Consider the following 115,077-nt stretch of genomic DNA (forward strand, 5'->3'; position numbering starts at 1 on the left):
CTGCAAGTGTTCGCCGGCAAGTACGATGACTCATTGGACATCGCCCAACGCGGCGAAGCCATTGCGCTCGCGAGCAACGATTCCCTTGCGGTGGCGCGGATGCAACTGTTGCTCGGCATCTCCTGCCAGTATCTCGGCAAGTTTGTCGCCTCGCGCTCCTACATCGAAGCGGCGCTGCTCCAACCGGGCCTGGAGCGAGAGGTCCAGGGCCGGCTCACGCTCGAATATCCCGGGCGCGCGCAGATCAGCCTTGCCCGCGTCCTCTGGCTGCAGGGCTATCCCGATCGGGCGGCGCAGATGGTGCGCCGGGCCATCTCGGACGTCATCGCGGCGAACCACCCGGTCATGTTCTGCCGCGCGCTGCCATGGGCATTCGACGTCTTCTTCTGGAATGGCGACACGGAGGATTGCGAAGACCATATCGACAGGTTCATCGCGGAAGCGCGAAGGCACAACCTCTCCATCCTCCAGATGGTCGGCGAAGCCATGAAAGGGATTACGCTGGTGGCCCGGAACGAAACCGGCGCCGGGCTCGTCATGCTCAGAGACGCGATCGAGAAGCTCCAGAGCCAGGGCCTCGGCGCGGTCGCAGGGCTTCGCATGCCCCTCGCCGAGGCCCTGGCCGCGGCGGGTCACAGCGACCAGGCGCTGGACACGATCGATCTGGCGATTGCCCAGGCCCGGCACCGCAACTTCATGATAGACATGCCCGACATGTTGCGGGCGAGAGCGGAAGTGCTGATGCAGCAGGACGATCCCGATCTTGCGCAGGCGGAGCTGAGCTTCGTACGGGCGCTCGATCTCGCCGGCCAGCAGGGCGCGCTGGGCTATGAGCTTCGCGCGGCGCTCGGGCTTGCGCGACTGTGGCAGGGCTGCGGTCGCCGCCAGGAGGCGCACGACATGCTGGCCTCCGTCTATCGACGATTTACCGAGGGATTCCAGACGCGCAGTCTCAGGACGGCCAGGGACTTGCTTGACGAGCTGAGCCCTCCACGCGCGTGCGCGTTTGCCGCCCAATGACCACTTACGATCCAAGCTTCGCCATCATTGCGCGCGCGTCGCGGAGATCCGCAGTCTCAAAGCCTTCGGTGAACTTGGCGTAAGCGGACGCGAGGATATCGCGCGCATCGGCCGCATGTCCTTCGCTCATCCTCAATCGTGCCACGCTGATCGCGGCCCTCAGCTCCCAGAACAATGCGCCCTGGCTTCGTGCCACCTCGAACGCCTTGTCGAAGGCTTGGGCGGCAGCGATCGTCGAGCGATGCGCACCGGGAAGCAGCAGCAATTCGCCCCTGATGCGCCAGAGCTCGGCGACGTACCACCCTTCATCCCTCGCCTCGCATCGTGCGAGCGCCTCGTCGGCGGTCGCAAGCCCTTGCGAGACCTCGCCGGCCTCGCCGAGACATATCGCGAGCTCGCCGAGGGGAAGCAGGAAACGCGGCAGGAAACGCGCCTCGCCTGCGAGATCGAACGCCTTGCGCAGCAGGGGCAATCCGGTCGCGAGGTCGCCGCGACGCGCGATCAACAGGCCCCTGAAGGCGCGCGCCCACAGATTCCACAGGCGGATCGGGTGACGCTCGGTGTGCTCGAGCAGCATCGTGCAATAGCGCTCGGTCGCGTCGAGATCGCCGGCCAGGAAAGCAACCGGGCAGGCGCCCTGGCCGAGGACGCTGCAGAACGTGAGTGCATGACCACTGCTCCGGCCCTCCTCGACGTTGTGATCGACGACGCTCAGCGCCTGATCCCCAAGGCCGAGCAACCACAGGATCCGCGCCTGGAAGTAGCGCGCCGAGGCCCGCAGGTCGAACCGGAAACGGATCACCTGCGGCTTCGCCGCCAGATCGGAGAGACGCGACAAGGTTCGCTCGATATGATGATGCGCTAGCCGCTGGTCGCCGCGATAGTGCAGCGTCGTTGCGAGCAGCCGGTCGGCCATCATCCGGTCGACGGGGTTGACGGAATCGGCCACAACCTCCGCGAAACGATGCGCGAATTCGAGTGCCTTGCGAAATTCGCCGTTGTTGAACTGATCGATGCAGAGTCCCCAAAGCGCGCGCAACAGGTAATCCCTGTCGCCGAGCTGTTCGGCAAGCTGCAGGGTCTCGGCCCAGGCGGGACCCGCCTCGCGGACCCTGCCAACACCGTACATCAGCGACCAGCCGCGTGCGGCCGACAGCTGCATACGAAGCCGCGGCGCGTTCGCGGACGCCGGATCGAGACGCGCCAAAGCGAGCTCGGTCCGCTCGCGGCATTCGGTGAGGAGCGACAATTGCACCCATAGCGGGACCGCAGCCGCCGTCAATGCCGCGCCGACCTGCGCGTCTCCGCCGGACGAGAAGGCCCAATCGAGACTCGTGCGCGTGTTGTCGATGTGGCGGCCATAGATGGCGAGCCACTCGACCTGCGGCCTCACCTCGCTGTCGGCTTCTGCGTTGGCAAAGAACCCGGTGTAGTACTTCGCCTGCCGGCGGGCGGCGCCCGGAAATTCTCCGCCGGCATGCAGCTTCTCCAACGCGTAGGCCCGCGTCGTATCCAGCAAGCGATAATGCGGGCTGTCGCCGCGGATGTCCGCGAGGACAAGCGACTTCGCCACCAGCCTGGCGAGCTGGCCGGTCACATCGCCGAAGCCGTCGCCGGCAACCGCGATCACGGCATCGAGCTGGAATTCGCCGGCGAATATGCCGAGCTGCCTGAGCAGCCACGCCTCGTCGTCCGGCAGCAGGTCATAGCTCCAGTCGAGCGTTGCGCGAAGCGTCTGCTGCCTCGGCAAGGCGGTGCGCCGGCCGGTCGTCAGGAATTTGAACCGGTCGTCGAGCAGCGCCGCGATCTTCGGCGGGCTGAGCATGACGGCGCGCGCCGCCGCAAACTCGATCGCAAGCGGAATGCCGTCGAGCCGGCGACAGATCGCCGCAATGGCGACGATGTTCTCCTCGTCGGGCGCAAAGCTCGCCCCCAGCGCCTTCGCTCGGCGCGTGAACAATTCCACTGCGCTGTACGCGGACGCGCCGGCGGGCTCGTGCCATGCTTCGGGCGGCACACCCAAAGGGGGCACGCGGTAGACGTGCTCCCCCTCGATGCGCAGCGCCTCGCGGCTCGTCGCGACGATGATCGTTCCCGAACAGCGGCTGACGATCAGCTCCGCCACCTGGGCCACGGCATCGATGACATGTTCGCAATTGTCGAGAATGAGCAGCAATTGGCGCGCGCCGATCGCACGGGCGATAGCATCCGGTGAAATCTCCTCACCTTCGAGCTTGGTGCCGAGCACGCCGGCGATGACCGAGCAGACGAGCTTGGGATCGGACAGCGAGGCCAGCTCGACGAGCAGTCGATCCGCCGCAAACCCGGGCGGTGGCGTTCGGGCGGCCTCGAGCGCCAGCGCCGTCTTTCCGATGCCGCCGGGCCCGACCAGGCTGACCACCCGATAGGCCGACAGCAGCCGCCACAAATGCGCGATCGCGGTGGTCCGGCCGATCAGATCGAATGAGGCGCTGGGAATGTTGATCGACGGCGGCAGCCCGGCTGCGGCAGATTGTAGCGGCGCATCCGTGTGCCGGATCCGCCACGCGCCGAGCAAACGATAGCCTCGGCCAACGGTGGTCGACAGCATGTCGCGGTCAGGACCAAGCGCCTTGCGGATCGCCGCGATATGCACGCGAAGTGCACTTTCCTCGACAAAGACGCCCCGCCAGACCCGCTCCGTCAGGTCGTTCTTGGTGACGAGCTGACCCTGCGCCTGAACCAATTCCGCAAGAATGTCAAAGGCTCGTCCGCCCAGCGGCACAAGCTCTCCGCTCGCGCGCAATTCGCGTCTCGCAAGATCGATTTCCCATTCCGCGCAAATGTAGACGGGACGCTGGCCTGGCTCAGCCATCATTGGGACTGCCCCAAGCGGTGTCATCATTTTATGCTCAGCTTACCACCAACCCTTTCGAAAGACAGAGGTCGCCCGGCGGCGCCGCCGGTCTCCGTCCCGTAAATGCGCGCTGTTCAGCAGCCGCGGCAGATCGACCCTTCCAGCATCTTCTCGAGTCGGGCGTCGTCCTTGTCGATGGTCTGGTCCGTGCCCAGCAACGGCCCCTTCATCGCGTGACCACCATCATCCGACGACGGAAGCGCGGTGCCCAGCGAGTTCGTTCCGGGCGCGGCGGCGCTCGTGCCGAACGTGCCGCCGCTCCCCATCGACATATGCGATCCCATGCCGCCGCGGGCTGACGCAGTCCCCGAGAGCGCGACACAGGCGCCGACGAAAATCACAGCAAACAATCTCATGGCTCACACTCCATATGTTTTCAAACGATCTGCCCCCAGAAACCGGCACCGGGCACGTTTGACCATGCACAATCGCGCGAGGATTCTGACAACGAAGACAGACTCTTCTCGCAGGAGTGATGCGCGTTCGCCGGGGATTTCCTCAGCGACGACCTACATAAGGATCATCAAGAACAATTTTTTGGAAACGCCATCAGCCGAGCAGCGATCGTCGCCAAGCGTCTCTCCGCACACGACAAGCAATGGAGAATCGCTATGAGTGCATTCAAGATTCTGATCGCTGCGGCACTGCTCTCAGCGGCAACGATATCGTCCGCATCCGCAGCCTGGTCCTTTGCCGATCAGGAGCCGGCCGCCTTCGCATCGATGTACCCCGATCGTGACGTGCTGAATGGCGGCGCGTTGACGCCCGCCGGGCGAATGGGCCTCGAGCGGCCCGGCGGCGCTGCGCCCGTATTTCCCGCCGGGCATTTTTATGGCCAGCACTGGCGTCAATGGTATCGCAAGTGAGCATCACGCGGCCTGCCGCAGATGATGTTGTCCATCATCCGGGAGTGCGACCGCGCATACGGCGCACCCTGGCGGACTTGCCGGCGAGGTCGAGCCCCCGAGACCGATGGCCCGACACTGCAAAACTTAACAGTTCTTCAGCATCCGTAACCGGGCTTGCGACACTGACCACGCTATAGTCGGCGTGTGCGAAAATCGGCAGCGCCATGGAGGCATCGCTTGATCACGGACCGAAATGGTCACTCGATTTCGGGCGCCGCGCGGCGCCTGGGAAAACTCGTCATGTCCTGGGTCATGCTTGCGGTCGGCAGCGTCGATGCTTCCGCGGAGCCGCGGTACGATCCCGGCGCGAGCGACACCGAGATCCGGATCGGCAACATCATGCCCTATAGCGGCCCGGCGTCGGCCTTCGGCATCATCGGCAGGACCATGGGCGCATATTTCCGCATGATCAACGACAATGGCGGAATCAACGGCCGGAAGATCAATTTCATCTCGTATGACGATGCCTACAGCCCGCCCCGGGCGATCGAGCATGCACGACGGCTGGTCGAGGGCGACGAAGTGCTCGCGATCTTCGCGCCGTTCGGCACCGCCAGCAACGCCGCGATTCAGAGTTACATGAATCACCGGCACGTACCGCAATTGTTCGTCGTCAGCGGAGCGTCCCGCTGGGCCGATCCCGAGCACTTTCCGTGGACCATCGGCTGGCAGCCGAGCTACCGAACCGAGGCACGCATCTATGCGGATTACATTCTGAGGCATCATCCAGGTGCCAGGATCGGCATCCTCCACCAGAACGACGATTTCGGGCGCGACTATCTCGAGGGGCTGAAGGACGTCCTGCAGGACAAGTACGCGCAAATGGTGATCGCCAGCCTGCCATATGACGTCAGCGAGCCGACGATCGAGTCGCAGATTGTCACGATCAAGACCGCCGCACCCGACATCTTCATCAACATCGCCACGCCCAAATTCGCCGCCCAGGCGATCAGGAAGCTCGCCGAGCTGGACTGGCATCCCGTCCACATCATGACGAACATCTCGGTCTCGGTCGGCGCCGTGCTGAAGCCGGCCGGACTGGGCAATGCGACGGGGATTCTCAGCGCCGGCTACCAGATGGACGTGACCGACCCGCAATGGGACAGTCACCCGGGCATGCAGCACTTTCGCGCGTTCATGGCGAAATATTACCCGGACGCGGACCGATCGGAGAGCGGACCGCTGCTGGCCTTCAACATGTCGCGCGCCCTGGTCGAGGTGATCAGGCGCTGCGGCGACGAACTGACGCGCGAGAGAATGATGCGCATTGCCACGGATCTCGATCTCGAAATCGACGGCTACATTCCCGGCGTTCGAATCAAGACGTCGCCAACCGACTTTCATCCGATCGAGCAGCTTCAGATGATGCGCTTCACCGGCGCGAAGTGGGAATGGTTCGGTCCGCTGCTGGATGGGCGCGCGGACCGCGCGTTGCCTTCGCCCGACTAGCACGCGAAGCGCCGCCCCGCCGATGCTGGAATCAGCGCACCACAACGGCTTCGTGCAAAGACGAAAATGATCGTTCGATCGACACTGCGGATCCGGCACACGCGTACGCATGTCTTGCGAGCGGGCCGAGGCGTTCCCGGCATCGCTTTCTCAAGGAGACGTTCGATGACTACACTGAAGCTCTTGTCGGCCGGATTCGTGGTCGCAGCCATGATTGCCTCTCCCGCGATGGCCCGCGAAGGCAGCGCGAAGCGCAACAACGTCGACGCCTATGCGTCGGCTCAGCGCATTCCGGTCAGCTCCAAGCGTAGCTGCGCCCGTGCGCCCGACGTCGGCGCATACGCAACCGCCCCCTGGCGCCGGCCGCCCTGCGAGCCCGCGTCCGGCTATTGATCTCGCGGACCGGAGCAAGTCCGGTGAATGAAGGACGGCGGCTCTCGATCGGGCCGCCGTTCTTGCGACGGGTGCATACCTGTCGGAAGCAATTGCGCTCCGAAGCACCAGCGAGCGACACTCCGTCCGATCGTGTCTCCCATTGTGACACATCCGCGACCGCCGTCACGAATTCGTGTATCGAACATCAACGCAGCGAATGCCAGCATTTGCGACGAGCCGGCCGCCGGCTAGCGGCGGGCCTCTTGACACACGAACGCCCCTCTACGACACCGGAGCGCATTCACGCTTTCAACTCTTTTGAGGGTTGGTGATCTCAGGGGCGGGCTCGTGATCTCCCGGGATCACGGCACTCATGTTGATGCACGGACCCCTATGTCGCCGCCGATCGATCGCACTTATTCCTTCGGACGTTGGCTGATCGATTGCCAACGTAGAGAGCTGCGATACGACAACACCACGGTGCCGATCGGAAGCCGCGCATTCGAGATTCTCGAGAAGCTGGTGGGCTCTGCGGGTCTCCTGGTCACCAAGGACGATTTGATCGGGAGCATCTGGTCGGGCCTGACCGTCGAAGACAACACGCTTCAGGTGCATATATCGGCGGTCCGGAAGGCACTGGGCGAGGATCGCAATCTCCTCAAGACGGTTTCGGGGCGCGGCTATACGCTCGCCGGAGCTTGGCGCCGCGGGCTGTTGGATCACCCTGCGGCCGCGCCTGTTACGGTGCCGGCTGATGCCGCCTTTTCCAGCAACTTGCCGAGCTTCCGCGCGCCTCTGATCGGTCGGGAGGATTGCCTCAGCCAGTTGGCCGAATTGCTGTCCGCATATCGGGCCGTGACCCTCGTCGGCCCCGGCGGCATCGGAAAGACCAAGCTGGCGATCGAGCTCGCACGTAGCGCCGCGTCCTCGTTCAACGATTCCGTGGCGCTGGTCGAGCTCGCGACCCTGCAGGATGCGGCACTGGCAGCATCGGCATGCGCCCGGGCCCTGGGACTCGCCTCGAATGACAAGGACGTGTCGGCCGCAAGCATAGCGCAGGCCATCGGGGCACGCCGCCTGCTGCTCGTCCTGGACAATTGCGAGCATGTGATCGAAGCCGCCGCGCAGATCGCGAGTGCCGTGCTTCGCTATTGTCCGAACGTCACCGTGCTTGCGACCAGCCGCGAAGGCCTCCGCATCGACGGCGAATATGTTGCGGCCATTCCGACGCTGTCGGTCCCTGGTCCCGACATGCACGATCCCGATCTGCTGCTGCGGGAAAGCGCCGTGGAGCTGTTCGTCACGCGAACGCGGGCGTTGCGAACGAACTTCGTCGCAGGCGCCGCGGAGCTTCAGAAGATAGCCGGCATCTGCCGTCGCCTCGACGGCATTCCGCTCGCATTGGAATTTGCCGCGGCCCGCGCCGCCAATCTCGGCGTGGACACCGTTCTGCTGCGCCTCGACAAACGCTTCGAGCTCCTGAGCGGCGGCAGGCGAGACCAGTTGCCGCGACACCAGACCCTGCGAGCGACCCTGGACTGGAGCTACGATCTCTTGGCCCCGGCAGAGCAGGACCTGCTGTGCCGGCTTGCGGTGTTTCCGGCCGGCTTCACGCTCGATGCGGCCATCGCGATGATGGACGACACCTTGTCGCGGTCGGACGTCATCGAGACCCTGTTCAATCTGGTTGGGAAATCGCTGGTGTCACTCGATCCCTCCTTCGAGGGGCGATGGCGCCTGTTGGAGAGCACCCGTGCCTATGCCCTGGAGAAGCTGGCGGAGGCAGGCCTCGTCGCGCAGGCTGCGAGACGGCATGCAGGCTTTCTCAAGGACATCATCGCGCCGCTCGGCGATAGCTCTCCCGCTCCCGACGACATCTCTCGCTTCGCCCAGGAGATCGGAAACGTGCATGCCGCGCTCGATTGGGCGTTCTCGCCCGATGGCGATACCGCGCTTGGCATCGAGCTGACGGCCGGCTTCGTTCCGGTCTGGATGCAATTGCTGTCCTTCGTGGAATGCTCGACGCGGATCGAGCGCGCGCTCGCGCATTTCAGTCCCGAGTTCACCTGCGTTCCAAAACTCAAGGCGCAGCTCTATGTCGCCCTCGGGTTCGCACTTCTGAACACCACGGGATCGGCCGATCGCATGAAGGCGGCGCTGAGCATCGGTCTCGCCCTCGCCGAGGACCTGTCCGACCTCGAGCTTCAGCTCAAGGCGGTCTGGACGTTGTGGAGCTACAATCTCAATTCGGGCCAATACGCCGCAGCCAGGGAGGTCGGCGAACGCTATCTCGCGATCGCACTGCGCACCGGAAGCGCCGCAAACGAAACGGTGGGCCGTCGGCTGATCGGCGCCGCCACCCATTTCTTCGGCGCGCAGGAGGATGCACAGCGCGAACTGACCCTGTCGCTGGACCATGCGGCTCACGGATTGGACGGCGGCGCGAACCAGATGTGGTTCCTGCTGAACCAGAGCGTTCTGGCCAAGGCCATGCTCGCGCGCGTCCTGCTGCTGCAGGGCAAGGTCGCCCAGAGCAGATCTCTGGCCGCCGAGTGCCTCCAGGAGGCCCAGCGCGAGAAGGACAAGCTTGCGATCGCCTACGCATTGCGGAATGCGGTCTGCCCGATCGCGCTGATGACGCATGATCTCGCCGCCGCCGATCAGGCGATATCCTGTCTGGTCGAGCTCGTGACACGCGAGGGAATAGCCTTCTGGACCAGCTGGACGTGCTGCCTGAAAGGGCAATTGCTGGTTCTGCAAGGCGAGCACCGCGACGGCATAGCGCTGCTGCGCAGCGGCCTGAAAGCGCGGACCGAGAACGGATGGCTGATGCGCAATCCCGAATTTCTCGGATCGCTCGCCGAAGGCCTGCTCGCGAGCGGCGTGCCTGCGCAGGCTTTGGCTGCGGTTGAAGAGGCCTTGTCGATGTCGCGGCAAGGCCGGCAATTGTGGTGCCTTGCGGACCTGTTGCGCATCAAGGGTGAAGCTCTGCTGGCCAATGACCCATCCGATCCGTCGCGATCCGAATTGCTGTTCGCCGAGGGACTGTCCGTCGCCAGAGAGCAGCAATGCCGCTTCTACGAGCTGAAGGTTGCGGCGGCGTGGGCCAGGATCATGGCGGGATCGAACCGTGCGCAGACCGCGCTTGAGCTCGTCGGCCCGGTCAGTGCGATGTTCGATCAGGAGATCGATCTTCCCGCACTCGCCTTTGCCCGCGCCCTGGCTGAAATACCGGGCATCTCGCTGTCGGGATGCGACGGCGAGCGGCCCGCGTCCTGCACCTGCCACTGATGATGCGGCGGCCTTGCTGCTTCGCCTCAGCATCCCGGCGGCAGGATCGGCGACACGCCGGGCGTTGGCGCGGCGCCTGAGGCGTTGGCCGGCGTCACCGTCGCAGGCGCGGCCAGATTCATCGAGACGCCTTCCATGCAAGCCGAGCTGTTCGGGCTGGGCACAACGGCGGCATTGGGATCGATGCCTGTGCCGCCGGCGCCGCTGGCGTCCGCCTCGATCGTGCCGGGCGCGGGAGTTGCCTGCACCTGTGGAATCGAAAGCGGCAGAGTCGCTGCACTCGTCACCTCACCTCCCGGCGTCGAGCTGCATGCGACGGATGTAGCTGTACCTGCAGGCGCAATTGCCGAGATTGTCCCGATGGAGCTGCCGTTCTGTCCCGTCACCGGCAGGAGCGGTGCCGCAATGCTCGATGTCGAAACGCCCGTGGGCGATACGGTCGGAGTCGCCGGCACCGGCGTGGGCGATGACGACGGCGGCGCGCACACGACCACCGTGCCCGGCGTCGTCGGATCGGACGCGAGTGGGACAGGCGCGAGCGTCGTATCGGGAGCGCCCGACACGGTGCTCGCGGAAAACGGCCCCGGACTGTTGAGCGGCGAGATCACGATCGCGCCCGGCACCGTCGGCAGATCCATGGCCGTGCTGCCGGTCGTTGCGACCTGTGCCTCGAGAGGCGCGCCGCCGAGCAACAGAGCCATCGCCATTGCGAACACGATGCGCATCATCTTTCCCGTCCCTAGCTCACTTCGGTTTTGCGAACGGTGACCTTGCTGCTCTCCGTCAGATTGACCGCGGGATTGAGCACGACCTGATCGCCGGGCTGCACGCCATCGCGCACTTCCACCGTGGTGCCGAAATCCCTGGAGATCGAGACCGGCTGGAAATGAACGGTGCCGTTCCGCACCACCACGACGTGGAGACCGTTCTGGTCGAAGACAAGCGCGTCGGACGGGATCGTCATCGATGGCGTCTTGCGCGGGATCGACAGTTCGACCGTGCAATAGATCCCCGGGCTGAGCAGGCCGTCGGGATTGGGGACGTCTATCTCGGTCAGCAGCGTCCGGCTCCCCGGCTGCAGCGCTGTCGCGATCCGCGTCACCTTGCCTGGAAACGTCCGCCCGGGAATCTCGGGCACGCGGATGTCCGCATCGACGCCCGGACCGACGCCGAAAGCCTCGTCCTGCGGCACAAAGACCTGGGTCCGGATCACGTTGGCATGCATCAGCGTGAACATGAAGGTCGAGCCGGCCTGCACCAGGCTGCCATTGTCGACGTTGCGCTGCGTGACGACGCCGTCGAACGGCGCCACCACACGCTGGTAGGCCTTCTCCTGCTCGAGAACGCGGATCTGCGCCTGCTGCGCCGTGATGTTCGATTGCGCGACGCCCACTGCACCCTGCTGCGCGCGCAGAGTGAGACGGTCATTGTCGCCCTGTTGCGCCGTCAGCCAGCCCTGCTTGACGAGATTGCTGTCGCGCGAATTGGTGACGTCGGCGAGCTCCCGGCTCGCCTGCGCCTGCACAAGCGCGGCCTGGTTCTGCGCAAGCGTCGCCTGCGCCTGCGCGATCTGCTGGTCCAGCTCGGGCGCGGTGATTTCCGCGAGCAGGTCGCCCTTCTTGACCCGGTCGCCGATATCGACGTAGCGCTTCTCGATATAGCCGCTGGTCCGCGCGAAGATGTTGGCCGCCTCGAATGCCGTCGTCGTCGCCGGCAAGCTGACCTTCATGAGGTCGCCGCTGGGCCGGACCGTCGCCACCCGAACCTCTGGAACGTTGGTCCGAATCTGCTCTGCTATTGCAGCCACGTCACGCGCGGCCTCATAGTGCCGCCAGCCGCCGATGCCGAGAGCGCCCGCAAGCAAAAGGAGTACGCCGCCCCCGAGGAGCGCACCACCGTAACGGCGCCCGGATCGCGTGCCCTTGCCCGGCAGCTCCACGACCCGCGCGCTTTCCGCCCCGAGGCGCTCATTCGCCCCGTCGTCATCGGTCCTCATGCGAACATCGCTCATTCCGGTTGCTCCTCGAATACGCCATGGCGAGGCTTGCCGTCACTGCCCTTGCGCAGCATCGCAAAGAGGTAAGGCACGATCAGCAAGGTGGTCGGGGTCGCGAACAGCAGTCCGCCGATGACCGCCCGCGCGAGCGCTGCGTTCTGTTCCTCGCCCGGCCCGCCGATCGCCATCGGGATCATGCCCACGATCATCGCCGCCGCGGTCATCAGCACGGGCCGGATCCTAGTTCGGCCCGCGCTCAGCGCCGCCTGGAACGCCGAGTGTCCCTTCAACTGCTCGTCGCGCGCGAAGGTCACGAGCAGGATCGAATTGGCCGAGGCAACGCCGACCGCCATGATGGCGCCCATCAGCGAAGGCACGTTCAACGTCGTCCCGGTGATGAACAGCATCGTCACGATGCCGCAGAATGTCGCCGGTAACGCCAGGATGACGACGAAGGGATCGCCGAAATTCTGGTAGTTCACGACCATCAGCAGGTAGACGAGGATGGCCGCGAACAGCAGTCCGATCCCGAGATCCCGGAACGACTGATGCATGCTCTGGATCTGGCCGAGAACCTGGATCGAATTGCCCGGCTGCAACTGCTTTTGCAGCGTGGACGTCACCTTCGCGATGTCAGCCGCGACGCTGCCGAGATCGCGACCCTGCACGCTCGCATAGACGTCGTACACCGGCTGGACGTTGGCCTGGTTCGAGTTGGTGGGAACGGTGCCGCGCTTGAACGTCGCGACGTTGCTGAGGAGGCCGGGCACCGTTTGCCCGCTTGCGGCCATCGAGGCCGACACCGGCGTGTTGCCCAGGGCGTTCAGCGAATTGGCCCTGTATTCGGGCGTCTGCACCGCCAGGTAATAGGGGATGCCCGACGTCGGATCCGTCCAGAAGTTCGGCGAGACCTGCGCGGACGAGCTGAGGCTGACATTGATGTTGGTCGCTACCGTGCTCGCATTGAGGCCGAGCTGCGCGGCGCGGGTGCGGTCGATGTCAGCGTAGAATGCGGGGGCATCGACCTCCTGCTGCAGATGCGCATCGACGACGCCGGGAATGGCCGCAAGACTCTTCTGCAGCTCCTTGGCCACCGCCAGGTTGTTGGTGCCGTAACCGACGGTGCGGACATCGATCTGCGCGGGAAGACCGAAGTTCAGGATCTGCGTGACGATGTCGGCCGCCTGGAAATAGAACGTGTCCTCGGGGAACGCCGTCGGCAGCACCTGCCGCAGCTTCCTGATGTAATCCGCGGTCGGCTTGTGCCCGTCCTTCAGCGACACCAGAATGGTGCCATCGTTCACCCCGATGGTCGAACCGTCCGTGAATGCGAGATTGTAGGGACGCGCCGGCAGGCCGATATTGTCGACGATCAGCGCCCGGTCATGCTCCGGAATGACCTCGCGGATCTTGTCCTCGACCGCCTGGAAGATCGCTTCCGTACGCTCGATGCGCGTGCCCGCGGGCGCACGAACATGGAGCTGGATCTGGCCGCCATCGATCAGGGGATAGAAGTCCCGGCCGACATAGACGAACATGGTGGCGCCGAGCGCCAGTACTGCGACGGCGACGATTGGGACGATGACCCGATGCCGCAGCAGCGTCAGCAGGAGGCCGGAATAGCCATCGCGCAGGCGCTCGAAGCCGCGCTCGAACGCGGCGGAGGCGCGCGCGAAGATTCCCGACGGCGGCGCACCCTCGCCGTGACGGCGTTCGCCCTTCAGCAGCAGGCCGATGGTGATCGGCGTCAGCGTCCGTGACAACCCGTAAGACGCCAGCATCGCGAACACCACCGCAAGGCCGAGCGGCGTGAACAAATATTTGGCCGGGCCCTCCAGAAACACGACCGAGGTGAACACGCAACTGATCGCGAGCGTCGAGACCAGCGTCGGCACCGCGATCTCGGCAGCGCCGTGCAGGGTCGCTTCCGAGAGCGGCATGCCCTCCTCGGTCCAGAGCCGGTGCGTGTTCTCGATCGTCACCGTCGAGTCGTCGACGAGAATGCCGACCGCCAGCGCAAGCCCGCCGAGCGTCATCGTGTTGAGGGTCTCGCCGAGAAAATACAGGGCGACCAGCGAGGACAGCATCGCCAGCGGGATCGAGATCAGGACCACCAGCGTCGATCGCCATGACCCCAGGAACACCAGGATCATCAGCGCCGTGAGGCCGGCCGCGATCGCGCCTTCGCGCAGCACGCCATCGACCGAATGGGTGACGAAGATCGACTGGTCGAACAGCTCGTTGATCTGCATCCCCGCCGGCGCCGACGCGCGGATCGACGCCAGCGCCTTCTTCACGCCGTTGACGACGGTGAGCGTCGAGGCATTTCCGTTCTTGATGACGCTGAGCAGGACGGCGCGGTGGCCGTCCTCACGCACGATGTTCTGCTGGACCTGGGCGCCGTCGCGGACCTGGGCGACGTCCTTCAGGAAGATCGTGGCTCCGTTCACGAACTTGACCGGGATCATGTTGAGATCCTCGATCGTGGCCGGCGTCGCGTTGGAGCGAACGACGTACTGAGTGTCGCCGATCTTGGTCGTGCCGGTCGGCAGCGTCAGGTTCTGGGTGTTCACCGCGTTGACGATGTCGAGCGGCGTCAGCCCGCGCGACAGCAGCTTATTCGGATCGATGTCGACCATGATCTGGCGATACTTGCCGCCGGCGGGCGTTGGCAGCGTCACGCCGGGAACAGGCGCCAGTTGCTGGCGGACCCGGTAGATGCCGAAATCGTAGAGCTGCTCCTCGTTCAGGCTGTTGGATTCGAGGCTGAGCTGCAGCACCGGAACGCTCGAGGCGTTGAACTGCACGATGATCGGCGGCTGGATGCCCGGCGGCATCAGGGCGCGGATGGCGTTGGTTGCCGAGACGATCTGCGAGATCGCGAGATCGACGTTCACGTCCGGCTGAAAGTAGATCTTCTGAACCGACAGGCCGTTGAGCGTCTGCGCCTCGATATTCTTGATGCCGCTGACATTGGCGCTGATCGAATACTGGCTGTAGGTGCTGACCCGCTGCTCCATCTCCGGCGTCGACAGGCCGGTGTAGCTCCAGATCACCGTGACGACGGGAATCCGGATCTCCGGGAAGATGTCGGTGGGCATCGAGCGGATCGCGATGCCGCCGAGAAATAGGATCAGCGCCGCAAGCACATAAAATGTGTGCGGAAGCCGGAGCGCGAAGCGAACAATTCCCATGGTGGTCTGCCTGGAGCAAGTGGATCGTCGGTCAGGTGAGGACGACCGGACCGTCGATCAAATGAAAACGAATTCAGATGCTCCGTGCGTTGCGCGCGGCATCCTGCGCGGCGAGGATGACGGCGCGCTTGACCTTGGCAAAGGCGCGCATCTCGATCTGCCGGACCCGCTCGCTGGAGATCGACAATTCGCGGGCGAGCTGATCGAGCGTCACGGGACATTCGGACAGCCGCCGCGCCTCGAACACACGACGCTCCCGCCTCGCGAGCCCGCCCAGCGCGGTGCGCAACGCCTTGGAACGCTCCTCGGTCTGCTCGTGATCGGCCAGCACCGTCTCGGCGTCGAGCGCGCCATCGACCAGCAAGGCTTCCAGCTCGGTTCCGCTCTCCTCGTCCCCGACGCGCGCGTTCAGCGACATGTCGCCGTTGAGCCGCGCGTCCATCTCCATCACCTCGCGCGCCGTCACCTCGAGCTTGCCGGCGATCAGCTCGGCGACATCAGGCGTGAGCCCGGCCATCACGCTGCCGGTGGCCTTCCTGATCTCGCTGCGGAGCTTGAAGAACAGTTTTTTCTGCGCCGCCGTCGTGCCGATCTTCACCAGCGACCAGGACCGCAGGATGTATTCATGAATGGCCGCCTTGATCCACCACATCGCATAGCTGGAGAAGCGCGCGCCACGGCCGGGCTCGAAGCGCGACGCCGCGATCACGAGGCCGAGATTGGCTTCGGCGATCAGATCGACCAGCGGAAGGCCGTAGCCCTGGTAGCCGCGCGCCAGCTTGGCGGCGAGCCGAAGGTGGCTGGTGACGAGCGCGTCCGCCGCGCTCCGGTCCCGCGTCTCCTGCCAGCGACGCGCAAGCTGTTGCTCCTCACCCGGTTCGAGCAATTCGTAGCGCCGGATGGTCGCGGCATAGGCGCTGAGAAACGGCGCCGCGACCTGCGCCTCCGGCGCAGCAACGGGACGGTAGCTCGCAAGTTCGTGGCTAGTCTGCATGTGTCGCTCCCATAGTCCAAGCCGGCTGACGAATTTGAAAAAAAGCGCGCAACGTTCGGGTCATCCCATCTGGTCCGCATCTGCGTGCTGCAATGTGCGGGGACGGCAGGCCGCGGATTTGCGCGCCCTTGCGACCCAGGCGAGGATCTCGATGCGCCCGCCGGGACCGGGGCCGATGATCAGCCGGAAGCCGTGCAGCTTGACGATCGCGGCGACCAGGCTCAGGCCGAGCCCGACGCCGGGCGTATGGCGCATCTTGTCTGAGCGGTAGAACCGCCGCAGCACCGCCTCGCGCTCCTGCTCGCTGATGCCGGGCCCGGTGTCGCTCACACGCACAAGGGCCGCGTCATCCTCCGCGTCGAGCGCGAGCTCGACCCGTCCGCCCGGTGGCGTGAACTTGATTGCATTGTCGACGAGATTGGCGACCGCCTCGAACAGCAGGTCGCGGTCGCCCCACACCTGCACGTCGCGATCGATGACGACGCCGAGATGGATGCGCTTGTCTTCGGCGATGGGCTCGTAGACGTCGCACACCTCGCGCAGGATCTCGTCGAGCGCGACCTCGCCGAAGCCGGCCATGCGGCGGTTGTTCTCGATCTCGGTGAGGCGCAGCAGGGCGGTAACGATCGCCAGTGCCTGGTCGACGCCGGCGATGGCCTTGTCGGTGATCTCCTGGAGCTGTTCCAGCGTCACCGCATGCGTGCGCCCGCGCTCCAGCGCCAGGCGGACGCGGGTGAGCGGCGTCCTGAGATCGTGCGCGATGTCGTTGCCGACGCCGGCCAGCGCGTTGATCATCGTCTCCATCTCGTCGAGCATGCGGTTGACGATCCGCGCCAGCCGCGCGAAGGAATCGTCGGTGCTGCCCTCCGGCAGCCGTTCGCGCAGTTCGCCGGCGACGATGCGCTGGACCCGCTGGTTCACTTCCTCGACGCGCTTGTGGGCACGGATGCTGAGCCAGGCGCCGGCCAACAGGCACAGGCTGAAGGCCGGCAGCAGGCCGAGCGCCAGCGCCTCGCCGACCACGCTCGAGATCTCGTGCGTCTCGTCGACGTTCCGTCCCATCACCAGGATATCGCCGCCGGCGAGACGCCGGCCGGACGCCCTGACGACCGGACTGTAGGCTGCCGACTTCTCGAACAGATCGAGCCGCACGCCCTGCACCGCGCCGCCGAGCCCAAGCTCGGGCGGCACGCGGCCGATATTGCCCGCAAGGCGATTGCCGGCGGCATCGAACAGTCCGGCGTATTGCACGCCCCTGGAATCCTGATCGAGATGATCGGTGATCGCGCTGATGCGGCGCGCCGGCGGCAGATCTGCGATGTAGTGGACCTGCGTGGCAATCATGCGGTCGGACCGCGCGACCAGATAGGCATCGAGCTTCCAGTAGATGAACGCGAACAGCGCGACCACGAACAGCGCGAAGGCCGCGGCCACGGCGAGGGCCCACAGAAACGTGCTGGAGCGGATCAACTGAGTCCGGTGCATGCCGCGCCCCTATTGCCGCGAGCGCAGCACGAAGCCGGAGCCGCGCACATTGTGGATCAGCGGCGTCTCTCCGGGGCCGTCGACCTTGTGGCGCAGCCGGCCCATATGCACGTCGATCAGGTTCGTGGTCGCCGGGACGAATTTGTAGTTCCAGACCTCCTCGAGCAGCATCGCGCGCGTCAGGAGCTGATCGTTCCGGCGCATCATGTATTCGAGCAGGCGGAATTCGCGCGGCAGCAGATCGAGCTCGCGATCGCCGCGCCGCGCGGTCCGCTCGATCAGGTCGATCACGAGCGGCCCGACCTGCAAGGTGGTGACGCGGCAATCGGTCGGACGACGCAGCAACGCCTCGATCCGCGCCACCAGCTCGACCAGCGCGAACGGTTTTGTCAGATAATCGTCCCCGCCCATGCGCAGGCCGCGCACGCGGTCATCGACCGCGCCGAGCGCGCTCAGGACCAGGACGGGCGTCCGGACCTGATCCTTGCGCAGCGTCTCGATCACGGTGAGCCCGTCCATGCCCGGCAGCATGCGATCGACGATCATCGCATCCGGGCTCGACGCACGCGCGCGGCCGAGGCCGTCGATGCCGTCACCGGCCCATTGCACATCGAAACCGCGATCGCCGAGTTCGGCGAGGATCACTTCTGCGGTTTCAGTGTCGTCCTCGATCAGGAGAATCCGGTTCATCAGCTTCGTCCCATGGTCCGCGCAGCGCTTCGGCGCACGGTGGGACGGCACGGGTTCGGCGGCGCGCGGTGTCATGTTCAGTGTCCGCGCACGTCGGACGCGCGGCGCTGATGCCGCGTGATGCCGGCCGCCCGCTGCCTGACGAGGTAAGCTTGCGGCGCGCGCGGCGCCATTAAATTGCGGTTCATGTTGCCGACGGCGCGAGCCGCCAACGGCACGAGTGCGCCGACGATGCGTGTTACAAATGTAATGATCATCTTGCGGGCTCCGCTTTCGAACTGCGCTGCATCGAACATATGTTCTCAACGCACGGACCGTCGTCCGGGGGGCCACGGATGTTATGGATTCGCACGATCGTGCTCGAGACGCCGCATCGGCTCACAGGCGGTTGAAATGCGGTGAGCAATTCGTGCGTTTAAATCGCAGCCCTTCGCTCACATCTCGATGGTGCAGCCGCTTGATCGGCCTGACGTCAAACGAAGGAGAAAGCGAATGACCACGTCAAAATTGTTGTCGATGGGATTGATTGCAGCGGCCATGCTCGGCGGCCCCGTGATGGCGCGCGAGCATCATGGCATGGCGCGGCAGCCGGCGGCGAACGCGGATACGATGGACGCGAACGCGGCGGTCTATCCGGCCTATTCCGCCTATCCGGGCGAACGCGCCTGCGTTCCTGCACCGCGCGTCGGCGCCTTCGCCACCGCGCCGTGGACCGGCAACAACGTGCCGTGCGAGCCGGGCACCGGCTACTGATCGCACCATCGCGGCCAGCCGGACTGATCCGCAGGCCGCAGCAATCTCACGTCACAGGGAGCGAGCTGAAGATTCAGCCCGCTCCTTTGCGTGTGTCGCGGCCACGCCGTGCGATCACGCGGCCGAGTAGTGCGTTTCATATCTGACGCCGAATTCAGTTGGATTGCCGCGCACCGCACCTACCTCTCCTTCATCGCATGCGCGTCCATCGCCAACCTCGCGAACAGCACGACGCGAAGCGAAATTCAGCGATGGCCGCGCGGCTCAACACGAGAGGAGTCTTCCATGAAACGAGCAATCATGATTCTGGCGATAGCAGCGCTCGCCTCGACACTCGCCGTCGGCACGGCCTATGCGCACGGCGGTGGTGGCGGCGGCGGCCACGGCGGCTTTGGCGGTGGCGGGGGACATATGGGCGGCTTTGGCGACGGCGCGCATTTCGGCGGCATGGGCCATGAGGGTGGATTCGGCGGCGCTCACTTCGGCGGCGCCCATTTCGGCGGCGAGCACCTCGGCTTCGGCGGCCATGTCGGTGGCATGCGCCAGCACGCGTTTCACCGCGGTGACCACTTCCGGTCCGGATACGGATTCTACGGCTACCCGGATTGCTCTGACTGGTACGAGCTGCATCCCTACTCACCGCTACCGCTGAGCTGCAGCTAGCGACACGACGCCGATCGGTCCGGACCGCGCCAGTCGCGGTGCGGGCCGACCGGACTGCGCAGCATCAGCGCTGCGCACGAGGCGTCATGACCGAGAACGCAGCTTCGCGTTCTCGCGGCACAAATCGCCCGAGCTTTGCTTGATCGTTCCGCCCTCAAGCCAAGAGGGCGCAGGGAAGACCGGGTGCCGGCTGGCACCTGCGGTCCGCTGCGCGAAGAGTAGCGCAAGGAGACCGCACAGCAGATACAGGTGAAGCCTAACACGCGGCCTTCCCTGCGCGATGGTCGGACGGCTTATGCCGTGCTCTCTCGGGAGCCGAGTTCCTTCTGGCCTCCCTCACCCTAGCGAAAGTCACCGGCATCGCGCCGGTTGACGCTGATGCCGCATCCACCAGGGCTTGACCGTAGCAACGACGGCCAGGACCACACGGTTTTGCCGTACGCACGGCCCGCTCCTCGCCGCAGTTTTCCCGGCCCTGTCGACGAAGCCGGAAACTTACTGGCGAAACGAACCTGACAGCGCCGTTCGTCCGCACAACGTTTTGGGCTCACGGAGAGCAATCCGCCCTGCCCAATCCTGTCGTGCCGACGCTGCCGCGTCCACCGCAAGCCCGGCTCGCGTATCGTGACGACCACACGATCGCCCCTCAAGGATGAGCCGGGATGGGGGATACATACGATAAATCCGAATTTCGGTAAAGTGGAATATTTTTATGGAGAGGGGTTGACGGGGGCGAAACAGAGGCGCGCCCACTGAACTCAAAATGTCACAGGACGACTAAGAACGCCTCACTAAACGCGCTGGGATCGGTATCATCCACGTGGACTCCAATCGCTCCGTGATTGACGACATCTGCCATGACCAAAGGATGCGGGTGCTTCCAGTTTTTCGGTGGCTTTGCCGAGACAACACAGGCCTGCGGGGCGAAGTGCCGCCACAACCGAAGACGAATAGTTCTTTACGGAGCCATGATGTGGCAAACCGAATGTCGAGACGACCTGTGCCTGCTGCTTATAGTGTTCAAGTAAGTCCGCAGCCTCTACGTGCCCCTTCAAAGGAATATCACCTGTTCCGAGCCAACCTATCTTCTCGACATGATCAAATGTCATTAGATTTAGGAACAGCATTTTCCCGGATCCTCCGGTCCGCTGGGGGCCAGAGTACACACAAAGTGACGTCAAATTCCGATCGCCAAAAGCAGACTTATACGCTGCTGCAAGCACTTTCGTCTTATGCAAAACCAAATCGGAGAGCATCGCGGGATTATTGATGGTCGCCCGAAAAGAGAGCCATGGCCAGTTCAACAAGCGCTCGGCTTCCCGCTCAAAATTGAAAACTCTCGCTTGCTCGCAGGGACGCACATACGGCTTGAATATCCAAGAGGCCATGCCGGCAGACACATGGATGATCATATCATCGAAGATGACGTGTACTGCCGCTGAGACATCTGCGGTGGGGATCGATCTAGCGGGCGCGCCCCTCCGCGAGCCACCGTCTAAAACTACCTTTGCGCTAAACGCGCGCGTTAGCAGCACTAACTTCTCGCGTATGGACATAATCAGCTCGACGCCCTCTAGCTCGATATGCCTCGACGATTTGTCGGCAGTGTTCAAGATTCAGTGCCGACGCGATGATCTTTAGACGCAGCTCCCCCGTTTGATCGCGAAGCCGATCAAGCTCTCGAATAGATGCATCGACAATCGTATTCAGAGTTTCGGTTGAGGTCACGATGCTGCGACGAAAATCAGCTTCCGTCTCTCCGAGACGCTTCACTTCATCGAGTGTGACTTCGATCTCTTCACTGTCTTCTCGACGGACATACCGCAATGTGCGTGGATTGAGCTGAACAGCCTTGAGGCGCTTTACGTAGCCCTCCTGAATCGCCCGATAAACCGGATAAGAGTACAGAATCCGACCTGCCATCAGTTGGCCATCAGCTCGCAAGGGCGTCGCGCTAAGATTTACAATTCGTGCGGTCGGGAATTTTGTGCGGAGCGTTTCCCAGCTTTCCGCGACGCTATGATGCCCCTCATCAAATAGGATCAGATCGAAGAAGTCCGCTGGCAAAGACTGCAACCAACGATTTTGGTCTCCTTGGAGCTGCTGAATGTTTGTAACAACAACATCCGCCTCTTCCAAATCAGCTCGATTCGTTGTCGTGCCACGAATCACCACAGGTTCTGGGAACGGCGCTCCGTCCAAAATGCGGCACTTCTGATAGAACATCATTGGCTTTGTAGGATCGAAATCATCGGCCAACTGATCCGCAATGTTAACTCCCAGAGCAACGACCAACGCTCGTCGGGATCGCGCGGCAAATGGCGCGAGAGTAATCATGCCCGACTTGCCGCATCCAACGGGCAGCACGATTCCAACCTCGCGTTCGGCTGCTGCCGTTTGATAGTGGGCCTCCAACCGCTCGTAGGCCTCACGCTGGGGTGTGCGCACATTTGGATTGCCGAAAATGGCCGGAGTGCGCGTCTGGAATATTCGTGGCATGGTTACAACCCTTGATGCGCGCCGGCTGAAATCAGCGGGCGACGGCAAATGCATTTGAGAAAAGTTCGCCGCACTGCACGCAATCGCAGATTGCGACTCACATAAATGATCGCGCGGCGAAAGGAATTTTGGAAGACCGGCGGCCTAATATTTTAGGAGGGGGGACTTCGAAAGCCGAACGATGGGGACCATGTCGAAGCTGCGCTCAACCCACCTTAAGCGCTAGCCGATTTCACAAGGAGATGGTTTGGTAGCGGGGGACCGCGACACCCCGAAACCCACTATTTCGGCAGCTCTGTTTTCCTACCGGAGAGCAGCCTAACTCGGAACGTCGGATCCCGATAGTTCACCAAGAACCGCCGTTCATGCGCGATCTGTCGCCGCCCAAATGGTCGGCTAACAGGTTCAAATCGGGGAGGCGCAACCACCGATACCGACATTCGGTTCAAGTTCAGATCTGACGAGGGAAGCCCCTGCATCCCGAACGCAGTGAGCATCTTCTAAGTCATTGACTTTCTTGATACGGCGACCCCGTCGGTCGCGTTCTGTTCAAGTTCGTTTCGCCCAATTTCGTTGCGATTTCAATGCGGCATTCCTCGACGGAACGACAGCTGACGACAAGATGAGATCGCCTAGTGAACTGAAACTGGATCTCCATCTCGGCCGGGCGTTGCATTTCCAAATGGCAGGTGGCAGCACCCTGCGCTTCCGATAAAGCCGCCGATTAAGAGACAGCCCCGGGCTGAGTACAATCAATGACTTACTGGTCGTACTACTGGGCTTATTTGCCTTTAATTGAGCATTCGTCGCACGACCATGATACCTCGTTGCGCCGAGTATTTTGGGAGCGACTAAAACTGAAGAGTTAGGATGGCCCAAAGGCGCCCGTCAACTCTCCGGGCGGGGCAGGCCTAGCGAGTGGCGCAACGTCGAGCCGTCGTACTCGGTCCGGAACAGGCCGCGACGTTGCAGCTCCGGCACGAAGCCATGGACCAGTTCCTCCAGGCCACCCGGAAGATATGGGACCTGCAACATGAAGCCGTCGCAGGCGCCGGCCTCGAACCACTCCTGCATCCGATCAGCGACCGTACCGGGCGTGCCGGCAAATCCACTCGTGGTTCTCCCGGCGCCGTAACGCTGTCCGAGCTCGGCGAGGCTCAAGCCCGAGCGGCGCGTCAACTCGGAGACCTCGCGATAGTGCCCTTCGACGCCGGGCACGTCGAGGTTCTCGGGCAGGACCTGATCCTGCGGGAAACGCGAGAGATCGACACCGAGGTGATAGGACAATGTCGAGAGACCGGACTCCGGATGCGACAATTCATGGAGCTGATCGTGCAGCGCCTTGGCCTGCTTCTCCGTGTCGCCAATGACCGGGACGATTCCGGGCAGCACCTTGATCGTATCGGGGTCGCGACCGAAACGGACCGCGCGGGCGCGCAAATCGTTGCGGAATTCGACCGCGACGTCGATCAGGCCCGGTGTCACGAAAATGATCTCGGCCCAGCGCGCGGCGAAATCCCGGCCACGATCCGAAGCGCCGGCCTGGATGAAGACTGGGCGCCCTTGCGGCGGCCGGCTGACATTGAGCGGCCCGCGCACGTTGAACCACTTTCCGGAATGATCGATCCGGTGCACCCGGGCAGGGTCGGCAAACAGCGGCGTCTGGCGATCCCGAACCAGCGCACCGTCCTCCCACGAATCCCACAACTTGGTCACGACCTCGAGAAACTCGTCGGCGCGCTCATAGCGCCCCTCGCGCGAGAGCTGCTCGGTCAGGCCGAAATTATGCGCCTCCGCTTCCTGGAACGAAGTGACAATGTTCCAGGCGGCGCGGCCGCCGCTGAGATGATCGAGCGTCGCGAGCGCCCGTGCCAGCACATAAGGCTGGGCATAGGTCGTCGAAATGGTCGCGCCGAGACCGAGATGCTTCGTCGCGCCCGCGATGATCGAGAGCACGACCAGCGGATCGAGCCGCAAGGCACCGAGAGCGCCGTAGCGAAGCTGGCTGTCGAGGCTGCCGCCCAGCGTGTCCGGGATCGCGAGGATGTCGGCTATGAACAGAAGATCGAAACGCCCCTGCTCCAGCAAGCGGCCGATGTTCTGGTAATAAGCGGCCGACAGCAGATCGCCGTCCGCTTCAGGATGCCGCCATCCGGCATGGCTGCCGGAGACGGGTCCTGCGGAGACAAAGGCGGCCAAGTGTAGTTTCTTGTCAGGCATGGATCAGCTCACAGTCCAGGAGATCTCGACGGGACCGCCGCGCTTCAGCGTGTTGTAGATCGGGCAGTTGGCGGTGAAGCCGGCAACCAGCGTCTCGGCCTCGCCGGCCGTCACTCCGGACAGGCGCACTGCTATACGAATCCATTCGTACCGCGTCGGATCGGTCGCGTGGCGCTCGAAGGAGACTTCGGATCCGGCCTCGCGCAGCACGATCCCTTGCTCTTTTGCGGTCTTTTGAATGAGCCCGAGCGAGCAGCTGCCGAGCGACGACAGCAGCAATTCGCCTGCGTTGATCGCTTCGCCCGGACCGCCAACGGCGACACGCTGGTCCGAGACGAAATGGTTCTTGCCCGCACTGAGCAAATAGCGGCCGAATTGGCCGATGGTGGCGGAGGTGATCAACACCGTCTCGCCGGTTTGCGCGTTCATGATGTTTCTCTCGTGTTGTCGGCGTTGCAGCTTAAGCGCCGAGCTCCAGCGCAACGGCCTTCTTCGCCCCGTCGAACTGCGCGCCAAGCAGGAACGAGCGGACGTCGACTTTGTTCGGGAGCACGCCGAGGGCCTGGAAATTGTCGGCGAGATCCTGGGTCGACGCTGCCGCCGCCTCATCGATCGGCCTGAGCGCAACCGCAGTCGACTCGGACAGCCTGGCATCGCGCACGAGTTTCTCGTAGACGGCCTGCTCGGTCCCATTCGGCGGAAAGCCGCCTTGCGAAGCCCACAGCGCAACGGACTCGGCCGGATGCGCGAAGATGTAGGCCTGGGTCTCCTTGATGATCTTCACGAACTTGGCGAAGAGCTGCGGATATTTCCCTGCGATATCGCTGCGCGCGACGTAGAAGGCGTAGTCGTAGGTCTTCACGTCGGGCAGCAGGCGGGCCTTACCGCCGAGCTTTGTCAGCGCCAGCGCCGTGGCCGGCTGCCAGTGAATCCAGCCGTCGATGCTGCCTTGCGCGAAGGCCGTGAACGCATCCGCTCCGTTCAGGCTGACGGCCTGCACATCAGGCAACCTGAGACCGGCGGTTTCCAGATATTTGATCAGGCTGTAGGTGCCGGTCGTACCGTTTTGGTGGGCGATCTTCTTGCCCTTCAGATCGGCTGCGGTCTTGATCGACGAATTGGCCTGCACCAGGAAATCGACCTCATCGACCGGCAACGGATAGGCCGCAAGCGGCACGATCGGCACGCGCGCCGGAACGGCGTTCACGACCGCCGTCGCCGTGGCAAAGGTGAAGTCGACGGAGCCGGCCTTGATCGCTTCCATCACCGGCAGCGATGCCGTAAATCCGGGTTGCCAGACGATTTTGGTGCCGAGCTCCTGTTCGAGATTGCGGCCGCCCACGCCGGCGCGCAGCGAGGCCCAGACGCCGGTGCGGCCGTCCCCGATCACCGCGACGGTCAGTTGCGGCGGCACCGCATCGGCGGCATTTGCACGCGAAGCCCCGGCTGCCCCGGCCGCGGCTGCCGCAAATCCAGCACCGATCGACAGCACCGAGCGCCGCGAGAGACTAGCGCCACCGCGCGTCGAACCACCCAAAGTCATAGCTTCATCCTTTCGTACTGTTATGCAACGGCGGCCAAATCGCGCTCGGCCGTCAGCAGACCGTCGAGCAGTTCCTCTTTCAGAGCAGACAACACCGGGTCCCCACGATGCCGCGGACGCGGCTGGTCGAAGACCAGATCACGCGCGATGCCGCCGTCCTTGACCAGGAGGACCCGATCGGAGAGCAGCAACGCCTCCTCTACGTCGTGGGTCACCAGCACTACGGTGCGGGGCCGCGCGACCAGCAGTTGCCCGAGTAGCAACTGCATCGCAGCCCTGGTGATGGCGTCGAGCGCCCCGAACGGCTCGTCGAGCAACAACAGGTCCGGCTCATGAATCAGCGCTCTTGCCAGAGCCACACGCTGACGTTGACCGCCCGACAACCCGATCGGAAACTCACTCTCCCGCCCCCTCAGCCCGACAGCTTCGAGGATGCGCCCGGCGTCATCCTTCCTGCCTTTGATGCCCAGCAGCACGTTGCCGAGCACAGTTCGCCACGGCAAAAGGCGATCCTCCTGGAACATCAGACGCACGTCCGCCTTGTGGCCCGTCGTCCGGAGCTCGATGCGACCACCTGAGGGGGCGTCCAGTCCCGCCACGAGGCGCAGAAGCGTCGACTTGCCGGCGCCGCTCGGCCCGATGATCGAGACGAACTGGCCGGCCGCGATGTCGAGATCAACGTGATCGAGCACCTTGCGGCCGGCGAAGGATTTGCCGACCGAACGCAGGTTGACGCTGGCTCCGCTCATGCGCTGGCCCTGCCGGCATAGTTCGGATGCCAGCGCAGTAGCCGCCGCTCGATCAAGCGCGTGACGAAATCCGACAGCCAGCCCGCGATGGCGTAGAGGATAATGGCCAGCACAATGATGTCGATGCGCAGCAGTTCGCGAGCATTCTGCACGAGGTAGCCAACGCCATCCCGCGAGGCGATCGTTTCACCGACCACCAGCGTGAGCCACGCCACGCCAAGCGCATAGCGCATGCCAACCAGGATCGGCTGGAGCGCTGCCGGCAGAATGATGGACCAGACCAGCTCGGCGCCCCCGAGGCCGTAGGACTTCCCGAGCTCGACCAGCTTGGGATCGACATTGCGGATACCGCCGACCGTATTGATGTAGACCGGGAAGAGCGACCCCATCGCGACGAGAATAAGCCGCGGCTTCTCGCCTATGCCGAACCAGAGGATCATCAACGGCACCAGCGCCAGGTGCGGAATGGTCCGGATCATCTGCAAGGATCGATCGAACAGATCGTGCATCGACTCGAACAGCCCGACAGTCAGACCGAGCAACAACCCGCCGAGGGCGCCGATGCCGAAACCTATCGCCACCCGGCGAAGGCTGACGAGGATGTCGTGTTGCAACTCGCCGCGCTCGGCGAGCTGCCGCGCTGCATCCCAGATGTCTGACGGCGCCGGAACGATCGCCGTGGACACAATCTCTGTCACCGAGAGGAATTGCCAGACGAGAATGAGGCCGAATGGCGGGAGCCACGGCAGAATGAGCGAACGCCATGCCAGGCCCCGTGCGCGCGACCGCAACTCCACCGATGCGTGCGCGACGTTGGCCACCACCGTCACCACGGGTTCGCCGGCACGATGGAGCGGTTCCGCGCGACCAGCTGCAGGCGCTGCCGTCGCATCGGCACGCCCTGAAAGCAGTGACGCATCCGTCATAAAATCGATCTCGCTCCGTCTTGTTCACGACGATGTCACCTTCGCAAAGTCCGGCGCGCAATTCGATGGTAGCAAAATTCATTTTTCGCGCGTCGGCGCCTAAGCCGTTCTACTGCACGCGGAAGCTCGAAGAATGTCCTTTCAAGGCTGTACTGCTCCGCTCGATTTGGCGCGATTGGAAGATTTGTTTCCTGGCCGAACGCGATTGCGCAGAATTGCGCGGCGACAAAATAGCTGTAGGGCGCGTTGCCGCGATGCCGACGCATTTGTTGCCCGCCACGCGCAAAATTTGGAATGGCCAGGCCTGTTCGTTTCGCTTCTCCTAAGCGAAACGCCGATCGCGCAGCAAAAACCGCGAAGCGATCCGCGACATCAATCATCAAGGGCTATCCATGACCGCTCGCTTCCCTCCCATTGCTCTCCCGGCGCCGCCGGAAACATCACCTTCCTGATCGACTCGCTCGGCAGCACCTGGATCCCGAACAACAGCTCGATCTCCAGCTTCCAGTGAGATCAAGGAGCTCGCTCATGAAAGTCCTCAATATCCTGACGCGGCGACACCTGGCGCTGGATGAACTCGATGCGGCCGTCACCTTCTACGAGACGTTGATCGGCCAGAATGCGCGTCTCCGGTTTGACTACCCCGAATACGATCTGCGGTTGGCGCAAGTCGCATCGATCCTCTTCATCGCTGGGACCGAACAGAGTCTGAAGCGGTTCACCGCGACGCACATGACATTCATGGTGGAGGACATCGAGGCCTTTGCAGCGCATCTCCCCACGGTCGGCGCGACGATCCTTGAGCCGCCGAAGCCGGTCCCGACAGGACGCAACATGCTGGTGCGCCACCCGGACCAGACGCTGGTCGAATATGTCGAGCACACCGACAAGCATCCGGCCGACATGCTGTCCTCAGCCTCTAGCTGATCTGGCCATCTCTATTTCCTGGCGCGGAAACCACCAGGTCGCCCTGCCCGCGATCGACCATGCCGCTACCTATCCAATATAACGGATACTTCTCCGCTATAGGCTACAGGCGAGATCCCAGACCGCACATGGCCTCCACTTTGTTGGACGAAAGGGAACGAGACAAACATTTCGCGATTCACATGCATCGCAGCTCATTTTATCTCCATTATCAGCGCAACCGAGAGCTTCTTGCTCTGACCCCGGAGAATGACGATGAACACCGCAATGCAGATGATGCCCATGCCGATGATGATGGGCAGCATGATGAACCCCGCCATGGCCGGCAGCATGATGCCGATGATGAACATGATGGGCATGCCGATGATGATGCCCTGCCAGGTCAAGTGCACCATGACCCCCGCCGGCATGACCTGCGAGATGGCGCCGATGGACCCCGCCATGAAGGACATGTTCACCAAGTGCTGCGAGAGCATGATGAACATGATGCAGATGGGAATGCCCATGATGATGTGCTGCGGCGGTATGATGATGATGTGCATGCCGATGAAGGCCGCCTGAGCGGCGCTTCGGAAGCGAGCGACGCGGGGCCGGCTTCACGCCGGCCCTTTGCTCTTCAGCCCGCCGCGTCCGCATAGGTCATGACGAGGTAAAGCACTGCTTCGCTGGCGACCAAATTCTTGTAGACATGCGGCACGTCCGCGTCGAACAGGATAGCATCCCCCTCTGTCAGAGTCTGCGGCTTGTCGAGCCCGGCCGTGATCTCGACGGCGCCCTTGGCAACAAAGAGATTCTCGCGCGTGCCCGGCACATGCGGCTCCGCCGCCTCACTGTGAAGCGGGCCGATCCTCAGCTCATAAAATTCAACCGCATGATGGCCGTCGAACGGAAACAGGGCGCGGGAGGTGAACTGACCCTGGCTTGACGTCAGCAGCTTGGCATCGCCGCGGCGCAAGACCTTTGGACCTCGCGGGACTTCAGTCTGAAGCAGGTTGGCGAACGGCACATGGAGCGCGCTTGCGACCTTCCAGAGCAATGTGATCGTGGGAACGCTCTTCCCGGTCTCGATCTGCCCGAGCATGGCCCGGCTCACGCCGGACTGTTTGGCAAGCCGTTCGAGCGAATGGCCCTGGCTGGTTCGCAGACGGCGCAAATTGCGGCCCAGTACCACGGGCAGGTCGAGATCGTTTGAGGATGATGCATTCGTGTCCGGCGACGAAGCGACGTGCCCGCCGCTCATGAAGCATCCCATTGCAGTGGCGACATGGTTGTCACCGGCATCGGCACCCAGACCCAGGTTGGCCAGAACCAGCAGAGCGGCATGGGAGCGCCGGTCATGAAAGGACCCGTGCCGAGACTTGCCGACGGCGTGGTCGAAGCCGCAGCCTGCTGTCTGCTTCGTTCCGATCGATAGGCAGCCAGATCAATAATCCGCGCTGAACTCGTAGGCTCTGTCACCTGTGTGATCCGCGTTCGATTGCAATACGCGATATCCTAGTTCCGCCGGCACGTCCGGCAAGCTCTCGCCAAACAAAACAACACCGGGCCTGCAAAGCCGCGCCAAAGAGCAAAGGCTTCTCGAATCAACGCGTCCGCCAGCGGCCGGCTGCTTCTCTGCTCCCCGCTTGGCGGCAGTGCTCGCCGCGACGGCGGGCGGACCGGTTCGACGCATGCTACAAATCGTCGATGCGTATCTCACCGCTGTGAGAATACGTTTCTTCGATGAACGAAGATTGGAGAACAGGACCCCCAGCGATCTTGATCCCTTCAGCGCTTTTCTTTCGAAAATCGCACCGTGACATCAGTTCACTGGACCGGCCGACGGATTTCCTGACATGTGGTCCGCAAAGGCCGCGAAAATCGCATGGAACGGCTGATCGAACGCGAACTCGAGAGAGATGGAATGATTGCATCGAAGTCCATTTGCGCCGCGGCGCTCGCCTTGGTCATGACCGCAGCCGGAGTCAACTCCGTCCGCGCCGAAACGGCCCAGCTTCGCATCGCCCAGCAATTCGGCATCGCCTATCTTCCGCTGATCGTCGCCAGCGAAAACGGGCTGATCGAGCAGGAAGCCAAGGCGCTCGGCATCACGCCGCCGAAGATCGAATGGCTGCGACTGTCTGGCGCGGCCGCCATGAACGAAGCTCTCATTTCGGGCGGTCTCGATTTCGCCACGGCGGGGATCACGCCGATGATCCTGACCTGGGACAAGACGCGTGCCACAGCGAAGATCATCGGTGTGGCGGCGCTGGGCTCGATGGCCAATGTCCTGACCACCAACAATCCGAACATCAAGACGCTTGCCGATTTCACCGAGAAGGATCGGATTGCGCTTCCCTCGGTCAAGGTTGGCTTCCAGCCGATCGTCCTCCAGATGGCGGCCGACAAGGCGTTCGGCAAATACGACAAGCTCGACGAGCTCACCGTCAGCATGCCCCACCCGGACGCGACGGCCCAGATCCTGTCGGGCCATTCCGAGATCACTGCGCATTTCACCTCGCCTCCGTTCTCTCAGCAGCAGCTCGCGACCGGCAAGGTCCATGCGGTCCTGAACAGCTACGACGTGCTCGGCGGAGCCCACACTTTCAACGTGGTCTACTCCACCACGAAGTTCGTGAACGACAATCCGAAGACGATTCTGGCGTTCGTCCGCGGTCTCGACCGCGCCAACGACTGGATCAAGGCCAATCCGAAGGAAGCCGCCGCACTCTACATCAAGGCGGAAGGCTCGAAGCTCGCACCTGACTTCGTCGAGGGCATCATTCGCGACAAGGACGTCAACTTTACCACCACTCCGGAAGGCGCGCAGAAATTCGCGGATTTCGAGGCCAAGGTCGGCCTGATCAAGCAGGCGCCCGCGTCGTGGCGCGATCTGTTCTGGTCAGGTCTCGGAGAGAAGCCCGGAAGCTGACATGAACGTCGCCCCGCGCCTGACCGGCCTCGTCAACGGCGGCGCATCGCCGGCATTGCTCGAACTCGACCACGTCAGCATCAGCTATCCGACGCCGGACGGCGTCCTCACCGCGGTCGAGGACGTCAGCTTCAGGATCTCGGCCGGCGAACGGCTGGTGCTGCTGGGTCCGTCGGGCTGTGGCAAGTCCACGCTGCTGCGTGCCGTCGGCGGCTTCCTCAGGCCGAGCGTCGGCGAGATCAGCATGAACGGTCGACGGATCGCGGCTCCGGGTCCCGACCGCATGACCGTGTTTCAGGAGTTCGACCAGCTGCTGCCGTGGCGCACCGTGCTCGGCAATGTGCGCTATGCCCTGGAGCGTGGAAAGGCACTGCCGCGCCGGGAGGCGGAGGCCATCGCTCGTCGCTGGCTCGAACGCGTCGGCCTGAAGAATTTCGTCGACGCCTTTCCCCATACGCTGTCAGGCGGCATGAAGCAGCGCGTCGCGATCGCCCGGGCTTTCGCGCTCGAGCCGGCGCTGCTGCTGATGGACGAGCCCTTCGCCGCGCTGGATGCGTTGACGCGGCGTCAAATGCAGGACGAATTGCTGAAGCTGTGCGAGGAAACCGGAAACACCGCCTTGTTCGTGACCCACGGTATTGACGAAGCTATCCGCGTCGGAACCCGAATCCTGGCCTTGACGCCGCATCCCGGGCGTCTGGCCGCCACTTTCGACGTTCCACCGGAGACACGTGCCCGCGGCAGCGCAGGCTTCGCCGCGCTGGAACGACAGATCCAGGAGACCGTATTCTCTGCTCCGGACATCAACCATGTCTGACATCGCTGCTCCGAAACTCGTTCGCGCATCAACGCGACGGCGTACGCTCGAAGCAACGCCCTGGCGGCGGGTCGTCATCCTCGCCGGCTTCGCTCTCGTCTGGGAGCTCTATGCGCGCTGGCTCGACAACGCCCTCCTGCTGCCGACACTCGGCGCGACGCTGTCAGCACTGTGGTCGGCGATCCTGTCAGGTGAGCTGCCGAACCGGGCCTTGACCTCGCTGCGCGTTCTCATCACCGGCTACGCGTTGGGCGTTGCCGTCGCCACGATGCTCACCACGCTCGCCGCCTTGTCGCGCTGGGGCAACGAAGCTCTCGGCCTGTTGACGTCGATGTTCAACCCGCTCCCGGCCATCGCGCTGCTGCCGATCGCGCTGCTCTGGTTTGGCGTGGGCACGCCGAGCCTTATCTTCGTCATCGTGCACTCGGTGCTGTGGCCGGTGGCCCTTGCCTGCTACGGCGGCTTCCTCGCGGTACCGCCCACCTTACGAATGGCCGGCCGCAACCTCGGTCTGTCCGGCGGCCGGTTCGTCGCGGAGATACTCGTGCCTGCGGCCTTCCCGCAGATCCTCTCGGGTCTGCGGATCGGCTGGGCCTTTGCCTGGCGCACGCTGATCGCAGCCGAGTTGGTGTTCGGCGTCAGCGCCCGTTCCGGCGGGATTGGCTGGTTCATCTACACCAACCGTGCCCAACTGGAGACCGCCAGCGTCTTCGCCGGATTGCTGACGGTGATCCTGATCGGCCTCCTCGTCGAAGGCGTGATCTTTCGGACCTTGACCCGGATCACGGTACAGCGCTGGGGCCAGGTACAAATCTGATGCGCGGCCGGCTCTATTTCAGCGGAAATCCCAGCGCACGCACCTCGTCGGCCAGCCGATCCCGGCCATTCAGCGAACGCACCGAACCGAGCCGCTTCAGCACGGCCTCAACCCATCCGATCGGAGGCAGTCCCTCGCTGATCTGGAAGCCGCGGAGCGTTGCGTCATAGGCCGCGATGCCAGGCTCATCGCCGACATCGGAATAGCGTTCATGATGGATCACGACGTCCTGACGCAGGCGCGGCTTGACCTGCGCGGGCCTCGTCTCATCGGGATAGCCGATGCACAGGCCGAATGCCGCGACCACGTTCGGCGGCAAGCCCAGCTCTTCGGCGACGGCACCGGGCTTGTTGCGGATCGCGCCGATATAGACCGACCCAAGGCCGAGCGACTCGGCAGCGACCACCGCATTTTGCGCGGCGAGTGCCGCGTCGATGACGGCCACCAGGAAGGTCTCGAGAAACGGCAGGCCGTCATCCGGGTGTTCGGAGCGCTTCGCCAGCCGCTCGGCCCGCGACAGATCGGCGAGCCAGACCAGGAACAGCGGCGCCTCGACAATATGCTTCTGGCCGCCTGCGAACTCAGCAAGGCGAGCCTTGCGAGCCTGATCTTCCACCACGACGACGCTCCAGGTCTGGAGGTTCGACGATGACGGGGCCGATTGGGCGGCGGCCACCAGCGTCTCCACCGTACGCGACGGCACCGGATCGGGACTATAGGCGCGCACCGAGCGATGCGCGAGCAGGTTTGCCAGCGCCCCGTTCCAGGCATCGCCGATCTCGGGGAGATCGTTGCCATATCGTGCCCGCAAGGCCTGCGTCGCTGCATCGATCCTGGAAGGTCCGGGAACCACCTTCAGGCTGGTCTTGGCGTCACCCATGCAATTCTCCTGTCAGCCGGCTTATGCATCGACATCGACGACGACGCGATTGGCAAGTCTGGCCGGATCCGTATTGGGCTTGATGATGGTCGCGCGCTTCAGATCGCTGGTGATCTTCACGACCTCCTGGCGCAGTGCCGCCCCCGAGGGATGATGGCCGTGGGTATGGCTGCGCAGCATCGCGGCAAGATCGGCCACCGCGACCTTCGGCGTGTATGGCGCGAATATTTCGGCGGCATCGTCCGGATTTTCGGCGACGTGGTGTGCCGCTTCGCGGATCGCCACGGTCAGGGCCTTGACGGCCGCCGGATCGGCGGCCCACAGCGAGCTGCGCACCCCGAGCGTACAGCATGAAAGATTGGCGTAGTCGCCGCTGAGATTCGATGCGATCTCGACAATGTCGCCGTTAGCCCGCCGCTCGGTCAACCACGCATTCGGATCGGAATCGGCAATGGCGTGGATTTCTCCGCGCTGCAGGGCGATCAATTGCAGGTCCGCGGGGAATTCCCGCCACTGTACGTCGGTCTGCGGATCGAGCCCGTTGTCCGACAGGAGGATGGCAAAGAAGTTGCGCGGCGGACCGGAAATGCTGGATACCCCGATGGTCTTGCCCTTGAGATCCGTGATGTCCTTGAAGCCGGACTCCTTGCGCACGAAAAGGCGGGTGCAGCCGCCATGCAGGCCGGTGGTGAGCTTGACATCGATGCCCTGCTCCAGCGGCTTCAGCCAGTTGAGCAGCATGCTCGATCCCGCATCCGCCTTGTCGGTCGCAAGCGCCTGAAGCATCTGGTCGGTATTGCCGGCGAGCTGCAGAAATTCGACATCGAGATTGTGGCGCGCGAAATATCCGCGATGCAGCGCGACGGGGACGGCCGCCGTGCAGATACCGGTGCCGTTATAGGCGAAACGGATGTGGCGCGGCGGGCCTTTCGCTACCTCATCCGTCGCGGCCACCTTGCAGATCGGCGCGTCGCTCAGGGGATCCACGACCGGGCCAAGACCGAATGCCGGAAAGGCGCGCGCCGCTTGCATCAATCCCAATGGGGCGGTGACGCCGGCGAGGCCCGCCACGCCGAGGATGCGACGCCGGGACCAAAGTCCGCGCTGATCTGATGTCATCGATGTCTCCTGATCCTTCAACCGCCGTGCATGACGGTGAACCTGACATCAAATGCTAGAGATCGGTGCCGATTGGGTCGATTTCAAAGATGTGGGGGACGTTAGTGAGTTCATTTTGCAATGATCGACGCGGCGGGAATAGCTGCTCTCCCACGGCCGCCGAACCTGCGTGACGATGCAAATTCTAGCCTCTGCGCCACGGAATGAGTCGGCGCTCGAGCCAGCTTGCGCCACGGTCGATGAGAAAGCCCACAGAGCCTACGACAAGGATGCCGAGCATCACGAGCTCCATGTCGAAGCGCTCGCGGCCTGCGATGATGAGACCGCCGATGCCGGGACCCGCGGCCATGAAATACTCGGCGCCGATCGTGGCGAGCCATGCATAGATCAATGCGAGATGGAGGCCAGTCAGCAGTGATGGCAGGGCGGCTGGCAAATAGACATAACGGATGAACTGAAGACGGTTGAAGCGGAACACGTCGCCGACCTCGACCAGCTTCTCCGAGGTCGCGTGCACGCCCTCGACCAGGTTGAGAATGACGGGGATCGAGGCCGCGAGCGCGATGAAGACGACCTTGGCGATCTCGTCGAAACCGAACCACAGCGAGATCAGTGGAATCCAGGCCAGCAGCGCGATTTGCTTCAGGCCGTTGAACCACGTCGTGAAGATGCGGTCCGCGATCCTGGACAGGCCAAGCAGCAGTCCGATCAGGATGCCGAAACCGGAGCCCAGCGCGAATCCGAGCAAATCGCGACGCAGGCTGGCGGACAGGGCCTGAACGAGCTCGCCACTCATCAGCTCTTCCAAGAAGCTGATGCCGACGTGCTCCAGCGGCGGCAGGAACTGGCGATTCACCCAGCCGGAGTGACTCGCGACCTCCCACAACAGAAGCAGGCCAAGCGGCAGGACCAGTCCGCGGCGAGCGGTCCTGAGCGCGGCACTATCTGACACGGTCGATCCGCCAGCGCTGCAGCCGCGCTTCGATCACGGCCAGGGCCTTGTCGCTGATAAAGCCGATGAGACCGATGACGATCATGGCAACCAGCACGGTATCGAGCCAGAACATCTGGCGGCCCCAGACCAGGAGGTAACCGAGCCCTTCTGACGAGGCCAGCAGCTCGACGCTGACCAGCGCGATCCAGGCATGAGTCAATCCGTACCGCAGGCCCGTGAAGATCGGTGGAACAGCTCCCGGCAGAACGACATGACGGAGCATCTGCGAAGGCGTGAAACGAAAGGTTTGGCCGACCTCGACGAAGGCCTTCGGCACGTTGGCGATGCCGGCGCTGGTGTTCATCGCGACAGGCACGAATGCGGCCTTCGCGATCACCACGATCTTGAGCGCCTCGCCGATGCCGAGCAGCAGCATCGCCAGGGGGATCCAGGCGAGTGCCGGCACCTGAGCGATCGCCGTGAAGAGTGGTCGGACGTACTCGTCCACGCGGCGCGACAGCCCCATCGCGGACCCGATCACCAGGCCTGCGCCTGCGCCAACCACGAAGCCATAGGCGACCCGCCGCAGGCTATAGCCGGCATGCTGGGCGAGTTCGCCGCTGGCAATCATGTCCCGGAGCGTGTGGAGAACATCGCCCGGCCGCGGCAGGATCTGTTCCGGCAGCCAGCCCCGATCTGCGCCGATGATCCAGATCGGTAGCGCGACCGCCGGCAGCACCAGTAGCCAGGCGAAGGCGGCCAGATGCCGAAGCACCGCCTGCCCGACGCCGTCGGCCAGGACGCGCCGCAGGCCGCCCTGCCATGGCCCACGTAATGCGGATGAGGTCCGAATGGCGGCGTCGCTCATCCGTTGACTCCGCTTACTAGCTCATGCGCGACCGAGCCGTTGTCGCCGTCACCGAGCGCTCTCAGGATGTCGTTGCGGATGCGGACGAGATCGTCGCTGCTTCGCGACCGCGGCCGCGGCCGCGGGGCCGTGACGTCGAAGATGCGGGCGACCCGGCCCGGTCGGGGCGCAAGCACGACGACGCGGTCGCCGAGCAGAACCGCTTCATCGACATCATGCGTCACGAGGATCATGCTGATCTTCTCATGCGCCCAGATCCGCTGAAGCTCGATCTGGAGCCGCGCGCGCGTCAAGGCGTCGAGCGCGCCGAAGGGTTCATCGAGCAGCAGCAGCCGCGGCCGGTTGACGAGCCCGCGCGCAATCGCCGCCCGCTGGGCCATGCCGCCGGAGAGCTGATGGGGATAGGCCTCCGCGAATCCGTCGAGGCCGACCAGCGAAATGTGCGCAGCGACCGAGTCTCTCTTGGCACGCTCGCTGAGCGGCGCATTCTTGAGGCCGAGCGCGACGTTCTCCGCTACCGTCGCCCAGGGAAACAGCCGCGGCTCCTGGAACACGATGCCGCGATCGAGGCTGGCGCCAGCGATGGGCTCGCCATCCTGCCTGATGCTTCCGCGGAAATCACGGTCCAGACCGGCGATCAACCGCAGCAACGTCGACTTTCCGCACCCGCTCGGCCCGAGCAGCACCACGAATTCACCCGCGGCAATATCGAGCGACACCTCTTTGAGTGCCTCGAAGCTCTCTCCATTGACGACGAAGGACCGCGAGACATTGCGAACCTCGAGGTGTCCGCCGCCAGACTTGGCTTCAACAAGGGGCTCCGGTTTCGCCTGCAACATGGAATTCATTGCCCAGCCGCCAACGGCTTGCCGCTCGCGTCGTATTCCAGCCAATAGCCCATCAGCCCCTGCTGCTTGAGCGCAGCATCCAGGAACGAACGATCGAACCACCCGTCGATCTCGACGTCCCGCCGCAGCAAGCCGAATTCCTTGGCCTGCTTTGCCTGCACACGATAGCTCTCGATGATCGAAGCATCGATAATCGGCGTGTTGCGATATTTCAATTCCTGATTGGAGAAGTCGAAACGGTAGCCCGAGGCCGGGAATCCGGTTCGCGAGGAGAACTCGAAGAACGCCTCGCGGTTCGCCTCGTCCGACGACCACCGCGCAGCCTTGACGATGGCCGAGACGATCTTCTGCGTGATGTCAGGATGCGCCTTGATGAAAGCCTCCTGCCCGATCAGCGTGGAGTGACGCTCATAGGCCGGGTTGTCCCCCTTGGTCGTGTAGACGATCTCGGCGATGTTCTTCTCCGCGAGGCTCGCCAGAGGAAAGTTGCCGAAAGCCGCATCGATGTCCTTGGACGTCAATGCCGCATTGGTCGTCGCCGTGTCCATGTTGATGACTTGCACATCGCGCTCCTGAAGGCCGTTGCCGGCGAGCACCTTTACGGCAGCGAGATGATTGTTGGTCCCACGGAAGATCGAAACCTTCTTGCCGCGCAGATCCGCCACCTTTCGGACAGGCGAACCGGTGGGCACGGCCAGATAGATCGGCGCGTGAGCGCCGGAGGCCAGCAGGATCTTGGTCTTCAGGCCGTTCGCGCGGCCGATGATTTCCGGCAGATCGCCTTGGATCGCGAAATCGAGCTGGTTATTGGCGAAGGCCTCGTTCACCGCGGGCCCTGCGCCCTTGAAGAAGTACCATTCGATTTTCACGTCCGGCCGGTCGCCGAATTCCTTGTCGAGATAATGCTCGGAATGCGCGACGCCGGCGGACGAACCGCCGGAGAACTGGCGATTATCGGCCCCGACCGAGGCAAAGCCGATCCTGACCGTGATCGTATCGGCCGCTAGGCTGGGCCAAGCCGCGCCGATCGAAAGCAGTGCCGCCATGGGCACAAGGCGGAGGAAGGCGCGTTTACCGATCATGATTTGATTCCTTCGAGTGTTCCGAGCTATTCGGCAGCAACTGCCGCGTGACGCCGCGCCGGTTGCGGCCGGCGCAGCCCGAGATGGTCGCGCAGCGTGGTGCCTTCGTATTCGTCGCGGAACAGGCCGCGGCGCCGCAGCTCGGGGACGACCAGCCGTACGAAATCGGTCAGGCCGCCCGGCAGGGTCGGCGCCATGATGTTGAAGCCGTCTGCGCCGTAATTCTGAAAGCGTTCCTCGAGCTGATCGGCGATCTGCACTGGCGTACCCACCAACTGCCAGTGGCCGCGTGCGCCGGCGATCCTGAGATAGAGATCGCGGACCGTCAGCCCTTCGCGGCGCGCCAGCTCAAGCAGAAGCACCTGCCTGCTCTTGCCACCCTCCGTCTCCTTCAATTCGGGAATCGGCCCGTTCGGGTCGGCATGAACGATCTCGGGCGCCCCGAGGAAGCCGGCGAGCAGGTCCAGGCCGACCTGGGGAAGGATCAGCGACTGCAATTCGTCGAACTTCTCCTTCGCCTCGCTTTCGGTCTCCGCCACCACAGGGAAGATGCCAGGCAGGATTTTCAGCTCGTCCGCGTCACGGCCGTGTTTGGAAAGCCTGCCCTTGACGTCGGAATAGAACGAGACGGCATCTTCGAGCGTCTGCTGCGCGGTGAAGATAGCTTCCGCCGTTCGCGCCGCGAGTTCCTTGCCCGGGCCGCTCGAACCTGCCTGCACCAGCACCGGCCGTCCCTGCGGCGACGGCGGGATGTTGAGGGGACCGCGCACCTTGAAATGACGGCCCTGGTGGTTGAGGAGGTGCAGCTTGTCGGGATCGAAGTAGCGGCCGCTTGCGCGGTCGCGTTCAAAGGCATCATGATCCCAGCTGTCCCACAGGCCGAGAACCACGTCGGCGAACTCTTCTGCCCGGGCGTAACGCTCCGCATGGGCAACGAGACCGTCATAATTGAAGTTCAACGCGGCCGATGCCTCTGTCGAGGTAACGAGATTCCAGCCGGACCGACCGCCGCTCAAACGATCGAGCGAGCCGAACTGCCGCGCGACGTTGAACGGCTCGCTGTAGCTTGTCGACACCGTGGCGACCAAGCCGATCCGCGACGTCACGGCCGCGAGCGCTGACAACAGCGTGATCGGCTCGAACGGATAGACCCCGCTATGAGCTTTGTGGCTGGACGCTTCGATGCGGTCGATGCGCACGCCAACCATGTCCGCCAGGAAAATAGCGTCGAACTTGGCGTCCTCCGCGATCCGGGCGAACTGCACGAAATCAGCCAGAGACTGACTGTCGGAGGCCTGCGGCGAGCGCCACGCGGCGACATGGTGACCGGTGAATAGCAGAAAGGCGCCGAGAGACAGCTTCTCCTTGCGACGCGACATGCAGTGGTCCCCTGATGATCGATATTGAGAAGAGATCGCGAGCCGATATGACGATTGCTTTTCGCTTTGCGCAATCTCACAGATTTTCATTCTTGCAGCGTCCGGCGCTACGTCTCTTCTTCAGAAGCAACCGGACGCGGAAGAATATGATTTCCGGGTCATGCCGACGGGTCGATCCAGAGATCGGCGAAGCTGCCGTTCAGCCCCTCCCCGCCCGGCGCGAAATTGCGGACCTTCTTGTTGGCGATGATCACGCCTCCGGCGGCGACAAGGTCGACGGAGGCGACTTCCTCATGGATCACCGACTGAAACTTCCACCAGATCTCGCGGCGCTTCTCGACATTCGGCTCGATCGCCGCGGCCTCCAGCAGCTGATCGACCTCGGCGTTGTCGTAATGCGCGGCATTCGAGAACGGCAACCCGATCCGGAAATTCTTCGACCAGTACGCGCGCTGGATGCCGAGGCTTGGGTCGAACGTATTCGACAGGCTCTCGGCCGTGAGATCGAACGCCCGATCGCGATAGACGACGTTCAGGTAGGTCGCGAGATCGTATCGTTGAATCTCGATGTCGAGACCGATCTGGCGCAGTGAATTGCGCAAGAAATCCGAGAGACTTGCGGGCAAGAATGGATTTTGCGTCAACCTCAACTTGGCGCGGACGCCACCTGCGCCACGCTTGATGCCGGTCTCGTCCAGCAATTGTTCCGCTGCCTTTGGATCGAACGGCCACGCCTGGATCTTGGGATCATAGAACTTCGGCAGCGCCGTACTGACCGGCGACGGAGACGCGAGTGCATAGCCAAAAAAGACGACGTTCACGAGCGCCTTCAAATCGATTGCGTGCGCGATCGCCTTGCGCACGCGGCGATCCCGCAAGAGCTGCGTGTCATAATTGAAGAAAAGTTGCTGCTGCGGACCGGAGTAGCCATAGGTGGCGGTGTCGACGACGAAGCGCTTGTCGCGCTTGAACCGCTCGATATCCCCATAAGGCACCGGAGTGGCGCCGATATCGACCTCTCTCGCCTCCAGGGCAGCCGCCCGCGCGGCTGGATCCGTGATGACCTTCAGCACGAGGCGGTCGACATAGGGTTTTGGCGCATCCCAATAGTTGGGATTGCGGACAAACAGGAGGTGGCTTCCGGGAACCCACTCGCGGAGAATAAATGGTCCGGTCCCGATCGTCTGCTCCAGCTTGGGCTGCTCGTCAGGCTTCAGCGCCGTATAGATATGCTTCGGCACGATCGGAGATTCCGCGCCTGCCAGCGCGGTGATGAGGTACGGCGCCGGCTTCGACAACACAATGACAGCCGTCAGCGCATCGGGCGTTTCGATCGTCTCGACATTCGCGAACGTGATCCGGCCGCGCGGATGGGCGATCTTCAGGCGCTCGATCGAGAACGCGACGTCGGCCGAGGTGAATTCCCTGCCGTCGGACCATTTGACGCCCGGCCTGAGCTGGAACGTGTAGCGCTTTCCATCCTCGCTGATCGTCCAAGATATCGCCAGCACCGGCCGCGGATTGAGCTCGTAGTCGTAGGCGAGCAGCCCCTCGTTGATCTTGGTGCCGATCGACTGCCCGGTGCCGGACGACGTGTTGATCGCGATGATCGCTGACGGATCGGGATAGTAGACCCAATTCAGCGTGCCGCCGGAGACGGGGCGAGCATCTGCCGCAACCGCCCCTGCAGACGGAAGCAGCGCGGCGGCGCCGGAGGCAAGCAGGCCGCGATTGAACGTTCGACGATTGAATACCATCACGTCACCCCGTCTCGTTTCGACGTCCACGCATCGGCGATCGCCGATCACGCGGCGCAAATCCCGACCGGCGCAATGTTAGGCACGGTTCGCAGAGAATTTGCTTTTGTTGTTTGGAGCGGCGACGCTCGTTCGCTTGCACGAGCCGCCGCGCGTGCAGCAGCAAAATTTTCATTATGCGATCCGACGTGTCGCGGGATTGATTGTCCGACCCTTCGGTGAATTATTGAAATGACGACATCCGCGAATGGCACGCGATCAGCAATGAACACACCAACACGTCGAGATATCTCCAAGGCGCTTCTGCTTGCATCGGGCGCGATCGCCAGCGGCATTGCTCCGCGCCCCACTCGCGCAGCCGAAGACATCAAGCGTGGCGGGACGCTGAATATCGTGATTCAACCCGAGCCGCCGCTTCTCGTCAGCCTCACGCATACGGCCGGCCCGACCACGCGCGTCAGCGCGAAAGTTACCGAAGGATTGGTCACGTTCGATCTCGACTTCAATCCACGGCCGCAGCTCGCGACCGCCTGGCAGATCAGCGAAGACAGGCTGCGCTATCGCTTCGAGCTCCGGCGCGGCGTGAAGTGGCACGACGGCAAGGATTTTAGCTCGGCCGACGTCGCCCATTCCATCGAGCTGCTCAAGCAGCATCATCCGCGCGGCCGCAGCACGCTTTCGTCCGTACGAGAAGTGCTCACGCCAGATCCACATATAGCGGTGATCGTGCTGGACAAGCCGGCGCCCTATTTGCTCGCCGCGCTTACGGCCTCGGAATCACCAATCGTTCCGCGGCACGTCTATGAGGGCTCCGATCCACTCGCCAATCCCAATGGACGCGCGCCGATCGGCACTGGTCCCTTCATCTTCAAGGAGTGGAAGCAGGGAAGCCACGTCCTGCTCGAGCGCAATCCGAACTATTGGGATCCGGGCAAGCCGTATCTCGACCGCATTGTCATCCGATTCATCGCCGATGCGAATGCCCGGGCCGTCGCGCTCGAGACCGGGGAGATCCACTATGCACCGGACACGCCGGTGCCGCTCGGCCAGATCGATACGCTCAGGGCCAATCCCAACCTCGTGATCGAGCAGCGCGGTTACGACTACCAGCCGATCGTCTACCGGCTCGAGTTCAACCTGGCCAATCCCTATTTCGCGCGACCCGAGGTCCGCCGCGCGGTCGCGCATGCCATCGATCGCGAGGCCATCAACCGCGTGGTCTTCTACGGCTGGAGCAAGAATGCGCCGGCCGCGATCAGCCCCGCGCTGAAGCAGTTCCACAATCCGGACATTCCCCGGCACGATTTCGACCCGAGGAAGGCTGAAGCGATCCTCGATGCGGCCGGGCTGCCCCGCGGACCGGACGGCACGCGCTTCAAGGTTTTTCACGACTACATGCCCTACAGCGAGACCTATCAGCAATTGGGCGCCTACACGCGACAGGCCCTCGCCAATATCGGCATCGGCGTCACCCTGCGTGCGCAGGGCGTGCCGACCTGGTTCAAGCGGACCTACACCAATCGCGATTTCGACTTCATGAGCAATGGCATGAGCCATTCCTTCGACCCGACGGTCGGGGTTCAGCGGCTCTATTGGTCGAAGAACTTCAAGCCCGGTGTCCCCTTCACGAACGGTTCGGGTTACAGCAACCCGGAGGTCGACCGGCTGCTGGAAGCTGCCGCAGTGGAAAGCGATCCGACCAAGCGGCGCGAATTGTTCCGCGCGTTCCAGGTCATCATCGCCACCGACCTGCCCGACATCAATCTGGTGACCGGGGCGAACCTGACCATCGTCAATCGCAAGGTCCAGAACCACACCGCGACCATCGACGGCCCGTCCGCGAATTTCGCCGACGTCTGGTTACAGGCCTGACCAACATGCAAGGCACCGCCGAATGAGCTTCGATCTCGATACGTCAAACCCCTACTTCGCCAAGGCCGTCGATCTGCGCGAGATCTTCGCGAGGGATGCCGCGGAGCGCGACCGCGCCGGCGGCAAGCCGCTCGAGCAGCTGGCCCATCTCAAGGCCAGCGGCCTGCTCAATCTGCTGATCCCGCAGGAATTCGGCGGCTCCGGCGAGCGCTGGTCGACGGCACTCAAGATCGTCCGCGAATTCGCCAAGGTGGACGGCGCGCTGGGTCATCTCTACGGCTATCATTTCGGCTCGCAGCATGCGGCCCACCTGCGCGGCACCCAGGAGCAGGCCGCGGATATCTTCCGCCGGTCTGCGGCGGGCAACTGGTTCTGGGGCAATACCGCCAACAGCTTCTCGAAGAGCCTGTTCGGCCGCAAGGACAGCGAAGGGGTCGTCCTCGACGGCTTTCGTCCGTTCACATCGGGATCGCACATCGCCGATTATCTCCAGGTTGCCTGGGAGGACCACGACACCAATGTGCGCGGCTTCGCCGCCATCCCGGCCAGCCGCGAGGGCATCCGGATCGAGAACGACTGGGACGGGTTCGGACAGCGGCAGACCGGCAGTGGGCGCGTGACCTACACCGGCGTCCGGGTTCATCGCGGTGAGGTGCTGGACCACAAGCCGGACGGCGGCCGGCCCTACCAGACCATCACACCGTTCCTGCAACAGTCGACGCTGCTCAATGTCTTCATCGGCAGTGCACAGGGCGCCCTGATCACCGCGCGGGACTATACGCGCGACAAGTCCCGTCCCTGGATCCATTCCGGCGTCGAGAAGCACACCGACGACCCCTGGATCAGGCGGGTCTATGGCGAACTCTATACGCGCGTGAAGGCGGCAACGCTGCTTGCGGACGAGGCGGCGGCAACGCTCGACCGGGTGTGGTCGCGCGGCCGCGACCTGACGGCGCAGGAGCGCGGCGAGGCCTCCGTGGTGATCGCCGGTGCCAACGTTCACGCCGGCGAAGTCGCGCTCGACGTCACCAGCCGCATCTTCGAGGTGATGGGCGCGCGCTCGGCCACGATCGCCAACGGCTACGATCGCTTCTGGCGCAACGTCCGCATCCACACGCTGCACAATCCGGCGGAATACAAGACCCGCAATGTCGGGAACTGGTTTCTCACCGGCGCCCATCCCGATCCCTCCGCCTTCCAGTAACCAGCTGCCTGACGAGACTCCGCCGTGTCCAAGATCATCCAGGTCAATGGCTTTGCCATCTTCAGCCCCGTCCACCTCTCCCCCGGACTGTGGCGCCATCCGGACGACCGCTCGCTCGACTTTTCGACGCTCGACTACTGGGACCGACGTCGCCAAGATCCTCGAAGCCGGCAAGTTCGACTCCATCTTCATCGCCGACGGCATCGGCATCCACGACGTCTATGCCGGCACGGCCGACGCGGCGCTCAGCACCGGTGCGCAGATCCCCAAGCTCGATCCCATGCTGCTGGTCTCCGCGATGGCCCATGTCACCGAGCATCTCGGCCTCGGCATCACCGCGCCCGTGTCATACGAGCCGCCCTTCACCCTCGCCCGCCGCTTCTCGACGCTCGACCATCTGACCAAGGGGCGCGTCGCCTGGAACATCGTCACCGGCTATTCCAACGCCGCCTCACGTGCCGTCGGCCGCGACAGCATCATGGCCCATGACCCGCGCTACGATCTGGCCGACGAATTCCTCGACGCCGTCTATGCGCTCTGGGAAGGAAGCTGGGACGATCAGGCTGTCATCGTCGATCCGATTCGGGGCGTCATCGCGGACCCCTCGCGTATTCGCAAAGTCCATCACCACGGCAGTCATTTCAAGATCGACGCCATCCATCTGGTCCATCCTTCGCCGCAGCGGACACCTTTCCTGTTCCAGGCCGGCGCCTCCAACCGCGGCAAGGATTTCGCCGCCCGGCATGCGGAAGCGGTGTTTCTGGGCGAGCATTCCAAGGCCCCGACCGCGGCGAACGTCGCGGAGACCAGAGCCCGCGCCCGCGCCTTCGGCCGCGATGGCCGCGACATCCGCTTCTATGCCCTCTTGACCGTCATCGTCGGAGAGACGCGTGCGGAGGCGGAGGCGAAGTACCGCGACTACCAGCGCTACATCGATCCGAAAGGTTCACTCGCCCTGTTGTCAGGTTGGACCGGAATAGACCTGTCCCGCTACAGCCTGGACGATCCGTTCCCGACGGTAAAGAAGGACAATGCGGTCACCTCGATGATCGACTCGTTCTCGCGGACAGAGCGCCCGTGGACGATTCGCGAGATCATCACGCACAATGGTATCGGGGGCCGCGGTCCCGTGATTATCGGATCGCCCAGTGAAGTCGCCGATCAGCTTCAGGCCTGGGTCGAGGAGAGCGACATCGACGGCTTCAACCTCAGCTACGCGATAACGCCCGGCGGATATCAGGATTTTGCCGAGCTCGTCGTGCCCGAGTTGCAACGGCGCGGCGTCTACAAGACCGAGTATGCGCGGGGCCCCTTGCGCGAGAAGATCTTCGGCCGCGGTCAAGCGCGGCTGCCGTCGTCTCATCCGGCGGCGCGCTTCCGCCATCACGCTGCGGCCGAACCGCAGCGCGAAACTACCTCTGCTTAAGTCTCATGTGCTCGTTCTCAACCGCCCAGGAGCTTCGGCACGGCGTTGCGCAATCCGGCTTGCTCCATCAGGGGCAATACGCGCCTGCCAAAGAAGTCGAGATCAGGCTTGAAGTCGAAGAAGCTCAGCTGAAGCCCGTCGACGCCGGCCTTCTTGAGCTGCACGAACTGTTCCACCACCTGCGCCGGCGTACCGATCACCTCGACATTGCCGCCGATGGCACGCCTCTTCTGGCCATCGACGCCGACGCGTCCCTTCCAGGCATGCGCATCGCTGGCGAAATTCTGCATGCTCGCCTTGGGATCGATATTGGCGACGATGGCGTCGTGATACTGCCAGGTCTCCCGCTCGGTCTCCCGGCAGATGACCATGGGGTTCAACAACGTGCGGACCTCGCGGCCGACATCGACAGCCGACTGTTTGACGCGCTGGGTGTGCGCCGGGAGCGCCTCGATCGCGCTCGCGAAGGACGAGCCAGCGGGACTGGTGATGAACACGATATCCGAATAGCGGCCGGCGAAGGCAATTCCGGCGTCAGAGCCGGTGGCGTTGACCAGGATGGGCCGGCCGAACTGCGGCTTGGGCGTCACGAAGGCGTTGCTGAGCTTCCAGGGCGACTGGCCGGAGAAGGAGAAGTTCTCGGTATCGCCCCACAGCCGCTGGAGCACTTCAAGGAATTCCGCAGCCAGCTCGTAGCGCCGGTCGTGCTCGATCTGGTTCCAGCCGAACGCTTCGTGCTCCACGGCGCGGTGGCCGGTCACGACGTTGATGCCCCAGCGGCCGCCCGAGATGTGATCGAGCGTCGCGCCGTATTTGGCGAGATGGAGCGGATGGATCGGACCATAGAGAACATGGATCGTCGAGATCAGCATGATCCGCGACGTCACGGCGGCGAGCGACGCTGTAGTGATAAAGGAGTCGAGCGCCTGGCCCGTGAACACGCCTCCATATCCGCCCTTCGGCAACCATTGCGACAGCGCAAAGACGAGATCGAAGCCCAGCGCTTCGGCGACGAGCGTCAGCTCGCGATTGTAGTCGAACGTCCAAGTCGTCGAACGCGGCAACGTCGAGGCGCTCCAGCCGCCCGCCTGGATCGGGAGAAACAAGCCGAGCAGCAACGGCTGCTTCAGCGATTTCGCCAGCGGACTCTCCGGATATTGCGCGGGGCCCGGGAACACCGGCCAGCCAACGATGTCGCCGGGCTTGTGCACTATCGTCATGATCACTTCCGTCCTGATGATGCGTGCAGCTCGCAGCCTGTTCGCAGAAACAATGCGATCGCACGCTCGCGCATCGACGTTGCTGGTGCAGGGCGTCGTTGTCAACCAATCGACGACCGCCGCACACGGGTGATCCGTGCGCGCACGCGACACCGAACACAAAAGCATTTTGTCAGCGCGCTTTGAAAGTTGGAAAAATCATGTCGAACATTCGGCGCATCGCAAAGACTTTTCGTCGTACGCTGTGGCAGGCGATCCCGACGGTGATCGGAATCGTCATCATCAATTTTTTTCTGCTGCAGCTCGCACCCGGCGATGCCGCGGACGTTCTTGCCGGCGAGTCGGGATCGGCGACGATGGAGACCGTCGCGGCGCTGCGCGCGCGTTTTGGCCTCGACCAGCCTGTTCTCGTGCAGCTTATTGCCTATCTGGACAATCTCGCTCACTTCAGCCTTGGCTATTCGCCGCGCTATAACCTGCCCGTGGCTGACATCATCGGTCAGCGCCTGCCCGGCACGGTCGCCCTGATGGCAACCGCACTCGTCATCGCGCTCGCCGGCGGCATCGCGCTCGGCATCGTCATGGCCACTTTTGCCGGGCGATGGCCGGACCGGGTGATCTCGATCGTTGTCACGCTGTTCTACTCGATCCCGGGCTTCTGGATCGGCCTCATGCTAATCCTGCTGTTCTCGGTGAAGCTCGGATGGCTGCCGAGCGGCGGTTCGACGACGATCGGCGCGAACAATAGCGGGCTCGCCGCACTGCTCGATCGGACGCGCTATATGGTTCTTCCGGCGTCGTCGCTCGCACTGTTCTACATCGCGATCTATTCCCGGCTTGCACGTGCCGCCATGCTCGAGGCGCAGGCGCAGGACTACGTCCGCACGGCCGCCGCCAAGGGCCTCTCGCCGCTCGCCATCACGGTACGGCACGTTCTGCGCAACGCCTTGCTGCCCGTCACCACCGTCGCCGGCATGCATTTCGGCGGCCTGCTCGGCGGCGCCGTGGTGGTCGAGACCGTCTACAGTTGGCCGGGGCTCGGCCGCCTTGCCTTCGAAGCCGTGATGAGCCGCGACTTCAGCGTGCTTCTCGGCATTCTCCTCCTATCCTCGCTGCTCGTGATCATCGCCAACATGACGGTCGATCTCGTTCAGGCCTGGCTCGACCCCCGCATCGAGACCCGTTGACCATGACAGACGCTGCCCTCCAATCGACCGTATCGACCCAGCGAAGCGCCGCCGGCACGCCAACTCCGGCGCCGGACGATGCCGACTGGCCGAATATCCACGCGCCCGATACGCATGTCGTGGCCGCCGACGTCGACCGTTTGCGGCCTCGTCTGGTGCGGCGCTTCCGGCGAAACCCGTCAGTCATCGCCGGCGGTCTGCTCCTGTTGTCCATCGTCGTTGCGGCGGTCCTGGCATCCGTGCTCTATCCGGGCGATCCGCTCGGAATGGTGGCGCGGCCATTGCTATGGCCGGGACAGGATCTCGCATACCCGCTCGGCACCGATTCACTTGGTCGGGATGTCGCCGCCGGCCTGATGCACGGCGCACGCGTCTCGCTGCTGATCGGATTTGTCGCTACCACGATCGGGCTTACGGTCGGCATCCTCATCGGTGCCACCGCGGGATATCGCGGCGGACGCATCGACGACATTCTCGTTCGCGTCATCGAGCTGTTCCAAACCGTCCCGAGCTTCATCCTGCTCGTCGTCCTCGTCGCGATCGCACAGCCGTCGATCATCACGGTGACCTGGGCGATCGGGCTGGTCACATGGCCGACGATCGCCCGCCTCGTTCGCGCCGAATTCAGAGTGCTGCGCGAGAAGGAGTTCGTGATGGCGGCCCGGAGCCTCGGTTTCGGCCATGCGCGGATCGTCGTCCGCGAGATTCTGCCAAACGCCCTGCCGGCGATCATCGTCACGGCGTCGGTCATGGTCGCCTCGGCCATCCTGATGGAGGCGGCGCTGTCGTTCCTGGGGCTCGGCGATCCCAATGTCGTGAGCTGGGGCAGCATGATCGGCTCTGGACGCGAGTTGATCAGGACGGCCTGGTACCTCACCGCCCTTCCCGGCGTCGTCATCGTGCTGACCGTGCTGTCGCTGAACCTGATCGGCGATGGCTTGACCGACGTGCTCAATCCTCGTTTCAGCCGGGAGCGCTGATGTGACGGCTCTTCTCGACGTCCAGGACCTCACCATCAGCTTTCCGGGCGCCACCCCGGTCCGGAATCTTGGCTTCAGCGTTGCGCCCGCGGAGACGCTCGCCGTCGTCGGCGAGTCCGGCTCCGGCAAGTCGCTGACCGCGCTGGCGCTGATGCAACTGTTACCGAAGACGGCACGCATCACGTCCGGGCGTATCCGGCTCGGCGGCGAGGAGCTCCTCGCGCTGTCCGAGATCGAGATGCGGCGCCGACGCGGCCGCGATATCGCGATGATCTTCCAGGAGCCGATGACATCGCTCAATCCGGTGCTGACGATCGGGCGGCAGATCAAGGAGGTGCTCTATTTGCATCGCGGGCTGACCAAGGCGCAGGCGCACCGCGAGGCGGCGGCGCTGCTCGATCTCGTTCGAATACCGAATCCGGAAGCCTGCCTCGACGATCATCCGCACCGCCTCTCCGGCGGGATGCGCCAGCGCGTCATGATCGCCATCGCGGTGGCTTGCCAGCCCAAAATTCTGATTGCCGACGAGCCGACGACGGCGCTCGACGTCACCATCCAAGCGCAGGTGCTTGAATTGCTCGACCGGCTGCGCAGGGAGCTGTCGCTGTCGCTCCTGCTCATCACCCATGATCTCGGACTTGTGGGGCAATGGGCCGACCGTGTCGTCGTGATGTATGCGGGGCGAAAGGTCGAGGAGGCATCACCCGGCGAGCTGTTCGAGCGTCCCCTGCATCCCTATACGCGCGGTCTTCTGGCGGCATCGCCGCGGCTGCACGATCGGCTGCACTATCACAACGCCAGACTGTCCGAAATTCCCGGCAGCATCGCGTCTGCCGCCGCCCAACAAGGTTGCCCGTTCGCCCCGCGCTGCCCCGAGCGGCTCTCGCCTTGCCGAACACATTTCCCACCCGAGCGGCAGGCCGGGCCCGGCCGCCGTGTGGCCTGTCACGCCGAACCTGCTCATGACTCTCACGGAACGATCCATGACGCTGCTGTCAGTCTCTGACCTCAAGACGACCTATCGCTCGGGATCGACGCCGGTCCATGCCGTCGACGGCGTCTCATTCGACATCGCTCCCGGCGAGACCGTGGGCCTGGTCGGGGAGTCCGGCTGCGGCAAGTCCACCCTGGGCAAGACTATTCTCCGGCTGGTCGAACCCTCCTCAGGCCGGATCGCCTTCGACGGAACTGATCTCACAACGCTGTCGGATCAGCATCTGCGCGCCTACCGCCGCAGGCTGCAGATGGTGTTTCAGGACCCGTTCGCATCGCTCAATCCGCGGCAGACGATCGGGGATATCCTCGGCGCGCCGCTCGACGTGCACCGCGTCGGCTCGCGCGGCGAGCGGCGGCAGCGGGTTGCCGAGATCCTTTCGCAAGTGGGCCTGCCCGAGGATTCGGCATCCCGCTATCCGCACGAATTCTCCGGCGGCCAGCGGCAGCGGATCGGCATCGCGCGGGCTCTCATCCTGGGACCGGACCTGATCGTCTGCGATGAACCGGTGTCCGCGCTCGATCTGTCCGTCCAGGCGCAGGTCTTGAACCTGCTCGCCGACATCAAGCGCAGCCTGAAGCTGTCATTGCTGTTCATATCGCACGACCTGTCGGTGGTGCGGTATCTGTCGGACCGCGTGCTGGTGATGTATCTCGGGCGGATCGTCGAAAGCGGCGGTCATGAGCAGATCTGGAGAAATCCGCTGCATCCCTACACGCGTGCATTGATCGATGCAGTGCCGGACCCGGCGCGCCGCCGCTACGCGGCGCCCCTGCCCGGCGACCTCCCGGATCCCCGCAGCGCAGGCAGAGGCTGCCGTTTTCAGCCACGTTGCCCGCTGGCGACCGAGCTGTGCGCGCAACATGATCCCGAACTCCGCACCGGCGCGTCAGGCCAGAGTGTGGCTTGCCATCACGCCGATTTGGCGTCGCCCCATTAACACGCGGTCATGGCCTCAAAGGGTTCATGGCTCGGAGTCGCCGCGCCCTTGTACTCAACGGCAGGCACGCGATACCCTCGGTCGGGGCGCCTTGTCTAAAGGCTATCCCTGACGCGCCAGTTACAATCGGGTCACAGCTTATCGATGTAGCGGATTTGGAGGAATGATAAATGCCAGCTTATGTGGTCGGGCTGCACCAGATCACGGATTCATCCAAATTTGAGGAGTACAAGACCAAGATTGGACCGATGGTGGCAAAATATGGTGGCCGCTATCTCACACGAGGCGAGAATTTAAGGATGCCCGAGGGCGGATATTGGGCACCGGAGCGTGTTGTGGTGATTGAGTTTCCGAACATGGCCGCGATCAACGCCTGGTACGCCTCCCCCGAATACCAGCCGTTGATTGAGCTACGCAAGGCTTGTCAAAGTCCGAACGACATGACGTTCTTCATGGACGGAATTTAGGGCCACCAGAGTAGCTCGAATCTAGGTTCGCCTAGATGACTGACACGCGTCCGCCGGAACCGAGATAATGGAAACTCAGCCTGAACTGCAAGCTCTTCGCGATAGCATCGACAATCTCGATGCAGCTTTAGTCCACATCCTCGCAGAACGATTTAAGTGCACCCAGCAGGTCGGGGAATTGAAGGCTCGCCTTCAACTGCCGTCCTCTGACACGGCTCGCGAGAGGCAGCAGGTAGAGAGACTCCGCTCACTAGCACGCACCGCCAATCTTGATCCGGACTTCGCTGAAAAGTTCCTGGCCTTTATCATCAACGAAGTGATCCGCCACCACGAAACTGCGTGTGTCAGCGCAGCCTCCAATGGATGAACTCCTTCAGCGGGACGATAACTGATATCGTTGCGATCTCCTAGGATCCGGGGAAGCTGACCAGCGAGCCATAGAGTTCGCGCAGCTTGGCATGAACGGCCTCCGAGCCGCGATATAGGGCGATGAAGCGCTTGAGGCGCGCGTCGTCCTTCAACTCCGGCCGCGTTACGAACTGGAACGCATAGATCGGATCGTTCTCGAAGATCAGGCCGGATGACGGATCAAGGCCCGCCAACTTGGCAAATGTCGGATAGGTCGCCGCCGCGTCGACCTCGTCGAGCGAGCGCGCAATCTGAGGACCTTCAAGCTGCACGAGCTTTAGCGGCCTGCGATAGGCCACGATGTCCTCGAGCTTGGCGCGATGGTCCGCCCCCGGCTTGAGTTCGATCAGACCCGCCTGACGCAGGAGGAGCAACGCCCTGCCGGTGTTGACCGCGTCGCTCGAAATAGCGATGCGGGCATTATCAGGCAGTTCCTGGATCGATTTGTATTTCCTGGAGTAGAGCCCGAACGGCGTAGCGTAGGCGGGCGCCACAGGAACGAGCGCATAGCCGTTGTTCTTGATGCTGAACTCAAGGAACGGCACGTGCTGGAACAGATTTGCCTCGATCTCCTTCTCGGCGACCGCACGATTGGGCGTATTCCAGTCATTGAATTCGGTCAGCTGGACATCGATGCCATGCGCCTTCGCTTCGCGCGCTGCGATCTCGATGGCCTGGTTCGATATGCTGGTCGCCAGTCCGATCCGCAGCGGCTTGTCCTGGTCAGCGGCTTTCGTCGAGCTCGACACGAGAAGGCCCAGAAGGGCAAATCCAAATAATCCCGCTGCGGCCCGCAGGGAACGAGCCATCCGCCGGCGCGCCGGCTTCATTCTGATGTAAGACACCGTCTTCCTTCTCTGATATCGGTGCCGTCCGCGACCATCGCGGCCGGCGCTCAAGCGTCGCAAAGCAGACTGTCGCGCGAGACGCATGACCCAGACCGCCATCCGGTCGTGCGCTCGCGCGACAGCCGCTGCGACCAACGAGCCAAGCCCCCCAACGCGTCGGCCTGTCGGTCAGAACTCTCCCCCCGCTCCGGCAGCCGGGCTTCCGCCCTTGTCCTTCGGCAGTTCGGCCACGAGGGCTTCCGTCGTCACGATCAGTGACGCGATGGACGCGGCGTCCTGCAAAGCGGTCCTCACGACCTTTGCGGGATCGACGATCCCCGCATTGATCAGGTCGACATATTGCTCGGTCTGGGCGTCGAAGCCGAATGTCGGCGACCTGTGTTCGAGGATCTTGCCGACCACGATGGAGCCCTCCACGCCGGCATTCTCGGCAATCTGACGGATCGGGGCCTCCAGCGCTCTCAGCACGATGTTGATTCCGGCCTGCACATCGGGGTTCGCGTGCGTGAGACGGCCGATCGCGGCCTTGGCGCGCAACAGCGCGACACCACCGCCCGGCACGATGCCCTCCGCGATTGCGGCGCGGGTCGCGTTCAGCGCATCGTCAACACGAATCCTTGCGTTCCTTGACCTCGACCTCGGTCGCGCCGCCGACCCGGATCACCGCGACCCCGCCGGACAGTTTGGCCAGACGCTCCTGCAGTTTCTCGCGGTCGTAATCCGACGTCGTCTCCTCGACCTGCGCCCTGATCTGCGCGATCCGGCCATCGATCTCCTTGCGCTTGCCGGCACCGCCGACGACCGTCGTATTCTCCTTGTCGATGCGAACCCTCTTGGCCCGCCCCAACTGGGACAGGGTGACGTTCTCCAGCTTGATGCCGAGCTCGTCCGAGATCGTCTGTCCGCCGGTCAGGATCGCGATGTCCTCGAGCTGGGCCTTGCGCCGGTCGCCGAAGCCCGGCGCCTTCACCGCCGCGATCTTGAGGCCGCCCCGCAGCCGGTTGACCACCAGCGTGGCAAGCGCCTCGCCCTCGACGTCCTCCGCGATGATCAGCAGGGCCTTGCCCGACTGAGCGACGGCCTCAAGAACAGGCAGCAGCGGATGAAGCGAGCTGAGCTTGGCTTCGTGGATCAGGATATAGGGATCCTCGAACTCGACCAGCAGCTTCTCCGAATTCGTGACGAAATACGGCGACAGGTAGCCACGGTCGAACTGGAGCCCCTCGACGACGTCGAGCTCGGTATCGAGGCTCTTTGCCTCCTCGACCGTGATGACACCGTCGTTTCCGACCTTCTTCACCGCGTTAGCGATGATCTTGCCGACCTCCGCGTCACCGTTGGCCGAAATCGTGCCGACTTGGGCCACCTCATCCGAGGACTGCACCTTGCGCGCCCGCTTCTCGATATCCTTGATGGCTTCGGCCACGGCGAGGTCGATGCCACGCTTGAGATCGAGCGGATTGAGGCTGGCCGCGACGGCCTTGGCGCCTTCCCGGACGATGGCTTGCGCCAGTACCGTCGCCGTCGTCGTGCCGTCGCCCGCAAGATCATTGGTCTTCGACGCGACTTCCCGGAGAAGCTGCGCGCCGATGTTCTCGTACTTGTCTTCGAGCTCGATCTCCTTGGCGACGGTGACGCCGTCCTTGGTGATCCGGGGCGCACCGAACGATTTCTCGATGACGACGTTGCGCCCCTTCGGCCCGAGCGTCACCTTGACGGCGTTGGCGAGCACATCCACGCCGCGCAGCAGGCGATCGCGCGCATCACTGGAGAATTTCACGTCTTTTGCAGCCATAGCGATATTCCTTTGGACATGCGTGCCCCGCGCCGCGCCACGCGCGAGCTTCGACACGTCTGGATGATGAGTTTGGATGGAAGCTAGGCGATCACGCCCAGAATGTCGGATTCCTTGGCGATGAGCAGATCTTCGCCATTGATCTTCACTTCGGTCCCGGACCACTTTCCGAACAGGACACGGTCACCTTTCTTCACGTCGAGAGGAACGAGCTTTCCCGTCTCGTCGCGCGCGCCACTGCCAACCGCCACGACCTCCCCCTCTTGCGGCTTCTCCTTGGCCGTGTCGGGGATGATGATCCCTCCCTTCGTCTTGTTGCTCTCCTCGATACGGCGGATCACCACGCGGTCATGCAATGGTCGGAAACTCATCGGGATTCACCTCGAACATATTTACATTGCGGCTTTGCACCTACGACATCTATTCGCCCGCTTGGTCGAAGATGACAGCAAAACGGTATGGTCGAGGTCGCGTCGTGTCCATGGCAAATTGATCAGCGAAAATAGACGGATCCTGCAGATCGAACGCCGGGCGCAACAGTTTTCGATCAATGCGCATCTTCGGCTCAATGATGAATATGCGGAAATGCGTAGCGCTCGGCCAGATAGCGAAGAATTCGCTCGGAGGAATCGATGAAGCGCTGACCGTTGGCGACGCCGACATCTTCGGGCACGGGTTGCGTCTCGTTGAACACGAGAACCGGCAACGATTGGTGCTTCTCGCCAAGAATTTCAACGATCACATCCCGCGGTCGCGCGAACGGCAGGCGATAGACCTCGATCTGCGTAGCGAGCCCCGGGAAGGACGCAAGCAATCCTTCAATCGCATTGCAATGCGGGCAGACGAAGAACCGGCCGGGCTGTGCCGGATCTTCAAATCCCGGCTTTAACAGGAAGAGGCGATCTCCACTCATGGCCGTTGTCCTCAATTCCAATCTCGTGTCGTCATGCCGCGTTCACGCCGCCCTTGCCTGCAGCCGCCGGACGCGTGGAATGACGTGTTCGGCGAAACGCCGCGTGTTCTCGTCGACCGGCTGAAACTGAAGCATGAACAGCTCGATACCGATGGCGTTGAAGTCGAGAATGCGCCGGGCGACCGTATCGTAGCTCCCGACAAGGCGCGCCGAAGTCCCGCCGTTCGTTCCGACCCTCGCCTCCTTGGCCGCCGTCTTGAACATCTGCGCCTCGGGATCCGCGTTGCCGACCAGGCGAGCCCGGGTCGGCTTGTCTTGCTCGGAAATCGAGAACAGTTCTGCGAGCTCCTCTTGTGCTTCCGCATCGGTCTCACGCGCGATCACGAAGGCGGACATCCCGAAGCGGATCGGCGCACCCCGGCGTGGCCTTCGTGAGACATCCTGGATCAGCACGCGAATGTCGTCGAACGGCTGTCCGTTCATCAAGTAAACGTCGGCGGACTCCGCCGCGAGCGCCCGCGCAGCCTCGGACTCCCCACCAAGATAAACCGTCGGACGAGCGCGGAATCTATCGCCCGGACGAAGCTGGTAAGAATCAATATTGAAATGCCTGCCCCGGAAATCTACCCGCTTGCCTGACGTCAGCTCCCGCACGATCTCGATCCATTCGCGCCCGTAAGCATAGCGATCGTCGTGATCGGGGAAGCCGATGCCCGAGCGCTCCAGCTCTGGCTTGTACCAGGCATTGACGAGGTTGATGGCGAACCGACCTTCGCTGATGTCTTCGATCTGCAGCGCCATCTTTGCCAGGACCACCGGATGAACCAGCAGCGGCTTGATCGCCGAGATCAACTCGATTCTTTCTGTCAACGCGGCCAGCGCGGCAGCGCCCGTCCAGTTCTCCAGTAGGTCCTGATCATCGCCACTGGGATGGATGATGTGCTGCGCAAGCAGCGTTGAATCATACCCGAGCGCCTCGGCGTCGCGGATCTGCTGGCGCACGCGGCGCCACGATGCGTCCGGCGGGTCCTGAGGGTGATGCCGCGATGCCCAACTGCCGTGGGTCAGGGCCCACACGCCAAATCGCAAAGGGGATGCCATCGTTGCAGCTCTCCAGTCAGAGGCGCGCGCCCCCAGCGTCATGGTGTCCCGATGCGGTACTGTCCGGGCGGCGGCGTTCCGTTGACGGCAAAGTCCCCCACGATGCGATCGCGATAGACGCGCGGATTGTGCGTGGCGATCGTCCTGGCATTTCGCCAGTAGCGGTCGAGCGCAAGGTTCTTTGCCGTCGACGAGGCGCCGAGCGCATCGAAGATGATCGTCGTCGCCTCGAGAACCAGATCCGAAACGACGGTTACGGCCTGATCGAGCTCGATCTCAGCGATCGCGATTGCCGCGGCCACTCGATCTGGGTCGCGGGTGAGCTGCGCCTCGTGTGCGCGTTGCAACGACTCGGCGACCTTAAGAACGATGGCGCCCGCAGAATAGGCGTTACCGCGTACCCGGCCGACGACCTGAAGAATCTGCGGGTCAGTCGCAGCGCTGTTGGCATTGCCGTGACTGAAGACTCGTGTGCGCCTCTTGACCAACGCCGCCACGTCGTTGGCTGCCGCCCGAGCAATGCCGGCGAGCGTTGCAAGATGAACGAGTTGATAGAACGGATTGGAATATTTGAAACGCTCGTTGACAGGAATGACTTGATTGCCTTCAACCGGAACGTCGGAGAACAGTGACGTCCCGCTCGCGGTCAGCGCCTGGCCAAAACCGTCCCAATCGTCGAGAACCTCGACACCCGGTGCGTGACGGGACACGACCACGCCGACCGGATCGCCATTCTCATGCTGGGCGGCAACGTTGATCCAGTCTGCAAACAACGTTCCGGTGGTGTAGTATTTCTTGCCGTTCAGCACCAACTGGCCGTTCTTGCTTGACACGATCGTCGAGAAGGCCTGCAGCTTGGTGTCGCCGACCTCGCTGTGTCCGTTGCCGAAGAACGTCTTTTCGCCGATCCGGCGCAACCACAATTCGCGGCGCTTTGGATCGGGCGAATTGATCACGTCCTCGGTGAAGCCGAAATGCGAACGGACCGCGTTGGTGACGTTGGAATCGGCCTCCGACAGTTCGATCAGGAGGTTGAAGAGCTCGGGAAGATTGGCGCCGGCGCCGCCGAAATCTCTGGGCACGCGCACGGCGGTAAAGCCAGCATCCCGCAACGACCTGATCTCGTCGTAAGGCAGGCGCCGTTCCTGATCGCGTGCCACGGCCCCGTCTCTGATCGACTTGAACAGCGGCCGAAACGGCGCGGCGAGCGCCTCGTAGCGCCCGGTAGGTCCGCTGCCCCAGGCGAGTTCGATTTGCGACATGTTCATCCTTCTCACGCGCTCACGCGCCGGACTATCCCGGCGTCATCGAGCGATTGGCGTTATCCCTCAATGGCCGAACAGCCGGTAGCTGCGATCGGCCGACCTCAGGTGGCGGCTTTCGTCGACCCAGCCCACTGCGCGTCGATAGCTGCCCAAGAGAGCCGTTTCCTTCAACGCGGCCACGTCGACCTGCTGCGGCGTGTCGGCAAACGGCGAGACAAACAACGCATCCTCGGGGCAATAGAGTTCACAGAGGAAGCAGGTTTGACAGTCGCTCTGGCGCGCGATGCGAGGGATGCCATCTGTCTTGTCGAAGACGTTGGTCGGGCACACATTCACGCAGATATCGCAAGCCGTGCACCGTTCGGAATCGATGACCTCGATCATTCAGCAGCCTCCGAATATTGGGCAGACGTCAGCGGACGCGCCGACGTCCAGACGTCATCAAGCCCGCCCGTCGTGACAAGGTGGAGATAGCGATCGTCCTGCTCGGGATAATCATCGCGACGATGCATTCCCCGGCTCTCCTTGCGCGCCAACGCGCTGCGATACATCCAGCGCGCGGTCGCGAGCATGGCGGCTGCCTCTCTGGTTCGGAGCAAGTCCTGCTCGTCCGACGCGGCGGCATTCGACGCCTCTGACCACAGGCCATCCAGGCGCTGCAGCGAATCGCCGAGCCGACCGGCCTCGCGAAAATAGTTCAACTCGTAGGGAAACACCTCCTCCTGGACGCTCTGTGCGAGCCAGCCCGGCCGCAATGCCGGCCCGCGGCCCGAGCGCAGGCCAACGGTGCCGCGTCGAAATGCCTGGCGTCCATTGGTGGTGCCCAGTTGGCGCGCGAATTCCGCGGCACCCTGGCCGGCCCAATACCCCGACGACATCGCCCAGGCGGCATTATGGCTGCCGCCGCCGGTGAACCCGCCGCAGATCAGTTCTCGGGTCGCTGCATCGCCCGCCGCATAGAGGCCGGGAACGGTGGTTGCGCAACGGTCGTCGACGATCCGCAGACCTCCGGTACCGCGGACAGTGCCCTCGAGCCGCAGTGTGATCGGGAAGCGTTGGGTGAAGGGATCGATTCCGGTTCGATCGAACGGAAGGAAGAAGTTTGGCTGGGACACGCGCATCTGGCGCTGGGTCGCGGCATCCGCCTGATCCAGCTGCGCGTAAACGGCACCCTTGCGTAGCGCGCGCGCAATCACCGACCGACCGCCTTTCGATGACGCTCCCGGAATGACGCTGCCCTGCTCATCCGTAAAGCTCGCCCAGCTATAAAACAACGTCTTGGTCACCGATCCAAACGCCGGCGAGATCGCGTAGGCGTTCGAGAACTCCATGCTGGTGAATTCCGCGCCGGCTTCTGCTGCGAGGAGATAGCCGTCGCCGGTCAGCACGTTCGAACCGAGCGTCTTGCTGAGGAAGGCGCATCCACCAGTGGCGATCACCACGGCCTTGGCGTTGACGGCCCAGCGGTCGCCCTTCTGACGGCGCAGACCTGCGGCGCCTGCAACCACGCCGCTCCCGTCGACGAGCAGTTCGAGCGCCGGCGAATGATCGAGGATGGTGACGCCGACCTGCTTGGTCCGCTTGCGCATCAGCCGCATGTATTCCGGACCCTGCAGCGAATTTCGCTGCGCCTTGCCGTCATCATCAGTGGGATAAGGATAGCCCCAATCCGCAAGCTGGTTGCTCTGGACATAGGTCCGGTCCAGCACACGTGCCATCCAGCGTCGATCCTGGAGATGACCACCCAGCTTTTCCCGGCTGGCCATCGCGGCCTCACGGCGCTCGGGAACGGGGTCGACATACCACACGCCGGTGCCGGCCGCGGCGGTCGAGCCGGATGTGCCACAGAACCCTTTGTCCGCCAGCACGACGCGCGCACCGTGCTCCGCCGCACTTATCGCCGCCCAGGTACCGGCGGGGCCACCACCGAGCACCAGTACATCCGCATCGAAGACGATGGATCCTGCCGAGCTCGACAGTTTCTCGGCGCGGCTTGGTGGGTTCGTCATCGCTCGTCTCCGGATCTTTCTCCGCGCGCGGCGCTACATCCGCGGCGCACCAAAGATCGCGCGAGACGGCGCTTCTGGCAATTTCGGATATTGGGCGCGAGTTAGATGATGCTTTCCGTTGAACTCAGACCGAAAGAAGAATCTGCTCAGCAATCAGCATCCCGACTTTGCCACTGAGGAAAAACGGACCAGAGCAAAGTCTTGGCGTGAAAATGCAAGCACGACGACGTCCCGCGCGAAAAAGCAGCGCGGGATTTCAGCAACCACGCCATCCTTAGTTGGGCTTCAATATTGACTGGTGGGCCAGGATCGATACTCGATCAAGTCCCCTCGTGGAATTGTCGTGCATGGTCCAACAGGCAATCAAACCCAGGAGTCAGATCTCTGGTGTGTTCGAATACCCCATGCGAACATTGATGGACCGTCATCGAAAGGCATTGGCTGCGAGGCATGGTCAATCAGGGTAGCCCCCAAGGTCGCCGGAAGCCTTTTGAACGCCGCCCGATCGATCACTGCAACGACAGCCAGTGCGAGGCCAGTCGCAGAAGGCTGAACCCGATTGGATCCATTGCGATGCTATCCTGAACGCCGTAAATCGGTGATACCACCACGCGCACAGGAGTGGTTTGAACATGACGGTACAGCCGCTCGACTCGATTCGAAGCTACCACGCCCACATATATTTTGCCGGCCCCGAGCAGCGCCTCATTGCGGAAACGCTTCGGGAGAACATCGCCCAGCGCTTCCCCGTTCTGATCGGGCGCTGGCATGACCGTCTGGTCGGACCGCACACAAGGCCCATGTACCAGATAGCCTTTGCAGTGTCCGAGTTTCCTCGATTGGTGCCCTGGCTGATGATCAATCGGCAAGGGCTCGCCGTGCTGATTCATCCGGATACCGGCCAGCCGCGGTCCGATCACCTAATCCACCCGATGTGGCTGGGCGAGATCCTCGCAATCAATGCAGAGCCTCTGCCGGAGCAGGCCGAACCCGAGACAGGCATCGTTCCCAATACGGAGCCGACGATCACTCCCTAATTTGCCGACGCGGATTTCTTGGCAAGAACGTGTCTGATCCCATTTGAGGGTTCACGCCGCTACGGGCGCCTTCCAGCGCATCAGGCGGCGCTCCAGTGCCTCGAGGATCGCGTTGAAGGCAAGACCAATCGCGGTGATTCCGAGGATGCCGAAATACATCTGCGGGATCAGGAAACTGTACTGGCTGTTGATGATGAGATAGCCGAGCCCGGACTTCGCCCCCACCATCTCGGAAGCCACCAGCACCAGCATCGCGGAGGCGCTTGCGAGGCGGATGCCGACGAAGATCGTCGGCAGCGCAGCGGGCAGAATCACCTTTCGGAACAGCTGGCTCGGCGTCGCACCCATCGTCCGCGCCGATTTGACCAGCAGCGGATCGACCTGGCGAACGGCCGCGATCGTGTTGAGCAGCAGCGGCCAGGCACAACTATAGACCACCATGGTGACCTTCGAGAGTTCGCCGATCCCCAGCAACAGGATGAAGACCGGCAACAGCGCCAGCGGCGCTGTGTTGCGCGCAACCTCGATGATCTGGTTCAGGAAGTCACCGAGCCGAGCATACCATCCCGTAAGCAGACCGAGCGGCACCATCAGGACGACAGCAATCAGGAAGCCGCTGAGAGCGCGAAGCAGGCTGGCGGCAACGTCGTCGTAGAGTTCGCCCGTCTGGGCGAGCTGCCAGCCCGCGGCGATAACTTCAGAAAATGGCGGCAGGAATGTCACGTCAATCGACCCCAGCCGCGGTGCCGTCTCCCAGACGGCCAGGAACAGGAGCAACAGCAGGGATCGCTGACCGATGGCGCCGAACCTTCGCACGAGGCGGCGCGACACCGCCGCGAGCCCGCCAGCCCGTTGTGCGTCCCGGTCTCGCGGGCTTCCCTGTGCCAGCTCCAACAGCGTCAGGATCTCGAGATTAGACATGAGCCAGCTCCTTCGGCCTTGCGACGCGCTCGCCTTCGGGTCCAGACCCCCGCAAACCTTGAGCCTTCAACACCTCATCCCGCAGCAGGGACCACACCTTGTGCCTGACTTGTCCGAACTGCGGCAGCGAGCGGACATCCTCGGTTTCGCTGTGCAGTTCGCCGGGAATGTCGACGATTTGCTTGATGCGGCCGGGACGCGAGGTCATCACCGCCACGCGCTGACCAAGCACGACGGCTTCGTCGATGCCATGCGTGATGAACAGGATGGTCTTTCCGGTACTCCGCCAGATCCGCAGCAACTCTCCTTGCAGTGTCTCGCGAGTCTGTGCGTCGAGCGCTGCGAAAGGCTCGTCCATCAGCAGCACCTCGGGATCGTAGGCTAGGCTGCGGGCAATCGCGACGCGCTGTTTCATGCCGCCGGAGAGTTCGTGCGGGTAGCGGTCAGCAAAGCCGGACAGTCCGACCAGTTCGAGATAATGCAGCGCTCTTGCCCGCCGCTCCCTGGCTTTCAGGCCGGCGATGTCGAGCCCGAACTCGACATTCTGCGCGGCGGTGCGCCAGGGGAACAATGCGTATTGCTGGAACACGATGCCGCGGTCGCGCGCCGGCCCCTGGATGACCTTGCCGTCGAGCAGGATGCGTCCGCTGCTCGGCGTCGTCAGCCCACCGAGCAGATCCAGCAGGGTCGACTTGCCACAGCCGCTGGGGCCGACCAGCGTCAGGAATTCACCGGTCCGGACATCAAGCGTGATGTCGTCCAGCGCGGTGAACTGCTGCGCGGCTCCGCCATGCCTGCCGCGGGTCGGGAACTCCTTGCGGACATGCTCGAATCTGATCTTGGCCGTGGTCATTTGGCCTCCGCGGTCTTGCCGGGCCGGAAATAGTTGAACTCGTTAGTATAGAGGTTCGACGGCTTCAGTTGGTCTTGCTTCAGCAGCCCGTCCTTGACCAGCCAATCGACCCACACCTGGAGTTCGGCGTCGCCGATCACCCCGCCCTTGGTCGCAACGCCCGTGCTCTTCCAGTATTTGATAGGCGTTGCGTCCTCGTTCCGTTTGCGATCTGCGATGATGCGCTCGAAACGGGCGCGGACCTCCTCCGGCGGTGTTGTCTGGGCCCAGGCGATGGCGCGCGACACGCCCTCGATGAGCTTGCGCGAGGCGTTTGGATTGTCCTTGATGAACTTGTCACGCAGAACGTAAGCGCCGCCGGTGAACTTTCCGAAGATGTCGGTGTCCGCAAACAGTCTGCGGATGCCGCCGCGCTCGAGCGCCTTGTCGCGCAGCACGCCACTGAGCGTGGAAACCTCCACCTGCCCCTGGCGTAACACCTGTTCTCCGGTGACCGGCGGGATCGCGACCAGCGTCACCTGCTTCGCCTCGGCGGACGTCAGGCCGTTACGAGCCAGATACTCGCGTAGCACGAACTCGTGATGCGCCCCGAGCGTGTTGACAGCGACCTTCTTGCCGATCAGGTCCCGTGCGGTCCTGATCGGGCTGTCCTCTTTGACGTAGTAGCCATTGTAGGTGTTATCGTCGGAGCCGTAATAGCCGACCACCGCCTTGATCGGCGCTTTGGCCGCAATCAGCTTGATGATCGCGCCGTAAAACGCGCCACCAATGTCGATGTCACCGGTAACAACGGTCTGGATATCCTGCGGACCGCTGATGGTGTTGCCAATCCATTTCAGCTTGAGCGGCGCGAGATAGCCGAGATCATCGGCCAGCTCGACGAAGGTCACCTGTCCGGCCCAACCCTGGTAGCGGATTTCGGTCTTCTCAAGCTGTGGCTCGGCCAAGGCGCTGCCAGCGAGACCCGTCAACGCGACGATGGCGAGGGCAAGATGCCGGCCTTTCGCTCTTGCCCGAAGGCCGGCAACCAAGCGGCGTAGCGCGGAGATCGCTACTCTCATTTTCTTCACTCCTTTCCCGTTTCAGGCGGCCTTCGCCTGCGGCTTCGTCGACTTGATACGGATCACACTCGTGCGGCCGTCGACACTGACCGGAACCTCGCCGTCGATGGTGGCGCGGCGGACGACACGATGCTGGTCGCCGTAATCGTTGACCGCGTAATGCTGAGTTGCACGGTTGTCCCAGATCGCGACATCGCCTTGCCGCCAGCTCCACCGCACCGTGTTTTCGGGCGCAGTGATGTGTGACTGGAACAGGTCGAACAGCTTCTGGCTGTCGTATTTCGACAGGCCGACGAAGCGCTGGACGAAATTGCCGAGTACGAGCGTCCGTTCGCCGGTCTCGGGATGGACGCGAACGACGGGATGCTCGGTCTCGTAGATTGTGCCGGTGAAGACATCCTCGAAATGCTTTCGGTCCGCCTCGCTCGCGCGGGTCTTGACCGCGTAGTCGTAGGCATTGCTATGCACCGCCCAGAGCTCGTCAGCCAGCTTGCGCAGCGGCGCTGGCAGATCGAGATAGCTCGCGGCCGTGTTCGACCAGATCGTGTCGCCGCCGAACTCCGGGATCACCACCCCGCGCAGGACCGATATCTTGGGATAGGCGTCGACGAAGGTGACGTCGGTATGCCATTGGTCGGCGCGGCCACCGCCCCGTCCGGAATCGAGCTCGAGGATCGATGCCGTTCCCCTGGTGGCGCCGACCGTCGGATGCGGCACCAGCTTACCGAGCCGGACGGCGAAACGCTCCTGCTCAGCGTCGTCGAGATGGTTTTGGTCCCGCAGGAATATAACCTTGTGCTCGAGCAGCAACTGGTTGAGCGCAGTGATCGTCTGGTCCGGCAGGTCGCCGGAAAGCTTGACATTCCTGATCTCCGCGCCGATCCGTGCCGAGCGCTTGATGATGTCCGCGCGCGGAATGACGTTGTCGATGGTGATTGCGTCCGTCATGTCATCTTCCCCGCGATCCCATTTGGACAAGGCTCCGCCGTTCGCCGATCGCTGGAGCGATGGCGGAGTGAAAGCTGCGATGGTCGTGATCAATGCTCTTGCGGGATCACCGTCTGCTCTGGCGGCAATCGCGTCTGGCGGGATCTTTCCGTAGAGGCTGCATCAATGCAGCCTCGCGCTCAGTTGCAGGATGCTAACTCAACGACTTCGGAAATAGCTTCCAAAGTTGAGGGGACGCGGGAAATAGTTGAACGCCCCTTCATAACGCCTCCACCTGTTTATTTGCGCTCTCCGCTATTCAGCCGCGACGGTGTTTGGCGAGCGCCAGACTGCCGATGCATAGAGCGCGGGCTCGAAATCGTCGGCGATCGCTGCATTGATCCGTGCCTCGTGTGCCGGGAGGTCGTCCAGAAAGAGATCCCTGCTGATCCGCGAAACGACGCCCGGAATGTCGCGCTTGAAGCTCGGAACGTCCCCGATCGGCAAACCGAAGCTGACAAACGCCGATGGGTTGAAGACATGGATGTTACGGAGATAGGGCGCGCGTCCGGGTTCTTTCTCCAGGAATTCGTGCCCCAAGCCGAGATAGGGATGCGCCGCCAGACTTTCGTCCGTCTGGTCGGATGGCGGAGAGAAGCGGTCGCCCCACAACAGGATTTTGTCCGAGAAGGCAGCCAGTTCCGGCCGCCTGGCGAGATCGACCTGATAACCCGTCCCGACGATGACGAAATCGAGCGCGATATCGCCCTCGTTCGTCGCGGCGAGCAGCCGCCGCCCGAACGGTTTGGCCGATGTCCAGGAGGCCCCCAGGTGGAGATTGAAGTTCGGGAACTTCACCGCGCGCGCGACCGCGTCAGGCGGCGGCGTCGAGCCGGCGCGACGGAAGCGGATAGCCTGATGCCAACGGATGGCATCCGGCAGCGCTCCATAATTGTCGTAAGCGCCCGGATAACCGCGCGTCCGGATCACCGGCTCCGAAGCAAGCTTGTCGCGGCGCGCGAAGAGATGCACTTCCCTCGCCCCGGCTTCCAGCGCCACCGCAGCGGCGTCGAACGCGGAGGCAGCGCTTCCGATCACAGCGACTGACTTGTCATGCAACTTGGCAAAATCAATCGCCTCGAGCGTATGCGCATACAGCTCCTTCGGTAGATTTTGCGAGATCACTTCGGGAATGAACGGACCACCATTGCTCGGGAAACCGCTGGCGAGAATCACCTTGCGGGCCGTTTCCGTTGCAATCTTGCCGACGATGTCGAGATGAAGCCGCAAATGGCCATCCACAGGCTCAATGCGGATCAGCCGCGTTCGGTAACGGACCTCGATACCAAGCGTCTTGCGGTACCAGTCGAGATAGGCCGCCCAGTCGAGCCGCGGGATGCGATCGATCGCATCGTAGGCCGCTCTACCGTGGCGGGATTCGTACCAAGCCTGGAAGCTAAAGCCCGGCACACCGAGTTCGGGTCCCGACAGTCCCTTCGGAGTGCGCAGCTTGTTCATGCGCGCGCTCGTCAACCAGGGGCCGGACGAGGTCGCGTCGTCGGCCGCGTCGATCACGGTGACTTTCCCGATTCCCCCTCGGCGCAGTGCAAAGGCGAACGCACTACCGGATTGCCCACCACCGACAATGGCGACGTTGTGATCGACGCCCTCGTGATCCGGCACCCAATTCTGCGGGTCGGGCCCGATCAGGCGCAACGCCTCGTGAGCAGCGTGATCGACATCGGATTGAGACATGTTGCACCTGGAGTTTGGAGTGTCGGATGCCGTCAAATCGTAAAAGCGATCGACATTACGTCAATGAAATGGAATGGGCTTTGTTTGACCAAGCGTGCAACGAAATCGTCATGGCGTCGTTGCACGTTGAAAGATTTGCATCGGTGACGCGGCTCGACTTGTCCACGCAGCGTCACGAACCGACCCGAGGCGATGCAGACAACGAACGACTCCACGCTCAGCTTCCTCTACGTCCGGCGCGCAGCCGTTGAATTCATGCTCGCGTCGCCTCCGACAACGCAAATACATTTCATCGACATTCCCGACAGTGACGGCATAGAATCCAACCAATTGGTCCGCACTCGTTGTCTTTTGAATTCCTGGAGCAAACATGCCGGTGTCTGGCGTCATCAGCCTCGAACGAGATACTCCCGAGCTTGCGCAGGTTTACGAGCAAGCCGGCATCCTTCAGTTTCACCATGGGAAGTTCTTGATCGGGCCACTCGCCGTGAAAGCCGGGGATCACGTCCTCGATATCGGCGCCGGCACCGGCCGGCTCACCCAATTCGTCGCGGGTCTCACCGGCATACACGGTCGCGTGACAGGCATCGATCCTCTGGAGAACCGAATTGCCATCGCGCTACTGCGCCAGACCGCGAATTTGACGTTCAACGTCGGCCGCGCCGAGGACCTATCGCACTTTGGAGACGCAGAGTTCGACGTGGTCTACCTCAACTCTGTCTTCCACTGGATCGCGGACAAGTCTCGGGCACTGCAGGAAATTCGCCGCGTCCTCAAGCCCGGTGGCCGGCTCGGCCTGAACATCCAGGATCCATCCAAGCCGCACGAATCACGCACCCTGATGCGCCAAGCGATCGAACAGGCCGGATTTGCCGAAAGGAGCGGAGAGGCGCACCGTGTGCTGGGAGCAACGGACGACCAGTTGAGAGCACACTTCGTCGCGGCCGGTTTCGTCGACTATCGAAGTGAGCTGCGCTCGCTGGTTGACTTCCACGACAGCGTCGGTACGGTCCTCGGCTGGTCCGAAGCCAGCGCATTCGGCAACTTCCTCGACGGATTTTCCGCGCAGGAACGGGATGCGATCCGGCAGGCCTTTGCCACGCTGGTCGAACCAAAACGCGCCCCAGAGGGCCTTCGGCTCGAGCGATACCTGCGCTTCGCTTTCGCACGAAAGCCAGCATGACTTCGATAACGCAGCGCGCGTCCTCCTCTGTAAAAGACGCCCGACGCGAATACAGGACTAGGCCCGCGACGTATCGCCGCCAGTGACGTGAGCCTGTTTGCAACTGTGCGACCGCACCGTTTACCCCGAGGCTCGTTGGCCGACGGCGTAAGAGTCGATTGTCGAAGACCCGAACCGGGGAATTTTTGACAGCTCCAGCACGATCCAACCAAACTGATCGTTGCTGGCGGTCGCCGATGTTCAATGACGTCGCTCACGTGATCCGCTTCCGCGCTCGAGACGAGCAGCATAACGTGACATCGCATAGCAGGCGGCGAAGTAGATCGCCGCCAGGACGAGATAGGCCTCAGTGGAAAACAATCTCCATTCGGGATCAGCAAGGGCTGCCTTGGTCGCGGCAAATGCGTCGAGCAGCCCAATTACCAGAACCAGCGACGTGTCCTTGAAGCCGCCGATGAAGGTATTGACCAGTGGTGCCGAGCAGAGCCGGAACACTTGCGGCCAGATCACCAATTGCTGCGTCCGCCAATAGCCGAGGCCGAGGGCGCGTGCGGCATCCAGCTCGCCGGTGGGGATCGCCTGGATGCCGCCGCGAAAGACCTCCGCCAGGTAGGCCGACAGCAACAGCGTGAGCGCCAGCAGGCACCGCGCGAGCTTTCCACCCGGCGCGTCCCAGGGCACAAGCAGCGGCAGGATAACGGCAACTGCGAACAGCAGGCTCACCAGGGGGCAGGCTGCGCAGCATCTCGATCACTGCAACCGCAGAACTTCTCAAGCCTGCCTGGTCCGAAGTTCGCGCCAGGGCGAGTAGCATGCCAAGCGGCACCGCAAGGGTGAAAGACAGCACAGCCAGGCCGATGGTGAGGGGCACACCACCCCAATCCAGTGGGCTGACAGTCCGAAGACCGAAGATGCCACCACCCATGATCACGATCGCAGCGACGGTACCGATGGACCAGCCCAGCGCAATCCGCCGCCAATGGCGTCCTGCGTCCAACAGACTCCATGTGATCAGTCCCGAAAAGATCATCGTCGCAGCGAGGGGGCGGACGATCTCGCTCGCCGGATAGGCGCCGAACATCATCAGGCGTCCCTTCTCCGCGAGTAGCGCCCAGCACGCACCACGAGTCGCGCGGCAATCGGCAGATGTCCCCGCCCACACCGCATCAATCGTGCCCCAACGCAGCAAAGGCCAGCTCAAGGCCAACACCGTCGCGAGCAGCAGCGCGTCGAGCCAGGTGGCATGCTGCGATGTCGTCGCCGTGCGCCCGCTATCCGCGCTCGCAGCCATGCCGCGCCTGGTCGAGACTTCATTGTAGCGTTCGACCAGTGCGCCGAGCGACAGGTTGAGAACAAGAAACACGCCGAGGATGATTGCAGTCCCTTCAATCGCACGGCCGGTCTGGTTGATCACCGTATTGGTCACCGACACAAAGTCGGGATAGCCGATGGCCACGGCCAGCGTGCTGTTCTTCGCAAGGATCAGCAATTGGGAGGCTGCGGCCGGTACCGCCAATCTTCTGGCCTGAGGCAGCACGACAAGCCAGAGGCCCTTCAGCCGACCGAGTCCCAACGCGCGCGCCGCTTCCCCCTGCCCGATCGGCACTGCCTCGATGCCGGCCCGCACGACCTCCGCAAGCGAAGCCCCATGGAACAGCGCCAAGCCACCGATCAGCGCCAGAAGCTCCGGTGACAACGTCCACCCACCGACGAAATTAAACCCGCGCAGCACCGGCCAATCGAGAAACGGCGCATGAAGCGATGCGGCCGGAAGGGCGAGACCTCGACTGCTGAGAAAGACGCTGGGAAGCAACTCCACCGCGTCGCGCGGCGCCGGCAGGTAGCGGATCAGCAAGCCATACCACAGGAACAGCTGCAGGATCACCGGCGTGTTTCGCAGCGGCTGAACATAGATCCCGGCCAACCGCACGATTCGCGCGCTGGGACTTGCTCGCAGCAGGCCCACGACGATGCCGATAGCCAAGGCGAGAGGGCTTGCGACCAGCACCACAAGCAGGGTGTTGGCCAGCCCTGCCGCCAAGGTGACGACAATCGGATCGGAAGGCGTCACCGCGAACAGCGCTTCCGAGATCTGGAAGCTCGCCGGCCGCCACAGGAAATCGAAACCGGTCGCGATTCCTCGCACCGCCAGCGCGGCGGACAGGACCATCCAGCCTGCCGCCACGCCGATCACGACCGAGACTGCGACGATTGCGCGCCCGGCGAGGCCCCTTCGGCGCCAGCCTCGCGTCGTCAGCGCCGTCAACATGTTTCCTATTGGAACGGCGGCGAGTAGAGCAGGCCCCCGTCGCGCCACAGCGCGTTCTGGCCGCGGGTAAGACGCAGGGCGGTCTTGGGACCGAGATTGCGCTCGAAGATTTCGCCGTAGTTGCCGACGGCCGCGATCACACGGCCACCCCAGACATCGTCCAGCCCGAAGCTTTTGCCGATCCCGGGCGTCACGCCCAGCAAGCGTTGGATCGCCGGGTTCTCGGACTTCTTCTGTGTCTCGAGATTTGCACTGGTGACACCAAGCTCCTCCGCTTCGATCAGCAGATTGAGCGTCCAGCGGGCGATGGCGAACCAATTGGCGTCATCGGCGCGCACCGCCGGCGACAGCGGGGACTTGGTGATGCGTTCCGGCAAGATCACGAAATCGTCGGGCGACGAGGCCCGCGCCGCGCGGCTCGCCGACAGGGTCGAGGCATCCGACAGATAGACGTCGCAGCGTCCGGCGTAGAAGGCGCCCTCCAGCTCCGGCAGGCTTTCGATGATCACAGATTTGAAGGTCAGCTTGTTGGCGTGGAAATAGTCGACCAGATTCTGCTCATTGACCGTCCCCGGTTGAACGCAAACGGTCGCGCCGTTCAGCTCAGTCGATCTAGTGACGCCGAGCTTCCTCGGCACCATGAAGGCCTGGCCGTCGTAGAAGATCGTGCCGACGAACAGAATCCCGAGCGAGGCATCGCGGCCGGACGTCCAGGTGGTATTGCGCGACAGCACGTCGACCTCGCCGGATTGCAGGACGGTGAAGCGCTGCTGTGAGCTCAAGGGAACGAACCGCACCTTTGATGCGTCACCCAAGACGGCCGCAGCCAATGCCCGGCAGTAGTCGACGTCGAGCCCACTCCAGCGCCCCTGTCCATCCGGCAGCGACAGGCCGGCTGATCCCTGGGAGACACCACAGGTTAACTCGCCACGCGCCCTAATTCTATCAACGGTCGGGCCCGCCGCAGCTTCGGAAGCAATCGCAGCAGAAGCCAGAATCATTGCAGCCGCAACAATGCTCTTCAATGTCATCTTGGAATCCGGATTATGAGACAAGCGTGGAACTTGATCGGTTTCTACGATGGAGAAGCAAGAGAGTGCTTTTAAAAAGCGAGGTTAACGCAGGAGGAAATTCTGCATCGTGAATGGTGGACGCAAGCTTCATCCATGCCGGGTGTGCACTCGATCCGAAAGACACTCGCTGCGCAGCTCTTCAACAGCATCTCTCGTTCCACACAATCAACGTTCTCCAGTTGGCACCACCAACGAGAAGACTCTTCGCTTACCGCGCTCACAATGGAAACAGCATTCGTTTGACTAACAAAACGATTTCTCGCCAGTATTGGTTGGCTGTGCCCTTTTCCGAGAGACCAGAGCGGCCATCATCCGGAACGAGGAGCGAGCGTGTCGAACGTGCCATCACCTGCAAGACGATCCACGCTGATGCGTCGTAGGCTATCGAGTTGGTTCATCCTGCTATCCGTTACCGTGATGGCCTCGGGAACAGCCGCAGGACAGACACAGAAGGCGCCTTCAGGCACAAAGCTCGTCGTCGCCGATCAGAACGAGGGACTTCAAACGCTGATGCGCGCCTCCGGCGCCGCGGAGAAGCTTTCGAGCACGATTACCTATGCCAACTTTCTTGGCGGTCCCGCCATTCTCGAAGCCTTCCGGGCCGGCGCGCTCGACCTCGCAACCGTCGGCAACACCCCGCCGATCCAGGCCCACGCCGCCGGAGAGCAGATCCCGATCGTCGCAGCCCGGACGTCGTCGGAAGCCGACTATTTCTTCGCGGTACGGCCGGGCTTGAAGATCGACACACTGGAGCAATTGCGCGGCAAGAGCATCGCATATGGCGAAGGCACCGGACGCCAGCCGTTCGTCCTCAACGCGTTGAAGCTCGCCGGCTTGACGCGGAAGGATGTCCGCCTCGTCCCCCTGCGCGCCGCCGACTTCCCCGATGCGATCCGTTCCGGCCAAGTCGACGTCGCCTCGCTGAACGAGCCGCACTTCTCCCGCTATCTCTCTGATTTTGCCGACCGTGGCGCCAGCGCGATTCCCAAGGCGCAGAACGACCGGCTGCCAAGGAGCCTGACCTACCTCTATGCCAGCAAGAAGGCGTTGGACGACCCCGCCAAAGCGGCGGCGATCCGCGAGTTCGTCGTCGCATGGATCGAGGCCAATCGCTGGTCGAACAAGAACGTCGATGCTTGGGTCGAGGCCTATTATGTCAAGCGGCAAAACCTGAAACCGGCTGACGGGCGCAAGATCGTCGAGGCGGATGGCGTCTACGATTTCCCGTCACTGACGAGCCTCATTCCCAGGCAGCAAGCCCTGATCGACGTGATCGTTGAGGCCGGGGACCTGCCGAAGCGGCTCGACGCGCGGGAGGAGTTCGACCTGCGGTTCGACGATGTCATTAGCAAGACGAACTGAATCGACCATGACGGATCGAGCCGATGATCTGAGCCTACCTGTCTACGTTTCGGGAGCGCCGCGAAGGAAGCGCTCGTCCAACGCTCAGAGCGGCCGCCTGCCCAGGCTCGCGCCGGCTCGGTTGCCGAATGCCGCCATCCTGTTGGGCCCCGTCGTGCTGGTCGTCGTCTGGGAGTTCGCATCAACAGTCGGCTGGATCTCGCCAAAGTTCCTGGCGGCGCCGTCGACCGCCCTGCTCACCGGCTTCAAGCTATTGGCCTCCGGCACGCTCGTTGACCACTTCCTCGCCTCGGCCAGACGAGCCTATCTCGGGCTTGGCATCGGCGTCGCAATCGGTGTCTTGCTGGCACTCGCCGCCGGCCTCAGCCGCATCGGCGAGGCGTCGATCGACGGCCTGGTCCAGGTCAAGCGCGCCATTCCGACCCTGGCGCTGATCCCGTTGGCGATCTTGTGGCTCGGCATTGGCGAAACGATGAAGATCGCGTTGATTGCGTCGAGCGTGCTGATCCCAGTCTACATCAACACGCATGCGGCGCTCAGAGGAATGGACGTGCGTTACGTCGAGCTGGCGCGCAGTGTGAGACTGTCGCGGAGCGCGTTCGTTCGCGAGATCGCGCTTCCCGGCGCACTCCCGGGATTTTTCACCGGGCTCAGGCTCGCCGTGACCACCTGCTGGGCCGCCTTGGTGGTGCTCGAGCAGATCAACACCACCGAGGGCATCGGCTATCTCATGAACCGCGCCCGGGATTACGGCCAGACCGATATCATCGTCGTCGGCCTCGTGATTTACGCCGCGCTCGGCCTGGGCTCCGATTTCGTCGTCCGGCTCTGGGAGCGCAAGGCCCTCTCCTACCGCAAGGCGCTGGCCTGATGAGCGCCTCGATCCACGCTCTCGCGCCCCCGCAAACAAGCTCCGCTCCGGCCGTCCGCCTGGCTGGCGTAACACGCCGCTTCGGCGATCGGATTGTCCTCGACGCCGTGTCGCTCGATCTTGCGCGTGGCGAGTTCGTGGCCTTGATCGGTAGAAGCGGCTCGGGCAAGAGCACCTTGTTGCGCGCCATCGCCGGCCTTGACGACGACATCGATGGTGAAGGCACAATCTCTGTTCCCGACGATCGCTCGGTCCTTTTCCAGGACTCGCGGCTGCTGCCATGGAAAACCGTCCTCCAGAACGTCGTCTTCGGCTTCCGCACGGCGGATGCCGACAAGCGTGGGCGCAAGGCTCTGGCTGACGTCGGGCTCGCCGGGCGCGAAGGCGACTGGCCGAATGCGCTCTCGGGAGGCGAGCAGCAGCGCGTGGCGCTGGCGCGTTCGCTGGTCCGCAGTCCGCAACTGTTGCTCGCCGACGAGCCGTTCGGCGCGCTGGATGCCCTGACGCGGCTCAGGATGCACGACCTGCTGTTCCAGTTGATCCGGCAACAGCGGCCGACCGTGCTGCTCGTGACCCACGACGTCGACGAGGCGATCAAGCTCGCCGATCGTATTCTCGTCATGGAGAACGGGCGGATCACCATCGACCTGCCCATTACCCTCCCTCATCCGCGCGCGCGGGATCACCGTTTCGATGATTTGCGCAACGGGCTTCTCGCCGCCCTCGGCGTTGCCGGCACCGTCTAATCACTCCGACAGGACCAAATCAATGGCTCGCGAACTGCATCTCAATCTCTTCATTCATGGCCGCGGACACCATGAGGCGGCCTGGCGCCACAAGGACTCCGCCCGGCGAGCCCCCACTGATCTCGCCCATTACCGTGACCTCGCACTGGCGGCCGAAGCGGCAAAGCTGGACTCGATCTTCTTTGCCGACCATGTCGCGCTTGGACAAGACCTCGGGCATGCCGCCCGCGGCGAGCTCGAGCCGCTGACACTACTTGGCGCTCTCGCCGCGCTCACGCAGCGGATCGGGCTGATCGCAACGGCGTCGACGACCTACAGCGAGCCCTACAACCTCGCCCGCCAGTTCGCCTCGCTCGACCATCTCAGCGGCGGACGCATCGGCTGGAACATCGTCACATCCTGGGCGCCGGCAGCAGCCGCGAATTTCGGACAGCAGCGCCAAGCCGGCATCGACCGGCGCTACGAGCGCGCCCATGAGTTTGTCGAGGTCGTCTCAAAACTGTGGGACAGCTGGGCAAAGGACGCCATCCTCGACGATCGCGCAGCCGGCATCTACGCTCAGGCCGACCGCATCAGGCGCATCGACCATCGCGGCAAGCATTTTTCCGTCGCAGGCGCCCTCAACGTCCCGCGCTCGCCACAGGGACGGCCGGTCTTCGTTCAGGCCGGCGCCTCCACGGATGGCCGCGCCTTCGCCGCGCGCTATGCTGAAGCGATCTTCACCGCTCATCTGCAAAAAGAAAGCGCCATCGACTTCTATTCCGACATCAAGACGCAGGCCCGCAGGCTGGGGCGACGGCCGGACCAGATCGTCATCCTGCCGGGCATCAGCGCCGCGATCGGATCGACCGAGGCTGAGGCCACGCGGGTGTGGGAGGAGCTGAACGAGCTCGCCCATCCCAGCGTCGGTCTGTCCCGCTTGTCGAACCGGTTCGGCGGCCATGACTTTTCGCATCTGAAGCTTGATCAGGTGCTCTCTGTCGACGATTTCCCGGATCCATCGCGGGTGGAGGCCTCGCGCAGCCGCGCCCAGCTGATCACGGCTTACGTCGCCCGCGAGCGACCGACGCTGCGCCGCCTGCTGCACAGCCTCGCCGGCGCGCGCGGACACTTTACGGCGACGGGAACGCCAGAGCAGATCGCCGATGTGATCGAGGACTGGTTCGTGTCTGGCGCAGCCGATGGTTTCAACGTCATGCCGCCGATCTTGCCAGCACAGTTCACCATCTTCACGGACGAAGTCGTCCCGCTGCTGCGCAAGCGGGGCTTGTTCCGGAGCGAGTATCACGACGGCACCCTGCGCGAACGGCTAGGCCTTGATCCGGTCCCGAGCCAATTCGACGGTCAGGCGCAACACCAGCGCTCGGCGTAAACTGCCGCCGACACAAAATGCGAAAACAACCCCATGCACAGTAGCCGACGCTTGTCAGATCAATGACTTGCACGAAGAAGGATTTCGCGCGCGACGATGCATCGGGCAAAGCCGTTTGACACGTCGGGCAAAACACCGGCAAGATAACATGATCCGGGCATAGCTAATCGCAACCAGAAGCCCGCCAAATTCGTCGTAAGCGGTTCCATATCGCGGCGGTAAAACGGACCAAGTGAACTTCGCCTCAGTGCATCTGTAACCAGCTCTCAAGAGTAGTCTGGATGCCAACGAAACCCGACGACGACCTGCTCCTCTGGCATGCTCTCCACCGTCTTGGGGTGAGATATTGGCACGACGTCGACTTCAACGATGGGCGCACGGCCCATGACTTCTTCACGCCAGACGGCGTGAAGGTCGTCGGGCATAACCGGTTCGAAGGGCGTGAGGAGATCCGGGCATTTTACGAGTGGCGAGCCAGCCAAATCGGCGAGAAGGCAGTGGATCGCCTGGCGATCAGCGGCGTGAAGGCCGTTCGTCATCTTGTCACCAATCTGCACGTCGCATCGAGCAGCGAACACGCCGCGACCGTTCTGGGCATCATCGTCTTCTATGGCGGCCTGACTTATCCGTCCACGCGGCAGTCAAATCCTCCAATGATGGTGGCGGATCTGATCAATGAGTGCGTGTTGAACGAAGACAACGTCTGGCGGTTCAAATCACACACGCTCCAGCCCGTATTCATGAGTGCCGCTGCGCCTCCGTCCATGGAGATCGACCCGATCTTTCTGAAGGATACCTGAACTCACCGAAAGACGATCACAGCACCGCATCAGGGCGTCACGGAGGCCGTCGTCCAGGTGGGGCAATCTCAAACAAACTGGTTTGAATCGTCGACGATGTTGCCGCCCTGTTGCTCACTTACCGCCGGTGACGTCGAGGAACGTGCCCGTGACGAAGGAAGCCTCGGCGCTTGCGAGCCAAAGGATCGCCCGTGCGACCTCTTCGGGTTGACCGCCTCTGCCCATCGGAATCGAGTCCTTGACGCGGTCGACCCGCCCCGGCTCTCCACCGCTTGCGTGCATGTCCGTGTAGATGTGCCCAGGTCGAATGCAGTTGACGCGTATTCCGTCCCGGGCGACTTCCTTGGCGAAGCCGATCGTGAAGGTCTCGAGCGCACCTTTTGACGCTGCATAGTCAACGTATTCTCTTGGACTGCCGAGCCGGGCCGATGCCGAGGAGACGTTGACGACGACACCGCCCCGCCCGTTATAGCGATAGGACATCCGTTTCAGCGCTTGCTGTGAACAGAGAATCGGCCCGATCGAATTGACAGCGAAGATACGCTGCATCCGCTCGAAACCGAGCTCCTCCAGCCGGGACTGCCGCGCCAGCATCGCCGCGTTGTTCACCAATACGTCGATCCGGCCGAACTCCTGGTCGATCGCGGCAAACAATTGAGCGACTTGCTCAGGATCTGCACTATCGGCGCGCACGGTCAAAGCCCTGCGTCCTGCTGCTTCGACCTCAATTGCCACCGCGAGGGCGGCAGGTTCGTTTGCGATGTAACTGATCGCGACGTTGTAACCTTGCGCGGCTGCAAGACGCGCAGTCGCCGCGCCGACGCCACGACTTCCGCCCGTGATCAGAATGAGCGGCGCTTGCGAGATGGTATTCATGTAACGAACCTGCGGTTTGACGATGGAAACTCATTTACCGAACATTGGCTTCTGGCAAAGACTAGTAAGCAACAGCGAGCCACCCACGACGCGGGCAAAGGCGAGCCGCGTCATTCCTTTCATCCGGGCGGATGCGACTTGGTACCGACTTCGACCTCGCTCAGGTGCCTCGAGAGTGCGATCATGAACGGGCAGATCGCCATCGCCGTCATCGCGGTCGCGACCGTTGCCGTCGCGGGTCCGAACCCGTCGCCTAACAAACCATAGAGAACAGGGGCTCCGGCGCCCGCGCCGATGGTGCCGGTATAGAACAAGGCAAATGCACGCTCGGTGCGATGCGGCGAGGTCAGTTCGGGAACGGTGCCATACAGGACCGACGATGTGCCGTTGAGCATCACCCCCAACGCCGGCAGAAGCACAATGGCCGGGACAAGCGGCAGAAACAAGACGCCGAGAATTAGAAAAGCAGTAGCAATCTCGGTGAAGAGAACGGTCTGCCGTGTGCCGACCCTGTCGCCGAGCCAGCCGCAAGCGTACTTACCAGCAGCCCCGCCGATGAAGACAAGCGCCAGAGCAAGACCTCTGGTAGGAAGCGTTGCTCCTTTCTCAATCAGCAGAAACGGCAGGAAAGTGAGGAATCCCATTCTGACGGCGCTATCGAGCATTCCAATCGCGAGCAGCCAATAAAACCCACCCCGACCTTGACCCGCTTGGCTGGACTCTTCCTTCGAGCCTGCTTCATGTCGCTTGCCGACGGCCGGCATCCATACAGCCATTGCGATGCATACTGCGATGCCGGCGGCAGCAAGAGCGAATACGGCGTGTCGCCAGGCAGTGCTGACGAGCAGCACGGACAAGAGCGCCGGGATTGCCGCTTTTCCGAGATCGCCTGTAAAATTGTAAACACCAAGGGGCCCGCGCGCACGGCCCCCGTATGCACGTGAGATTGCTGCGGAGGCCAGCGGGTGTTGGGTGCTCGAACCTGCGCCTGCCAACGCCAGCGCGGAGCTCAACCCAATGATGCCGCCGGAGCTACCTGCAAGAGCGTAGCCCAACGCCGAGAGTGCCGTGCCACAGCAGAGAATAAATTTGGGGTCGATCCGTTCCGCCAGATGCCCTGACGGGATCTGTAGAAAGGCCATGACGCCGGAATACAGACCCCGAAAGATCGCGAGTACGCTGTAGCTGAGCGCGAATTCAGTCTGCCAGATCGGCAGCAGCACGTAGATCGCGTCGGTGAAGCCGTCGTGCAGGGCGTGATTGAGGCCAGTTAGTGCAAGCGTTCGCGCGGCATATGTCCGATTTTCAAGAGCTGCCGAAGGGGGAGCGAGAGTCTCATGATAGGTCATCGATCATCCGAAGCGCACTGAACGATTGCAGAAAATCTAAAGCTTGGTGGAGCTTGGCTTACGAAGCATCGTCAATGTCACAGTGAACCGGGCTTGCGATTGACACAAATCAGTAATATTTTGACTACAGGTTAGAATTTCTATCTTATGACCAATTTTGTCCCCCGACGTAGTCTGCCGCCGCTGAATGCGGTCCGCGCGTTCGAAGCTGCCGCCCGTCTCGGCAGTCTGAAGGAAGCGGCTGCCGAGCTCAGCGTGACCCATGGCGCCGTCAGTCAACAGATCCGTCTCCTGGAAGACTGGTTGGGCGCACCGGCGCTTTTTCGGCGCTCGGTCCGTCGGGTCGTGCTGACGCCTGCCGGCGCGGCGCTGCTGGCTGAATTCGGACCAGCGCTCGATCGCATTTCGGCCGCCGTGCAGCAGCATCGAACCAGACGACATGACACGCCATACATTGCACTGCATGTGAACGCACTCGCGACCTTCAGTCTGCGCTGGCTGTTGCCCCGCATGGGCGCGTTTCGTAAGGAGCATCCCGACATCGAGGTGCGTTTGAGTACATCGAACGAGACGATCGACGAACTGGCGGAGTCATTCGACGTCGTGATCAGGGGTGGACCAGATACCTTTCCAGGCTACACCTCTCGCTACCTCTTCGGTGAGAGGCGGCTACCGGTATGCAGTCCGGCCATCCTAGATCAGGCTCCTCTGGCCGGCGTCCGTGATCTGTCGCGCCATACGTTACTTCACACCACTTCGATGCCCCGATTGTGGCGCGATTGGTTGGCCGAAGCCGGAGAGCCCGCCCTTCGCCCCGAAGCGTCTTTAAGCTTCGATCATTTCTACCTGACGATACAGGCGGCGATCGATGGGCTCGGAGTGGCGATGGGCCCAACCGCGCTGGTCGCTGACGACCTGGCAGCAGGGCGATTGACAACGCCATTTCCGGACATCAGCCTCCCGGCGCGAAGTTACTTCGCCTATCTGCCGGAAGCGCGGCGGACCGATCCACATATCGCAGTGTTCTGCGATTGGCTCGAGCAGCAGGGGCGCGATCTCACCAGCAACTAGGCCCCGAAACCCACAGGGGACGCGAGCCTTTTTCTCACCCAAAACACCGCCCATCAAGAGCGGCGTATTTCAAAGTAGGTTTTTGCTCCACGATGAAAGCCAGCGCCCTCATAGAAGCGCAGCGTCGTCTCCTGCTTCGAGCCTGTCGCTAAATGAACCTTGTAGCAGTCGGCTCGCACGGCAATATCGAGCGCGTGAGCGAGAACCCGTCGGCCAAGTCCCAACTTACGATAGTCAGCGTGAGTGACCACATTTTCAATCACCCCATATGATCTACCGCCCCGAGAAAGGTTGGGCACGATAGCGAGAGTGCATGAAGATACAAGCAATTCTGCTGTTTGGGCCACGATCACAGTCATGAAGTCGGATACAAGCAAAGTCCTCCAAACGTGTTCGACTTTGGCCGTCTCCAATTGAGGCTCATGCGGATGAAGGTGTCGGTAGAGGCTCAACACCTGTGGCAGATCGTCTTGCGTGGCAGATCTGATAATGGCTTCGTTCATTCAGTAAAATCCGGGGAAGCCGAAGACTTTAAGGGGGTATTGATCGGCCGGCCAGTGTTTGCTGTAAAAGTTGATATCGAATTTGAGGTGATGAGTTGAATATTCAAATTGACAGCCTGATAGCAGGTGCTGAGCACGCCGTTGGGGTGGCCGTAATCATTGATGTCTTTCGCCTTTACGACGGCCGCGGTTGCGCTTGCAAAGGCGCGGCGTGACGAGACCGTATGCTGCTTCCGCCCGCCTCACTCAGCCGCCTGGCGTGGCGCGAAGGCACCGCGCCAGCGGGCGGCCGGATGGCGCTCGTCGAGCCGGTCGTGACCGAAGAGTTTTCTGCGCAGGGTCCCGGGCGTGTATTCGCGCTTGGCGAGGCCCCGACGCTGCAGCTCGGGGAGCAGATGGGCATTGAACTCCTGGTAGGAGCCCGGGATCGTCCAATTGATCAGATTGACGCCGTCGATGCCGGCCCGCTGCCATTCGGTGAGTGCGTCCGCAATCTGCTCGGGCGTTCCGACCAGCCGCGGGTGACGCTGGGCGACGAGGCGGCCGAGATCGCCGACCGTCGGCTCGCGGCCGGGCTCGCGCTTGCGCAGCCATTCGATGTGGCTGCGACCGCCATTGGTCTCGATATCCCTCAGCAGCGTCTCCGGTGGATACGGCCGGCCGTCGTCCTGGGACACGCCGAGATTGGAATGGGCGAGGAAGCCGTCGATACTGACATAGCTGTCGAGCTCGGCCTCCTTGCGCTTCGCCTCCGCCTCGGTGCTGCCGATGACGAAAGCAAAGCCCTGGAAGAACTTGATGTCGTCACGACGCCGACCCGCGCGCTCGGCAAGGTCGCGAGTCTCCGTGATCAGCTCGGCGGCGGTTCGCGGGTTCGGCGTCGAGATGAACTGCGCCTCGGCGTTGCGTGCGGCGAAAGCCCGGCCGGCCGTTGACGATCCCGCCTGGAACAGCAGTGGCGTGCGCTGGGGCGACGGCGAGGGCAGATGCGGCCCGTCCACACGGTAACGCTTGCCGACGTGATTGATCCGATGGATCAGGCGCGCATCAGAGAAGATGCCGCGCTCGCGGTCCTTCAGCAGCGCTCCGTCGTCCCACGAGCCTTCCCATAGCTTGAAGACGACCTCGAGATATTCGTCCGCCCACTCGTATCGCTCGTCATGCGCGGTCAGCCGGTCGAGCCCGAAATTGCGGGCGGCGCTCTCCTGGGTCGAGGTGACGATGTTCCAGGCGACGCGTCCCCTGCTGATATGATCGAGCGTCGAGGCCCGGCGTGCGAACTCGAAAGGATGAGCCTGCAGCACCGAGCTGGTGAAGGCGAGGCCAAGATGCTCGGTATTGACGGCGAGCGCGGAGAGCAGCACCGAGGGATCGTTGGTCGGGATCTGGAGGCCTTCTCGCGCATTGACCGTGTAGTCGCCACCAACCGGTCCATAGACCCCGACGACGTCGGCGAAGAAGATCGCGTCGAACAGCCCGGCCTCCAGCGTCCTGGCCAGATCGATCCAGAGATTGACGTCCTCGAAATCCGCCTGCCGCGCATCGGGATGGCGCCACAGCCCGTGCTGGATGTGCGACACGGTGTTCATGACGAAGGCATTGAAATGCAGCGCGCTCATACGGAACTCCCCTCGACGTGGCTGAACGAACGCACGGCTGCACGATCGCGGACAAGACGCGGGACCGCGGCGACCAGGCGTTTGGTATATTCGGCGCGCGGACTGAGGAATATCTCGTCCGCCTCTCCGCTCTCGACCACGCGGCCCTGGTTCATCACGAGCACGCGGTCGCTGATGTGGTGCACGACACCGAGATCGTGCGAAATGAAGAGGTAGCTGACGCCGAGCGCCTGCTTGAGATCGCCGAGCAGATCGAGCACCTGCGCCTGGATCGACACGTCCAGCGCGGACACCGGCTCGTCGCAGACGATCACGCGCGGCCGCGGCGCCACGGCACGCGCGATCGCCAGCCGCTGGCGCTGGCCGCCGGACAGTTCGAGCGGCCGTCGGTGCGCAAGCGAGGCCGGAAAGCCAACCAGCGCAAATAGCTCGGCCATCCGTCCGCGCGGGTCAGGCTCGTCATGGGGAAGCACATCGTGAACGATCTGCGCCACGCTCCAGCGCGGGTCGAACGAGCTCAGCGGATCCTGATAGACGATCGAAATGGCGCGCCGCCTGTCACGGCGCCTGGCTTCCGGCAACGCGCTCCAGCTCTCGCCGAGCAGCTCGACCGCGCCTTCGTCCGGCGTCTCCAGCGCTATGGCAAGGCGCGCCACCGTCGACTTGCCGGAGCCGGACTCCCCGACAATGCCGAGCGTCTCGCCGCGGCGCAATACGAAGGAGACGCCGTCGACAGCCGTATGCAGGTTCCCGTCCGGGCCCTTGAATCGCTTCACCAGACCGTCGGCACGCAAGAGCACGTCAGGTTCCGGCCGCTCGCCGGCACGCTGCGACCGACGGTCCGCGTGGCTCGGGGTGAAGCGTGGCGCGGATGAGGGAGCGAGCCGGCTGCCACGTGAATGGGCCGACGGAATGGCGTCGATCAGACGGCGCGTATAGTCGTGGCGCGGATCCCCGAAGATCTGCTCTGCGGAGCCGCGCTCAACCACCTCGCCATCGCGCATGACCAGAACCTCGTCGGCCATCCGCGAGACCACAGCGAGATCGTGGCTGATCAGGATCAGCGCCTTGCCGCGGGCGCGTGTCTCCTCCAGCAAGGCCAGCACCTGCGCCTGAATGGTGACGTCGAGCGCGGTGGTCGGCTCGTCTGCAATCAGAAGCCGCGGATCGAGTGAAAGCGCGGATGCGATCAGGGCACGTTGACGCTGCCCGCCGGAGAGCTGCTGTGGCAATTGACGCGCTTTCAACTCGGGATCCGGCACGCCGACGAGCTTGAGCAGATCGACGACGCGGCGCTCGCGTTCGGTGCGTGTCCGCAGCTCGCCATGCAAGCGCAAGCCTTCGGCGATCTCCTCGCCCACCGGGCGGAGCGGATCCAGCGACACCAGCGCATCCTGGAGCACGAAGCCGATGTCTTTTCCCCGGAACGCCCGCCATGCCCGATCGCTCAGGCGGCTTAGTTCGCGGCCGGCAAAGGCCAGGCGGTCGGCGTGCAGGATCGCCTCAGGTCCCGGCAGGCCGACCAGGCTGCGCGCGGTCACGCTCTTGCCCGAGCCGGACTCGCCGACGATGGCAAGACAACGTCCCTGCTCAAGCTTGAACGAGACCCCCTTCACGGCTGCAACCTGCCGCGGCCCGCGACCGAACGACACTTTGAGGTTCTCGACTTCGAGCAGCGGCGTGGTCGCCGAGCCCATGGAACCGTCGGAGGAGACGAAGGCGGCTGGCCTCGGGATGATCGTCACAGCGCCCTCGCCCGTCCTTCGAGGCGCCGCTGCAGGTAGCGGCCGATCGTCGTGACCGACAGCGCGAAGGCGATGATCGCAAGCCCCGGCATCACTTCGAGCCACCATGCCCGCGTCACGTATTGACGGCCTGCATCGAGCAGCGCGCCCCATTCGGGAGACGGCGGTGCGACGCCGAGCCCGAGGAAAGCCAGGCTTGAGGCCCACACGATCGATTGCCCGAGACCCAGGGTGATCATCGCGACCAGCGGCCGCATGGCATTCGGAAAAATGTGACGGCGCACGATGCGCCAATAGGGATGGCCGAGCGCACGCGCCGCTTCGACGTAGCCGGCATGCTTGACGGTCAGAAACTGGCCGCGGATCATGCGAGCGTAGCCGGGTGCGGTGCCGACCCCCACTGCAATGATCAGCGTCGTCGTCGTTGCCTCGAACACCGTGATCAGCAACAGGCCGAGAAACAGATTGGGAAAGGCGAACAGCACTTCCAGCAATCGGCTGACGGCACCATCCACGGCGCCGCCGGCGAGCCCGGCCGAGACGCCAAAGATCAGGGCGAGCGTCATGCTCAGCGTGGTGGCGCCGATGCCGATGGCGAGCGACTGTCGTGTGCCCTCGACCACCCGCGAATAGAGATCGCGGCCGGACTGGTCGCTGCCGAACAGATGCGCAAGCGACGGCGATTGCAGCGTCGCGCCGAGATCGGTCCGGAACGGCGCGTGTGTCTGAAGCAGCGTCGGCGCCAGCGCCGCAAGGACGTAAAGGAGGACGATCGCAGCCGCCAGATAAACGCTGGGCGGCATGGCCCGGGCGCGCGCAGCGGCAGTGGCAAGGCCACGCCAAAGCTGGATCGGCAGAAGCGTGCGATCGGGGACGAAATCACTCGTGCTGGTCATGTTGCCTTAAGCCGCGGATCGATGAGGGGGTAGGCGAGATCGACGAGCTGGTTGGCGATAATGTACATGCCCGCCGAGGCGACGATGATCCCGGTGACGAGCGGGACATCGCGAGCCGACGTGGCCGCTACCAGCACTCCACCGAGGCCTGGCCTCGCGAACACCGTCTCAATCACCGCCGCTCCCGAGAACAGCGCGCCGAGTGCCCAGCCAGACAATGTGATGCCCGGCAGCGCCGCGTGGCGCAGCACGTGGAGCAGTCTGACGCCGAGATCGCTCATGCCGCGCATTCGCGCGGAGGTCACAAATGGCTGGTCGAGAACACGCGCGAATTCCTCCCGGATGACCTGACCAATGAAGCCCGAGAGCGGGATCGCAAGCGCGAACGCCGGCAGTATGAGCCCGATCGCGCCGGTGCCGCTCTCGACCGTAAGCAGCCGCAGCTTCAAGGCGAACACCACGAGGAGGATCGTACCGATCCAGTATGGAGGCGACACGGCGGCCGCGACCTGAAAAGAGGCAACCGCGCGCGAGACCGGATCGCGACGGCCGGCGGTCGGTACCGTCAGACCGATGGCGATGATCCAGGCCAGGGCGAGGGCCGACAGGGTCAGCTCGATCGTCGGAGGAACCTGCTCGACGATGATCGACAGGACCGGTCGATGCGTCTGATAGGACTCGCCGAAATCACCCCGGGCAAGGCCGGCCAGATAGCGAAGATATTGTACGGCGACCGGCGCATCGAAGCCGTATTTCGCATTGACCTTCGCAAGCTCTGCCGCCGTCGGCTGGGTGAAGGTGCCCGCCGCGACGTTGAGAATGAGCTCGGCGCGGTCGCCGGGCAGCAGCGCCTGAATGCAGAAGGTGAAGCTCGCCACCGCCCAGAACACGGCGATGGCGCCCAGCAACCGTTGCGCCATGCGGCCAGACCTGCTCCGCCAAGCGCTAACGATGCCGGCCGGGCGTCCGTGAATGATCGCGCTCATTTCTCGAAATACGCATCGTGGAAGACGGGCTCGCTGACAGGGCTCGAGATCCAGATGTCCTTGAGCTTGGGCTGGCTCGCGATCGATACCGTCAGGGGAAACAGCCCGACCACCGCCGCGTTGTCGACGATGATGCGCTGGGCAGCCTCGTAGAGCGGAAGTCGCGCTTTGTCGTCAAAGGTCCGGTCCGCCTGCTCGACCAGATTCCAGAGCTCCGGCGGCTGGAAACGCGAGGCATTGTTGGCGTTGATGACGCCATTCTGGTCCGGTCGCCAGGAGATCTTGAGGATCTCGGCCGAGGACGCCACCCAATAGGCCGGCTGTGCCTCATAGTCGTCGATGCCGCGGCCCTTGCCGGCGAACCAGTCTGCCTGCGGGATCGGCTTCAGCACGACATCGAACCCGGCGGCACGGGCCTGATCCTGCAGGATCTGCAGCACGACGATGCCGTCGCTCGAGATCAGCGAGCCGCCGGCATAGAGCAGCCGCACCGTCAGCCGCTTACCGTTCTTGGTGCGGATGCCGTCGCGGGTCCGTTCCGTCCAGCCGGCCTCGTCCAGCAGGCGGTTGGCAGCGTCGGGATCATAGGGAAAGGAGGTCGCGAGCTCCTTGAGATGCTCGGGCGTACTGACGCTGAGCGCGCCGTTGCCGTTGAACGGGATCGAGCCGTGAAAAGCCACCTCGACCGCCTTCTGACGTTCGGACACCTGCGCGAAGGCGCGCCGTACGCGCACATCGTCGAACGGCGGACGCGAGGTGTTGAGCTGGAGCCGCGTCGGCGTTCCGCCGGTGATGTCCTGAATCACGGTGAAGCGCTTCTGCGCGTCCGCCCAGTCCACTGCCGGGACATCGTAGATCGCGTCGGACTCTCCGTTGGCCAGAGAGCCATAGCGGACGGTGTTGTCCTTCAGAAATTTCCAGACGATGCCGTCGACATAGGCCGGCCCCTGATGCTTCGCGGTGGCGGGGGCGGAGTTATAGTTCGGATTGCGCTTGAGAATGACATTCTGGCCGCGGTTCCAGGCCTCGACATAGAACGGACCCGAGCCGACCGGTTTCTCGCACAGCGCCTGCGGTCCGAGTTCGAGCGCGGTCGGCGACAGAATGCCGAAGAAGTAGGTCGACAGCACGGTGAGGAACGGCTGATACGGCCGGCTGAGCTCGATCTTCAGCGTCAGCGGCTCCGGCGCGGTGACGCTGCGGATATACTCGCCGATATAGAGCTTGCCGTTGCGGTTGACCTTGTCGGGGTCGTTCGAGAGCCAGCGGTCGAAATTGGTGACAATCGCCTTGGCATCCAGGACTGTGCCGTCGTGGAAGGTCACGCCGGGCTTGATCTTGAAGACATAGGTAAGATTGTCTTCGGAGATCGTCCAATCCGTTGCGAGCCACGGCACGATACGGCCATCGTGGGTGCGCGCCACCAGATTATCGGCGTATTGACGCTGGATGTAGCCCGCCTGCACCCAGCCGGCATAAAGACAGCCCGGCTCCTGATAATGACCATAGCGGATGATGCCGCCGCGCTTGTCATCGTCGGCTGCATACGCCGGTACGATCGCTGCGCAGAGGACGGCGGCAAGGGCTGCTCCACGGCCGATATTGCGGATGGCCTCACGAGCGAACGACTTCATTGAACAGCGCTCCAGAAACAGGAAATCGAAGACATGCGACTGCGCTCGCAGCGCGCGCTACGGCTCTTGCGGACACCGCCTAGAACACGCCGTCATATTCCAGCGTGACGCGGTGAATGCGACGGGGCGCCTTTCCGTAATCTCGAACCGCGTAGTGCTGGACCTGCCTGTTGTCCCAGATGGCGACGTCGCCCTCCTGCCGCTCGAACCGGGCCTGCACTTCCGGCGTCTTGATGACGTCGTAGAGATAGTTGAGCAGGTTCTGGCTCGCAGTCTTGGACACGCCAAGAAGATGACTGGTGTGCGCCTCGTTGACGAAGATCAGCTTGCGGCCGGTCTCGGGGTGGGTCTTGATGACGGGTACCTCGATCGGCGGAAATCTCACGCTGGCCTCGGCAACGCGGGCCAGCCCTTCCTCCGCGGTTTCCTTGCGCCCGGCAGCATAGCCCGAGAGGAGATCCGACAGCGCCGCTTTCTTCGGCGAGGCCAGGAAGGTGTTGACCGCCGTCAATTTCTCGAAATAGCGGGCGAGATCGGGATCGAGCAACTCATACGCGGCCGACGAAGAGGCCCAGATCGTATCGCCACCGCCGCCGGCAGGAACCTGCTTGATATGCAGCACCGTCGCCTTGGGCGGCTCGCGCTGCCAGGAGACATCGACGTGCCAATTGTCGGTGCCGCCCGATTTGGTGTGCTCATCGTGGGCAATGACCTCGATCTCGGGAAACTCGCTCACCGAGGGTAGATAGACGTTCTTGCGGACCGGTTTGCCGAAGACGCTGGCGAGTTCGACATGCTGGGCATCGTTCAATGCCTGATTGCGGATGAAGATGACACCGTGCTCGACCAAGGCACGGTTCAACTCCTGCCTGTTGCGATCGCTGAGCGGTCTCGTCAGATCGACATTCTCGATCACCGCACCGATCAGCGGCTTGTAGCGACGGACGGACAGACTTTGATGTGATCCCGTAACTTTCGCAGCCGACTGCTCCAACACAACGACCATCACCCGATCCTTCCATCAACCTGTAATGAGCGAGAAATGGTCGAGCCGCATTCCCGTCAAGTCAAGCTCGTCCCGAAAATAAGTAAACTCTCTTTGCGAAGCGACGACGAGCATTCGATCCATATTTTTATCGACGAATGACGCGAACACTTTGTCCTACGATGTACCGTCCATGCGAGCAGCTCCCGCGGAGTTGCAACGGACAGCTGGAGTCTTGCGCCGGTCATGAAGACCCGTGATGAAGAAAGACGGCGCGGAAGTTCCAATCCCCATACTTCGAGGTCATTCCCGCGCGATCGCCGTTCCACACCACAGAGGCGGCGGTCGCACCAGCCGCTGGACAATCGAAAGGAAAAAGCGATATGCCCGCCTCCATCAGCTCGCATCTCCTACTGCGACGTAGAAGCTGAGAGCTTCCTTCCCTTTCGCACGGCAAATCGCATGCAGCTCCTCTCCAAAGCCGATCGTTTGGCTTTCCGCGACGTCCGTTTCGTTCTGACCGATATGGACGAAACCCTCACCTTTGGCGGTCATCTCGCTGCGCAGACGTATCTGGCACTCGAACGGCTGCAAATGGCTGGCGTGAGGGTCATTCCGGTGACCGCCGCGCCGGCGGGCTGGTGCGATCAGATGGCAAGGATGTGGCCCGTCGATGGTGTTATTGGCGAGAACGGCGGATTCTTCTTTCAGCGCAGCGATTGCCACGATGGTCTCGAACGCATCTTCTGGCATCCGGTGGAGCACCGGCAATCCATCACGGATAGGCTCGCCGGAATCGGCGCGCAGGTTCGCGCGACCGTGTCTGGCGCGATCCTTGCGGAAGACCAGCCGTTTCGCCTGACAAGTGTTGCATTCGCCCAACCCGACAGCTCCGCCACCGCGACGCAATTGTCGCGGCATTGCGCACCGCCGGAGCCGATGTGACCGTGAACAATCTTTGGGTGCTCGGCTGGCTCGGAGGTTACGACAAACTCCTGATGACGAGACGCATCCTGGCCAACGTCTACGCGCTCGACATCGATCTCAGACGCGAGGAGGTCCTCTATATCGGAGACTCGACCAACGACGCGCCGATGTTCACCTTCTTCCGCCATACTGTGGGCGTCAGCACGGTGGTGCGCTACCTCAGGGACATTCCGACGCCGCCTGTCTGGATTACGGACGGGCCAGGCGGCGCTGGCTTTGTCGAGATGGCAAATGCTGTGATTGCGTCGCGAGGCGGCGCGTAGGTCACAGGGCACGGTTGCTGCCGCAATATATGGCAGCGACCACTGGCACACACGCGTGTCGTCAAGCACGTCATTCTTTGAGGCCGTCGCGGCTTCGAATTTTCACCTACCGTGCGTCCAAAATAGAAAATTGACCCACGGGATAAACAAGCCATAGCGTGGCCTGGATGAGTTCGTCTCCCCTCCAGAGATTTTCCGCCATCATGACGCCCGCCTCCCTCCATCTCGCAACGTCCATCACCGCGGCGGCTGCCGCCGTCGACTGGTTGTCAGTCGGAGGCGGCCGTTCAAGATAGACTTCCGGGAGGCGCAATTGCATCATCGCCTGCGTGCCGTTGACGACAAATCAGCCAAGATCCACGCGATCTGGCGGTCCCTGCAGAGCGAAGCGACCGAGCTGGCTCGCACCGAACATGCGCTCGCGATCCTCGTAGACAAGTACGTCTGTGCTCATGCCCGTTTCGAAGACGCTTTGACGGCTTGCATCGTCGGCAGCCTTGCGGATCCGCCTTTGCCGCCGTCCTTCCTGTCGAGCACAGTTACGCACATCGTCGAGGACGACGACGACATCGCCCTGGCAGCCGCGCTCGATCTCGCAGCCATTGTCGAGCGCGACCCCGCTGTCGACGGGGTGTTGAGACCATTTTTGTTCTACCCGGGATTTCGCGCTCTGCAGATCTACCGCGCAGCACACCATCTCTGGACCCGCGGCAAGCGCGACATGGCGCTACTGTTTCAGAGCATCGCATCAAGGCGGTTCTCGATCGATATTCATCCGGCGGCCTCGATAGGAACCGGCGTCTTCATCGACCATGGCGTGGGTGTGGTAATCGGCGAGACGGCGGTGCTGGAGAACAACATCTCCATGCTCCACGAGGTGACTATCGGCGGTAGCGGAAAGCACGCAGGCCGACGGCACCCGCATATCCGCGAAGGCGTGCTCCTCGCCGCCGGCGCGACTCTCCTGGGCAGCATCGAGGTCGGCACCGCCGCCAAGATCGGCGCTGGGAGCCTGGTGACAAAATCGATCGCAGCAAGATCCACAGTCGTTGGCGTCCCCTCAATCGCGGTGGGAACGACCAGCGGAGATGCTCCAGCATTTGCGATGGACCACGGCCTGCCGGGGTAGACGCACTTGAAAGGAAGCAGAATGACAGGATCGCGGTTTTCCGGCATCGGGCGCCGATCGTTCATCGGCGGCACAGTCGCCGCAGCGGCTTTTGCCAAAGGCGATTTGGGCACATCCGCTGCGTTTTCTCAGCAGACGGACGAGCCGCAGCATGGCGGCACCCTCAAAATTCTGCTTCGTCAGGACCCGCCGGCGGTGATCTCGGCGGGTAACGCGTCCGGCCCATCAAAGCTGGTCAGCAGCAAGATCATTGAAGGTCTGCTCACCTACGATTTTACTCTCAATCCGCAGCCTCATTTGGCAACGTCATGGCAGGTCAGCCCGGACAAGCGTGAATTCACCTTCACGTTGCGCCAGGGCGTGAAGTGGCATGATGGACGGGACTTCACCTCGGAGGACGTCGCCTTCTCGATCCGACTGGCCGCAGAGATTCATCCGACGGGCCGGGTCAACTTTCGGAACCTGACCGAGATCCGCACGCCCAACCCGCACACGGTGACGATCGTATTGTCGCAAGCCAGCCCTGCGCTGCTCACTGCATTTTCGGGGACCGAGACAGCGATCGTCCCCAAGCATCTCTACGGCGGCACGGATTATTTCAATAATCCGGTCAATGCCAAGCCGATCGGCACCGGGCCGTTCCTCTTTAGGGAATGGGTTCACGGCAGCTTCATCCGGCTGGAGCGGAATCCCGTGTATTGGGACCAGCCCAAACCGTTTCTCGACGGCATCATCGTGCGTATCGTGCCGGATATGGCAGCTATCGCGATCGCGCTCGAGACCGGCGAAGGCGACATCGGCTACAACACCCCGATCCCGCTGGCCGACCTGGACCGTTTCAAGACGTTGCCGCAGATCGGCATCGAGACACGCGGATACGAGGCCGCGGGCGACTGGACCACGCTCATCTTCAATCTCGACAATCAGTATCTGAAGCAGCTCCCGGTCCGCCAGGCCATTGCACATGCGATCGATCGGGACGCGGTGTTGCGACTGGGCTGGCTTGGATATGGCGTGGTCGCCACCAGCCCGATCACGAGGTCGCTGGATCGCTATGCAGCACGCGACGTCCCGGTCTATCGTTTCGATCCGGCGACGGCGGAGCGGCTACTTGACGAATCCGGCCTTCCGCGTGCAGGCAATGGCGTGCGCTTCGGGTTGACGCTCGATCCGCTGCCGTCGACCGAGAGCTTCCGCAACGTCGCCGCCTACATACGTCAGGCACTCGGCAAGGTCGGTATCGCAGTGACCGTGCGCGCGCAGGAATTCGGCACGTATGTCAAGCGCGTTTATGCCGATCGTGACTTCGACTTCGCCTATGCATGGCTCATCAACGGGACAGATCCCTCGCGCCTGCAGAGCTACTACTCGTCGAAGAACTTCAAGCCCGGCGTGCCGTTCTCCAATGGAGCGCACTATCAGAACGGCGAAGTTGACCGGCTGCTCGACGCCGGAGTGGTGGAAGTCGACGATGTGAAGCGGATCGAGATCTATGCCGAAGTCCAGCGCATCCTCGCCCGTGAGCTGCCGGGCCTCGATCTGGTCGCACAACAGGTGTTCACCGTCTACAACAAACGCGTGCACGATCACACGGTCAACGCGGACGGTCTGCAGAGCACGCTTGCAAGCGCCTTTATCCGGGTTTGATCGAAAAGACGCAGCAGCTTTGTCCAAGCCACCGACGAGAGAGCAAAATGAACAAGCTGCTGACGGTCCCCGCAAGGGCATAGTGCAGCCAGGTCTGCGCTTCATTTGAAAGACCGTTTCCTTGACGGTCTCCGATAACGGCTCGTAACCTTCAGGCCATCGCGCACTGCGCAAATCAAAGCGCCGCTGCGCAATCAATTCGAGAGAGCGTTAGATGATCAGGATGATGAGCGTGTTGACGCTCGCTACAGTGCTGGCGACATCGGGGCCGACTTCAGCGGAGGAGAAGGAGACGCCGATCCGTGGCGGCACGCTGAATTCGATCGTTCATCCGGAGCCTCCGCTTCTCTCGCCGCTCCTGAACACGGCCACGCCGACCGTTCTGGTCGCAACCAAGATCAACGATGGTCTCGTCGACTACGCCCAGGACGGCAGCATCAAGCCCCAGCTCGCGGAAAGCTGGGACTTCTCGAAGGACGGTCTGACGCTGACCTTCAAGCTGCGCAAGGGCGTTACCTGGCACGACGGTCACCCCTTCACTTCGGCGGACGTCAAGTTTTCGATAGAGGAAGGACTGCTGAAATACTCCTCGGCGGGAAAGCGCATTTTCCAGACCTTGTCGAAGGTGGAGACGCCGGACGAGCAAACGGTCATCCTGACCCTGTCGAAGCCGACGCCGGTGATCTACCGCAACTTCAACGCTCAAGCGCTATGGCTGCTGCCCAAGCATCTTTATGAAGGAACGGATATTCGCTCCAATCCATGGAATGCCAAACCGATCGGAACGGGTCCTTTCGTGTTCAAGGAATACGTGCGCGGAAGCCATATCGCGCTGGACCGCAATCCCAACTATTGGGACGCAGGCAAACCCTATCTCGACCGTGTCGTCTTCAAGATCATCCCCGACGCTGCCGGCCGCGCCGCCGCGTTCGAGACCGGTGCCGTGCAATTCGGCCAGCAACATCCGATCACCTTCGCCGACGCCGAACGGTTGAAAAAGGACGGCCGTTTCGTCGTCGATACGCGTGGCTACGAATTTTCGCCGACCTGGTTCTGGCTCGAGCCGAATCACAAGAACCAGTATTTGCAGCACACCAAGGTGCGCCAGGCGATTGCGCATGCGATCGACCGCGGCCTGCTGCTGAAGACGGTGTGGGGCGGTTACGGCAAGGTTGCCGACAGCCCGATCCCCTCGGCGCTCAAGCCGTTCCATCTCGGCGAGGGTTTGCAGCAATATCCGTTCGATCCCAAAAAAGCCGAACAGCTTCTCGATGAGGCGGGCTTTCCGCGCAAGGAAGGCGGTTGGCGCTTCAAGTTGACGCATGATTTCATTCCATACGGCGACGACTACCGCCGCACGGGCGAGTTCGTCCGCCAGTCGCTGCGCCGCGTCGGCATCGACGTCACGCTCGGCAGCCAGGATTTGACGACCTGGCTGAAGAGCGTCTTCACCGACTACAATTTCGACCTGATCAGCTCCTGGGGCAACGCCGGCGCCGATCCGCAAATGGGCATCGAGACGCGCTTCTGGTCGAAGGCCCGCATGCCCGGCACCTCCTGGGTCGTCGTCTCCGGCTACGAGAACGCCGAGCTGGACGCCGCAATCGAGGATGCCCAGACCCAGATCGACCCGCAGAAACGAATCGAGGATTACAATACGCTGCAACGCATCGTGCAGCGCGATCTGCCGCTGATCCCGCTGTTCGAGATCGACTGGTTCTCGGTCTACGACAAGCGTCTGCACGGCCTGACCAACACACCCAACCAGCGCGCTGACAATTTCGCCAACGTCTATTTCGCGCCCGAATGAGTTCCGCTGGCCAATCCCGATCTCTGGCGCGATACGTCGTGCGACGCGTGTTGCTCGCGATCCCGCTGATTCTGGGAATCATCGCTTTCAACTTCTTCCTGCTGCAACTTGCACCCGGCGATCTCGCCGACGTGGTGGCCAGTGAGCAAGGTGGCGCCGCGGCGGATGCGGGCTATGTCCAGGAGCTCCGCAAGGCCTTTGGTCTCGACCTGCCGATCCTGCTTCAACTCTGGACCTATCTGAAGAATGTCGCGACCCTCGATTTCGGCTTCTCGCACCGCTACGGCATTCCCGTGACGGAGCTGATCACCGCCCGGCTGGGCGGAACGCTACTGCTGGCCGCAACCAGCCTCGTCATCGCAGTGATCCTCGGAACAGTCCTCGGCCTGCTCGCGTCCTGGCGGCCGGGCGGCGTGATCGACAGCGTCGTTTCGATCCTGGCGACGCTGGCCTATTCGGCGCCATTGTTCTGGGTCGGGCTGATGCTGATCGTGCTCTTCGGCGTCTATCTGCAATGGCTTCCGACCGGCGGCATGCAGGAAGTGACAAAGGTGCCCCTGCAAGGTGCGGCACTGCTCGCCGACCGGCTGCACCACCTGGTCCTGCCTGCAACGACGCTCGCTCTTTTCTTCATGGCCATCTATGCCCGGATGACGAGGGCTTCGATGATCGAGGCCATGAGCCAGGACTACATACGAACGGCCCGCGCCAAGGGCCTGCGCGACCGCCGCATCATCTTCCGGCACGGCTTCCGCAATGCGCTGCTGCCGCTTGTGACGATGATCGGCCTCCAGGCCAGCACCCTGCTGGGTGGCTCCGTCGTCGTCGAGACAGTCTTCGCCTGGCCGGGTATGGGAAGGCTCGCCTTCGAGGCGGTCAGCAACCGGGACCTCAACCTTCTGCTCTCGATCATGCTGCTGAGTTCCTTCGTCGTCGTCGCCGTCAATCTCGTCGTCGACGTTCTCTACGCATGGCTCGATCCGCGCATCGAGGTTGGTGCATGAGTTCGACATCGGTTGTCCGTGCAGTCATGGCCTCGCCGGCCGGCATCGCGGGAAGTCTCGTAATCATCGGCGTCCTCGCTGCCGCCACGCTGGCCCCCTTTCTCTATCCCGGCGATCCCTCGGACATGGTTGCTTCACCCTTCATCTGGCCAGGCAACGATCCAGAGTTTCCACTCGGCACCGATCTGATGGGGCGCGACCTGACCGCCGGCCTGTTCCACGGCGCCTCCGTCTCGCTGATGGTCGGAGCCGTCGCAGCCGCGATCGCCCTGGCGATCGGTGTCAGCCTGGGCGCGGTTGCCGGTTACTACGGCGGATGGATGGATGACCTGATCATGCGGGTCACCGAGCTGTTCCAGACCATGCCGGCCTTCCTGCTCGCCATCGTCATGGTCGCGGTCCTCAGTCCGTCGATCTACACCATCATCCTGGCACTAGGAATCACTGCCTGGCCCGGCATCGCGCGGCTGACGCGTGCGGAGGTACTGGCCCTGCGCAACCGCGATTTCGTCCAGGCGCTGGTCGGCATGGGCATGTCGGACTGGCGCATCGTGCTGTTCCATGTCGTGCCCAACGCACTGACCCCGGTCATCGTCGCGGCTTCCATTCTGGTGGCGACCGCGATCCTGTCCGAGGCAGGCCTCTCCTTCCTCGGCCTGGGCGATCCCAACCATGTGAGTTGGGGGACGATGATCGGCGCCGGCCGTGACGCCTTGCGCACGGCGTGGTACCAGACCGCGATTCCCGGCCTCGCGATCATGATCACGGTGCTCGCGCTGAACCTTCTCGGCGATGCGCTCAATCATGCGCTCAATCCAAGGCTCAGACGGTGACCGCGTCCTCCCATCTGCTCGAGGTCACAAATCTGGACATCGCGCTACGGCGTGGAAGGACACTCCTGCCTGCTGTCGCTAATCTTTCCTTCGGAATTGCACGCGGCGAGACCCTCGCCATCGTCGGCGAATCCGGTTGCGGCAAGAGCATCAGCATGCTGTCCCTGCTCGGCCTGCTGCCGAAGCGCGACTGGGAGGTCAGCGGCAAGGCGCTGTTCGATGGCTCGGACCTCATCGCGCTTCCCGACAAGAAGCTGCGCCGCATCCGCGGCAATCGCATCGGTTTCATCTTCCAGGATGCAATGGCGGCGTTCAACCCGGTCCTGCCGATCGGATTGCAGATCGCCGAGGTACTAACCAGCCATTCCTCCATCTCGTTCGCAGCCGCGGAGAAGCGCGCCGTCGAACTCCTGTCGTTGACCCATGTGCCTGATCCGCACCGGCGCGTGCACGACTATCCGCATCAGCTTTCCGGAGGCCTGCGCCAGCGCGCCATGATCGCGATGGCACTCGCCTGCGATCCGCTCCTGCTGATCGCCGACGAACCCACGACCGCACTTGATGTCACCATCCAGGCCCAGATCCTCGATCTTCTCCTGGAGATCCAGCGCGAGCGGCAGATGGCGCTCATTCTCATCACCCATGATCTCGGCGTCGTCGCCAACATGGCCGACCGGGTTCTTGTGATGTATGCCGGCCGCAAGGTCGAAGAACAGCCGGTCGATACGCTCATCACCGCGCCGGCTCATCCTTACACGCGAGGCCTGCTTGCAGCTCGCCCCCGCCTCGGCCGCGAGGGCAACCGCCAGAATCGTCTTCCTGCCATTCAGGGGGCGGTGCCGGCGCTGGGCGCCTGGCCGAACGGCTGTGCCTTTGCGCCGCGTTGCCCGTCCGCCGAAGGGCGCTGCCGGGACGCGCGCCCATTACCGACCCACTTCGAACCGCTCACGCTCGCTTGTCACGTCGTTGCCGACGAGAGGCGCAGCGTGCGCCCCAAGGATGTCTCCGGTGCTGCAGAAGTCGCCGACGAAAGCAACTGACTTGCTTGCGATCGAGCATCTGTCGGTTGCCTTCGCCACCAACCGTGGCCGACTGCAGGCGGTCAGCGATGTCTCGCTGACGGTTGCGCCGGGTGAAACATTGGCGCTGGTTGGCGAATCCGGCTGCGGGAAGTCGACGCTGGGACGCGCTATCATGGGCATCGTCCCTCCGAGCAGCGGCGCGGTCAGGCTTGAGGGTGTCGATCTGGTCCCGCTCGGCCGTTCGGCTCGTCTGCCCTACCGGCGCGCGGTGCAGATGATCTTTCAGGACCCGTTCGGGTCGCTGAACCCGCGACAGCGCGTCGGCGACATCATCGCAGATCCTCTCCGCGTCCATCGATTCGGCAATCGCAAGGAGATCAAGACCCGGGTCGCCGAACTGCTCGATCTCGTCGGATTGCCGGCCGCGTCCGCCGCCCGTTATCCGCACGAATTCTCCGGCGGTCAGCGTCAGCGCATCGGCATCGCCCGCGCCCTGGCGCCCACGCCCGATCTGATCATCTGCGATGAACCGGTTTCCGCGCTCGACGTCTCGATCCAGGCACAAATCCTCAACCTGCTCGCCGATCTGCGCGACGAGCTCGGCGTGTCCTATCTCTTCATCAGTCACGACCTCGCCGTCGTGGAGTTTCTCGCTGACCGGGTCGCGGTGATGTATCTTGGACGCATCGTCGAGATAGCACCGCGCGGCGACCTGTTCGCGCGGCCCGCGCATCCCTACACCCGCGCGCTGCTCGACGCCGTGCCACGCATCGAGACGCGCAAAGCCAGCCCCGGGCCGAGACCGATGCAGGGCGACGTTCCCAGCCCCTACGCGGTGCCCGCCGGCTGCGCCTTCCAGGCGCGATGTCCACGCGCGCGGGAACGTTGCCGTGGCGAAACCCCGGCCCTGGAGACTTTTGCGACAGGACACGCAGTGGCGTGCTTTTTCCCGTAAAGCTCCGCTCCTAACGTAATACCGCCAACGAAGGCTGGCCCTGTCGCGGCGCGTCAGCACGCGTGCAAGGAATTGTCCTGCATGCGGCCAAATGGAAAATGTCGTTCCGAAGAATTCGCCGTAGTCGCAGCGATCCTGCCAAATTGGATTCCTTCGCAAGTCTGATGTGTCGCGCGTCGCATTGACCGTGATATTTGCAAGCGTCTCCCATGCTCCAAATGTTTCGAGAAAGATACCGTGACAATCCAAGCATCGCAGCGAACGAGCCGTGTCGCTGACCACCCCGCCGAGCGTATCTTCATCGATCGCTGGTCTCCCCGAGGATTTTCCCAGGAGCAGATATCGGAAGGCGAACTGCGAACACTGTTCGAGGCCGCCAGATGGGCGCCCTCGGCCTACAACTCGCAGCCATGGCGCTTTCTCTACGCCCTGAGAGGCGATGCGGAATTCGATTCCTTTCTCGCTCCCTTGATCGAATTCAATCGCGGATGGGCTCAGCATGCGGCAGCGTTGATCTATCTGCTGTCCAGCAAGGAGTTCACGCCGCCGGGCAAGACCGAAGCGCAATTCTCGCGAACCCATTCGTTCGACGCGGGTGCCGCATGGGCCAATTTCGCCAACTAGGCTGCAATCGGCAACTGGGCGGCTCACGGCATGAGCGGCTTCGACGCCGACAAGGCGCGCGCCATCCTTGGTGCACCCAAGGGGTTCGACGTCGAGATCGCGATCGCGCTTGGCCGCAAAGGTGACGGGGCGCATCTGGCGCCAGCTCTGCTTCAGCGCGAACAACCGAGTCCGCGCTCATCCGTCGGCGAGTTCGCCGCGCGCGGTCTGTTTCCTGAGCGTTTCGAGGCCGTGCGATGACCAGCCTGCCCAAGCTCAGAACTTTTGTCGCTGGGGTCGCCCGGATCGTCGAAGCGAAGTTGGACGAAGCCTCAACCCTCGCAAAGATCACTCCCAAGCTGCAAGAGCTGGTCGCCGCGGACGACTGGCTTCCGGATGCGTACGCCGCGGCTGATGGAAGGGCCTATCGGCAATACCTGCTCTATGCCGATCCACTCGATCGCTTCTCGATCGTGAGCTTCGTCTGGGGGCCTGGACAGGGCACGCCGATCCACAACCACCGCGTCTGGGGGCTGGTGGGCGTGCTGCGCGGTGAAGAACTCTCAGTCAGCTATGCGCGACAGGCCGACGGCTCGTTGCGGCCCGGCGCCGCCGAGCGCTTGCCGAAGGGCACGGTGGCCGCTGTCTCGCCTGACATCGGCGACATTCATGCGATCTCGAACGGTCTGCCGGACCAGCCCTCGATCAGCATTCACGTCTATGGCGGCAATATCGGCAGGATTCGCCGCTCCGTCTTCGATGCAACGACGGGCGCCGAGCACGAACTCATCTCGGGATATTCGAACGAGTTCGTGCCCAACCTCTGGATCTGACGCATTGCGCGCCATCCGCGTCGACGTCCGTGACTTCCCGCGTCCGAGGCGTCGAGGTTGATCCTGCCTGCAATTGAGTCCTCACCGCAGAACTTCATCTCCGGACACGAGGAAATACAAAATTGACCGCGCGTGCCGCTACGCAATGGCTTGCTTCCGCAACGCCGGAGTTCAGCTTGGCGAACACTGATTGCAAACGCGGATTTCGGAAAGGCGCGACTAGGCCGCCGGCAGCCAATGCATGGTGACCTTGACCTTGCGTCCGCCCGGCGCGTTGCCGCCGCGGGTCACGCAATCGCATGTACAGCGCAGCTCGACCACCGCGCCCACGTCGTTCTTGATGACGCCGGTGCATTTCATGAAATGGGCGTAGGCTCAGGGGGAGCGCCAGAATGCGATCGTCCTTGTCTTCTTAGAGCGGACAATCCAATTGAAATGCCGGCGGTCTCTTTTCCACGAGAGCCGCGAGGCCTTCCTTCACTTCCGGTCCTGTAAATCCCATGAATTCGAGCGCCAACGAAGCATCGAATGTCGGCCCGGCCTGCCGAAGCCAATTGTTGAGCGCGTATTTCGTCCAGCGAATGGCACTCGGCGGTCCTGCAGCAAGACGGCCGGCGACTTCGATCGCTTTTGCGTCCAATTCGTCGTCCTCGCAGCACATCGATACGACACCGATCCGCTCCGCCTCTTCGCCCAAAAGCTGATCGCACAGCAACAGATAGTATTTTGCCTTCGCCATTCCGCACAACAGCGGCCACACAATCGCCGCATGATCGCCCGCTGCCAAGCCTAGCTTCGTATGCCCGTCAATGATGCGCGCCGTCTTGGTGGCGATGGAGACGTCTGCCAGCAAGCCGCAAGCGAGGCCGGCACCGACCGCTGGCCCCCTGATTGCACTCACGATGGGCTTGGAGCAGTTGATGACGTTGTAGACGATGTCTCGGGCTTCCTTCCAGTTACGGATCCGCGTGTCATGATCGTCGATGATACGCTCCATCATCGCGAAATCGCCACCCGCTGAGAAGACTTTGCCCGCACCAGTCAGGATGACGGCTGAGACGCCGGGATCGCTGTCGATGTCCCGCCAGACCATGCCGAGTTCGCCGTGCATTTTATCATCGGCGGAATTCATCTTGCCGTTCGACATGGTAATCCGCAGGACCCGCGGCTGCGGCCAGTCGAACTGAAGCCGCACATACTTAGCATAGCGATTGTCTAGCCCGGCAGCCAACGTCTCGTTCATCTGGCTCTCTCCGTTTGCTTTGAACAACCACCGCTAACGCTCAGCGTCTCATCTGCGTGAGGTGGAGAGTCCACCGATTCCGGACTGTGCATGCTCGAAGCGCTACGGGACCGCGGCTCTCTGCTCGAGCCGGGCGTCTAAAGGCCTTAGCCTGTCGGCTACTTCGAGGACGTACACGCCTGCACTTGTCTCCGATGCGTTCAACCCGTCACGGCTTGTTTGAAGCCGGCCGTAGATCGCAGAGTACGCCCAGAAGCCGTCATGGCCGGCTCCCGCGGACGTGGCAAGGCCGGATATATCGACGACACGGACATTCGCGGTCCTGGCCGCTGAGATGACGTGGGGGTCGTCGATGTTCGCCGCTCCAGCCCGGAGTTGTCCCCCCGCGAGAAACCTGGAAAACGACAGAGCCTCGTCTTCTTTGGAAACAAGCACTGTGATGGGCGAGCGCAGGCTGCCGATGACGCGTAACTGCTGAAGGAACACCTCGGTGTCAATGTCCGGCGCCGCGAGCGTTACATCATCGAGCTTCTCGATAGTTCGAACGTCCGACGCGATGCGAATTTGCCGAACGGCTTCCATGGTTAGCCAAGACCCCATGCTATGCGCGACGAGCTTGACACCCCTCACCCCACGCTCGGCCGCGAGCCGCCTGACAAGATGGGCGAGCGCGTCGCGCGAGAGGGTCACCGCATCCTTGTCTGCGATATAGCCGGTAAGTTCTGCCTTTGACGGCCAGGAGAATAGAACCGCGGACGGCCCCGCACCCGAGTCAGCAACGAGTTGAGCCGTCCGAAACAGCGACTCTTGAAAACTATTGTTGTAACCATGAACGAAGATGCCGACGTCGTGGCCAAGTGAATCACCGCGAGCAGCAGCCTGCCTGATTTCGACCAGGAACCTCTCTTCATCGAGACGTTCTGCCGAAACGACTAAAAAATGCCTAGCTGGGTCAGGAGCGTATGTTGGCCACTCAATCTCGGTCGGCGTATGAGTGGGAGGGATGGAGATCACATAGCGGAAGTACGCAGGCGTTGCAGCGCCACCTTCTGCGAGAGGCACCAGCGCTTCAGGCTGCGCAGCACGAGTGCTCGCGACGAAGATTTTCACGAGCTTCGCAGCGCCGACGCTCGGAACGGGCTCGAGCACCCACGGTCCGGGCCGAGGCGCGCAGCCACCAAGGGTGATGGCGCAGATCACGATCAAAGCTGTCATGTTATAGCGAGCCGACCGTCGTCGGCACCTCATCAATTCCGCTCCCCGCATATCGTCGTGATCCCGGCGGTTCGTCAGCGCGTCAGCTAAGCCAACAATAAAGTCTACCCCGCCACCGTCGCCGGTTAGCGCCGAACCGAAATCGACCAGACGAAGCGATCACCACATCACGGCAGTAGCCCCAGCGCCAACACGGGGCGATCGGTAAATCAATTCGACTCTATTGTCGGAGTCCGACGTGCGTACATGAGCAGCAACCAAGGCAAACACTCGTAGAGTTGAAGTAAGCTAACGAGGTTGCATTCTGGCCGATAGTCCGCCGTTTAGGAACGCTGCGTTCCGAATATGGCAACGTCACTTCAATCTACGGCGGCACGGCGCGCTTCGCGTGTGCAAATCATAAACGACGTATCGGTCGGCGTTCCTCTCGCTGCGACACAGTTTGACACTTCTCGCTGCTACGAGACGTCCACTCGAGCACCAGATTGCACGAGATAGGGCTTCAAGCGCCTCTCGTAATCTTTACGTGAGCCGCTCGGGTGCTCGAACCACGGTACCAGAAGGGCAAGTTATGATTGATCTGAGTGGGAAGCGCGCATTGGTGACAGGTGCGTCGCGGGGCATTGGGGCGGCCATCGCGTTGGCGCTGGCCGCGAACGGCGCCGACGTCGCATTCACCTACCAGCACTCGACCGAGAAAGCGCAAAAGGTGGCCGATTCGATCAGAAGCAAGGGTCGTCGTGTGATCGCGATTGAAGCCGACAGCGCTCACCCGGGAGCCATCATGCGCTCTGTGAGAGAAGCCGTATCGGCGCTCGGCGGGCTCGACATCCTCGTCAACAGCGCAGCTATCGGACACAACGGCATGATTACCGATATCGACGTTACGGAATTCCAAACCCTGATGGATGTCAATGTACGAGCGCCGGTGCTGTTCGCGAAGGCAGCTATTCCTCATCTCGGCGAGGGAGGGCGCATCATATCGATCGGTTCGGGGCTGGGAGAGCGGGTCCCGTTCGCTGGCGTCACTGCTTATGCGATGTCGAAGGCGGCGCTTACTTCCTTCACCCGCGGCCTCTCGCGCGAACTCGGACCGAAAGGTATCACCGTGAATCTTGTACAACCCGGATCGACCAATACAGATGCAAATCCAGCGGACGGCCCTGGTGCCGAGTTTCAGCGCAACTTGTCGTCTTTGGGGCGCTTCGGTGAGCCGCACGAAGTCGCGAACGCCGTTGTATTTCTCGCCAGCCCCGCTGCGAGCATAATTACGGGCGCTGTCCTAACCGCGGACGGGGGTGCGATCGCGTGAAACTGGCGCTATCATTGGGAGATCAGTAAATTTCTGGGGAGGCGTTCCTGTCGGACGATCGGTTGACAAACGCCTATCTCGGAGTTCATCGATGCCTGCCTTCCCGTGTGCCGTGGTTTCCGAGGCACACGGTTAATTCTCCCGATAGCGGACCTAAGTCATACGAACCGCTTTACCGTGATCTCCTCCAGATCGAGTTCCTGCTCGATTGCGTGGAGCACGCTGTCGTGGATTTGGTCGTCTCGATGCATCCGCAGCAATTCTTTGCGACCGGCGGAAATTGCTGCCAAGACGGCCGTGAAGTGATCCGCGCGGTGCGACGTCAATATTTCGGGCTCCTCCGAGAATCGCGCCGACGCCCTTACCCGGTAGGAATATTGCTCCATCAAGCGAGGATGACGGTGGCTTCCGTCTGGTTCGAGTGACTCTTTTTCGACCGCCGCCAACTGAGCGGCAGCAATGCGAGCACGGGCATCGGCCTCAGAGAGTTTCGAATTGTCCAACGAGCCGATCCTGGCCCCTGAGAGCAGCCGTACGAGCGGAGCTAGGGTAGAGCCTTGCAGAAGAACCGTCGCGAGGATGACCGCGAACGTCACCGCCAGGATGAGGTCTCGACCGGGAAAGGCCTCAGGAAGCGAAAGGGCCGCGGCGAGACTGACCACTCCCCGAATCCCCGCCCAACTCATAATGAAGGGCACGGATAGCGGAGGATAGGGATCCCGCGCACGGAGCATGGGGATCAACGCGCGAGGAATGTAGGTCGTCGGGAAGATCCAGGCGAACCTCGCGACGATCACGGCCGCGACGATCGCCATGGTTGAGGGCAAGAGCTCGAGCAAGGCTTCTGATCCGCCGAGCCTGATCAACAGGCCGCGGAGTGAAAGGCCTATCAGGACGAAAATCAGTGATTCCAGCAGGAAGACAACGACACCCCAGACCGCCGCCGATCGCGTGCGAGTGACGGCTGACAGGAGATCATGCTGACGCCACCCGATAACCATGCCGCACGATACCGTAGACAGCACTCCGGAAACGCCGATCTTCTCCGCCGCGATATACGAGATCCACGCGGTCAGGAATCCCCAGACGACGGAGAGGTCTGCATCGTCGATCCGCTTGAGGACGAGAATGGATACGTAGGCGAAAGCTACCCCCAACGCCACTCCGCCGGCTGTGAGCCAGGAAAACTGAAGCACAGCATGGGTTGGGCTGAATGTGCCTGTTAGGGTTGCGGCGACCGCGAGCCGGAAAAGAACCAGCCCGGACGCGTCGTTCACTAGGCTTTCTCCCTCCAACAGCACGATGACTCGTTGCGGCAGAGGCAGTTTCTGGAGTATCGCCTTTGCCGCTACGGCGTCTGGCGGCGAGACTATCGCGCCTAGAGCGAAGCAGGCTCCCCACGGAAGGTTCGGTTGCATCAGGTGCGCCACCACCCCGACGGTCAGCGTCGTAAAAACAACGGCTCCCACAGCAAGTTGCATTATGATTCTTATGTCCGCGCGGAAATCCCGCCAGGCGGTGAACCATGCGCCGGCCATCAACAACGGCGGCAGGAAAAGGACCATAACTAGATCGGGATCGAGTTCGATGTTTGGAGTTCCCGGGATCACGGCGAGACCGATCCCACCGACGATAAGCGCCGCGGCACGAGGAAGCTGAAGCCGCTGCGCGAGCATTTCGAGAACAACGATCATAGCGATGAGCAAGAGCACGATCTCGAAGCGAGTGACGGAGGACATGTCTTCCTTGTCTGGACTTGCCTATCAACAGGCCTGATTGAGCAGTCATTGCGACTGGGACGGACTCGCCCTGATCCAAGAGGAGCCGGCGAGAGCTTTTGCCCGTTGTGTCTCGTCTAGTGAGCAAAAGTGTCTCAGCCTGCCTAACAGCGGCTGCGTCGCGAACATAGCGCGCTTTTAAGGCTATCACAGTTTGAAAAGGCGAAATCTGCGTTCCACTTTGCACGACACAGAGGATCAAGTCGTGCGACTACCGCGCTTGGTCCCAGAGCGATATGCGGCGAGCAGTCGGAGCGTCATGGTGGGCGCTCCCGGAAGAGCCGAGTCGATTCGGGATCGCCTGATCTCATCGAGATGGGAAAAGGCGGACAATGACGATCTCGATGCCGCAGTGCTCGAAGGTGAAGCGGGCGATCTTTTCAGCTAGGGGACCGGCTGCTTCGATATGCGCCCGCAATGAAGAGCCGCTGATGGGCGCTGGTTCACGGCGCGATGTCCGGCTCGTAACCACTGGCGAGCTTCGCGTAGTGATCCGCGGAAAGCCTTGCGGTGCCAGTTACGCCGGAAGCGTGAGAACTCGGAAAGTACCACGGACCCCGTCGAAGTGGGTTTGGGTGTTTGTCCTGAGCATGGTCCCCTCTAGCGCATGGGCGGATTCGATCTGCCCCTCGCCGCCGCCCTATGCGCTGCTCCGTCAGGATGAAGACTACAGCTACCTTCGTGATCCCGGGTGCAAACGCGATTTCTTAGATCCCATCAAGTTCATTTCTTTGAGTCCTCAAAAGGACCAGTATCTAACCCTGGGCGGTGAAGTTCGGGAGTGGTACGAGGGATTTAGGAACGCCAATTGGGGGGTGGGACCACAAGATCGCGACGGTTACCTCCTTCAGCGCATTTCAACTTACTCGGATTGGCATCTAGGAGACGGGATCCGGCTCTTCGGGCAACTTTCCAGCGCGACATTAGTTGGACGCAACGGCGGGCCCCGCCCGGTGGATGAGGCTCAACTGTGGCTGGAACAGGCGTTTGCCCAGTTCGACGTACCGGCCTTCTCGAGCGCGGATATTACGGTCCGCCTTGGGCGGCAGGAGTTTCGATTCGGCTCTGGTAGATTCGTGGACGTGCGTGACGGACCGAACGTCCGGCGGGCATTCGATGGAGTCTCGGCTGTCTTGGATGTCGGCGGTTGGCACGCAACCGCGCTCGTCACTCGACCGGTACTGAACCGACCGTCCGTGTTCGACGATCCGTCGGACACGCGCACGACGTTCTGGGGCCTCTACGCGACCAAGGCGGTCGCTTCGATGGGTGGCGGCCTCGATCTGTATTATCTGGGCATCAACAATCGCCAAGCTACCTTCGATCGCGGCACGGGAAGCCAGCAGCGTCATACATTCGGCGCTCGGGCTTTCGGGTCGAAGGGAAATTGGGATTACGATTGGGAATTGACATATCAGGCCGGCAGTTTTGCGGGGCTTCCGCTGAGCGCCTATTCTTTCGCCACAGAAACGGGCTACACTTTCAAGTCCATACCTTTCGCGCCCCGCGTGAGTCTGAAAGCGGCGGCGACGAGCGGTGACGGCGGCTCGGCTAGCGGTACATTCGGAACGTTTAGCGCTCTATTCCCCACTGGAATCTACTTCGGTCAAGCTGCAATCGGCTTGAACGGCGCTCCCAATCTGTTGGCGCTGGGCGCCACGTTCAGGGCCAATCTGTCGGACTCAGTTCAGTTGGGAATTGGCTACGACCTGTTCTGGAGAAATAGCCTACACGACGGCGTCTACGGGTTAGCCGGCAATTTGCTTCGGACGGGACAGGAGAGCCGCGAGCGCTACATCGGAGACCAGCTTTCGGCGTCGATCGTTTGGCGAGCCACCCGGCACGTAGACGTTTCGCTGGCCTATGCCTACTTTTTCGTTGGACCGTTTCTGACCGCGAGCGCGATACTCGGTCGGGACGTCCAATATGGCTCGGCCTACGTGAGATTCAAGTTCTGAAAAAAACTCAGGCCAATCGCTGTGCTGCTCCGATGCCGTGATGTCGTGGCCGGCACAACGACTTCGTAGTCCCGCTCCTCGACAGCCTTACGGAAGACGTTTCGCCACTGAAACCATCAAAGTTCACGGAGGTTAGTAGTGACAAAAAGTTGCCCTGTTCTTACGCTGGCAGAAAGAAAGGCCGTCGACGTAATGAAACGTGCGGACACGGCGTTGGCTGCTGCGGTCTCTCTGGCTTTGGAAGAGGCGGTCAAACAGGCCGCCGAAGACATGCGAGCAATCAATCAGGAAGACGCCACGCCGGTGCTGGAATATTTTGCAGGCGTCGTTCATCAGCGAATGTATTGCCTGATGTGTGGTGCAGATCCGGACACTTTTGAAGGAGGCGATCCGGATATTGCCTACCACGTCATCCGAAGCAGTCAGAACATCGCCAGGCATTATTGGTCTGCAGACATCAAGCCCTACCCACCCAAGTAGTAAAGGGCTGTCTTATGACAACCGGCGCAGGCTGTTCCAGGCGCGACTGTATCCGGATGAGCAAGACCAGTAGTGACGGGCGCGGGACAGGTGGAACTGCGACGCAACGCATCCTCCGCCACCTGAAGACCTTCGCTATCGCCTATCTGGCGGTCGTTCTTGATACGGACTGAAAGCGGGCTCGGTCCGGCTTCCGAGACTTTTACTTGAACGCACAGTCCTGCCATTGAGACCTCGGTTGGATGTCGGCGAGATTTCGACCGGCACACGCCCCATTCCGCCTTGGCAGCGTGCTCCGTCGCGGATCGACATTTGTTTCATCGGCTACCCACGCCTCATCGGAAGGTCGGCATCGGCCCGTCCGGCAGCGGAATGAACTCCACATTGTCGGCGTCGGGAAGCTTCATTCTTCCCACCTTCCAATCCGAAGCCGCTTGCGCTAGGCGATCCTTCGAGGATGATACGAAATTCCAGTAGATATACCGTTCGCCGACGGGCTCTCCTCCCAAAACCATCACTGAAGACTGCTCCAGGGCGAGCATGCGGGAGGCGATGGAAGCCAGCACCAGCATCTTGCCTGCCTCGTAGCGCTTGCCATCCAGCTCCACCGCCCCTGTAGCGATGTACAGGGCGCGCTCTCTGTGCCCGCCCGGTATCTCGGCGGTCGCGCCGCTCGCCATATTGAGATGAGCGTAAAACAGCGGCGAATGCGTCGTGGCACTCGCCGTCAGACCATAGGCGCTGCCGGCGATAAGTTGGCCTACCACGCCTGCTTCGTCCCATTGGGGAAGGTCGCTTCCGGAATAGTTGGAAAAGGAAGGCGCGGTCTCTTCATGTTCGATCGGTAGCGCGACCCAGGCCTGGACGCCGTGCAAATGATCACCTTGCAGTCTCGCCCGCTCGAGCCGCTCGCTGTGGGTAATGCCTCGACCTGCGGTCATCCAGTTAACCTCTTGCGGACGGATCGCTTGCTCGTAGCCGAGGCTGTCGCGGTGCATCACTTCGCCCGCAAACAAATAGGTGACGGTCGAGAGTCCGATGTGCGGGTGTGGGCGGACGTCGAGGCTACGATCGACACCGGGCGCGAGATCGAGCGGTCCCATATGATCGAAGAAGACGAAGGGACCGACCATTCGACGTTTGGCGATCGGAAGCACGCGGCCGACTTCGAAGCCGCCGCCGAGGTCGCGACGTCGCTGTTCTATGACCATTTCAATCATGTCATCTCTCCTAATCGGTTCGGGTTATCGACGATGTCGGCCGCCATGCAGGGGCAGCGCAGGACTACCTTGCGACCACTCACGCGGATTGCATCGAAGACGCCGCGTGCTAGCCGCGAGCCAACTCCCCGCCCAGAGAATTGCTGTGGGACCTCGGTATGGGTGAGGACGAGCTGGCCACCTTCGATGCGATAGTAGACCGCCGCGATTTCGCTGCTGTCATCGATCGGAAGTTCGAAACGATGTTCGGTTGGATTGTCCCTAACTGCACTCATGCTCCGACCTGGCCCTCGATGAACGCCAGCAGATCGGCGTTGATGAGATCGGGATGCGTAGCGAACAACCCATGTGACAGGCCTGGATAGGTCTTCAGCGTCCCGTTCGGCAGCAGGTCGATTGCTCTGCGCGCCGACGCGTCGATCGGCACCACCTGATCATCCTCGCCATGCATCAGCAGCACTGGCAAGGAAACGGTCCGGAGGTCCTCGGTGAAGTCCGTCTCCGAAAAGGCGGTGATGCAATCGTAGTGGGCCTTGGCGCCGCCCATCATCCCCTGCCGCCACCAATTGCGGATCAGCCCCTCGCTTACGTCGGCGCCATCGCGGTTGAAGCCGTAGAATGGTCCGGCAGGGACATCGAGGAAGAATTGCGCACGGTTGCGAGCGAGCGCCTCGCGAAACCCGTCGAACACCCCCATCGGCAAGCCGCCAGGATATCGCGGTGTCGCCAGCATGATCGGCGGCACCGCACCGATCAGCACCGCCTTCGACACGCGGCCGGGTTCGCTGCGGGCGACATAGCGGATCACCTCCCCACCGCCGGTCGAGTGTCCAACGTGGACCGCGTCTTTCAAATCAAGTTCCCGGACCAACGCCGCGACATCGGCAGCGTAGGTATCCATCTCATTCCCAGTATCGGTCTGGTCGGAGCGACCATGCCCGCGTCGGTCATGCGCAATGACGCGATAGCCCTTGCTTAGGAAGAACAGCATCTGAATGTCCCAATCGTCTGCGCTCAATGGCCAGCCGTGATGGAACATGATGGGCTTGGCTTCTCTCGGACCCCAGTCCTTGTAGAAGATCCGTGTACCATCCTGCGTTGCTGGTATCGTCATTTTATCCGTTTCCCTTTTGAGATGAAGATCAGCTCAGGCCGACAAGCGTCAGGCGGAGTGCATGCCCCCCGGCGTCGGGCTTTCGTGGGTGGCTCGGAGCATCTCCTCGGCGTCGGCGCCGACCACCGCGCGGCTCGGCGTGGGATGCTGCTCGGCGACTTCGATTACCTGTGCAGCGGTAGCGGCCGAGTCGAAGCTGGCCGCCTGGGTACTGCTCAGCCCCTTCGCGAAGGTGCCTAACGTCTTGCCGTAGAGTTTGCGTTGACCCGACGTCATCCCGTTTGCGATCCGTGCCAAGGCCGACGTCTTCGCTGAACCACCCGTCTTCATGTTGCCGGCGGTCACCACCACGACCTCAATACCGAAGGATTTCAGTTCGGCGCGATAGACAGCCGAAAATACCTCGATCGCCGCATGCGAAGCTGCCGACGGCCCGCTGAACGGTAACGGCAAGCTCGCCATCCATGTGTTGACCTGCACGATACGGCCGCGCGCCTTCCGTAAGGCCGGCAAGAATGCGTTGATCACCGAAAGGGCACCGAATACGTTGACTTCAAACTCGTGACGGATGGCGTCGAGCAGAAGGACCTCGATCGGACCTTGAGTGAGGACGTCGGCATTGTTGATCAGGAGGTTGAGCCCGGCAGCGCCAAGTGCTTCAGTCACACCGGACGCCCAGGCCTCCACGCCCATCGCCTTTGTGACGTCGCAGACGGTCAGGCTGACACGTCCGCCTGAAGCGTCCCTGAGATCTAGGGCCTCCGCCGCGGACATCGCTGTGCCGAAGACGATATAGCCCTTGGCGGCGAGCCCGAGCGCGATGTCGCGGCCAAGGCCGGCGCCGGCGCCCGTGACTACGACCGAACGGCCGAATCTTGGAAAAGTGGATACCATCAGGTGTTTCCTTCCAGAGACGAAGCACTCCTCACGGATTTGCGCGCGCCGCCCGGACAATCGGCGCGACTTCAGTACCTAGGAGTTCGATCGAGCGCTTCATCGCGGCGGTTTCGAGCGAAGCGGTGCTCATTTGAAACGTGATGCGCGAGACGCCGCCGAGCGCCTCGCTGGCTTCAAGCATCTTGGCTGCGACCGTCCCCGGATCACCAATCAGGAACGCGCCCTCGGGACCGGCCATGACGTCGAATTGCCGTCGGTTCGGCGGCGACCAACCGCGCTCGCGGCCGATCTTCGCGGTCAGGTGCGCCCATCCCGGGAAGAAGGCGTCTCTGGCGGCGGCGTTGGTCTCTCCGACGAAGCCCATGGCGTGCACGCCTACCGACAGCTGCTTAGGATCATGGCCAGCGCGTAGGCCGGTCTCGCGATAGAGATCGACGAGAGGACGGAAACGTTCGAAGCTACCGCCTATGATCGCGACCATCAACGGAAGGCCAAGCTCGCCGGCTCGCGCGAAGGATTGCGGCGTGCCTCCGACTCCGATCCAGAGCGGAAGTTGCGACTGATGCGGGCGTGGGAAGACGCTTTGGCCATGGAGCGCGGGCCGGAAGCGCCCCTTCCAGGTGATGTTGGTCGATTCGCGGAGCTTGAGAAATAGATCGAGTTTCTCGGCGAAGAGCTCGTCATACGCCATGGTGTCGAGGCCAAACAGCGGAAAGGCCTCACCGAACGAACCGCGACCGACGACTATCTCCGCCCGGCCGCCGGCGATCAAATCGAGTGTCGCGAACTCCTGGAACACGCGCACCGGGTCGGCCGCGCTCAAGACGGTTACGGCGCTCGTCAAGCGGATCTGGCTGGTGCGGGCTGCCGCCGCGGCCAAGATGATCGCGGGAGCGGAATCCAGGAACTCTGCACGATGGTGCTCGCCGACGCCGAATACATCGAGTCCGGCCCGGTCGGCGACCTCGACCTCCGCGATGAGGTCTGCCATGCGATCGGTGCTGGATGGAAGCTTGCCCGTCGCCGGATCGGGAAGCATGGCCGCGAAGCTGTCGATACCGATTTCCATGGGAAGCCTTTCGAGCAGTTAAGCTTGGCGAGATCCTCGCCGGGATCGAACATCGAAGCGCCCCCCCCGATCGTCGCGGTTGCCGGCACATCGTTCCGCAGAACGTCCCAATGCTCGACCAGTTTTCCGCCTTCGATCCGGATCAGTTTCGTTGCCCGATTCGAGCGAGATCGCTGTAGGCCCCGCTGAAAGCGGTTCTGTTCCCAGCTTTCCGGAAAGAGGGGATGACGAGACTAGCCCTGCGGACGCCCTTCGCAATGCATCGTCCGGACGCCCGTCACCCCCTTCAATTCACTTCGCGGCGCTTGGTACCGGAGTATTGAGCAATTGCTGTTCCCACATATAAGCGATACCGCTGCCGGCGAAGTGCTGGATGAGAATCTCGGTCAGCTCCTCGACATGCTCGGTGCGCGCCCAATCGCGTTGCCATTCGCCAGCGAGCGCCATCACGGTCATCACGTTCGCGCCGGCCGCGATCATTCGCTGGATCGCCACTTCGTGAGACTCCTTCGAAATCCCGCCCGACGCGTCGGTAATCACGGTCACGTCCCAGCCTTCGCCGGCGGCCTGGATGACAGGCATTGCGACGCAGACCTCGGTCCACAGGCCCGCGATGATCAGCTGCTTGCGGCCGGTCGCCTTGACGACGTTCACCACATTCTCGTCCTGCCAGGTGTTCACCCAGGTGCGATCGATGACTTCCTGGTCCGGAAATACGTCGGTGATCAGCTTAAAGAGAAGTCCACCGCGCGCCGCGATCACGCTGGTGAGAATGGTCGGAACATTGAAGGCTTTTGCAAGCTTCGCCAGCGCGGTGGCGTTGTTGACCACAGCTTGCGGATCGTGGCTGTTCAAGTTCGTGAGCTGATAGGGCTGGTGATCGATCAGAACGAGTACCGAGTCCTCGGGACGAAGAAGCGACGCAAGGCCGTTGCGAAAGGTCATGAATATCCTCTGCTGCCGTTAGATGAGGCTGAGTTGTGGGAGACATCCGCCGACTGCGACGATGTCTGCGTAGACAGTGCCATTCCCATTTGCGATACGGTAGCGCTCGCCCTTGCCACACTGTGTCGCAAAAGCAGGAACGCTAAAATTGGACATTGAAGAACTGCGAACATTCGTAGAGATTGCTGACGCTGGCGGAGTAACACCTGCTGCGCGTCGGCTCGGGGTCTCCAAGTCGATCGTTAGTCGGCAGCTGGCTCGGCTTGAAGCAGAGCTCGGCGTCCAGCTGCTCGCACGAACTACTCGCGGCACCGTACTAACAGAGGCGGGTTCCACATTCCGAGATCACGCCGCCAGAGTCTGCGCCGAGATCGATGTTGCCAAGGAAACGATCCTACCCGCAGGTGATCTTCGCGGCCGCTTGCGGATTGCTGCACCACTTAGCTTTGGCCCGACACATCTTGCTCCGGTGTTCGCCGAAATGGCGCGACGTTACCCTCAGCTTGGCATCCACACCTGCTACACTGATCGCTTCGTAGATCTCATCGCAGAGGGTTATGATTGTGCGGTACGGCTTGGCCACCTTCCGGACTCTAACCTGATCGCAAGGCGCGTCGGACCGATCTATGGGAAGTTAGTTGCGAGTCCGGAGTATATCAAAGCGCACGGATCGCCTGAGACACCGGATGACCTCCTCACGCATCAGGCTCTCATGCAGGGCACTGAAACCTGGCAGTTCATGGATGGTGAACAAACCGTCACGGTTCGACCGCAGGGGCGCTTCAAAGCCGACAACGGCACAGCTCTGGTCACTGCCGCCATAGCAGGACTCGGCATCGCTTATCTCCCCGAGGGCCTGATCCATGAGCATCTAGCCTCTGGCACGCTTGTTCCAGTCATGACCCGGCACCCGATACGTCCGGCGGGTGTATTTGTCGTCCGGCCACCAGGCCAGCATCCCGCTCGCAAGATAAGAATCCTCACCGAAATGCTGATCGAGTGTTTCGGAAAAGCTCCGGACGTTGTCGGCACTGCAGCTGTCTGAGTGGAGCACTGAGCCGAGGTGGGTAAGTGATATGCGCGGCCTAGATCCCTCGAGCGTTCGCGAACGTATAGATCAACACTCCCGACGCCATTTCCTGCGGAGCCACGACGATTTGCCATGAGCCGTCTCTGAATTGGCCGACACTATTGCCAACGACACTCTGGAACTGCACCTGCAACACGCGGGGATGCGTCCACTCGCCGCGCGACCCGAAGGTGATGCTGCCCATAACTGTCGAGAACGCCGTGCGTCGCGTGAACTCAGAGAGCGCGACGTCGTCCAGACTTCCCGTGCCCTCAATAGCCTGGGCTATGACCTGCATCTGCGAGTAGGCCAACGGCGCCATATAATGGTCGAGTGGATCCACGCCTGATCCGGCGGCGCGACCTGTAGGTCTCCAACAGTGAACCCACGCCCTCAAAGGCCAGTGAGGGTGCCGGAACCCAATATTCATAGTTCACGATCCCGTTGAGCAGCGGCCCGAGCTTGCTCTTAACATTGGCATTCTGCGGGCCGATCATGCTTGTGCCGACCATTTTGGGTCGAAGGGATGCCTTTCGAGGGCTTGAACGAGATCGATCGTATCCGGGAGGTAGGAGCACAGGAAGAGAAGATCGGATCCGCTTTGTGCCACGTCCTCGAGAAGCGCATCGCGTCTCGGCGCCATGAACACGTCTTGCAACGTGACTGATGGAATGCAGTCGTTGTGGTCGACCTTACACGCTCGAGGATCGATGCATCTTTCGCTCGTCTCCGTAGACGTCAGGGAATCAACAGAACGCGGCCGAGAATCTTGTTGTCCTCGGCATGGCGGTGAGCGGCGGCAGCCTCAGCAAGGGGGAACTTGCTGTCGATCGGCACGGTCAGCCTGCCTTGCGAGAGGTCGGCGAGCATCGTGTCGACAGTTCGGCGCATCACTGGACGTGAGAACATGGTCCCCATGAACACGCCGAGGATCGATTGATTGCGCTGTAACGCTTGCCAGAGATCCACCGTCAATGGCGTGCCGCCAACATTGCCCACGGACACCAGGGTTCCTTCATCGCAGAGCACCGCGAGAGAGGTTGCCAGGGTGGAGCCTACCGGATCGATAACGAGGTCGACACCGCGCCCGTGGGTGAGGTCACGGGCCACATCCACGACGGCTTCGATGTTATGGTCGATGACATTCGATGCACCGAGGTCGATAAGTCTCTTGGCAC

Annotated in this window: 106 protein-coding genes and 4 pseudogenes (3 of these 110 cut by a window edge); 44 read left to right on the top strand and 66 right to left on the bottom strand. The window is 62.6% G+C overall.

The features are described from left to right. Positions 1–1,020: the final stretch of an ATP-binding protein gene (locus tag RAD16_RS16760; RefSeq protein ID WP_458158995.1), read on the top strand. Its footprint begins 1,851 nt before the window's first position; only the last 1,020 of its 2,871 coding nucleotides appear in the window; its start codon lies off the left edge, out of view; it ends in the stop codon at positions 1,018–1,020. A 4-nt stretch (positions 1,021–1,024) separates the two neighbouring features. Here the strand turns inward: RAD16_RS16760 and RAD16_RS16765 are convergent, their stop codons facing one another. Both RAD16_RS16765 and RAD16_RS16770 read right to left on the bottom strand, forming a co-directional pair. After that, positions 1,025–3,877, bottom strand: coding sequence for an ATP-binding protein (locus tag RAD16_RS16765; RefSeq protein WP_458158996.1), 2,853 nt, complete (start codon positions 3,875–3,877; stop codon positions 1,025–1,027). 113 nt (positions 3,878–3,990) lie between these two features. After that, positions 3,991–4,272: a hypothetical protein gene (locus tag RAD16_RS16770; RefSeq protein ID WP_458158997.1), complete on the bottom strand. Its 282-nt coding sequence runs from the start codon at positions 4,270–4,272 to the stop codon at positions 3,991–3,993. Between the two features lie 255 nt (positions 4,273–4,527). Here RAD16_RS16770 and RAD16_RS16775 point away from each other — a divergent pair, with 255 nt between their 5' ends. The 4 genes from RAD16_RS16775 (at position 4,528) to RAD16_RS16790 (ending at position 9,939) form a co-directional block, all read left to right on the top strand. Continuing rightward, positions 4,528–4,782, top strand: a complete 255-nt coding sequence (locus RAD16_RS16775) for a hypothetical protein (RefSeq protein ID WP_458158998.1) — start codon at positions 4,528–4,530, stop codon at positions 4,780–4,782. A gap of 282 nt (positions 4,783–5,064) precedes the next feature. Next, positions 5,065–6,273 (top strand): ABC transporter substrate-binding protein, encoded by a 1,209-nt coding sequence (locus tag RAD16_RS16780; RefSeq protein ID WP_458158999.1) that lies wholly within the window; start codon positions 5,065–5,067, stop codon positions 6,271–6,273. Between the two features lie 165 nt (positions 6,274–6,438). Further along, positions 6,439–6,666 carry a hypothetical protein gene (locus tag RAD16_RS16785; RefSeq protein WP_458159000.1) on the top strand — a complete coding sequence of 76 codons (228 nt, stop codon included), beginning with the start codon at positions 6,439–6,441 and terminating at the stop codon, positions 6,664–6,666. 375 nt (positions 6,667–7,041) lie between these two features. After that, positions 7,042–9,939: a winged helix-turn-helix domain-containing protein gene (locus RAD16_RS16790; RefSeq protein ID WP_458159001.1), complete on the top strand. Its 2,898-nt coding sequence runs from the start codon at positions 7,042–7,044 to the stop codon at positions 9,937–9,939. Positions 9,940–9,965: 26 nt separating this feature from the next. On the opposite strand, the gene RAD16_RS16795 is transcribed toward RAD16_RS16790, so the two are convergent. The 7 genes from RAD16_RS16795 to RAD16_RS16825 form a co-directional block, all read right to left on the bottom strand. Further along, on the bottom strand, positions 9,966–10,667 hold the full coding sequence (locus tag RAD16_RS16795) for a hypothetical protein (RefSeq protein ID WP_458159002.1): 702 nt from the start codon (positions 10,665–10,667) through the stop codon (positions 9,966–9,968). Between the two features lie 11 nt (positions 10,668–10,678). Then, a complete protein-coding gene (locus RAD16_RS16800) occupies positions 10,679–11,950 on the bottom strand; it encodes an efflux RND transporter periplasmic adaptor subunit (RefSeq protein ID WP_458159003.1) in 1,272 nt (423 codons plus the stop codon). After that, entirely contained in the window at positions 11,947–15,129 is a 3,183-nt protein-coding gene (locus RAD16_RS16805) for an efflux RND transporter permease subunit (protein WP_458159004.1), read from the bottom strand. Before RAD16_RS16805 ends, RAD16_RS16800 begins: the two co-directional genes overlap by 4 nt. A gap of 73 nt (positions 15,130–15,202) precedes the next feature. Next, positions 15,203–16,123 carry an RNA polymerase sigma factor RpoH gene (gene rpoH, locus RAD16_RS16810; RefSeq protein WP_458159005.1) on the bottom strand — a complete coding sequence of 307 codons (921 nt, stop codon included), beginning with the start codon at positions 16,121–16,123 and terminating at the stop codon, positions 15,203–15,205. 60 nt (positions 16,124–16,183) lie between these two features. Beyond that, on the bottom strand, positions 16,184–17,608 hold the full coding sequence (locus tag RAD16_RS16815; RefSeq protein ID WP_458159006.1) for an ATP-binding protein: 1,425 nt from the start codon (positions 17,606–17,608) through the stop codon (positions 16,184–16,186). A gap of 9 nt (positions 17,609–17,617) precedes the next feature. After that, positions 17,618–18,298, bottom strand: a complete 681-nt coding sequence (locus tag RAD16_RS16820; RefSeq protein ID WP_458159007.1) for a response regulator transcription factor — start codon at positions 18,296–18,298, stop codon at positions 17,618–17,620. Positions 18,299–18,375: 77 nt separating this feature from the next. Beyond that, a complete protein-coding gene (locus RAD16_RS16825) occupies positions 18,376–18,594 on the bottom strand; it encodes a hypothetical protein (RefSeq protein WP_458159008.1) in 219 nt (72 codons plus the stop codon). A gap of 196 nt (positions 18,595–18,790) precedes the next feature. On the opposite strand from RAD16_RS16825, the gene RAD16_RS16830 reads away from it, so the two are divergent. Both RAD16_RS16830 and RAD16_RS16835 read left to right on the top strand, forming a co-directional pair. Then, the gene (locus RAD16_RS16830) at positions 18,791–19,051 is read left to right on the top strand and encodes a hypothetical protein (protein ID WP_458159009.1); all 261 of its coding nucleotides are present in this window, start codon (positions 18,791–18,793) and stop codon (positions 19,049–19,051) included. Positions 19,052–19,336: 285 nt separating this feature from the next. Next, positions 19,337–19,714, top strand: a complete 378-nt coding sequence (locus RAD16_RS16835) for a hypothetical protein (protein ID WP_458159010.1) — start codon at positions 19,337–19,339, stop codon at positions 19,712–19,714. 812 nt (positions 19,715–20,526) lie between these two features. Here the strand turns inward: RAD16_RS16835 and RAD16_RS16840 are convergent. The 8 genes from RAD16_RS16840 to RAD16_RS16875 all read right to left on the bottom strand — a co-directional run bounded on the left by RAD16_RS16840 (position 20,527) and on the right by RAD16_RS16875 (position 28,031). After that, positions 20,527–21,126 (bottom strand): hypothetical protein, encoded by a 600-nt coding sequence (locus RAD16_RS16840; RefSeq protein ID WP_458159011.1) that lies wholly within the window; start codon positions 21,124–21,126, stop codon positions 20,527–20,529. 100 nt (positions 21,127–21,226) lie between these two features. Beyond that, positions 21,227–22,213 (bottom strand): DEAD/DEAH box helicase, encoded by a 987-nt coding sequence (locus RAD16_RS16845; RefSeq protein ID WP_458159012.1) that lies wholly within the window; start codon positions 22,211–22,213, stop codon positions 21,227–21,229. Between the two features lie 888 nt (positions 22,214–23,101). Next, a complete protein-coding gene (locus tag RAD16_RS16850) occupies positions 23,102–24,433 on the bottom strand; it encodes an LLM class flavin-dependent oxidoreductase (RefSeq protein WP_458159013.1) in 1,332 nt (443 codons plus the stop codon). Positions 24,434–24,436: 3 nt separating this feature from the next. Next, positions 24,437–24,862: an OsmC family protein gene (locus RAD16_RS16855; protein ID WP_458159014.1), complete on the bottom strand. Its 426-nt coding sequence runs from the start codon at positions 24,860–24,862 to the stop codon at positions 24,437–24,439. 31 nt (positions 24,863–24,893) lie between these two features. Beyond that, on the bottom strand, positions 24,894–25,976 hold the full coding sequence (locus RAD16_RS16860; RefSeq protein WP_458159015.1) for an ABC transporter substrate-binding protein: 1,083 nt from the start codon (positions 25,974–25,976) through the stop codon (positions 24,894–24,896). 20 nt (positions 25,977–25,996) lie between these two features. Next, on the bottom strand, positions 25,997–26,725 hold the full coding sequence (locus RAD16_RS16865; RefSeq protein ID WP_458159016.1) for an ABC transporter ATP-binding protein: 729 nt from the start codon (positions 26,723–26,725) through the stop codon (positions 25,997–25,999). Then, a complete protein-coding gene (locus RAD16_RS16870) occupies positions 26,722–27,651 on the bottom strand; it encodes an ABC transporter permease subunit (RefSeq protein ID WP_458159017.1) in 930 nt (309 codons plus the stop codon). The genes RAD16_RS16865 and RAD16_RS16870 overlap by 4 nt, the downstream gene beginning before the upstream one ends. 35 nt (positions 27,652–27,686) lie before the next feature. Further along, a complete protein-coding gene (locus RAD16_RS16875) occupies positions 27,687–28,031 on the bottom strand; it encodes a hypothetical protein (RefSeq protein ID WP_458159145.1) in 345 nt (114 codons plus the stop codon). A 148-nt stretch (positions 28,032–28,179) separates the two neighbouring features. On the opposite strand from RAD16_RS16875, the gene RAD16_RS16880 reads away from it, so the two are divergent. Then, a complete protein-coding gene (locus RAD16_RS16880; protein ID WP_458159018.1) occupies positions 28,180–28,578 on the top strand; it encodes a VOC family protein in 399 nt (132 codons plus the stop codon). Between the two features lie 194 nt (positions 28,579–28,772). Here the strand turns inward: RAD16_RS16880 and RAD16_RS16885 are convergent, their stop codons facing one another. Beyond that, positions 28,773–29,120: a hypothetical protein gene (locus RAD16_RS16885; RefSeq protein WP_458159019.1), complete on the bottom strand. Its 348-nt coding sequence runs from the start codon at positions 29,118–29,120 to the stop codon at positions 28,773–28,775. A gap of 74 nt (positions 29,121–29,194) precedes the next feature. Continuing rightward, positions 29,195–29,818: a helix-turn-helix domain-containing protein gene (locus tag RAD16_RS16890; RefSeq protein ID WP_458159020.1), complete on the bottom strand. Its 624-nt coding sequence runs from the start codon at positions 29,816–29,818 to the stop codon at positions 29,195–29,197. Positions 29,819–29,842: 24 nt separating this feature from the next. On the opposite strand from RAD16_RS16890, the gene RAD16_RS16895 reads away from it, so the two are divergent. The 4 genes from RAD16_RS16895 (at position 29,843) to RAD16_RS16910 (ending at position 33,123) form a co-directional block, all read left to right on the top strand. Beyond that, positions 29,843–29,992 carry a hypothetical protein gene (locus RAD16_RS16895; RefSeq protein ID WP_458159021.1) on the top strand — a complete coding sequence of 50 codons (150 nt, stop codon included), beginning with the start codon at positions 29,843–29,845 and terminating at the stop codon, positions 29,990–29,992. Positions 29,993–30,526: 534 nt separating this feature from the next. Next, on the top strand, positions 30,527–31,489 hold the full coding sequence (locus tag RAD16_RS16900; RefSeq protein WP_458159022.1) for an ABC transporter substrate-binding protein: 963 nt from the start codon (positions 30,527–30,529) through the stop codon (positions 31,487–31,489). Between the two features lies 1 nt (position 31,490). Beyond that, entirely contained in the window at positions 31,491–32,306 is an 816-nt protein-coding gene (locus RAD16_RS16905) for an ABC transporter ATP-binding protein (RefSeq protein ID WP_458159023.1), read from the top strand. Continuing rightward, entirely contained in the window at positions 32,299–33,123 is an 825-nt protein-coding gene (locus RAD16_RS16910) for an ABC transporter permease (RefSeq protein WP_458159024.1), read from the top strand. Before RAD16_RS16905 ends, RAD16_RS16910 begins: the two co-directional genes overlap by 8 nt. A gap of 13 nt (positions 33,124–33,136) precedes the next feature. Here RAD16_RS16910 and RAD16_RS16915 read toward each other — a convergent pair whose 3' ends face one another. The 8 genes from RAD16_RS16915 to RAD16_RS16950 form a co-directional block, all read right to left on the bottom strand. Further along, a complete protein-coding gene (locus tag RAD16_RS16915) occupies positions 33,137–34,003 on the bottom strand; it encodes an NADPH-dependent oxidoreductase (RefSeq protein ID WP_458159025.1) in 867 nt (288 codons plus the stop codon). Positions 34,004–34,024: 21 nt separating this feature from the next. After that, entirely contained in the window at positions 34,025–35,122 is a 1,098-nt protein-coding gene (locus RAD16_RS16920) for an ABC transporter substrate-binding protein (protein ID WP_458159026.1), read from the bottom strand. A 184-nt stretch (positions 35,123–35,306) separates the two neighbouring features. Further along, positions 35,307–36,074, bottom strand: a complete 768-nt coding sequence (locus tag RAD16_RS16925; RefSeq protein WP_458159027.1) for an ABC transporter permease — start codon at positions 36,072–36,074, stop codon at positions 35,307–35,309. After that, entirely contained in the window at positions 36,064–36,924 is an 861-nt protein-coding gene (locus RAD16_RS16930; RefSeq protein WP_458159028.1) for an ABC transporter permease, read from the bottom strand. The genes RAD16_RS16925 and RAD16_RS16930 overlap by 11 nt, the downstream gene beginning before the upstream one ends. Then, positions 36,921–37,772, bottom strand: a complete 852-nt coding sequence (locus tag RAD16_RS16935; protein WP_458159029.1) for an ABC transporter ATP-binding protein — start codon at positions 37,770–37,772, stop codon at positions 36,921–36,923. The genes RAD16_RS16930 and RAD16_RS16935 overlap by 4 nt, the downstream gene beginning before the upstream one ends. Then, positions 37,769–38,854: an ABC transporter substrate-binding protein gene (locus RAD16_RS16940; RefSeq protein WP_458159030.1), complete on the bottom strand. Its 1,086-nt coding sequence runs from the start codon at positions 38,852–38,854 to the stop codon at positions 37,769–37,771. Before RAD16_RS16940 ends, RAD16_RS16935 begins: the two co-directional genes overlap by 4 nt. 26 nt (positions 38,855–38,880) lie before the next feature. Continuing rightward, positions 38,881–40,233: an LLM class flavin-dependent oxidoreductase gene (locus tag RAD16_RS16945; RefSeq protein ID WP_458159031.1), complete on the bottom strand. Its 1,353-nt coding sequence runs from the start codon at positions 40,231–40,233 to the stop codon at positions 38,881–38,883. A 158-nt stretch (positions 40,234–40,391) separates the two neighbouring features. Then, on the bottom strand, positions 40,392–41,990 hold the full coding sequence (locus tag RAD16_RS16950) for an ABC transporter substrate-binding protein (protein WP_458159032.1): 1,599 nt from the start codon (positions 41,988–41,990) through the stop codon (positions 40,392–40,394). Between the two features lie 264 nt (positions 41,991–42,254). Between RAD16_RS16950 and RAD16_RS16955 the strand changes: the two genes are divergently transcribed. The 3 genes and pseudogenes from RAD16_RS16955 (at position 42,255) to RAD16_RS16965 (ending at position 46,492) form a co-directional block, all read left to right on the top strand. Further along, positions 42,255–43,862: an ABC transporter substrate-binding protein gene (locus RAD16_RS16955; RefSeq protein ID WP_458159033.1), complete on the top strand. Its 1,608-nt coding sequence runs from the start codon at positions 42,255–42,257 to the stop codon at positions 43,860–43,862. A gap of 22 nt (positions 43,863–43,884) precedes the next feature. Continuing rightward, complete coding sequence (locus tag RAD16_RS16960) at positions 43,885–45,066, top strand: acyl-CoA dehydrogenase family protein (RefSeq protein WP_458159034.1); 1,182 nt, start codon at positions 43,885–43,887, stop codon at positions 45,064–45,066. 24 nt (positions 45,067–45,090) lie between these two features. Continuing rightward, a pseudogene (locus RAD16_RS16965) lies at positions 45,091–46,492 on the top strand (LLM class flavin-dependent oxidoreductase). 17 nt (positions 46,493–46,509) lie between these two features. Here RAD16_RS16965 and RAD16_RS16970 read toward each other — a convergent pair. Next, entirely contained in the window at positions 46,510–47,712 is a 1,203-nt protein-coding gene (locus RAD16_RS16970) for an LLM class flavin-dependent oxidoreductase (protein WP_458159035.1), read from the bottom strand. Positions 47,713–47,912: 200 nt separating this feature from the next. Between RAD16_RS16970 and RAD16_RS16975 the strand changes: the two genes are divergently transcribed. The 6 genes from RAD16_RS16975 to RAD16_RS17000 all read left to right on the top strand — a co-directional run bounded on the left by RAD16_RS16975 (position 47,913) and on the right by RAD16_RS17000 (position 52,647). Further along, complete coding sequence (locus tag RAD16_RS16975; RefSeq protein WP_458159036.1) at positions 47,913–48,899, top strand: ABC transporter permease; 987 nt, start codon at positions 47,913–47,915, stop codon at positions 48,897–48,899. Between the two features lie 2 nt (positions 48,900–48,901). Continuing rightward, positions 48,902–49,879 (top strand): ABC transporter permease, encoded by a 978-nt coding sequence (locus RAD16_RS16980; RefSeq protein ID WP_458159037.1) that lies wholly within the window; start codon positions 48,902–48,904, stop codon positions 49,877–49,879. Between the two features lies 1 nt (position 49,880). After that, the gene (locus RAD16_RS16985; protein ID WP_458159038.1) at positions 49,881–50,885 is read left to right on the top strand and encodes an ABC transporter ATP-binding protein; all 1,005 of its coding nucleotides are present in this window, start codon (positions 49,881–49,883) and stop codon (positions 50,883–50,885) included. Next, the gene (locus RAD16_RS16990) at positions 50,863–51,813 is read left to right on the top strand and encodes an ABC transporter ATP-binding protein (protein ID WP_458159039.1); all 951 of its coding nucleotides are present in this window, start codon (positions 50,863–50,865) and stop codon (positions 51,811–51,813) included. The genes RAD16_RS16985 and RAD16_RS16990 overlap by 23 nt, the downstream gene beginning before the upstream one ends. Positions 51,814–51,983: 170 nt before the next feature. Then, positions 51,984–52,280, top strand: coding sequence for a DUF1330 domain-containing protein (locus RAD16_RS16995; protein WP_458159040.1), 297 nt, complete (start codon positions 51,984–51,986; stop codon positions 52,278–52,280). Between the two features lie 67 nt (positions 52,281–52,347). Beyond that, positions 52,348–52,647 carry a chorismate mutase gene (locus RAD16_RS17000; RefSeq protein ID WP_458159041.1) on the top strand — a complete coding sequence of 100 codons (300 nt, stop codon included), beginning with the start codon at positions 52,348–52,350 and terminating at the stop codon, positions 52,645–52,647. A gap of 40 nt (positions 52,648–52,687) precedes the next feature. Here the strand turns inward: RAD16_RS17000 and RAD16_RS17005 are convergent, their stop codons facing one another. The 8 genes and pseudogenes from RAD16_RS17005 to RAD16_RS17040 all read right to left on the bottom strand — a co-directional run bounded on the left by RAD16_RS17005 (position 52,688) and on the right by RAD16_RS17040 (position 60,619). Next, positions 52,688–53,635 (bottom strand): MetQ/NlpA family ABC transporter substrate-binding protein, encoded by a 948-nt coding sequence (locus RAD16_RS17005; RefSeq protein ID WP_458159042.1) that lies wholly within the window; start codon positions 53,633–53,635, stop codon positions 52,688–52,690. A gap of 69 nt (positions 53,636–53,704) precedes the next feature. After that, positions 53,705–55,331: pseudogene (gene groL / locus RAD16_RS17010) on the bottom strand (chaperonin GroEL). An 83-nt stretch (positions 55,332–55,414) separates the two neighbouring features. Then, on the bottom strand, positions 55,415–55,702 hold the full coding sequence (gene groES, locus RAD16_RS17015) for a co-chaperone GroES (RefSeq protein WP_458159043.1): 288 nt from the start codon (positions 55,700–55,702) through the stop codon (positions 55,415–55,417). Positions 55,703–55,896: 194 nt separating this feature from the next. After that, positions 55,897–56,244: a DUF3088 domain-containing protein gene (locus RAD16_RS17020; protein ID WP_458159138.1), complete on the bottom strand. Its 348-nt coding sequence runs from the start codon at positions 56,242–56,244 to the stop codon at positions 55,897–55,899. A gap of 42 nt (positions 56,245–56,286) precedes the next feature. Next, on the bottom strand, positions 56,287–57,345 hold the full coding sequence (locus tag RAD16_RS17025) for an LLM class flavin-dependent oxidoreductase (protein ID WP_458159044.1): 1,059 nt from the start codon (positions 57,343–57,345) through the stop codon (positions 56,287–56,289). A gap of 38 nt (positions 57,346–57,383) precedes the next feature. Then, positions 57,384–58,607 carry an acyl-CoA dehydrogenase family protein gene (locus tag RAD16_RS17030; RefSeq protein ID WP_458159045.1) on the bottom strand — a complete coding sequence of 408 codons (1,224 nt, stop codon included), beginning with the start codon at positions 58,605–58,607 and terminating at the stop codon, positions 57,384–57,386. A gap of 66 nt (positions 58,608–58,673) precedes the next feature. Beyond that, entirely contained in the window at positions 58,674–58,994 is a 321-nt protein-coding gene (locus RAD16_RS17035; protein ID WP_458159046.1) for a 4Fe-4S binding protein, read from the bottom strand. Further along, entirely contained in the window at positions 58,991–60,619 is a 1,629-nt protein-coding gene (locus RAD16_RS17040; protein ID WP_458159047.1) for an FAD-dependent oxidoreductase, read from the bottom strand. The genes RAD16_RS17035 and RAD16_RS17040 overlap by 4 nt, the downstream gene beginning before the upstream one ends. A 632-nt stretch (positions 60,620–61,251) precedes the next feature. On the opposite strand from RAD16_RS17040, the gene RAD16_RS17045 reads away from it, so the two are divergent. After that, positions 61,252–61,656: a DOPA 4,5-dioxygenase family protein gene (locus RAD16_RS17045; protein ID WP_458159048.1), complete on the top strand. Its 405-nt coding sequence runs from the start codon at positions 61,252–61,254 to the stop codon at positions 61,654–61,656. A gap of 51 nt (positions 61,657–61,707) precedes the next feature. On the opposite strand, the gene RAD16_RS17050 is transcribed toward RAD16_RS17045, so the two are convergent. From RAD16_RS17050 to RAD16_RS17070, 5 genes are all read right to left on the bottom strand, one after another. After that, positions 61,708–62,577 (bottom strand): ABC transporter permease, encoded by an 870-nt coding sequence (locus RAD16_RS17050; protein ID WP_458159049.1) that lies wholly within the window; start codon positions 62,575–62,577, stop codon positions 61,708–61,710. Further along, positions 62,570–63,430, bottom strand: coding sequence for an ABC transporter ATP-binding protein (locus tag RAD16_RS17055; protein ID WP_458159050.1), 861 nt, complete (start codon positions 63,428–63,430; stop codon positions 62,570–62,572). The genes RAD16_RS17050 and RAD16_RS17055 overlap by 8 nt, the downstream gene beginning before the upstream one ends. Beyond that, positions 63,427–64,491, bottom strand: a complete 1,065-nt coding sequence (locus RAD16_RS17060; protein WP_458159051.1) for an ABC transporter substrate-binding protein — start codon at positions 64,489–64,491, stop codon at positions 63,427–63,429. Before RAD16_RS17060 ends, RAD16_RS17055 begins: the two co-directional genes overlap by 4 nt. Positions 64,492–64,512: 21 nt before the next feature. After that, on the bottom strand, positions 64,513–65,439 hold the full coding sequence (locus RAD16_RS17065; protein WP_458159052.1) for a TauD/TfdA dioxygenase family protein: 927 nt from the start codon (positions 65,437–65,439) through the stop codon (positions 64,513–64,515). A gap of 294 nt (positions 65,440–65,733) precedes the next feature. Beyond that, on the bottom strand, positions 65,734–67,134 hold the full coding sequence (locus RAD16_RS17070; RefSeq protein ID WP_458159053.1) for an FAD-dependent oxidoreductase: 1,401 nt from the start codon (positions 67,132–67,134) through the stop codon (positions 65,734–65,736). 409 nt (positions 67,135–67,543) lie between these two features. Here RAD16_RS17070 and RAD16_RS17075 point away from each other — a divergent pair, with 409 nt between their 5' ends. Continuing rightward, positions 67,544–68,356, top strand: a complete 813-nt coding sequence (locus tag RAD16_RS17075; RefSeq protein WP_458159054.1) for a class I SAM-dependent methyltransferase — start codon at positions 67,544–67,546, stop codon at positions 68,354–68,356. Between the two features lie 240 nt (positions 68,357–68,596). Here the strand turns inward: RAD16_RS17075 and RAD16_RS17080 are convergent, their stop codons facing one another. The 3 genes and pseudogenes from RAD16_RS17080 to RAD16_RS17090 form a co-directional block, all read right to left on the bottom strand. Further along, entirely contained in the window at positions 68,597–69,079 is a 483-nt protein-coding gene (locus RAD16_RS17080; RefSeq protein WP_458159055.1) for an ABC transporter permease subunit, read from the bottom strand. A 610-nt stretch (positions 69,080–69,689) separates the two neighbouring features. Beyond that, positions 69,690–70,625 (bottom strand): annotated as a pseudogene (locus RAD16_RS17085) (ABC transporter permease subunit); the annotation flags it as partial. A 5-nt stretch (positions 70,626–70,630) separates the two neighbouring features. Beyond that, on the bottom strand, positions 70,631–71,656 hold the full coding sequence (locus tag RAD16_RS17090) for an amino acid ABC transporter substrate-binding protein (RefSeq protein ID WP_458159056.1): 1,026 nt from the start codon (positions 71,654–71,656) through the stop codon (positions 70,631–70,633). A gap of 411 nt (positions 71,657–72,067) precedes the next feature. On the opposite strand from RAD16_RS17090, the gene RAD16_RS17095 reads away from it, so the two are divergent. From RAD16_RS17095 to RAD16_RS17115, 5 genes are all read left to right on the top strand, one after another. Next, the gene (locus RAD16_RS17095; RefSeq protein ID WP_458159057.1) at positions 72,068–73,060 is read left to right on the top strand and encodes a PhnD/SsuA/transferrin family substrate-binding protein; all 993 of its coding nucleotides are present in this window, start codon (positions 72,068–72,070) and stop codon (positions 73,058–73,060) included. 7 nt (positions 73,061–73,067) lie between these two features. Continuing rightward, entirely contained in the window at positions 73,068–73,931 is an 864-nt protein-coding gene (locus RAD16_RS17100; protein WP_458159058.1) for an ABC transporter permease, read from the top strand. After that, positions 73,931–74,677 (top strand): ABC transporter ATP-binding protein, encoded by a 747-nt coding sequence (locus tag RAD16_RS17105; RefSeq protein WP_458159059.1) that lies wholly within the window; start codon positions 73,931–73,933, stop codon positions 74,675–74,677. The genes RAD16_RS17100 and RAD16_RS17105 overlap by 1 nt, the downstream gene beginning before the upstream one ends. A 22-nt stretch (positions 74,678–74,699) precedes the next feature. Then, positions 74,700–76,049: an LLM class flavin-dependent oxidoreductase gene (locus tag RAD16_RS17110; RefSeq protein ID WP_458159060.1), complete on the top strand. Its 1,350-nt coding sequence runs from the start codon at positions 74,700–74,702 to the stop codon at positions 76,047–76,049. Positions 76,050–76,330: 281 nt separating this feature from the next. After that, the gene (locus tag RAD16_RS17115; protein WP_458159061.1) at positions 76,331–76,849 is read left to right on the top strand and encodes a nuclear transport factor 2 family protein; all 519 of its coding nucleotides are present in this window, start codon (positions 76,331–76,333) and stop codon (positions 76,847–76,849) included. Positions 76,850–76,963: 114 nt separating this feature from the next. On the opposite strand, the gene RAD16_RS17120 is transcribed toward RAD16_RS17115, so the two are convergent. Beyond that, complete coding sequence (locus RAD16_RS17120; protein WP_458159062.1) at positions 76,964–77,725, bottom strand: SDR family oxidoreductase; 762 nt, start codon at positions 77,723–77,725, stop codon at positions 76,964–76,966. A gap of 119 nt (positions 77,726–77,844) precedes the next feature. Beyond that, positions 77,845–79,074 carry an MFS transporter gene (locus tag RAD16_RS17125; protein ID WP_458159063.1) on the bottom strand — a complete coding sequence of 410 codons (1,230 nt, stop codon included), beginning with the start codon at positions 79,072–79,074 and terminating at the stop codon, positions 77,845–77,847. Positions 79,075–79,221: 147 nt separating this feature from the next. Here RAD16_RS17125 and gcvA point away from each other — a divergent pair, with 147 nt between their 5' ends. Further along, entirely contained in the window at positions 79,222–80,145 is a 924-nt protein-coding gene (gcvA, locus tag RAD16_RS17130; protein ID WP_458159064.1) for a transcriptional regulator GcvA, read from the top strand. A 53-nt stretch (positions 80,146–80,198) separates the two neighbouring features. Here the strand turns inward: gcvA and RAD16_RS17135 are convergent, their stop codons facing one another. The 7 genes from RAD16_RS17135 to RAD16_RS17165 all read right to left on the bottom strand — a co-directional run bounded on the left by RAD16_RS17135 (position 80,199) and on the right by RAD16_RS17165 (position 88,534). Further along, complete coding sequence (locus RAD16_RS17135) at positions 80,199–80,648, bottom strand: GNAT family N-acetyltransferase (RefSeq protein WP_458159065.1); 450 nt, start codon at positions 80,646–80,648, stop codon at positions 80,199–80,201. A 242-nt stretch (positions 80,649–80,890) separates the two neighbouring features. Further along, complete coding sequence (locus RAD16_RS17140; protein ID WP_458159066.1) at positions 80,891–82,267, bottom strand: LLM class flavin-dependent oxidoreductase; 1,377 nt, start codon at positions 82,265–82,267, stop codon at positions 80,891–80,893. Continuing rightward, complete coding sequence (locus tag RAD16_RS17145) at positions 82,264–83,964, bottom strand: dipeptide ABC transporter ATP-binding protein (RefSeq protein ID WP_458159139.1); 1,701 nt, start codon at positions 83,962–83,964, stop codon at positions 82,264–82,266. The genes RAD16_RS17140 and RAD16_RS17145 overlap by 4 nt, the downstream gene beginning before the upstream one ends. A 44-nt stretch (positions 83,965–84,008) precedes the next feature. Next, positions 84,009–84,908, bottom strand: coding sequence for an ABC transporter permease (locus RAD16_RS17150; RefSeq protein WP_458159067.1), 900 nt, complete (start codon positions 84,906–84,908; stop codon positions 84,009–84,011). After that, complete coding sequence (locus RAD16_RS17155; RefSeq protein ID WP_458159068.1) at positions 84,905–85,816, bottom strand: ABC transporter permease; 912 nt, start codon at positions 85,814–85,816, stop codon at positions 84,905–84,907. Before RAD16_RS17155 ends, RAD16_RS17150 begins: the two co-directional genes overlap by 4 nt. Positions 85,817–85,890: 74 nt before the next feature. Further along, positions 85,891–87,528 carry an ABC transporter substrate-binding protein gene (locus RAD16_RS17160; RefSeq protein WP_458159069.1) on the bottom strand — a complete coding sequence of 546 codons (1,638 nt, stop codon included), beginning with the start codon at positions 87,526–87,528 and terminating at the stop codon, positions 85,891–85,893. Positions 87,529–87,607: 79 nt separating this feature from the next. Next, positions 87,608–88,534 carry a TauD/TfdA dioxygenase family protein gene (locus RAD16_RS17165; RefSeq protein ID WP_458159070.1) on the bottom strand — a complete coding sequence of 309 codons (927 nt, stop codon included), beginning with the start codon at positions 88,532–88,534 and terminating at the stop codon, positions 87,608–87,610. Between the two features lie 441 nt (positions 88,535–88,975). Here RAD16_RS17165 and RAD16_RS17170 point away from each other — a divergent pair, with 441 nt between their 5' ends. The 11 genes and pseudogenes from RAD16_RS17170 (at position 88,976) to RAD16_RS17220 (ending at position 99,599) form a co-directional block, all read left to right on the top strand. Beyond that, on the top strand, positions 88,976–89,458 hold the full coding sequence (locus tag RAD16_RS17170) for a hypothetical protein (RefSeq protein WP_458159072.1): 483 nt from the start codon (positions 88,976–88,978) through the stop codon (positions 89,456–89,458). Continuing rightward, positions 89,455–89,763 carry a hypothetical protein gene (locus tag RAD16_RS17175; protein WP_458159073.1) on the top strand — a complete coding sequence of 103 codons (309 nt, stop codon included), beginning with the start codon at positions 89,455–89,457 and terminating at the stop codon, positions 89,761–89,763. Before RAD16_RS17170 ends, RAD16_RS17175 begins: the two co-directional genes overlap by 4 nt. Positions 89,764–90,076: 313 nt before the next feature. Next, positions 90,077–90,892: a serine O-acetyltransferase EpsC gene (gene epsC / locus RAD16_RS17180; protein ID WP_458159074.1), complete on the top strand. Its 816-nt coding sequence runs from the start codon at positions 90,077–90,079 to the stop codon at positions 90,890–90,892. Between the two features lie 21 nt (positions 90,893–90,913). Beyond that, positions 90,914–92,539 carry an ABC transporter substrate-binding protein gene (locus RAD16_RS17185; RefSeq protein WP_458159075.1) on the top strand — a complete coding sequence of 542 codons (1,626 nt, stop codon included), beginning with the start codon at positions 90,914–90,916 and terminating at the stop codon, positions 92,537–92,539. Positions 92,540–92,753: 214 nt separating this feature from the next. Continuing rightward, positions 92,754–94,349: an ABC transporter substrate-binding protein gene (locus tag RAD16_RS17190; RefSeq protein ID WP_458159076.1), complete on the top strand. Its 1,596-nt coding sequence runs from the start codon at positions 92,754–92,756 to the stop codon at positions 94,347–94,349. Continuing rightward, on the top strand, positions 94,346–95,353 hold the full coding sequence (locus RAD16_RS17195; protein ID WP_458159077.1) for an ABC transporter permease: 1,008 nt from the start codon (positions 94,346–94,348) through the stop codon (positions 95,351–95,353). The genes RAD16_RS17190 and RAD16_RS17195 overlap by 4 nt, the downstream gene beginning before the upstream one ends. Further along, positions 95,350–96,186 (top strand): ABC transporter permease, encoded by an 837-nt coding sequence (locus RAD16_RS17200; protein ID WP_458159078.1) that lies wholly within the window; start codon positions 95,350–95,352, stop codon positions 96,184–96,186. The genes RAD16_RS17195 and RAD16_RS17200 overlap by 4 nt, the downstream gene beginning before the upstream one ends. After that, entirely contained in the window at positions 96,078–97,226 is a 1,149-nt protein-coding gene (locus tag RAD16_RS17205; RefSeq protein ID WP_458159079.1) for an ABC transporter ATP-binding protein, read from the top strand. The genes RAD16_RS17200 and RAD16_RS17205 overlap by 109 nt, the downstream gene beginning before the upstream one ends. Continuing rightward, positions 97,186–98,163, top strand: coding sequence for an ABC transporter ATP-binding protein (locus RAD16_RS17210; RefSeq protein ID WP_458159080.1), 978 nt, complete (start codon positions 97,186–97,188; stop codon positions 98,161–98,163). Before RAD16_RS17205 ends, RAD16_RS17210 begins: the two co-directional genes overlap by 41 nt. Positions 98,164–98,400: 237 nt before the next feature. Continuing rightward, positions 98,401–99,027 (top strand): annotated as a pseudogene (locus tag RAD16_RS17215) (nitroreductase family protein). Then, complete coding sequence (locus tag RAD16_RS17220) at positions 99,024–99,599, top strand: cysteine dioxygenase (protein WP_458159081.1); 576 nt, start codon at positions 99,024–99,026, stop codon at positions 99,597–99,599. Before RAD16_RS17215 ends, RAD16_RS17220 begins: the two are co-directional and overlap by 4 nt. A gap of 219 nt (positions 99,600–99,818) precedes the next feature. Here RAD16_RS17220 and RAD16_RS17225 read toward each other — a convergent pair whose 3' ends face one another. The 3 genes from RAD16_RS17225 to RAD16_RS17235 form a co-directional block, all read right to left on the bottom strand. Then, on the bottom strand, positions 99,819–99,959 hold the full coding sequence (locus RAD16_RS17225) for a hypothetical protein (protein ID WP_458159082.1): 141 nt from the start codon (positions 99,957–99,959) through the stop codon (positions 99,819–99,821). A 52-nt stretch (positions 99,960–100,011) separates the two neighbouring features. Continuing rightward, positions 100,012–100,842 (bottom strand): enoyl-CoA hydratase/isomerase family protein, encoded by an 831-nt coding sequence (locus tag RAD16_RS17230; RefSeq protein ID WP_458159083.1) that lies wholly within the window; start codon positions 100,840–100,842, stop codon positions 100,012–100,014. A 102-nt stretch (positions 100,843–100,944) separates the two neighbouring features. Then, positions 100,945–101,991: an alpha/beta hydrolase gene (locus RAD16_RS17235; RefSeq protein WP_458159084.1), complete on the bottom strand. Its 1,047-nt coding sequence runs from the start codon at positions 101,989–101,991 to the stop codon at positions 100,945–100,947. A 637-nt stretch (positions 101,992–102,628) separates the two neighbouring features. Here RAD16_RS17235 and RAD16_RS17240 point away from each other — a divergent pair. Further along, positions 102,629–103,369 carry an SDR family NAD(P)-dependent oxidoreductase gene (locus RAD16_RS17240; RefSeq protein WP_458159085.1) on the top strand — a complete coding sequence of 247 codons (741 nt, stop codon included), beginning with the start codon at positions 102,629–102,631 and terminating at the stop codon, positions 103,367–103,369. Between the two features lie 158 nt (positions 103,370–103,527). Here the strand turns inward: RAD16_RS17240 and RAD16_RS17245 are convergent, their stop codons facing one another. Next, complete coding sequence (locus tag RAD16_RS17245; RefSeq protein ID WP_458159086.1) at positions 103,528–105,108, bottom strand: Na+/H+ antiporter; 1,581 nt, start codon at positions 105,106–105,108, stop codon at positions 103,528–103,530. Positions 105,109–105,479: 371 nt separating this feature from the next. Between RAD16_RS17245 and RAD16_RS17250 the strand changes: the two genes are divergently transcribed. Together RAD16_RS17250 and RAD16_RS17255 are read left to right on the top strand one after the other, a co-directional pair. Next, a complete protein-coding gene (locus RAD16_RS17250) occupies positions 105,480–107,105 on the top strand; it encodes an alginate export family protein (protein ID WP_458159087.1) in 1,626 nt (541 codons plus the stop codon). A 138-nt stretch (positions 107,106–107,243) separates the two neighbouring features. Continuing rightward, positions 107,244–107,585 carry a hypothetical protein gene (locus tag RAD16_RS17255; RefSeq protein WP_458159088.1) on the top strand — a complete coding sequence of 114 codons (342 nt, stop codon included), beginning with the start codon at positions 107,244–107,246 and terminating at the stop codon, positions 107,583–107,585. Positions 107,586–107,920: 335 nt separating this feature from the next. Here RAD16_RS17255 and RAD16_RS17260 read toward each other — a convergent pair whose 3' ends face one another. From RAD16_RS17260 to RAD16_RS17285, 6 genes are all read right to left on the bottom strand, one after another. Further along, on the bottom strand, positions 107,921–108,805 hold the full coding sequence (locus RAD16_RS17260; protein WP_458159089.1) for a pirin family protein: 885 nt from the start codon (positions 108,803–108,805) through the stop codon (positions 107,921–107,923). Next, positions 108,802–109,080, bottom strand: coding sequence for a GNAT family N-acetyltransferase (locus RAD16_RS17265; protein ID WP_458159090.1), 279 nt, complete (start codon positions 109,078–109,080; stop codon positions 108,802–108,804). The genes RAD16_RS17260 and RAD16_RS17265 overlap by 4 nt, the downstream gene beginning before the upstream one ends. Then, entirely contained in the window at positions 109,077–109,919 is an 843-nt protein-coding gene (locus RAD16_RS17270; RefSeq protein ID WP_458159091.1) for an alpha/beta fold hydrolase, read from the bottom strand. The genes RAD16_RS17265 and RAD16_RS17270 overlap by 4 nt, the downstream gene beginning before the upstream one ends. Before the next feature lie 48 nt (positions 109,920–109,967). Beyond that, entirely contained in the window at positions 109,968–110,813 is an 846-nt protein-coding gene (locus tag RAD16_RS17275) for an SDR family NAD(P)-dependent oxidoreductase (protein ID WP_458159092.1), read from the bottom strand. A 31-nt stretch (positions 110,814–110,844) separates the two neighbouring features. Then, complete coding sequence (locus RAD16_RS17280) at positions 110,845–111,885, bottom strand: LLM class flavin-dependent oxidoreductase (RefSeq protein WP_458159093.1); 1,041 nt, start codon at positions 111,883–111,885, stop codon at positions 110,845–110,847. 291 nt (positions 111,886–112,176) lie between these two features. Then, on the bottom strand, positions 112,177–112,830 hold the full coding sequence (locus tag RAD16_RS17285) for an isochorismatase family protein (RefSeq protein WP_458159094.1): 654 nt from the start codon (positions 112,828–112,830) through the stop codon (positions 112,177–112,179). 148 nt (positions 112,831–112,978) lie between these two features. On the opposite strand from RAD16_RS17285, the gene RAD16_RS17290 reads away from it, so the two are divergent. Beyond that, positions 112,979–113,875 carry a LysR family transcriptional regulator gene (locus tag RAD16_RS17290; RefSeq protein WP_458159095.1) on the top strand — a complete coding sequence of 299 codons (897 nt, stop codon included), beginning with the start codon at positions 112,979–112,981 and terminating at the stop codon, positions 113,873–113,875. A 40-nt stretch (positions 113,876–113,915) separates the two neighbouring features. On the opposite strand, the gene RAD16_RS17295 is transcribed toward RAD16_RS17290, so the two are convergent. Beyond that, positions 113,916–114,242 carry a hypothetical protein gene (locus RAD16_RS17295; RefSeq protein ID WP_458159096.1) on the bottom strand — a complete coding sequence of 109 codons (327 nt, stop codon included), beginning with the start codon at positions 114,240–114,242 and terminating at the stop codon, positions 113,916–113,918. Between the two features lie 395 nt (positions 114,243–114,637). Then, a protein-coding gene (locus RAD16_RS17300; RefSeq protein ID WP_458159097.1) for a zinc-binding dehydrogenase crosses the window boundary here: on the bottom strand, positions 114,638–115,077 show its 3' portion. The gene runs 28 nt beyond the window's last position; the window shows 440 of its 468 coding nt (coding positions 29–468); its start codon lies beyond the right edge, outside the window — the gene reads right to left on this strand; its stop codon occupies positions 114,638–114,640. Continuing rightward, positions 115,029–115,077, bottom strand: partial view of an alcohol dehydrogenase catalytic domain-containing protein gene (locus tag RAD16_RS17305; RefSeq protein ID WP_458159098.1) — the end only. The gene runs 500 nt beyond the window's last position; the window shows 49 of its 549 coding nt (coding positions 501–549); its start codon lies beyond the right edge, outside the window; the stop codon is at positions 115,029–115,031. The genes RAD16_RS17300 and RAD16_RS17305 overlap by 77 nt, the downstream gene beginning before the upstream one ends.

This window comes from Bradyrhizobium sp. 18BD (assembly GCF_054185225.1).

Coding starts and splice junctions, on each gene's coding strand:
- RAD16_RS16765 (WP_458158996.1), bottom strand. CDS start 3,877: ATGATGGCTGAGCCAGGCCAGCGTCCCGTCTACATTTGCGCGGAATGG.
- RAD16_RS16770 (WP_458158997.1), bottom strand. CDS start 4,272: ATGAGATTGTTTGCTGTGATTTTCGTCGGCGCCTGTGTCGCGCTCTCG.
- RAD16_RS16775 (WP_458158998.1), top strand. CDS start 4,528: ATGAGTGCATTCAAGATTCTGATCGCTGCGGCACTGCTCTCAGCGGCA.
- RAD16_RS16780 (WP_458158999.1), top strand. CDS start 5,065: ATGTCCTGGGTCATGCTTGCGGTCGGCAGCGTCGATGCTTCCGCGGAG.
- RAD16_RS16785 (WP_458159000.1), top strand. CDS start 6,439: ATGACTACACTGAAGCTCTTGTCGGCCGGATTCGTGGTCGCAGCCATG.
- RAD16_RS16790 (WP_458159001.1), top strand. CDS start 7,042: ATGTCGCCGCCGATCGATCGCACTTATTCCTTCGGACGTTGGCTGATC.
- RAD16_RS16795 (WP_458159002.1), bottom strand. CDS start 10,667: ATGATGCGCATCGTGTTCGCAATGGCGATGGCTCTGTTGCTCGGCGGC.
- RAD16_RS16800 (WP_458159003.1), bottom strand. CDS start 11,950: ATGAGCGATGTTCGCATGAGGACCGATGACGACGGGGCGAATGAGCGC.
- RAD16_RS16805 (WP_458159004.1), bottom strand. CDS start 15,129: ATGGGAATTGTTCGCTTCGCGCTCCGGCTTCCGCACACATTTTATGTG.
- rpoH (WP_458159005.1), bottom strand. CDS start 16,123: ATGCAGACTAGCCACGAACTTGCGAGCTACCGTCCCGTTGCTGCGCCG.
- RAD16_RS16815 (WP_458159006.1), bottom strand. CDS start 17,608: ATGCACCGGACTCAGTTGATCCGCTCCAGCACGTTTCTGTGGGCCCTC.
- RAD16_RS16820 (WP_458159007.1), bottom strand. CDS start 18,298: ATGAACCGGATTCTCCTGATCGAGGACGACACTGAAACCGCAGAAGTG.
- RAD16_RS16825 (WP_458159008.1), bottom strand. CDS start 18,594: ATGTTCGATGCAGCGCAGTTCGAAAGCGGAGCCCGCAAGATGATCATT.
- RAD16_RS16830 (WP_458159009.1), top strand. CDS start 18,791: ATGACCACGTCAAAATTGTTGTCGATGGGATTGATTGCAGCGGCCATG.
- RAD16_RS16835 (WP_458159010.1), top strand. CDS start 19,337: ATGAAACGAGCAATCATGATTCTGGCGATAGCAGCGCTCGCCTCGACA.
- RAD16_RS16840 (WP_458159011.1), bottom strand. CDS start 21,126: ATGATCATCCATGTGTCTGCCGGCATGGCCTCTTGGATATTCAAGCCG.
- RAD16_RS16845 (WP_458159012.1), bottom strand. CDS start 22,213: ATGCCACGAATATTCCAGACGCGCACTCCGGCCATTTTCGGCAATCCA.
- RAD16_RS16850 (WP_458159013.1), bottom strand. CDS start 24,433: ATGCCTGACAAGAAACTACACTTGGCCGCCTTTGTCTCCGCAGGACCC.
- RAD16_RS16855 (WP_458159014.1), bottom strand. CDS start 24,862: ATGAACGCGCAAACCGGCGAGACGGTGTTGATCACCTCCGCCACCATC.
- RAD16_RS16860 (WP_458159015.1), bottom strand. CDS start 25,976: ATGACTTTGGGTGGTTCGACGCGCGGTGGCGCTAGTCTCTCGCGGCGC.
- RAD16_RS16865 (WP_458159016.1), bottom strand. CDS start 26,725: ATGAGCGGAGCCAGCGTCAACCTGCGTTCGGTCGGCAAATCCTTCGCC.
- RAD16_RS16870 (WP_458159017.1), bottom strand. CDS start 27,651: ATGACGGATGCGTCACTGCTTTCAGGGCGTGCCGATGCGACGGCAGCG.
- RAD16_RS16875 (WP_458159145.1), bottom strand. CDS start 28,031: ATGATTGATGTCGCGGATCGCTTCGCGGTTTTTGCTGCGCGATCGGCG.
- RAD16_RS16880 (WP_458159018.1), top strand. CDS start 28,180: ATGAAAGTCCTCAATATCCTGACGCGGCGACACCTGGCGCTGGATGAA.
- RAD16_RS16885 (WP_458159019.1), bottom strand. CDS start 29,120: ATGCACATCATCATCATACCGCCGCAGCACATCATCATGGGCATTCCC.
- RAD16_RS16890 (WP_458159020.1), bottom strand. CDS start 29,818: ATGAGCGGCGGGCACGTCGCTTCGTCGCCGGACACGAATGCATCATCC.
- RAD16_RS16895 (WP_458159021.1), top strand. CDS start 29,843: ATGGTTGTCACCGGCATCGGCACCCAGACCCAGGTTGGCCAGAACCAG.
- RAD16_RS16900 (WP_458159022.1), top strand. CDS start 30,527: ATGACCGCAGCCGGAGTCAACTCCGTCCGCGCCGAAACGGCCCAGCTT.
- RAD16_RS16905 (WP_458159023.1), top strand. CDS start 31,491: ATGAACGTCGCCCCGCGCCTGACCGGCCTCGTCAACGGCGGCGCATCG.
- RAD16_RS16910 (WP_458159024.1), top strand. CDS start 32,299: ATGTCTGACATCGCTGCTCCGAAACTCGTTCGCGCATCAACGCGACGG.
- RAD16_RS16915 (WP_458159025.1), bottom strand. CDS start 34,003: ATGGGTGACGCCAAGACCAGCCTGAAGGTGGTTCCCGGACCTTCCAGG.
- RAD16_RS16920 (WP_458159026.1), bottom strand. CDS start 35,122: ATGACATCAGATCAGCGCGGACTTTGGTCCCGGCGTCGCATCCTCGGC.
- RAD16_RS16930 (WP_458159028.1), bottom strand. CDS start 36,924: ATGAGCGACGCCGCCATTCGGACCTCATCCGCATTACGTGGGCCATGG.
- RAD16_RS16935 (WP_458159029.1), bottom strand. CDS start 37,772: ATGAATTCCATGTTGCAGGCGAAACCGGAGCCCCTTGTTGAAGCCAAG.
- RAD16_RS16940 (WP_458159030.1), bottom strand. CDS start 38,854: ATGATCGGTAAACGCGCCTTCCTCCGCCTTGTGCCCATGGCGGCACTG.
- RAD16_RS16945 (WP_458159031.1), bottom strand. CDS start 40,233: ATGTCGCGTCGCAAGGAGAAGCTGTCTCTCGGCGCCTTTCTGCTATTC.
- RAD16_RS16950 (WP_458159032.1), bottom strand. CDS start 41,990: ATGGTATTCAATCGTCGAACGTTCAATCGCGGCCTGCTTGCCTCCGGC.
- RAD16_RS16955 (WP_458159033.1), top strand. CDS start 42,255: ATGAACACACCAACACGTCGAGATATCTCCAAGGCGCTTCTGCTTGCA.
- RAD16_RS16960 (WP_458159034.1), top strand. CDS start 43,885: ATGAGCTTCGATCTCGATACGTCAAACCCCTACTTCGCCAAGGCCGTC.
- RAD16_RS16970 (WP_458159035.1), bottom strand. CDS start 47,712: ATGACGATAGTGCACAAGCCCGGCGACATCGTTGGCTGGCCGGTGTTC.
- RAD16_RS16975 (WP_458159036.1), top strand. CDS start 47,913: ATGTCGAACATTCGGCGCATCGCAAAGACTTTTCGTCGTACGCTGTGG.
- RAD16_RS16980 (WP_458159037.1), top strand. CDS start 48,902: ATGACAGACGCTGCCCTCCAATCGACCGTATCGACCCAGCGAAGCGCC.
- RAD16_RS16990 (WP_458159039.1), top strand. CDS start 50,863: ATGACGCTGCTGTCAGTCTCTGACCTCAAGACGACCTATCGCTCGGGA.
- RAD16_RS16995 (WP_458159040.1), top strand. CDS start 51,984: ATGCCAGCTTATGTGGTCGGGCTGCACCAGATCACGGATTCATCCAAA.
- RAD16_RS17000 (WP_458159041.1), top strand. CDS start 52,348: ATGGAAACTCAGCCTGAACTGCAAGCTCTTCGCGATAGCATCGACAAT.
- RAD16_RS17005 (WP_458159042.1), bottom strand. CDS start 53,635: ATGGCGGTCTGGGTCATGCGTCTCGCGCGACAGTCTGCTTTGCGACGC.
- groES (WP_458159043.1), bottom strand. CDS start 55,702: ATGAGTTTCCGACCATTGCATGACCGCGTGGTGATCCGCCGTATCGAG.
- RAD16_RS17020 (WP_458159138.1), bottom strand. CDS start 56,244: ATGAGTGGAGATCGCCTCTTCCTGTTAAAGCCGGGATTTGAAGATCCG.
- RAD16_RS17025 (WP_458159044.1), bottom strand. CDS start 57,345: ATGGCATCCCCTTTGCGATTTGGCGTGTGGGCCCTGACCCACGGCAGT.
- RAD16_RS17030 (WP_458159045.1), bottom strand. CDS start 58,607: ATGTCGCAAATCGAACTCGCCTGGGGCAGCGGACCTACCGGGCGCTAC.
- RAD16_RS17035 (WP_458159046.1), bottom strand. CDS start 58,994: ATGATCGAGGTCATCGATTCCGAACGGTGCACGGCTTGCGATATCTGC.
- RAD16_RS17040 (WP_458159047.1), bottom strand. CDS start 60,619: ATGACGAACCCACCAAGCCGCGCCGAGAAACTGTCGAGCTCGGCAGGA.
- RAD16_RS17045 (WP_458159048.1), top strand. CDS start 61,252: ATGACGGTACAGCCGCTCGACTCGATTCGAAGCTACCACGCCCACATA.
- RAD16_RS17050 (WP_458159049.1), bottom strand. CDS start 62,577: ATGTCTAATCTCGAGATCCTGACGCTGTTGGAGCTGGCACAGGGAAGC.
- RAD16_RS17055 (WP_458159050.1), bottom strand. CDS start 63,430: ATGACCACGGCCAAGATCAGATTCGAGCATGTCCGCAAGGAGTTCCCG.
- RAD16_RS17060 (WP_458159051.1), bottom strand. CDS start 64,491: ATGAGAGTAGCGATCTCCGCGCTACGCCGCTTGGTTGCCGGCCTTCGG.
- RAD16_RS17065 (WP_458159052.1), bottom strand. CDS start 65,439: ATGACGGACGCAATCACCATCGACAACGTCATTCCGCGCGCGGACATC.
- RAD16_RS17075 (WP_458159054.1), top strand. CDS start 67,544: ATGCCGGTGTCTGGCGTCATCAGCCTCGAACGAGATACTCCCGAGCTT.
- RAD16_RS17090 (WP_458159056.1), bottom strand. CDS start 71,656: ATGACATTGAAGAGCATTGTTGCGGCTGCAATGATTCTGGCTTCTGCT.
- RAD16_RS17095 (WP_458159057.1), top strand. CDS start 72,068: ATGCGTCGTAGGCTATCGAGTTGGTTCATCCTGCTATCCGTTACCGTG.
- RAD16_RS17100 (WP_458159058.1), top strand. CDS start 73,068: ATGACGGATCGAGCCGATGATCTGAGCCTACCTGTCTACGTTTCGGGA.
- RAD16_RS17105 (WP_458159059.1), top strand. CDS start 73,931: ATGAGCGCCTCGATCCACGCTCTCGCGCCCCCGCAAACAAGCTCCGCT.
- RAD16_RS17110 (WP_458159060.1), top strand. CDS start 74,700: ATGGCTCGCGAACTGCATCTCAATCTCTTCATTCATGGCCGCGGACAC.
- RAD16_RS17115 (WP_458159061.1), top strand. CDS start 76,331: ATGCCAACGAAACCCGACGACGACCTGCTCCTCTGGCATGCTCTCCAC.
- RAD16_RS17120 (WP_458159062.1), bottom strand. CDS start 77,725: ATGAATACCATCTCGCAAGCGCCGCTCATTCTGATCACGGGCGGAAGT.
- RAD16_RS17125 (WP_458159063.1), bottom strand. CDS start 79,074: ATGACCTATCATGAGACTCTCGCTCCCCCTTCGGCAGCTCTTGAAAAT.
- gcvA (WP_458159064.1), top strand. CDS start 79,222: ATGACCAATTTTGTCCCCCGACGTAGTCTGCCGCCGCTGAATGCGGTC.
- RAD16_RS17135 (WP_458159065.1), bottom strand. CDS start 80,648: ATGAACGAAGCCATTATCAGATCTGCCACGCAAGACGATCTGCCACAG.
- RAD16_RS17140 (WP_458159066.1), bottom strand. CDS start 82,267: ATGAGCGCGCTGCATTTCAATGCCTTCGTCATGAACACCGTGTCGCAC.
- RAD16_RS17145 (WP_458159139.1), bottom strand. CDS start 83,964: ATGGGCTCGGCGACCACGCCGCTGCTCGAAGTCGAGAACCTCAAAGTG.
- RAD16_RS17150 (WP_458159067.1), bottom strand. CDS start 84,908: ATGACCAGCACGAGTGATTTCGTCCCCGATCGCACGCTTCTGCCGATC.
- RAD16_RS17160 (WP_458159069.1), bottom strand. CDS start 87,528: ATGAAGTCGTTCGCTCGTGAGGCCATCCGCAATATCGGCCGTGGAGCA.
- RAD16_RS17165 (WP_458159070.1), bottom strand. CDS start 88,534: ATGGTCGTTGTGTTGGAGCAGTCGGCTGCGAAAGTTACGGGATCACAT.
- RAD16_RS17170 (WP_458159072.1), top strand. CDS start 88,976: ATGCAGCTCCTCTCCAAAGCCGATCGTTTGGCTTTCCGCGACGTCCGT.
- RAD16_RS17185 (WP_458159075.1), top strand. CDS start 90,914: ATGACAGGATCGCGGTTTTCCGGCATCGGGCGCCGATCGTTCATCGGC.
- RAD16_RS17190 (WP_458159076.1), top strand. CDS start 92,754: ATGATCAGGATGATGAGCGTGTTGACGCTCGCTACAGTGCTGGCGACA.
- RAD16_RS17195 (WP_458159077.1), top strand. CDS start 94,346: ATGAGTTCCGCTGGCCAATCCCGATCTCTGGCGCGATACGTCGTGCGA.
- RAD16_RS17200 (WP_458159078.1), top strand. CDS start 95,350: ATGAGTTCGACATCGGTTGTCCGTGCAGTCATGGCCTCGCCGGCCGGC.
- RAD16_RS17210 (WP_458159080.1), top strand. CDS start 97,186: ATGTCTCCGGTGCTGCAGAAGTCGCCGACGAAAGCAACTGACTTGCTT.
- RAD16_RS17220 (WP_458159081.1), top strand. CDS start 99,024: ATGACCAGCCTGCCCAAGCTCAGAACTTTTGTCGCTGGGGTCGCCCGG.
- RAD16_RS17225 (WP_458159082.1), bottom strand. CDS start 99,959: ATGAAATGCACCGGCGTCATCAAGAACGACGTGGGCGCGGTGGTCGAG.
- RAD16_RS17230 (WP_458159083.1), bottom strand. CDS start 100,842: ATGAACGAGACGTTGGCTGCCGGGCTAGACAATCGCTATGCTAAGTAT.
- RAD16_RS17240 (WP_458159085.1), top strand. CDS start 102,629: ATGATTGATCTGAGTGGGAAGCGCGCATTGGTGACAGGTGCGTCGCGG.
- RAD16_RS17245 (WP_458159086.1), bottom strand. CDS start 105,108: ATGTCCTCCGTCACTCGCTTCGAGATCGTGCTCTTGCTCATCGCTATG.
- RAD16_RS17250 (WP_458159087.1), top strand. CDS start 105,480: ATGACGATCTCGATGCCGCAGTGCTCGAAGGTGAAGCGGGCGATCTTT.
- RAD16_RS17260 (WP_458159089.1), bottom strand. CDS start 108,805: ATGATTGAAATGGTCATAGAACAGCGACGTCGCGACCTCGGCGGCGGC.
- RAD16_RS17265 (WP_458159090.1), bottom strand. CDS start 109,080: ATGAGTGCAGTTAGGGACAATCCAACCGAACATCGTTTCGAACTTCCG.
- RAD16_RS17270 (WP_458159091.1), bottom strand. CDS start 109,919: ATGACGATACCAGCAACGCAGGATGGTACACGGATCTTCTACAAGGAC.
- RAD16_RS17275 (WP_458159092.1), bottom strand. CDS start 110,813: ATGGTATCCACTTTTCCAAGATTCGGCCGTTCGGTCGTAGTCACGGGC.
- RAD16_RS17280 (WP_458159093.1), bottom strand. CDS start 111,885: ATGGAAATCGGTATCGACAGCTTCGCGGCCATGCTTCCCGATCCGGCG.
- RAD16_RS17285 (WP_458159094.1), bottom strand. CDS start 112,830: ATGACCTTTCGCAACGGCCTTGCGTCGCTTCTTCGTCCCGAGGACTCG.